Raw genomic sequence first — 109161 nt, 5'->3', positions numbered from 1 at the left:
CGAAACCCAGGGGACGCTGTTTTTTGATGTAGTGAGAATTATCGCCGCCCGTCAGCCGGCGATCTTTGTGCTGGAGAATGTCAAAAATCTCAAAAGCCACGATCAGGGGCGGACCTTCCGCATCATCATGCAGACGCTGGATGAGCTGGGGTATGAGGTCGCTGACGCCGCGCATAGCGGGCCGGACGATCCGAAGGTGATCGACGGGCGCCATTTCTTACCGCAGCACCGGGAGCGCATCGTGCTGGTGGGCTTCCGTCGCGATCTGCAGCTGCACGAGGGGTTTACGCTGCGCGATATCGCGGCGCTGTACCCGGCGGTTCGGCCAACATTTGGCGAGCTGCTGGAGCCGACGGTGGATGCTAAATTTATCCTCACGCCGGTACTGTGGAAATATCTTTATCGATATGCCCGCAAGCATCAGGCGCGGGGCAATGGCTTTGGTTATGGCCTGGTGGACCCCACCAATCCCCACAGCGTGGCCCGGACGCTCTCCGCCCGCTACTATAAAGATGGCGCCGAAATTCTCGTCGATCGCGGCTGGGATCGGCCGCTGGGCGAGACGCATTTTGACGATCCGCAGAATCAACAGCGGCGTCCTCGTCGGTTGACGCCGCGGGAGTGCGCCCGGTTGATGGGTTTCGAATCGCCTCAGGGGGCGCGTTTCCGCATCCCGGTGTCGGATACCCAGGCCTATCGTCAGTTCGGCAACTCGGTGGTGGTTCCGGTCTTCGCCGCGGTGGCGAAGCTCCTGGCCCCGCGCATCGCTCAGGCGGTGGCGCGTCGCGAAGCGGGTGATAACGATGGCGGATGTTCACGATAAAGCCACGCGCAGTAAAAATATGCGGGCTATCGCCACGCGTGATACGGCGATCGAGAAGCGGATAGCGGCGCTGTTGACTCAGGCGGGATTCACCTTTGTTGCCCAGGATCGCGAGCTGCCGGGACGCCCTGATTTCGCTTTACCCGATTACCGTTGCGTCATCTTTACCCACGGCTGTTTCTGGCATCACCATGACTGTTACCTGTTTAAGGTGCCGGCCACCCGGACGGCGTTCTGGCTGGACAAGATCGCCGGCAACGTGGCGCGCGATGCCCGTGACCGGCAAAAGCTGGCCGAGCAGGGCTGGCGGGTGCTTATCGTCTGGGAATGCGCCCTGCGCGGTCGGCTGAAGCTGAATGACGAGGCGCTCACCGAGCGTCTGGAAGAGTGGATCTGCGGCGCCGAACACGACGCGCAGATCGACACCCAGGGTATCCGCGAACTGGCGCTTATTTCGACGCCTTACAAGGGGTAGCTTCGCTGCGAACCGGGAAAAGGTATTTCCCCAGCGTCACCAGCACGACGGCAAAAATAATCACCGCCAGCGCCAGCCACTCGATCAGGGACAGGCTTTCGCCACCGAATCCGGTACCAAGCAGAACCGCCACCACCGGGTTGACATAGGCGTAGCTGGTGGCCACCGCCGGGGTGACATTGCGGATCAAAAACATATAGGCGTTGATGGCAATCAGCGAGCCAAAGATAGCCAGGTAGGCCACAGCGGCGATCCCGGACCACGACGGAACACGGGTTAAGGTTTCGCCGCTCAGCCATGACGCGGCCAGCAGGACGATCCCGGCGGCGAGCATCTCGATTGCCCCCGCCATCATGCCGGTCGGCAGCTCGATCCGCGAGCCGTAAACCGAGCCGAAGGCCCAGCTCAGGGAGCCAATCAGGATCAGCAGCGCGCCCCAGGGGTTGCCGTTCAGGTTGCCTCCGCTGTTAAGCATCACAATACCCGCGAGGCCAATGGCAATCCCCAGCCATTCCAGTTTACGAGTGGCGATGCCGAAAAAGCGGCTGAAGCACAGGGTGAACAGCGGAACGGTGGCGACCATGACCGCGGCGATCCCGGAGGGAACGTGCTGATGTTCGGCCAGGGTGACAAAGCCGTTGCCGACGGCCAGCAGCAAAACCCCGATCAGCGCGGCGTTAAGCAACGGTCCGCGGGCCGGCAGTTTATGGCCGGTGGCCAACAGCCATCCCAGTAGCAGCACGCCGGCAGAGAGAAAGCGAATTCCGGCCATCATCAGCGGCGGCCAGCTGGCGACGCCGACGGCGATGGCGAAATAGGTAGAGCCCCAAATGATATACAGCGCAAACAGCGCCCCGATAAGCGGTAACAGCTGACGGGTAGACATACTTCCTCACGACGGTGCAGAGATAGAAAGGGGACATATAGTAAACGTGAAAACTATCCTGCTGGCGAGCGCTTAATTTGCGTCAGGTTGTTAAATTTATATTGACTAATTGTACCTTGGGCAGCGGCCGTTTTTTAACGCATACTCGAGGGAGACATTGATGAAAAGAGAAGGAAAATCATTTTGGCAGGAAGTAGTCTTTTAACATTACTCGATGATATCGCCACGCTGCTGGACGATATTTCCATGATGGGCAAGCTGGCGGCGAAAAAAACGGCGGGGGTGCTGGGCGACGATCTCTCCCTCAACGCCCAACAGGTGACCGGCGTGCGGGCAAATCGTGAGCTGCCTGTGGTCTGGGGCGTGGCGAAAGGGTCGTTCGTCAATAAAATCATCCTCGTGCCGCTGGCCCTGCTAATCAGCGCCTTCATTCCCTGGGCGATTACGCCGCTGCTGATGTTGGGCGGCGCGTTTCTCTGTTTTGAAGGGGTGGAAAAGGTGCTCCACAGCCTGGAAGCGCGTAAGCACAAAGAGGACCCAGCGCAACGGCAGCAGCGTCTTCAGGCGCTGGCGGATCGTGATCCGCTGGCCTTTGAGCGTGACAAAGTCAAAGGGGCGATCCGCACCGACTTTATTTTGTCCGCGGAAATTGTCGCCATCACCCTCGGCATTGTCGCGGAAGCGCCGCTGCTGAATCAGATCCTCATTCTGTCGGGGATCGCGATTCTGGTCACCGTCGGGGTCTATGGCCTGGTGGGGGTGATCGTCAAACTGGATGACATGGGCTACTGGCTGGCGGAGAAACGCAGTACCCTGGCGCAGTGGCTGGGCAAAGGGTTATTGACCGTGGCCCCCTGGCTGATGAAAGTGCTCTCTATCGTCGGAACGCTGGCCATGTTCCTCGTGGGCGGCGGGATTGTGGTTCACGGTATTGCGCCGCTACACCATGCCATTGAGCACTGGAGCGCGGGGCTGGGCGGCATGTTGGCCGCCTTGCTGCCGATGGTGGCTAATCTGGTGCTGGGTTTTATCATCGGCGCGGTGGTGCTGGCGGGCGTCAAGGCGGTCAGTCGCCTGCGTGGCGCGGTGAAGTAGTCAGGTGCGGCGCCGCATGACGGCGCCGCGTGGTCTACGCTAAAAGCGCCTCCGGTATCGGCAGAGACCGGGCGTGCTGACGACGTCAGATTTGCGCAACGTACTGCGAGAGAAAGATGGAAAAGCCACTACGGTTGAAGTTGAAAAAACTCTACCACCTGACTCGCCCGGCGCATGTGGTTAACATTTGTTTTATCGTGGTGCTGTTTTTCTCCACGCTGCTGATCTGGCGCGAAATCAATGTCCTGGAAGAGGCCTACGTGGCGAACCAGCGCAATAATCTGGCTAACGTCGCGCATGAAATGGATGGCCTGCTGCAGTTCAACATCGACAGGATGATGTTTTTTCGCCACGGTATGCAGTCCGCGCTTGAACGCCCGCTCGACGTCGATGTGTTGCACGAAGCCAGCCAGCGCTATCTGAGCCAACGCCACCAGGAGACCTGGCGGGTGGCGCTCCCCAACCGCCGGACGCTGCCGGTGTTTGGCGTCTCGGAGGGCGTCGTCAGGGATCACCCGCTGCTCTTGCCGGACGATCCGCTGGTGGTCAATGAACTGATGGCGACGCTGGAGCTGGGTTATCTGTTAAACCTGACGCAGCATGACCGCGATTTTGCCGAGCGGATGCAATATATCTCCCGCAGCGGTTTTTTCACCTCGACCCTGCCGCTGCGCGATGAATCGCAGGTGAAGACCTACTATTCGCGCGCCATCAGCGCCCTCTGGTTTACCCGGCAGACCCAGCGGAACAATCCGCACCGCGGCGTTATCTGGCAAACCTTTCCTGACGATGACCCGCAGCTGGAAGAGCAGGTGGTCACCGCCTCGATACCGCTGGATTTTGCCGGTTACTGGCGCGGCGTGCTGGCGATGGATTTCTCAGTCAGCGAAATAAAAGCATTTTTAATCAGCGCGATGCAGGGCGGGCAGGAGGGGGAATACCAGCTTTACGACAGCCATCTTAGCCTGCTGGCCTCTTCTGCGCCGGGGAATGTCCTGACGCTGCTGTCGCCGCGCGAACAGGAACTGCTCAGCCGCGCGTTTGCTCATGATAATCAGGGCGGTCTGCGTCTGCTGACGCGCTATATCAGCTGGGCCAAACTGCGCAATTTTGATGGCGTGCTGCTGCGGATCCATACTCTGCGGGAAGGCGTACGCGGCAACTTTGGCACCATCACCATCGCCCTGACCCTGATGTGGATCCTCTTCACCTTAATGCTGCTGCTCTCCTGGCTGGTGATCCGCCGTATGGTCCGCAATATGAGCGTTCTCCAGACCTCCCTGGAGTGGCAGGCCTGGCACGATGCCTTAACCCGCCTGCTCAATCGCGGGGCGCTGTTTGAGAAGGCGATGGCGGTAGCCAGCGACTGCCAGCGCAGCGGACGACCGCTGGCGGTCATCCAGCTCGATTTGGATCACTTTAAGGGCATTAACGATCGCTATGGCCATCAGGCGGGGGACAGAGTGCTGTCGATGGTGGCCAGTACGCTTGCCGGCACCGTCCGGGACGGTGATTTGCTGGGCCGCGTGGGCGGAGAGGAGTTTTGTGTCGTGCTGCCGAATACCACGCTGCAGGAAGCGGCGGCGGTAGCGGAGCGGCTACGCCTGCGTATTCATGGCCGGGAGGTCTTTTTGCATAACAACGTGACGCTGCGGGTCAGCGCGTCGTTAGGGGTGAGCGGCAGCGAAGAGCGGGGGGAGTATCACTTTGAAGCCCTGCAGTCGGTCGCCGATGGTCGATTGTATCTGGCCAAGCAAAATGGCCGCAACCAGGTCTGGTATCGCAGCGAAGCGTGAGCAAAACGTTTCGCCCGAATCAGGCAAAATGAGATTTTTCTTAAAGTGTTCGACGGGGATCGCGCTATCGAATGAAACCGGTTTGCGGCTAAGCCTTATCGCATCAGCCCTGCAGCCCTTTCTGCTGCGAAGCGCCAACTTTCTCAATATTTTGCGCCATGAATATCGCTTGTCATGCAAAATAATTGAGGATAATGTTTCAACGCATCGGATTTCCCGGTGTAACGAATTTTCAAGTGCTTCTTGCATTAGCAAGTTTGATCCCGACTCCTGCGAGTCGGGATTTTTTTCGCCCATCGCTAGCGGTTGGCTTCACTGGCGCTGAAATCATGAATATCGAGTTCAAATGCCTCCGCCAGTTCACGCCAGGTATGCGCCCCGCGGCCATCGATACTGGCGCGCTGTGGGTCATCGAGGATGCGATGGACTTCGCTTTCGCTGATCTCATTAATCGCCGCCAGCAGAGCATCAACGTTGACATCAACGTCGTTCCCGGTCTGGTCTGTCAATCGGTTCTTCATCATTACCCCCCCTCGCTGAGCGTCGCTCAAGCCTCTTTAAGTATAGTCGGTCTAAAAAAACGCCAGTCACTGCCCGCGACGCTGCGAGCGGCGTGGTTTTGTTCTACACTGGCTGGAAATAGAGAGGAGATGGATTATGCAGGTGAACGATCGTGTCACGGTGAAGACCGACGGTGGCCCACGTCGATCGGGCGTAGTGCTGGCAATTGAGTCGTTTAGTGAAGGGACGATGTATCTGGTTTCGCTGGAAGACTATCCCCTGGGGATCTGGTTTTTCAATGAAATAGGGCACCCGGATGGGATCTTCGTGGAAAAAGAAATCTCGTAAAACCGAACTGGCGGGACCACCGCCAGTTTGTTTCAGCGTAGATTCACCTGAATACCGCTGGTAATGTTTTCGGTCAGCCGAACGATGTGGTAAATCACCTGCTTATTATGCGTCTGTATTTTCTTTTTAATATTGCCTTTATGCGATGATACCGTTTTCGCTTTGATGTTCATTTGCGTTGAAATTTGCGAAGTACCATGCCCGGCCATCCACATTTGCAGCATATTTGATTCTGTTTTGCTCAGCGACAACGTCGGTAAATTTAACTGCCCCAGACTCGTGTTCTTGTATTTAAGATAATTAACCAGAATGACATCAAGGTCTTTTGGAGTGATCGATTTTGAGCTGATTAGCAGGTTCTTACGCACCCGTAGATAGCGGTCAAAATGGATGTTCGCCAGCGACATAAAAATCACAAACAACGTCGCCGGGTTTTGCGTGATGATCTGGCGAATAATGCCATTACTTTCATCATCATGCACAAAGCAATCTTCATTCAGAAACACCACCGCCGGGCAACATGACGCACAATGCCTGTGCAGATCCTCAGCGCAGTTGACCTCAACGATTTCCTGTTTTTTAATTCCCCGACTGGTCAGATATCCCGTTAGTCCCAACCGGGTATAACTGCACAAATCCATAATCATCGTTGACATGACCCATCCTCAATCAACACGTAACGATATACACTTCACACTGGCTGTGCGAAGCAGTCCTTGCGGGCGGTGATAATAGTAGGTTTAAGAAAGAACCCATTAGTTCCATTAAACTATTCCGCATCTCTGTATATAATTTGCCAGGAAAACTCTTAAAGTAAAGTCAAGAACCGGTAGTGTGAGCGAATTAAAAACAAAAAGTGCCCACGGATGCTATGGTTAGGCCCCAAACATTCTTTTACTTTCAGAATTTCCTTATTTCAAATGAAGGCTGCGATGCCTGGCCGTGTTTTGCCCGGCTTCTCCGCCTGCGGCGGGGGTGGAAGGCTTAACGCTTTAATGTCACAATACTTTTTTATCAGCTTGTGGGATGAATGATGAAACAGTTAGTTTTTGCTGGCATGGTGGTGGCGCTGGCCGGATGCGTGCAGGTTGATCGTTACGAAGAGGTTGTTAAAGCGCCAGCGCCGGCAGGCCTGGAAGGCTACTGGCAGACGAAAGGGCCGCAGAGCGAGATGATGAGTCCGGACGCCATCGCCAGCCTGATCGTCACCAAAGAAGGGGACACCTTCGACTGCCGCCAGTGGCAGCGTGTGATCGCCCAGCCGGGGAAACTGATGAACCGCGATAGCGATATCTACAACGTGACCGCTTCCCTGGATATCTACCCGATCGAGCGCGAGGGCAATACCCTTTCCTACGATCGTATGACGTTGACCCGCGTTGAACGTCTCACCCCGGAGTGCGAGAAGGCGTGGGCTAAAGCGCGTGCCGCCGCTCCAGTCAGCGCGCCGACCACCGCGCGCTAAGGTTCCGGCGGGCCACTGCTGGCCCGTCCGGCGTCAGATGACTACAGCACCGCCTCCAGCACCCACACGCTGACGCTTCCTCCGTTACAGGTAAAGGTTGCGCAGCCTTCGTCGTCAGTTTCGACAATCTCTTCCCGGTTGCCCAGGAAATCCCGCCAGCGCTTGTTGCCATAGTTCTCGCCCAGCGTCAGGGTCTTTTCTCCCTCATCACCATTGGACATCACCACCACGCAGCCGGGATCCTCGTCGGTGCCGCTGCGGCTGAAGGCAATGCAGTTGGGGTGATCGAACCAGAGAGTCTGCACGCCGTGGGCAAAGCGCTGACGGGCGTCGATCAGTTCGTGTAGCTGCTCGATGACGGGCATTTCTATGGCGTAGGTTTGTCCGTCGCCGCCGGTATCTTCATAGGAAGCGCCGAAGAGATCGGCATAGAAGACCGAGGGCACGCCATTTTCACGCAACAGAATCAGCGCATAGGCCAGCGGTTTAAACCATGGCTCAACCGGCGCCTCGAGCGCCTGCAGCGGCTGGGTATCATGGTTGGTGACCAGGGTGACGGCATGGAAGGGGTCGGCTTCCACTAGCGTCCCGCTGAAAATCTGGCTCATGTCGTAATCGCGCCCCTGGCGGGACGCTTCATGAAATTTCATCTGCAGCGGGGCATCGAACAGCATCGTCTTGCCCTCGACGAGGTCGATATACTGCTGGAGCTTTTCCACTTCATGGGACCAGTATTCCGCGACAATAAACAGCGGCTGCGGGGCCACCTCCTGAACATGTTCGATCCATGCTTTGTAAAACCAGGCGGGGATATGCTTCACGGCGTCAAGGCGAAAACCGTCGCAGCCGGTCTGCTCCATCACCCAGCGCGCCCAGTATTTGATCTCTTCGGTGACGGCGTGATTACGAAAATCGATATTGGCGCCCATCAGGTAGTCGAAGTTGCCAAGCTCATCATCGACTTGCTCATTCCAGCCTTCGCCGGTGTAGTCGTTGACGATTTTAAATACACCGTCTTCCGTCGGATTCTCGATGTGGTCAATGCCGCTAAAACACTTGTAGTCCCAGACAAACTGCGAATACTGCCCGGCGCGCACCGGGAAGGTATAGCGAGTCCATGCCTCGCACTCTATGATCGTCTCGTCAATTTGCGTGCGATCCTGCTCATCGACGCGCTGTACGCGCAAGGCATCTTTTTCATCGGCGCCCATTTTATGGTTCACCACCACGTCCAGCAGCACGGCGATGTCGTGCTCCTTCAGGGCGTTAACCGCCGCCAGCAGCTGGGTTTTATCGCCATATTTGGTGGCGACAGAGCCCTTTTGATCAAACTCGCCGAGGTCGAAGAGATCGTAGGTGTCATAGCCGACGGAATAACCGCCCGAGGCGCCTTTGTAGGCGGGTGGCAACCAGACCATATTGATGCCGATTTCGTTAAGACTGGGGGCCAGCGCTTCGACTTCACGCCACAGTTCGCCGCCGGCGGGGTAGTACCAGTGAAAACATTGCAACAAGGTGGGGTTTTTCATCTTCCATGCTCCAGACGTCAACAGGCTGACCTTTGCAGTATGGGAGATATCCCGCAAAACGGGTGAGGAAAGCCCTGAATTTCGCTATACCCTAAAGCGGATCATATATAATAAATTTGCATAAGATGTAGCGTAACGATGTTGGTGTCGGGCCGTTAAGCGCCTTACACTACAGGAAAATCCTAATCTTCGGGGTATCTATGAAATTAGCACTTCTGGGTCGTCAGGCGCTGATGGGCGCAATGGCCGTTGTTTTGATGGCTGGCGTTAGCGTGAAAACTTTTGCGGCGGAAAACCTGCTCAATCAGATTAAAGAGCGCGGCACGCTGCGCGTGGGCCTCGAAGGCACCTATCCTCCCTTTAGCTTCCAGGGTGATGACGGCAAGCTGACCGGCTTTGAAGTGGAGTTCGCCAACGAGCTGGCGAAACATCTGGGCGTGAAGGCCGACCTCAAACCGACCAAGTGGGACGGTATGCTGGCCTCGCTGGACTCCAAACGCATTGACGTGGTGATTAACCAGGTCACTATCTCCGATGAGCGTAAGAAGAAATACGATTTCTCTACCCCGTACACGATCTCCGGTGTGCAGGCGCTGGTGAAGAAAGGCAACGAAGGCGCGATTAAAACCGCGGCGGATCTGAAAGGCAAGAAAGTGGGCGTCGGGCTGGGCACTAACTATGAAGAGTGGCTGCGTCAGAACGTCCAGGGCGTGGATGTCCGCACCTATGACGACGACCCGACCAAATACCAGGATCTGCGCGTAGGCCGTATTGACGCCATTCTGGTTGACCGTCTGGCGGCGCTGGATCTGGTGAAGAAAACCAACAATACGCTGGCGGTCACCGGCGAAGCGTTCTCCCGTCAGGAAGCTGGCGTTGCGCTGCGTAAAGGCAACGATGACCTGCTGAAAGCGGTAGATGGCGCGATTGCGGATATGCAGAAAGATGGCAGCCTGAAGGCGCTGTCCGAGAAATGGTTTGGCGCTGACGTGACAAAATAACGGCCAGCGGTGAAAAAAGGCGCTCCTGGAAGCGCCTTTTTTTATTTAGCGCGTAACTGTGTGCATAATGAAGCATAACTGAGTCAGGAGGGGCCATGTCACTGCAAAATTTAACCCGCTTTCCGCGTCTGGAACTGATCGGCGCGCCGACGCCGCTGGAGTATCTTCCGCGTCTGTCCGATCACCTCGGGCGCGAAATTTTTATCAAACGTGATGATACGACGCCGCTGGCGATGGGGGGCAACAAACTGCGTAAGCTGGAGTTTCTCGCCGCCGATGCGCTGCGCGAAGGGGCGGATACGTTAATCACCGCCGGCGCGATCCAGTCTAACCATGTGCGCCAGACGGCGGCGGTCGCCGCCAAACTGGGCCTGCACTGCGTAGCGCTGCTGGAAAATCCCATCGGCACCCGGGCGGAGAACTATCTGAGCAATGGCAACCGCCTGCTGCTGGATCTGTTTAATACCCAGATTGAGATGTGCGATGCCCTGACCGATCCCGCGGCCCAGCTCGACGAGCTGGCGACCCGTATCGAAGCGCAGGGGTACCGCCCGTATGTCATTCCGGTCGGCGGCTCTAACGCCCTTGGGGTGCTAGGCTATGTGGAAAGCGCGCTGGAAATCGCCCAGCAGTGCGAAGACGCAGTGGAGATTTCGTCGGTGGTGGTCGCCTCCGGGAGCGCCGGCACCCATGCCGGACTGGCGGTCGGCCTTGAACAGCTGATGCCGCAGGCGGAACTGATCGGGGTGACGGTGTCGCGCGCTGTTGCCGACCAGCTGCCGAAAGTGGTGGCGCTGCAGCAGGCCGTGGCCAACAGCCTTGAGCTGCAGGCGAAAGCCGAGATCATCCTGTGGGATGATTACTTTGCACCGGGCTACGGGACGCCAAACGAGGAAGGGATGGCCGCCGTGAAGCTGCTGGCGCAACTGGAAGGTATTTTGCTTGACCCGGTCTATACCGGCAAAGCGATGGCCGGACTTATCGATGGCATTACGCAGAAGCGCTTTAAGGATGAAGGGCCGATTTTGTTCGTCCACACCGGCGGAGCGCCGGCGCTGTTTGCCTATCATCCTCACGTCTAATATAGAAACCACAGCATGCAAGAAAGTATCCAACTGGTCATCGATTCCGCGCCTTTTCTGCTGAAAGGCGCCGTCTTTACGCTGCAGCTGAGCATTGGCGGGATGTTTTTCGGCCTGGTGCTGGGCTTTATCCTGGCGCTGATGCGCATGTCGCCCCTCTGGCCGGTAAAATGGCTGGCGCGCATGTATATCTCCATTTTTCGCGGGACACCGCTTATCGCCCAGCTGTTCATGATTTACTACGGTTTGCCGCAGTTTGGCATTGAACTTGACCCGATCCCGGCGGCGATGATCGGCCTGTCGCTGAACACGGCGGCCTACGCGGCGGAAACCCTGCGCGCGGCCATCGCCTCGATTGACAAAGGGCAATGGGAAGCGGCGGCCAGTATCGGTATGACCCCGTGGCAGACAATGCGTCGGGCTATTTTACCCCAGGCGGCGCGGGTCGCTTTGCCGCCGCTCTCTAACAGTTTTATCAGCCTGGTAAAAGATACCTCGCTGGCGGCGACGATCCAGGTGCCGGAGCTGTTCCGTCAGGCGCAGCTTATCACCTCGCGTACGCTGGAGGTCTTCACCATGTATCTGGCAGCCTCTCTGATCTACTGGGTGATGGCGACGGTACTCTCCTCGCTGCAGAACTATTTTGAAAACCAGCTGAACCGCCAGGAGCGTGATCCGAAATGAGTGCGATTGAAGTAAAAAGCCTGGTGAAAAAATTCCATGGCCAGACGGTGCTCCACGGTATCGACCTGGAGGTGCAGGAAGGCGAAGTGGTGGCGATCATCGGTCCCAGCGGCTCGGGGAAGACTACCCTGCTGCGCAGCATTAATCTGCTGGAGCAACCGGAGAGCGGCACTATCCGCGTCGGCGATGTGACGATCGACGCCGGTCGCAGCCTCGGGCCGCAAAAAGGGCTTATTCGGCGGCTGCGCCAGCACGTGGGTTTTGTCTTCCAGAACTTTAACCTGTTTCCCCACCGGACGGTGCTGGAGAACATTATTGAAGGGCCGGTCATCGTAAAAGGCGAAGACAAGCAGGAGTCGATGGCGCGGGCGCGCGATCTGCTGGCGAAGGTAGGCCTCAGCGGCAAAGAGAACAGCTATCCGCGCCGCCTCTCCGGCGGTCAGCAGCAGCGGGTCGCCATTGCTCGCGCGCTGGCCATGCGTCCGGACGTGATCCTGTTTGATGAACCGACCTCGGCCCTTGATCCTGAGCTGGTAGGGGAGGTGCTCAATACCATCCGCCAGCTGGCGCAGGAGAAACGCACCATGGTTATCGTGACCCATGAAATGAGCTTCGCTCGCGACGTTGCCGATCGGGCGATTTTTATGGATCAGGGACGCATCGTTGAACAAGGCGAGGCCAAAGCGCTGTTCGCCTCGCCTCAGCAGCCGCGTACCCGCCAGTTCCTCGAAAAATTCCTGATGCAGTAGAGCAGGCGCTGGCGCGGCGGCGCTCCATCGCGAGGGCCGCCGCGTTCAGCCCGCTTCCACGCCGGGGGAACGCCCCATCATCAAATTTTCGTGCTATTGACTCCCCTGGCCGTATACACCGCTTCCCATCCCCCCGTGTAGGGTGTAGAAAATGAAGGGAGGGCCTTAGTTTCAGCGCAGCGAGCGGAAAAAAGGCAAGCCTTCAGGCTAATAAATGCGACAGCTACGATATTTTATACATATAAATAAGATTTATGTGTTAGTTTTCTGTATTTATAATAATGATTATCAATCAGGAGTTATTTGCACAGCTATGAGGGACAATGATTTTTTCAGCTGGCGGCGGGATATGCTGCATCAATTTCAGTCCATGGCCGCCGGTGAGGAGGTTTATAATCTCCTGCAACGAGAAACAGAAACGCTGGAATATGATTACTACACGCTTTGTGTGCGTCACCCGGTGCCTTTCACTCGCCCCCGCGTCACGTTTCAGTCGACCTATCCCCGCGCATGGATGTCTCATTACCAGGCAGAGAATTATTTCACGATAGATCCCGTGTTACGCCCGGAGAATTTTATGCGTGGCCATCTGCCATGGGAAGATGGGCTGTTTCGCGATGCGCAGGCATTATGGGACGGGGCGCGCGACCATGGTTTGCAAAAAGGGGTGACACAGTGTCTGACGTTGCCGAATCATGCTCAGGGTTTTCTCTCCGTCTCCGCGAACAACCGTTTGCCGAACGCTTATCCTGATGATGAACTGGAGCTGCGCCTGCGAACGCTGACGGAGTTGAGCCTGTTGACGCTCTTGCGTCTGGAAGATGAGATGGTGATGCCGCCGGAGATGAAGTTCAGCCGGCGCGAACTGGAGATCCTCAAATGGACCGCGGAAGGAAAGACCTCGGCGGAGGTGGCGATGATTCTCTCGATTTCGGAAAATACGGTTAATTTCCATCAGAAGAATATGCAACGGAAATTTAATGCGCCGAATAAAACGCAAATTGCCTGTTACGCCGTGGCGACAGGGCTAATCTGAATGCGCCTGCCGTTCTGCGTGCCAGACGTGATACCGGCTGTCAGTCATACTTTCAGCCGGTACAAGATTACTGCCGGTATGCTTGTTTAATTTGCTTAACGGTGCTGGAGAATACGGCGGCCTGAGCCTCATCTTCCATCTGCGCGATCTGCTTTTCCATTTTAATAATCACGCGACCCGCGTCTGCCTGACCCATCGCCTGCAGCATTAGCGTCATCAGCGCTTTCAGGCAGGTGACTTCCTGCGCCAGTTCTTGATTATTTTCTGCAGTGGAAAAATCTGGTGTGCTCATCGATATCCTCGTTTGCTCGCTGCGCTATTGCGCCTGTCTGAATGTGAAGGCCGCGCAGTATACCACAAGCGACAGAAAAAAAAGGAGTGCTTAATTTCTGTTCTCTCATCTGAGTTGTGAATGATTTTATGCATCAGATAAGACGTAATAGCTGTCAGCAGCGCAATAATTTCCCCCAATTATTTAGCACGTTAATAATTGTTACATATTTTGCCTCGTATTTATGCGCTACGTAATCTGTTGTGTTTTTTGTGCCTTCTGTATGAGGATTGTTAAAAAATAAGCCTCGGGCAACTGATTGTTCGCAATGACTTTCCACTCAGTGTGCACAGACATTGCCATAAATGAGAGCCAAATCGAGGAGACGGCATTTTTTTGCCTTTTAAATTAGCAATAAAACCCGGTAATATGTGGGAGATAAAGTATCAGTAGCGTTATCCCTCATTCTGGAGATTATTCCTTTGATCAACGTTCTTCTTGTTGATGACCACGAACTGGTGCGCGCAGGGATACGACGCATTCTGGAAGATATAAAAGGGATTAAAGTCGCTGGCGAAGCCTGCTGCGGCGAAGACGCCGTTAAGTGGTGCCGGGCTAATTCCGCTGATGTCGTCCTGATGGATATGAACATGCCCGGGATCGGTGGTCTGGAAGCGACGCGCAAAATCGCGCGCTCGGTAGCGGGCACGAAAGTGATCATGTTGACCGTGCATACCGAGAATCCTTTACCTGCCAAGGTTATGCAGGCAGGGGCGGCAGGGTATCTCAGTAAGGGCGCTGCGCCACAGGAAGTGGTGAATGCGATTCGCTGCGTCGCGTCCGGGCAACGTTACATTGCTTCCGATATTGCGCAGCAAATGGCGTTAAGTCAGATTGAACCGGAAAAAACAGAATCGCCTTTTGCCAGTTTGTCTGAACGCGAATTGCAGATTATGCTGATGATCACCAAAGGTCAGAAGGTGAATGAGATCTCAGAGCAGCTGAATCTGAGTCCTAAAACGGTTAACAGCTATCGCTATCGGATGTTCAGCAAATTGAACATTCATGGCGATGTCGAGCTGACCCACCTGGCAATTCGCCATGGCCTGTGTAATGCGGAGTCGTTAGCAAGCCAGTGAGTGATGTTTTTGACGCAAAAGCTTTCCTGAAAACGGTAACCAGCCAGCCCGGTGTGTATCGGATGTATGATGCTGGCGGAACCGTCATCTATGTTGGCAAAGCCAAAGATTTGAAAAAGCGGCTCAGCAGCTACTTCCGCAGCAACCTCGCGTCGCGTAAAACGGAAGCGCTGGTGGCGCTGATCGCGCAAATCGACGTGACCGTCACCCATACCGAGACGGAAGCGCTGCTGCTTGAACACAACTATATCAAGCTGTACCAGCCGCGGTACAACGTGCTGTTGCGCGACGATAAGTCGTATCCTTTTATCTTCCTCAGCGGCGATACCCATCCGCGTCTGGCGATGCATCGTGGCGCCAAACATGCGAAGGGCGAGTATTTTGGTCCTTTTCCCAACGGCTATGCCGTGCGCGAGACCCTGGCGCTGCTGCAGAAAATCTTTCCCATCCGTCAGTGTGAAAACAGCGTCTACCGCAATCGCTCCCGTCCCTGTCTACAGTATCAGATTGGCCGCTGCCTGGGGCCGTGCGTGGCGGGGCTGGTCAGTGAAGACGAGTATGCTCAGCAGGTGGAGTATGTGCGGCTGTTTCTCGCCGGCAAAGATGATCAGGTGCTGACTCAGCTCATCGCGAGGATGGAGAAGGCGAGTCAGAACCTCGAGTTTGAAGAGGCGGCGCGCATTCGCGACCAGATTCAGGCCGTCCGCCGCGTGACGGAGAAACAGTTTGTCTCTAACACCGGCGACGATCTTGACGTGATCGGGGTTGCCTTCGATGCCGGAATGGCCTGCGTCCATGTGCTGTTTATCCGCCAGGGAAAAGTGCTGGGCAGCCGCAGCTACTTCCCGAAAGTGCCGGGCGGCACCGAGCTGGGCGAGGTCGTGGAGACCTTTGTCGGCCAGTTCTACCTGCAGGGCAGCCAGATGCGCACGCTGCCGGGAGAGATTTTGCTCGACTTCAACCTCGGGGATAAGACGCTGCTGGCCGAGTCGTTGTCGGAGCTGGCGGGGCGCCGAATTCATGTGCAGACTAAACCGCGCGGCGACCGGGCGCGTTACCTTAAGCTGGCGCGCACCAATGCCGCCACGGCGTTAACCACGAAATTGTCTCAGCAATCGACCATTCATCAGCGTCTGCAGGCGCTGGCCTCCGTGCTGGAGCTGCCGACCGTGAAGCGGATGGAGTGCTTTGATATCAGCCACACCATGGGCGAACAGACCGTCGCCTCCTGCGTGGTATTTGACAGCAATGGCCCCCTGCGCGCGGAGTACCGGCGCTACAATATCGCCGGCATCACCCCGGGCGATGACTATGCGGCGATGAATCAGGTCCTGCGCCGTCGCTATGGTAAAGCGATTGATGACAACAAGATTCCGGATGTGATCCTGATAGACGGCGGCAAGGGGCAGCTGGCGCAGGCGAAAGCGGTGTTTGCCGAGCTGGACGTCCCCTGGGATAAACATCATCCGCTGCTGCTGGGCGTGGCGAAAGGTAGCGATCGTAAAGCCGGCCTGGAAACGTTATTCTTTGAACCAGAGGGCGAGGGGTTTAGCCTGCCGCCGGATTCGCCGGCCCTGCACGTGATCCAGCATATCCGCGATGAATCGCACGATCATGCGATCTCCGGACATCGCAAAAAACGGGCGAAAGTGAAGAGCACCAGCTCGCTTGAGACTATCGAGGGGGTGGGGCCGAAGCGTCGCCAGATGCTGCTGAAGTACATGGGGGGGCTGCAGGGGCTGCAGCAGGCCAGCGTCGAAGAAATTGCCAAAGTACCGGGCATCTCTCACGCTCTGGCAGAAAAGATCTTCTACTCGTTGAAACATTAGGGGCTCTGTAGCAACATAGGGCTAATTTTTACTTACAACAGATAGTTACCCGTCACTATGCAATTTAATATCCCTACGTTGCTTACTCTGTTCCGCGTCATCCTGATCCCGTTCTTTGTGCTGGCGTTTTATCTGCCCTTTAGCTGGGCGCCGTTTGCCTGCGCGCTGATTTTCTTTGTTGCCGCCGTGACCGACTGGTTTGATGGTTTCCTCGCCCGTCGCTGGAACCAGAGTACCCGGTTCGGCGCCTTCCTCGATCCGGTGGCCGATAAAGTCATGGTGGCTATCGCCATGGTGCTGGTCGCTGAGCACTATCACACCTGGTGGGTTACGCTGCCGGCGGCGACGATGATTGCCCGGGAAATTATTATCTCCGCGCTGCGCGAGTGGATGGCGGAGCTGGGAAAACGCAGCAGCGTGGCGGTCTCGTGGATTGGTAAAGTGAAAACCACCGCACAGATGACTGCCCTGGTGTGGATGCTGTGGCGTCCTTATCCGTGGGTGGAATGGGCCGGGATCGCGCTTTTCCTCGTGGCGGCGGTGCTGACGCTGTGGTCGATGCTGCAATATTTGAACGCGGCGCGCGGCGATTTGCTTGATCAGTGATCGTTTCGCCGTTATTTTCAGCAAACGATGCAAAGTTGCGAAAAATACCGTTGACTCACCGCGAGAGATAAGTAGAATGCAACGCATCGAACGGCGGCACAGTCTTCCAGACGATAACAAAATCAAGTGATTAGCAAATAACTTGATGATGCGGGAATAGCTCAGTTGGTAGAGCACGACCTTGCCAAGGTCGGGGTCGCGAGTTCGAGTCTCGTTTCCCGCTCCAGATTAACAGCATCGGCAGTAGCGGGTGCTTCAGAATTAAAGGCGCGTTAGCAAAGCGGTTATGTAGCGGATTGCAAATCCGTCTAGTCCGGTTCGACTCCGGAACGCGCCTCCACTTTATATCCCGAGCCCGGATGGTGGAATCGGTAGACACAAGGGATTTAAAATCCCTCGGCGTTCGCGCTGTGTGGGTTCAAGTCCCACTCCGGGTACCATTGGGAAATATAGAATAATCAAAGCAATAAGCAGTGTCGTGAAACCACCTACGGGTGGTTTTTTTGTTCCAAAACCACCCATTTCATAATATCACTTCATAATATTTTTCCTTTCCACCTGTCCATCTACAACCGGAACTACCGCAATTTTTCTGTCATACCGGGCAGTTTGCTCAACGTTCTTATGCCCTGATATTGCCTGTTTCTCGTACAGATTGCCCTGGAGGTCAGATATCCCTTTTGCTTTGAGATCGTGGAACGTGAAGTCAAAGGAAAGGTGAGGGTACTGTTCCTGCGCCTCAATTTTTGCTTTTCTCCAGCGACTGTTAAAGCCGTCCCGTGTGTATTTTCCGCCTGCTGGCTGGTGGATGACATACAGACTGCTCATGCCAGCGTTAAGAGGTAAATTTTTTGCCAACTCAAGTGCAGCGTTCAAGCGCGGGCTCCATGCTTTTATCTGAGCAACAGACGTTTTACTTTGCTTTATCAGGATACCTTCTTCCATAAATTGGCTTTTTTTCATCTCCAGTACATCGTTTTGTCTGGCACAGCAGAGGTAAGCGAGTTCCATTGCGACTTTCACAATGTCTGGAGCTACAGAGTACAGCGCCAGGTATTCCTCATTAGTTATGTAGCGATCTCGGCTAACTTCTTTATACTGGCGGACACCCTTTGTAGGGTTCCCTTTAACGAAGCCGCGTTCATAAGCCCAGCGATACACGCGAGACATAAAAGCTTTTTCTCTGTTAGCTTGTGTCCTGCTTTTTATTCCCCGCTTGTCCATGTAACGCCGGATATGTTCAGGTTTGATAGCGTCCGGCGGCATTTTCCCAAATACATCTATAATTTTTTTTGAGTACTTTCTATAGTCCTTTTGGGTTTCCAGAGCCAGCTCGAAAAATTCACCAGATTTAAAGAAGCGTTCGATAAGTCCTTCCATCATGGAGTCGTCCGGGCGATCGTTCATTAGCGCTTCCCATGCACTCCATACCTGAGCTTGTGTACTGGTTTTGTCGCAGAGGCGAATATTGCCTCCTCCTTTAGGATGATATTCATATGCTGATCTCCCGAGGTAAACCCTCGGAGGCATCCAGGCATCGTCTTTATTTTTTCTCGGACGTGGCATTAATCAAGTGCTCCAAAGTTGGGCTGCAGCGAATTATCGACGTTGTTCTGTCGTGATCTCTGAGCTAAAGGATTATTGAAATGCGCCCAGGTAGTGCGTGGTCTTCCGTCTCGCCCTTCAACAAAGAAAATCCCGGCATCACGTAAACACTGTGATTGCTTTGAGGGGATCTTGTATCCAGTAATTCGTTCGAGGTCTGCGTTTGAAATGATCTCGTTATCAAGATTCATAGTGTATCTCCACAAGTCCGGCTGCAACCGGCTTAACTTCTACGATACGTACAGGATGAACATCCTCCACGAATGCCGTCATTACATTTTTTACATAGCTCGTGGTCTACCTCTCCTGTAATTGCTACGTAAGTTTGAACTGGAACCAACACTGGCATAGGAACGGCCAGGACATGGTGGCGAAGTGTTGAAACTTCATCGGCTAATTCCATTAACCGCGAATGAAGGTCTTTTGCCTCCGCTTTATACCAAACTAAATCATCGCGCATGCGCCGCCAGCGACGACGCTTTAATTTGCTGGTCATAGATCCGCACCACATCTTCCGCAGCGCTCTTGGCCGCTCATGTCGTAGTAGGTAGCACCATCGTGTTTGCAGTCTGTCCATTCAGATAGATCAGACTCGAGTTCCTCGATACGCTGCTGCGCCTTCTCCAGAGCCTCAATGACTTGATCAGTGTATTGCTCAACTTCAACAGCCAATTGGCGCAATTCATCGTTAGATGCGTAGGCAATGAGCCTGGATAAACGGTGAATGTTTGCGTTTTTTTGTACGCTAGTCAGCTCGGTGATATCAGTCATTCCAGGCCTCCAGTTCGTTTTCGATCTCTTCGTCGATTTCGTCGTTAGTAGCGTCTTCGTCCAGGTAGTCCCGCGCTTCTTTCAGGTACTGTTCATGGCGTTCCCGATACCAGGCCGAAAATTCTGGCGTCCAGCCACACAGCGATCCGTCATAGTCAACCTTGGCGTTACGTTCAGCCACGCTCTCGACCATGCTGTAGGCGGTGGTAAGCGCCACTTCACGGATATACCCGCGCAGATCACGCTTGCGCCAGTAGGGGTTAACTTTTGAATCACAGAAAGGTTTGAATTCCACTTCCCAGCGGCGGATGCAACGTGCGTTCAGTGATTTACTCATGCTGTCACCCATTCAATAAACATGCAGATACCAACGGTTACTACGGCAATCAGCACCCAGCAGATCACATCGAACAAGGCGGCGAACCGACGCAGGGTGTATTTGCTGTAATTCTCAGGTTCAAAATTCATTGCGCCTCCCCAAGCACCCAACGAAGTGCACTTGCATACTCACCCTCGGCTGATTCCAGGGCTTTGGTGATTTCTTTGCGGGTTTTCAGGCGCGGCCTTGCCTCGCCGAGGATCTGACGCTGACGCCGGGCTTTTTCATGGCCGGTTGTGCCAGCAGTTGCCGCTTCAATTTCAGATACCTTCTCCCGCTGCTCTTCAGGTTTAAGCGATGCCAGCTGACGCGCCTGGGTAACGGTGACAGTTCCAGATTCCACTGCATCGCGGACAGCCTGGGTGGCATCCAGCAGCGACAGCGTTGCACGTACTGTCTGAACACTCACGCCAAACATCAGCGATAAATCGTCCTCGTCGTGCCCGCGGTCCAGCGCATCAGCCATTTTCTTTGCTCGGCCCAGCGGCGTATCAGCCTGGCGGATTTCGTTAGCACTTACCATCGCCTGCGCCATGCGAACGGCAGAGCCACGTTTAGCGACTGCCGGAACCAGTAACGGTTCTTTACCCTCTTTCAACAATCGCTTGTTGGCTTCCAGTGTATGGCGCACACGCTGGCGACCATCGACTACACAAGACAGCCCTGTCTCCGGGTTTTTCCAGACGATAACCGGCTCAAGAACGCCTTGGTCCATGATGTTCAGCACCATTGCCTCGCTGATAGGCAGGTGGATACGCTCATCGTAAAGCGGGTGCGTTTTGTCGGTAACCAAGTGCAGGTTTTCAGGTTCGAACGTCAAAACGTTCGTTTTGCCACTGGCGCCGTATACAAGCTTTGAGTCTTTAGCCATCAGACAGCCTCCGCATTGCTGGTGGATGTCGTTGAGATACTCTTCAGATCGCGCATTGCTTCCAGTACGTGCATATTGCTGCGGTTTTTTGTGTGACGCTCAACAATTCGATCGCATTCTTTCGCCCAGGAAATAACTTCTTCCTTCATTGCGTCACGTTCTTTACATGCCTGCCGAAGGGTAATATTCGAAACATCGAGCATTGTTGCCAGCTCTTTAATAAGTTCTGAATTTGCAGGAGGCATTGTTTTAGCTGCCTCAAAGGCATCTTTAATTAACTGCTGTACTGTTTTTCCCATTTTTTTATTTCTCCAACTGACGCGCTGCAACGCGTTTTAGGGTGCAGCAACCCAACCCATGAGAATGGGGTAATTGCTGCTGTTCTAATCAGGCTGCTGGTTTTTGTTCTTCGGGCTCTTTGTAGGCGAGCAGATCACAAAGCTGGTTAATTACTTTACAGAACTGGAACATGTCCGTACCTGCCTGGTGACGCCAGCGGTAGGCTTTGTCGTCATCATCAGAATAATCATTATCCTTGGTATCGATCCGCCGGAAATGGAACTTATCTGTAAGCAGAAAAGAGACGCCGCAGCCTCTTAATTCCATGTTATCGACGATAAAACCTGTGTTCAGGCTCTCCAGAATTTCACTGGTAACGGAAGTGTGTTCCGCAGAGTAGCGAATAACTTCTTTCTGTTCTGCCAGGCGGGATAGCTGGACATAATCACCGACCTCAAACCCTGCAAAGGCTGATTCTTCGCCGTCCAGATGGTTTTTAAGGCGCGTTGTCAGGCCGTTTTTGATATCACTGATGTTGATCGTGACTGTTTTGACTGAGCCGATCACTTTAATCAGCATCGCCCCGACTAAATTGGCAATATTTTTATTGGCGGAATTAATGATCAGCAGATTTTCTTCAGTGTTATACAGGACCAGGATCAGAGACGACTTGATGAATGCCTGTTTGCAGAGCTGAACCTTAGCATCCTGGATAATGTTGTTACGGTCAGCGCGCTTCAATTTCTGACCACACGCATTTTCGATGCGCTGGATACGCTCATTGGCTTCTTTCATTACGACGTGCTGGGGGATTATTTTCTCATCGCGGCGAACCACGATTGCATAACCGTCAGTAATTGGCGTAACCAGCTCGCCGGTAATCGGGTTAGGGACGAAGGAAGCCCGCGCGAACTCCGTTTCTGTAAGTTCAGAGTAGGGCAATTCCTGCAGATGCCCTTCAACCGCTTCAATACTGGGCAAAGTAGCCCGATAGACAATGGCGTTACGTAACTTTGATAATTTCATTTCTGTGTCCTCTGCAAAGGATTAGTTAGTTATCTCCACACAACGGAAAGAGCACTGAAGCACTGGAAACTCACTTGACTAACACAGTGCTTTTTCCTGTTGTGTGCCGGGCTTCCACCGGCTCCCATCTGTTTTTAAAGCCACTCAGATATCGTCTGGGCTGCGTCGTCTCTTCCGGCTGTCATTCGGGTTGAACTCGCCCGAAACGAGATTGAAGGGTTATAGCCCCTTACGGCATTCACGCCCTATCACGTGTGTCGCGTATGCCACGCCAGCACCTAACGAGTTTTAACGACCTTTGCCGTTTGCATCATCTTGTCGCCGCTGTTATCGATGCGGAACCGCCACTGTCCAGGACATTTAAAAGGACCGTCTCCAAGTGGTAACTCTTCCAGTCCCGATAAACCTCCTCAGTAGAAGGGGACTTATCGGGAATGAATGTTGTGACACCAGATCGCTAATCTGCTTACTTCCCGCCGCTCTGTTTTGGTATTGGCAACCAGCTGCTGTTGCTCAGTCGATTTCCGGGTCTTTGCGTCGACCGGCGCTGCAGTACGCTTGTACACGTCACAACGAGGAGAGCACTGATACGATTAGCTATTGCGTTCGGATCGGCTTACGGCTTGTGTGTTTGCCCGTTCACCGCCAATGCTCTCATCTGTTGTGTCCCGGACTCTTCCCGGGCGTCACACCTTTTCGCCGCGCTGGTGGGGCGCACGTCGTGCCTGAAACACTTAGCTTGCACATTCTTCCGGAATTCCTGAGAGCGCATGGATAAAGGTAACTCTCTGGCGGCTAACGCTGCATGTGCCATACAGCGGTTGCGAATATTGCCGTTCACAACTGGAAGCGCACTCCTTCAGTTACAAACCGATCCCCACCGGAAAGAAGGGCAATGCGCTTCCATGTTGTGTTCTGTTCATCCTTGTCCGTAAGTTTCGTCATGTGCCGACGAGTAGAAGATAATCATAAATTGCGAGTAACGCAATAGCTATGTGCGTAAAACGCAAATTTAGGGCGAAAAAAAAGGCCTCGAATGAGGCCTAGTTTATGATGATGAATGCTATCCATGCCGTTTAAAGGACTGAGACTGGCTTATTAAAACCTTTCCATAGATATAGAATCTGTGTTCATTCTCTTTAGTTATATTCCATTCTCTATAACGAGGGTTATCAGAGATGACTAGCAGTTGGTCTGGTATCATCTGCAGGCGTTTAACATAAACTTTTCCATCAAAACCAAAGACGTAAATCCCATCCCCATCGAACTCATTGATAGTTACGTCCACAAAGATTAGGTCGCCAGGCTCAATCGTTGAGGCCATGCTATCACCGCGAACGTTGATGACCTTTACTCCAGATGGAGTCCTGCCACCAAACATTGCCAATGCCTGATCATTGCTGAACTCGATAGCATGAATGACATCTATTACGTCACTACCGTGTATATGTCCTGCCCCGGCGCTTGCGCTCACATCAAGTACCTCGACTCTGTATACATCCACATCCTTTACGGGAGATGCATGTTTTTCACTGTTTATATGTACAGTAGTATCGTTTTCGTCAGAGGTAAATAGGTCAGGTACACTTACGCTTAAAGCTTGAGCAAGTCGGTTAAGTGTCTGTTCTGAAAACTGCTTTTGTTTACCAGTTTCAAGCCTGGAAATATTGGCAGCATCAACGCCCACAGCTTCTGCAAGCTCTGCGATTTTAATGTTCTTCGCTAAGCGAAGTTGTCGTATGCGAGATCCTATTTTCATTCACTCATTACATGTTGTTTTTGCGTTTCGTGCAAAGCAACTTGCGCAATTCGCTAGTGTGGAATAACATGCGTAATACGCAAAAATAGGAGGCATTATGCAATCACCATTAAGAAAATTGCGAAAATCGCATGGCATGACCTTATTGCACGTTGCAACCGGGGTACAGGTAGATCCTGCAACGTTGAGCCGCATTGAAAGATGCGAGCAAGTCCCATCTGTCGAACTGGCGGAGAGATTAGCCAAGTTCTTTAGAGGAGAAATAAGCGAATTACACATTTTGTACCCAAGTCGCTATCAGACAGATGACGTACCAAGTGCAAATAATCGTACTGCTTAAACGGTTATTCGATAACTACAAAAGGAAAATCAACATGGTAGAGCCAAACCTCAAAGAAGCCGTCAAAGCGATGTGCAAAGCATATCCAGGTGGGCGCGAAGCAATGGCTGGCGCACTGGGAATGACGGTGACGCAGTTTAACAACAACCTTTACGAGAAAAACGGCTGTCGTTTCTTCGAAGTCAGCGAGCTGGAAGCGATGGAGGACATTTCCAATACGTCGTTACTGGCTGATTACTTCGCTCGCCGTCGTGGTGCTCTGCTGGTGGATGTTCCGCACCTGGAAGAGCTGGATCGCGTGGACTTGTTTAGCCGGGCAATGCGTACCTCTGCCGCCAGAGGTCAGGTTGACCAGATTATCGAACAGGCACTTGAAGATGGGGTAATCGAAAGGCATGAGGCAGAAGAAATCATGGTGCATCACCGCCGCCACCTGGCAGCTCGGGAAGAAGAGATTGCCGCAATTATCACGTTATTTTCTCGCAAAAAGAAGTGACGCCAGCGAGTTGCAGCTCCTGGCGTCGTGGCGTGTCGTTATCAGTGGAGATTACTAACGCATGAACAGTTTATCAACACAATACCGCAGGTCGCAACTTATAGCGCGGCCAGTTCCTGGTGGAGCAGGACCGGTGCAGTTCGTGTATGGGGTAAGAGTACCAGGCGGATTCGAACCTGTCTGCTACCAGTTTGCTCAGTGGGTGGTAGGGGACTTTAACGGCCAGGCGGAGAAAGTATGCGAGAGCTCAACCGATGGTTCAGAGATCACTACGGCGTCCCGGTCAGGGTCATACGCTGGGAGCCCCAGACACAGCGCGTTATATACCTGCGCGAAGGGTATAAGCACGAGTGTTTCAGCCCCCTCGAGCAGTTCAGACGAAAATTCAGGGAAATAGAGGGGTCTTATGAGCCTGTTAATGCCATCAAGGCCGATAGTCATCAATCCTGACCTTGCGTACAGCATAGGCCTGAATGAAGCCATTGCGCTGCAGCAGCTTAACTACTGGCTGCAGGAGACTAACTCAGGGCTGGAGCGTGACGGCGTACGCTGGATCTACAACACGACAGAGCAATGGCTGGAGCAATTCCCGTTCTGGTCTGAATCCACTCTGAAGCGCACCTTCACCCGGCTGAAGAGCCTGGGCGTGCTTAAAGTTGAGCAGCTGAACAAATCCCAGCGCGACATGACGAACTACTACACGATCAACTACGACAGCTCGCTTTTAGATGAGGTCAAAGTGACCAAGTCGAAGAAGTCAAAATGCGCCGCTCCAACAGGTCAAAATGACACGATGGAAGAGGTCAATGTGAAACGCTCCACCGGGTCAAAACGAACCGCTGTCATCAGGTCAAATTGGCACGATGATCTTACAGAGAATACAACAGAGAGTACTACAGAGATTACAGGTAAAGACTCTTGTCCGGTTGCGCTGCAACCAGACCAGACCGATCCGGCAGATCTCGTTCTGGATCATTTCAATCGGGTAACCAACTCGACCTATGGCAAGGGGGGACGAACCAAAACGACGCTGGGTTATATCCGGGGACGCCTGGCCGAAGATTACAGCCCTGAAGACCTGATGCTGGTGGTTGACTACCTGAACGCGAAATGGGCTCAGGATCCGAAGATGAGCGATTACCTGCGGCCCAAAACGCTGTTTGCTCCCGAGAACTGCGTCGAGTATTTCGACAAGGCCAAAAAATGGGAGGCCGCCGGATGCCCAGCCTGGACTGGCGGCAAGTGGGTTAAACAAGACACGGCGTTCAAGTCCAGTTATTCCGACGTGGATTATTCAGTGCCAGCGGGGTTCCGCTCATGAGTAAGCCATTTTTGAAATGGGCTGGTGGAAAGTATACCCAGCTGGCTGACCTGTTCGTGCAAATCCCGGCAGGGAAACGTCTGATAGAGCCATTCGTGGGTGGTGGGTCGGTATTCCTGAACAGCGAAAAGCACGCAGATTACCTGCTGGCGGACGTTAATCCGGACCTGATTAATCTGTACCAGATGTTAGCGGTGGTGCCGGATGAAGTGGAATTGAAGGCCCGCTGGATGTTCGAGCACATGCGGTCACCAGATCGCTATGAGCTGATCCGTTCCGAGTTCAACGCACAGACGCTGGATGCTACTGAAAGCGCAGCTGCATTCCTGTATCTCAACCGGCATTTCTTCAATGGCCTGATGCGCTACAACCAGGCGAACAAGTTCAATGTGGGCTGGGGAGGCTACAAGGCTCCGTATTACCCGATGGATGAGATGAAAGCCTTCGCGGCTATGGCGCATAACTGCGTATTCATGACCGCTGACTACCGCCGAACTATCAGCCTGGCCGGGAAAGGGGATGTGGTTTACTGCGATCCGCCTTACGAACCGATGCCGGGAACAACCGGATTCACCGCCTACGTCGCTGGTGGTTTTAGCTGGGAGAACCAGGTAGACCTGGCGAAGCAATGTGTATCTGCCTTTCACCGTGGGGCTCGGGTAGTGATTTCTAACTCATCTGCACCGAAGGTTCTCGACCTGTACCGGGAGCATGGTTTTAACCTGCAATTCATCAACGCGCGCCGTTCGATCTCCTGCAAAAGCAGTACGCGGGAAGTCGCAAAAGACGTTGTAGCGATCCTTTAAGGGGGCTAAATGAAACTGACTTTACCATTTCCACCGAGCGTAAATAGATACTGGCGCGCCCCGAGCAAGGGACCGCTGAAAGGCAGGCATCTGGTTAGCGAGACTGGGCGCAAGTTCCAGCAGGCAGCGAGAGCGGCGATTATTGAGCAACTGCGGGCCGTTCCCCGGCCATCCTCTGATCTGGCTGAGGTTCACATAGTGTTGTATCCGCCTGATCAGCGCCGTCGGGATATCGATAACTACAACAAAGCGCTGTTCGATGCCCTGACTCTAACAGGCGTCTGGGAAGACGACAGTCAGGTTAAGCGCATGCTGGTGGAGTGGGGAAACATCGTGAAGAAAGGGAAAGTAGAAATCACCATCCGTCGTTTTCGTGCAGCTGCCTGACGTGGAGATGATATGAGAGCACTACTAACCCCTGAGATTGCCCCACGCATGGGCGTTGTTCTTCTTCGCCCAGGTGCTGATCTCATGCCGATGTTCAGGAGAGGGCGAGTACTGATTGAACCTGCACCTGAAAAATACAGTGACTACGCAACCGGCGTCATCCCTCCCGCCACGCAGCCACTGGCAGAAGACCCGGTTTTGAAGCCAGTATTCGAAAACAAAGACGTCATTCTGCGCGCGGGTGGTATTAGCTCGCTGGAGGCCGAGCTGGAGCGTCGTTTTGAATGCCAGTATCCGCACGGCTCGTGGCACAGCGAAAATTTTACGCTGTTCCGGCATGAGCCTGGCAGCATCCGCCTTTGCTGGGCCTGCAATAACCTGCTGCGTGATCAGTACACAGAGACGCTGGCAGGCATTGCGCGTGAGAACCTGGTATCCTGGTTGATAACGGTCATCCGCTCACAGCTGGGGTTCAACGAAGACCATCAACTGACGATCCCCGAGTTGTGCTGGTGGCTGGTAATAAACAATCTGGCGCACGTAATCCCTGAATCGTTGGCCCGTAAAGCACTGCGATTGCCGGAAATAAAGCATCAACCAGTGATGAAGGAGAGCGATATTGTGCCGGAGCCAGCGGCGAGCGAAGTGGTGCAGAAAAAGATTCTTGGTCTTCGCGTAGATCCTGAAACGCCGGGCGCACTCATGCTGCGACCAAAGCGCCGCCGCTGGGTAAACGAGAGCTGGACGCGCTGGGTTAAGTCTCAGTCGTGTGTCTGCTGTAACAAACAAGCAGATGATCCCCATCACCTGATAGGCCACGGACAAGGTGGAATGGGAACAAAAGCGCATGACCTGTTTGTGTTGCCGCTTTGCAGAGCGCATCACGACGAGTTGCACGCTGACACCGTGGCATTTGAGGAGAAGCACGGCTCACAGCTGGAGTTGCTGTTTCGATTTCTGGATCGTTCGCTGGCAATTGGCGTGCTGGCTTAATTCAGTGGAGATGAGTTAATGCGTGATATTTCTTTGGTACTGGAACGATGGGGAAGTTGGGCTGCAATGGATAGCAGTGGTGTGGATTATTCTCACATAGCGGCAGGTTTTAAAGGGCTACTTCCTCATACTGGTAAAACACGGCCATGTTGCACCGACGATGATGCTCTGATTATTGAAGGTTGCTTGGCAAGATTGCAAAGTAAGAAACCGTATGAGCATAGCTTGCTTGTGGCTCATTATCTTTATGGTATTTCCAAACGAAAAATAGCTAAAGCACAAAAAAAAGATGAAAAAGTAATACGTATTGAAATCCAGATGGCTGAAGGATTCATTGATGGATGTCTTTCTATGCTAGAAGTCAAATTGGATATGCATATTTAAAAAAATTAAGCATCAGATGGGTATATACCATCTGGTGCTTATGTAGTTAATAATTAATTTTTTTATTTGTTTTGTTTTAACGGTCTTTTTTTGATACCAAATGCTTCCATATGCTCTCTGATTAAGCTGAAAATAACATTATCAGGAAGACCATATGGAGTAAGATTCATAGCTATCTCTGACTCATCCGTTAATCCAGAGTTTATTAGCTTTAAGATTTCATTGCTTATGATTTCTTTTAAACTAGCACTCTCAAGCAAGAGTTTGCTCTTAAACTTCGAGCTTGAGTACACTTCATTTTCCAGATCTCTGATCTTATGTGTTAATGTTCTTGTGTTTGACAATATCTCAGAAAGTATGTCTTGTTCAGACCTTGGTGGAATAACTACTCCAGGAGGGTTATCAGATAAGGCTTGTTTAAAGCTACCATCAAACTGAGGCCAATATGTATCGAATACTTGTCTTAAAATTCTTTCATCTAGAGCTTTTTCAGAAAGACATGCATTTATAGTTCTTGTTAATTCCCAGACGCTACTACTATTTGGGGTTGTGTGATTAAATTGAGCAAGTGGGTCATGTAAGTCGGATGGTTCTAAGTCAATTAAAAAAGTACATACCCTATTTGTTGTAAGTCCTTTAGCTAAAGCTCCTGTCTCAAATAGAATCCATGGTTTGTCTTTGTTTTCCTGAGTTAAACAGACAATGCCTACTGAAACATCTTTTAATTTGTCATTTATTTCCGAAAACCAAATGGCTCCACGGTCAATATCTCTTGTGGAAATCCAGGGCTGGGAGGCTTGGATCACACACTTAAGCCAATCATTGAATAACTCTGCCACAGCTCTACTTCTTGGGCCAGACCAACTTATGAATACCTTCATTTTTATTCCTTCAAGTGTAAAAGTGAATCAGATTATCATTTTTATATATTACATGAAAATAAGACAAAAACATCTAACGCGGTCCGCATTTTATTGTGTATCGTGTTAAGAGTAGTCACTTCAACACACCGCTTAGTCATCAAACCTCGTAAAATGGCGAGGTTTTTTCATCTCAGGCCGAGGCTAAAATCGCAGATAAATCATGAATATGTGAGCTTGCGGTCTGAACCTATTCCCTCGTTTATGAGAGGATTAACTGCTATTGAGGGGGGCCAATGTCCGAACCTATAACCGGCACAGGCTTAGCTGGTGGCGTTTTAACAGGGGCGAGTGTTTACGGGTTGTTAACCGGTACTGACTACGGCGTTGTGTTTGGGGCATTTGCTGGTTCTGTCTTTTATATAGCGACAGCGGCCGATTTGAGCGCCCCACGACGGATGGCCTATTTCGTTGTGTCCTATATCGCTGGAGTTCTGTGCTCCGGACTGGTCGGTTCAAAGCTATCCGACCTTACCGGGTATAACGATAAGCCTCTGGATGCTATTGGTGCCGTAATCATTTCGGCATTGGCCGTGAAAATACTCACCTTCATGAACAATCAGGATATTGGCTCGCTGGTGGCGCTAATAACGCGACGGGGAGGTTCCGGTGGTACTAAATGATCCTACTGCAACCATCAATGCGCTGTTGTGTGCTGGTGTCGTTGTTACGTTGATGTTCTATCGCCGCAGAGACTCACGTCATCGGAAGTGGGTATCTCGGCTGGCATGGCTGATAACAGTGATATATAGCTCTGTGCCGTTGGCGTATCTGTGCGGCATCTATCCCTATTCATCATGGCCCATCGTTGCGGCCAATATAATGATCCTTGTTGTGCTGCTGAGCGTAAGAGGCAATGTAGCGCGACTGGTTGATGTACTGAGGCACTAATGAATCAAACACAATTCCAGAAGGCGGCTGGTATTAGCGCCGGGTTAGCTGCGCGCTGGTTTCCGCATATTACAGCCGCGATGAAAGAGTTCGGCATCACTGCTCCACTCGATCAGGCAATGTTCATTGCTCAATGCGGCCATGAAAGCCTCGGATTTAACAGGGTGGTGGAGAATTTCAACTACAGCATCGCTGGGCTTGCTGATTTTGTTCGTTACGGCAGGTTAACGCAGGCCCAGGCCAATTCCCTCGGGCGCAGCCAGTCGGAAACAGTGTTACCTCTGGAGCGCCAGCGGGCTATCGCCAACATTGTCTATAGCAAGCGGTTGGGTAACAACAGGGCAACTGATGGCTGGGTTTATCGAGGGCGCGGACTTATTCAAATAACCGGACTTTCTAATTACCGGGACTGCGGCAACGGGCTGAAGGTTGATCTGGTGGCTCAGCCAGAATTACTGGAGCAGTCCTCCTACGCGGCCCGTAGTGCAGCATGGTTCTATGTCTCAAAAGGTTGCTTGAAATATCTGGGTGATCTTGTCCGGGTCACGCAGATTATCAACGGCGGACAAAACGGGATTAATAACCGGCGCGCCCGCTTCCTGAAAGCAAAATCGGTACTGGTGGTGTGATTATGGGAATCGAAGCTATCGCGGGGCTGGTGGTTGTCATCCTGGCTGCTATCACTGGCGCGTTCGGCATTGGTCATGCTCGTGGGACCAGTAAGGCGGAAGCCAAAGCCGATCAGCAGCGTACCGAAGAGAAGGCCGCCGCCACCGTCGCCGCGGCAGAACGTAAGGCGGAAGTTGTGAAAGGGGCCAGTGATGTACAGCAGAGTGTTAGTCATATGCCTGATGACGATGTTGATCGGGAGCTGCGCGAAAAGTTTACCCGCCCCGGTAGTCGTTGATACGGCCTGCAGCTGGGTGCGGATCATCTACCTGACCGACCACGATATCGACGTGCTGGATAAGCAGACCAAGCGCGACATTCTGGCGCACAACAAAGCAGTGCAGGCCAACTGCCAGAGCATTACCCCTACTCATTGAGTTAAATAAATGGCCTCATCCTTGAGGTCCACGGGTAAGTAAACGCAAGGTCTTTTATGTAATGGCTCTTTTAGCCTAGGAGCCAACTCAGAAACAACAAGCGTAAGCGGTAGATATTTATGATTTTTTTCTGCTGCTTATCCACAACCTACCGAAGAGGCTAAGAAATGATTGCAACCATAGGAACCATTATCGTTTGGACGCTCATTGTTGTGGGTGGAGTTATTGGGATTCTGTGCGCGTTTATCGGTCTTATGTTCCTCATTAACTTTCCCATTCGCTAACCCCACCAAGGGATAAACCAGCCTTCATCCCCACGTGAGGATATTACAGAAGCCACTGACCGAGTGGCTTCGATAATGCTCCCCACATCGCACAGAGGTAAAACATGGCAGAGATCACACCGGCAGAACAGATTCGACTGAATCTGCTTTCCACCCTGAACTACGACACCGCGGCCGCTGCTAAGGCGATTGAGTTCGTCCAGGATAGCCAGCTCAAATATCAGCTGTTCATCCAGCAGTACAGTCGCGTGACAACTGAATCCGAAGTGGTGGCGCGGACCATCAAAGCAGTTCAGGAATCGACCGAGGCGCTGGCGCTGTTTGATACCGCGGCTGAGCAGGCTAGTTAAGGCATTACAGCAGGCATTCACTGAGTGCCTGTGATAATGCAAACAAAACCATTTTGGATGAGAAAAATTTCTGTCTTGAGGGTAAAATGCTGTTTCTTGTAAATCGTAAGGAGAAACCATGCATATTACCTTTAAGGATATTCAGCAGCGATATAAAGAATTGCAGACCAAATTCAGTAATCGTAAATCTGAATTGCAAGAATCGGCGAGAAAGTTAGTTTCTGAATATAAAGACTCTCTATCCCTGCCATCAGATTCATGGATTGATGCCAATAAAGTACCTCACCCATATGTTTCCGTGGGTACATTTAACGAAAAAAGGTTGTTCCAGCAGATGCCTATTGCTGGATTTGATCTCGATAACGAGTACAGATTGAACTTCAAAATTTCGACCGTCGTTGACGACTCGGAGTATGGTGGCGGCTCACATCATGTAGTTTCCGTTTCAATGTGGAAATCCAATGGGCGATTGAATGTTGAGTTAGCTGAAGGTAAAAAATCATTCTTGGTTTCCGATCCAAATGATAACAATGCATTCTTTGAAGTTTGTCGTGGTATCAAGGAGTTAGTAGTTTCAGGTGTTACTGACTCTCGCTTAGATTGATGTAATTCTTATGACTTTTTCGAAATGAAGCCACCGGCATTTGCTGGTGGCTTTTTATTGGAGTGAATATGGCTTCCAGTTCACCCTGGCATCATCTCTATAACACCAAACGTTGGTACCGGTTGCGTTATCACCAGCTTCAGAAGCAGCCACTCTGCGAGTTTCACCTCAGACGAAATCAGGTGATATCCGCAACCGTTGTTGACCACATCAAACCTCATAAGGGCGATGAAACCCTTTTCCACAACCCGGACAATCTTCAGTCGCTATGCAAGCGCTGCCACGACTCGGTTAAGCAACGCATGGAGAAGGGCGGAACGGTTACCGAGTTCGACAATGAAGGCAGGGTTATCTGGTAACAGGAGCACGCAATGCAAGACATGAAGATTGAATACCAGGATGGCAAGCTGGTGGAGCTGAGCATTGATGGTGTGAGCTTTCTTTCTGCATCCGCCATCTCCTTCAGTCATACAGCAAAAGAGACGCTACCAACGATCATCCTGACAATGTCTGTCGGTGTCGGTGAGCGCCTGATGTTACACAGTCCTCCCCTTGAAAACCTGCGGATCATCGAGAAATGATAATTTTTCTCATTATCAGCCCGAGAGGGTGGGGGGAGGGGTAAAACTCTGGCGGCAATCGTAAAAAGACCGCGCCCCCAGTTTTCTTTTCAAAAACGTCCAGAAAAAAAGGAAAAAAGCGATGGCACAGCGAGGCAGAAAATCTCTTGCCGCGACGACGGCTGTGTCGCTTCCGGCTCTGGCTGAAAGCAGGCTGCAGCCCTCGTTACACCTTAGCGATCCAGAGATAAACGTTTGGATCAGACTGGTTAACGATAACCCGGCCAGCTCATTTACTGAAACACATCGCGACATGATGGAAATGTACTGTCGGCATGTGGTGCAGGCGAGACTGTTAACCACTCAGATCGAGGAGTTTGAGCTGGAGTGGCTGGCTCGGGATGATGGGCTGAAGCGCTACGATAAATTGCTCACGATGCGCGAGCGTGAAGTGCGTTCTGCGTCTTCACTGGCAACGCGACTGCGTATCACCCGGCAGGCGACTGCTGATCCTAAAACAGTAGGACGCGCCAACAAAAATCTGCCGCGGGAGAAAAAACCCTGGGAAATTGAATAAGGCTCTTCGATGGCTAAAAAAACTCTGACAAGAGCCGAGAGGAATATCCTCTGGTGCGAAAGAAATATTTATATTCCCGAAGGTAAGTTTGTCGGCCAGCCGCTGAAAATGGCTGAGTTCATGAAGGATGACTTCAGAGCCATTTTCGACAACAAGCATGGTACACGTCGCGCGATCATCAGTCGCGGGCGAAAAAACGCCAAAACGGTGGAAACCGCCATGCTGATGCTGCTCTACCTGGTAGGGCCCGAGGCTGCACCGAACTCGCAGCTGTATTCTGCGGCACGCTCACGCGACCAGGCGGCCATTCTGTTTAACCTGGCCTCGAAGATGTGCCGGATGAACCCGGTACTAATGCAGTACGTTGCGATCAAGGATTCAGCAAAAGAAATCCACTGCCCTGAGCTGGGTTCTTATTACCGCGCACTGAGTGCCGAAGCTACCACGGCCTACGGTTTCTCGCCGCGATTTGTCGCACACGACGAACTGGGCCAGGTTCGTGGGCCGCGAGACCCGCTTTATGAAGCGCTGGAAACCGCCACCGCTGCACAGGATAACCCTATTTCGATAATCATCAGCACCCAGGCGCCCGATGCGAGCGACCTGCTTAGCCTGCTGATTGATGATGGACTGACCGGAGCCGATCCCCGGACGGTGGTCCGGCTTCAGACCGCGCCGGAAGATATCGATCCTTTCTCTGTTGAGGCCATCAGGCTGGCAAACCCGGCCTTCGATGTGTTCATGAACCAGAAAGAAGTGCTGGATATGGCCGCCAGTGCGAAACGCCTGCCGTCTCGCCAGGCAGAGTTTGAGAACCTTGTGTTAAACCGCAGGGTTGAAGCGAAAAGCCCCTTCGTTAGCCAGAGTGTCTGGCATATGAACAAGGAGGAACCCGGCGAACTGGCGGGGGCTACCGTCTGGGGTGGTCTCGATCTTTCCAGCGTGTCAGACCTGACCGCACTGGTGCTGAACACCACGCAGGGCGATGTGCACTGTAAGTTCTGGCTACCAGAGGAAGGGCTGGCAGATAAGGCGCGTAACGATCGTGTGCCTTATGACATATGGGCGAAGCAAGGCTGGCTAAACACGACACCAGGTAAGGCTATCGAGTATGGATTTATCGCCAGGGAGCTGCGGCGCGTTTTTGATCTCTGTAACGTCAGGGCGCTGGCGTTTGACCGCTATAACATGCGATTCCTTCGCCCGCATCTCATCGATGCTGGTTTCACAGATGTGGAGCTCGAACGATTCGTAGAGTTCGGTCAGGGGTTTGTTTCCATGTCGCCTGCGCTCAGGGAGCTGGAAGCCAAACTGCTCGGTGCGCAGTTGAAGCACGGCAATCATCCGATCCTCGAAATGTGCGCCAAAAACGCCACGGTAATCACTGACCCTGCCGGTAACCGAAAGTTTGTAAAAGGTAAGTCGAGCGGACGTATCGACGGCATGGTCGCGCTGGCGATGTCTATTGGCGCGCAGACCAGTGACGAGGTAGAGGAGCAGGGTGACGTTAATGATTTCATTTACAACTTTTTGAGCGTGTAAAAATGGCAGATACCGATTACAGCATTGACCTGCGGACGCGATCGCCATTCTGGGCGCGCATGGCCTCTATCCTGACCGGCGGTCGCCTGGTGACACCCGATAAGGGCTCGCAAATGGCGGGTACGTCAGCGCACGGTGTGGTTGGTGATTCTGTTGTGACTGATGAGCGTAATATGCAAATCAGTACGGTATGGGCCTGCATCAGGTTAATCTCCACCGTAACAGCATCTTTACCACTCGATGTTTATCAGACCAAAAATGATCAGCGCACGAAAGTGGACAACAGTCACCCCCTTGCGAAACTGCTGAGATTCCGTCCCAACAACTTCATGACCGCTCTTGAGTTTCGCGAAGCAATGACTATGCAGTTATGTGCCTACGGCAACGCCTATGCACATGTTGAGCGAAACGGTGTTGGTGACGTGATTAGCATGGTTCCACTGATGAGCGCCAATATGGAAGTTCGGCTCAGCGATAACGGTAAAAATATTATCTACCGCTACCGACGGGACACTGAATACGCCGACTTTTCACAGAAAGAAATTTTTCATCTCAAAGGATTTGGCTTCAATGGTCTGACTGGTCTTTCGCCGCTGGCATTCAGTGCGAAGTCTGCTGGTGTGGCCATAGCGATGGAAGATAACCAGCGTGAATTTTTCGCCAACGGTGCGAAGTCTCCGCAGATCCTGATGACTGACGGCAAGGTGCTGACGAAAGAGCAGCGCGGGCAACTGGAGGAAAACTTTAAGGAGATTGCTGGTGGCCCGGTCAAAAAGCGGCTTTGGATCCTTGAGAGCGGCTTCACCACGCAACCTATCGGCGTTTCGCCTCAGGATTCAGAAATTCTGGCTGCGCGTAAATTTCAGGTCGCCGAACTGGCGCGATTTTACGGCGTGCCTCCACATCTGGTCGGCGACGTGGACAAAACCACCTCCTGGGGATCGGGGATTGAACAGCAAAACCTGGGCTTTCTCCAGTATACCCTCAAACCCTACCTTGATCGGTGGGAGTACAGCATTGAGCGCTGGCTGGTCAAAGAGTCAGAACAGGGCGTCATTCACGCCGAGCATAACCTCGACGGGCTGTTGCGCGGTGATTCAACAAGCCGAGCATCATTTATGCAAATCATGGTAAACACCGGTATTCGGACCGTTAACGAGGTTCGAAGGCTGGATAACCTGCCGCCGCTGCCCGGAGGTGATGTGGCGACACGGCAGTCGCAGAACGTGCCCATTACCGATCTCGGAACAAACAAAGAGCCCCGCAATGCCGGGGCTTAATTTTTATGGGGGCTATGATGCCTGACATTCAGAAGACGCTGGCTTTCGACCAGACAGAAATCAAGTTCATCGGCGACGGCAGTAAGGGAACATTTGAAGGGTATGCCTCGGTTTTTAATAACACCGACGCCGATGGCGACATTATTTTGCCTGGTGCGTTCGCTGGTGTGATTGCTAATCAGAGCCGCAAGGTGGCCATGTTCTTTAACCACCAGACACGCGCTATCCCGGTCGGTAAATGGGATGCCATGCATGAAGATGACAAGGGGCTATTTGTCCGTGGTCAACTTACTCCAGGGCTTAGCCTGGCCGAAGACCTGAAAGCTGCCATGCAGCATGGCACGGTTGAAGGGATGTCAGTGGGGTTTTCCGTTGGGCCTGATGATTACACCGTTGGCACGTCAGGGCTCATCTTCAAAAACATCTCTTACCTGCGGGAAATTAGCGTCTGTACTTTCCCGGCCAACGAGCTCGCTGGCGTAACAGCCATGAAGAGCATCGACAGCATCAAATCTATTCGCGATGCGGAGGCCTGGCTGAGGGATTCAGTCGGGCTTTCGCGTTCAGAAGCACAGGCATTTATCGCCCGTGTTAAGTCTGCAGGCCGAAGCGAGTTCGGTAGCGACGACATTGACGCGCTGGCACAGCGCATTAACTCATTTGCCGCTAACCTGCGGACACCTTAACGGAGTGACACATGTCTGAATTATCTGTACTGGAAAAAGCTATCGAAAACTCCCAAAAAGAAGTAAAGGAGCTTATCGAAGAACAGCGTAAATCCATCAACCAGACCGGTGAAATCAACAAGCAGCTGCAGATCGATCTGACGAAAGCACAGGAAGAACTGAAAGCCACCGGCACCCGCCTGTTCGATCTTGAGCAGAAACTGGCCGGAAACTCTCCTGATCAGACTGCGCAGAAGTCATTTGCTCAGCGCGTATCTGAAGACCTGATGAAGGGCTGGGACGGCTCGCGTACCAAAGCGAAAGTTACCAGTTTTGATAAAGCGATTGGTTCGGGTGCAGCGTCGGCAGGTGCCCTGGTCCAGCCGCAGCAGCTGCCGGGTATTCTTATGCCTGGTCTTCGCCGTCTGACCGTGCGTGACTTGCTGGCACAGGGGCGTATCACCAGTAACGCGCTGGAATACGTGCGCGAAAACGTGTTTACCAACGCTGCAGCACCAGTGGCAGAAGGTACCCTCAAGCCGGAAAGCAACATCACTTTCACCAAAGAAACGGCGAACGTGAAAACTATCGCCCACTGGATCCAGGCATCGCGCCAGATCATGGATGATGCCCCGGCGCTCGAGTCTTACATCAATTCCCGCATGATGTACGGACTGGCGCTGGTGGAAGAGAACCAGATGCTGAACGGGGACGGTACCGGCGATAACCTGCAGGGGCTCAACGTAGTAGCGAACGACTACGAAACCACACTCAACGCAACCGGAGATACTGGCGCTGATGTTCTGGCACACGCCATCTATCAGGTATCGCTGAGTGAGTTCGAAGCCGACGGCATCATTCTGAACCCGGCGGACTGGCACCGTATTGCTCTGCTGAAGGACGCTAACGGCAATTACATCCTCGGTGGCCCGCAGGCGTTTGCCTCGAAAGTGCTTTGGGGGCTTCCGGTGGTGTCGACCACGGCGCAGACGGCAGGCAAATTCACCGTTGGCGCGTTTGGCCTGGCGTCGCAGGTTTGGGATCGCATGGATGCCACCATCGAGATCAGCAACCAGGACCGCGATAACTTCGTTAAAAACATGCTGACCATCCTTTGCGAAGAGCGCCTGGCGCTGGCCCACTATCGCCCGGCAGCGATTGTGACGGGTGATATTGCTGTCAGCACTGGTGCATAACAAAAGGGCGCGGCCAGCAATGGCCGCGTAAACGCGATGAAAATTAAAGCTCTCCGTATGTTCTCGCATTATCACCTGGGAACGGTATCTCAGGGGGAAATCCGCGAGGTGCATAAAGAAATCGGCGAAGTACTGGTGAAACTGCATCTGGCCGAGGCGGTTGAGCCGGAAAAGGCAACAGACTCTGGTTCTGCGGAGCCTGCTAAAGCCAAACCAGGGGGTAAAGGTGGAAATAAGCGAGGAACAGCTGGCGCAGATAAAGGCGCATCTGAAGGTTGATGGTGACGACGAAGATACGCTTATTTCTGCCTATGCGTCGGCCTCCGTCGATTATGTTGAGCGGTTCTGCGACGGTGCGCTGGTCGAAACATTAACGCCGCCAGTGGAAGGGGAAACTCAGCCCCGCGAGGTTATTTTTACTTCCGGCATCTGGGCGGCAATGCTTTTGCTGATTGGACACTGGTTTGCGAACCGCGAAGCGGCAGCGCAGAACCTATCGGAAGTTCCGCTGGGCGTTGAGGCGCTGCTGATTAGGCACCGGAGGTGGAACTAATGGGCTGCTCAGGATGTGCTAAAAGGCGTGAGTGGTTAAAAAAGTGGACGAAAATAGCCTATGAACGAGCAACTGGTAAACGCGCTGATAGCAGCGCTGAGAGAACAAACAGCAGCACAGCGAGAGCAGACGGAAGCGATAAACCGCCTGGCTGAGTCTAACGTCGCCCTGTCCGATGTGATTATCCAGTCGCTTGCCGGCGATCTCGAAGAGGCGCCAGAGCAGCAAACCTATCTGAGTGGGAAACCAAGGGGGTGATATGCAGGCCGGAAAATTGCGTCACAGGATCACCCTGCAGGAACCGGTCAAAGAACAGAACCCGACAACGGGAGCCGTAATTAATACCTGGCGCGATGTCGCAACCCTTTGGGCCGAAGTCGCTCCTTTATCCGCACGTGAGTTTATCGCCGCCCAGGCCTCTCAGGGCGAAGTTACCACCCGGATAACGATTCGTTACCGTGAGGGTGTTACCCGCAAACATCGGATCCTGTTTCGTGGCCGCATCTACAACATTGAGGGCGTTTTACCTGATCCACGGAGCGGCAGGGAATACCTGACACTGCCTTGTTCAGAAGGGGCTAACGATGGCTGATGGCGTGGAAGTAAACCTGACTGGCCTCGATTCCGTCCTGGGGAAACTGGATGCCGTCTCACAGGTCACTCGCGATAAATCCGGTCGTGCAGCGCTGCGTAAAGCGGCAAACGTCATCAGGGACAGAGCGCGCAATAATGCCGCGCGGGTAGATGATCCTCTCACCAAAGAGGCTATCTACAAAAACATTGTGGTCAGCTTCAGCAGCAAGGCGTTTCGTAGAACCGGCGATCCAACGTTTCGTGTCGGGGTGATGGGCGGTGCCAGGCAATACGCCAATACGAAGGCCAACGTCCGAAAAGGCAGGGCGGGTAAAAGTTATAACACTGCCGGAGATAAAGGTAATCCCGGCGGGGATACCTGGTACTGGCGATTCCTTGAATTCGGCACAGAACATGCTGCAGCGAGGCCAATAATTAGGCCTGCACTGAATGGGGTCGATGCCGATGTGATTAACGTTTTTGCTGTGGAGCTGGAAAAGTCCATTGATCGCGCTGTGCGATGGGCGGCTAAAAAAGGAACTCCGGTATGATTGCTCCAATATTTGCAGTTTGCGCAGCCAGCCAGGCAGTCAGGGATTTGTTAGGTTCAAATCCCGTGCGGCTTTATCCGTTCGGTATGCAGGACGATAATATCGTTTACCCCTATGCAGTCTGGCAAAACATAGGCGGCTCACCTGAAAATTATCTGAACCAGCGGCCAGATGCAGATCACTATTCTCTGCAGGTTGATGTCTATGGTGATACTGACACCGACGTGATCGCCGTTGCCCGTGCTTTACGCGACGCGATTGAGGGCAAGGCCTATATCACCCGATGGGGTGAACAAAGCCGCGATCCTGAAACAATGCGATACCGCTATTCCTTCGATGTTGACTGGATAACGCCCAGATAACCAACAACCCCAAACTGACCCGCCTTGTGCGGGTTTTTCTTTTATGGAGACAAAACATGTCTGTATTAACGCAAGGCACGCAATTTTTTGTGCTCAAGTCTGGCGTGGTCAGCGAGGTTGAATGCATCACCAGTTTCAACCCCGGCGGCAACCCTGCCGATCAGATTGAAGATACCTGTCTGAGTGAGCGGGATTCCAGAACCTACAAAAAGGGGCTTAAAACGCCTGCGGCCGCAACCGTCGGGCTTAACGCTGATCCGACGAACGCCAGCCACATTATGTTGCATGGCCTCGCTGAAGCGAATGACCAGACGCCGTTAACTTTTGCGGTTGGCTGGTCAGATGGAACCAGTGTCCCGACAGCCGCCGCTTCTGGCGCTGAGGATGCTGTTGATGGCCTGGTACTGCCATCGGATCGCACTTGGTTCATTTTCCAGGGTTACGTTTCCGATTTCCCGTTTGATTTCCAGGGTAACGCTGTTGTGACGACCTCCGCCACGATCCAGCGGTCTGGCTCTTCCGTATGGGTGCCGAAGGCCGCAGCGTAATTAATATGCCCGGTTATCCGGGCTTTTCAATTCAGGAGCTGAAATGCAACTTACTCTCGATACGTTAAAAGAAACCGGTGCCTTTACCGGGCGTCCCGTGGAAAAAGAAATTAAGTGGAAAGGCCGTGACGGGAAAGAGCATATCGCAACCGTCTATGTGCGCCCGATGGGCTACCACACCACTAAAGCTGAACTGCTGGCGTACAACGGAAAATCTGATCCGGTGGCTGGGCGTATTGCTGCCCATATTTGCGATGAGGAAGGGAAGCAAATCTTTACTGAGGCAGACATTCTCGGAACTGCATCTGAAGACCGTGGCGCGCTCGATGGGCCAATCGTTATCGCTTTGCTGGCCGTCATCCAGGAAGTCAACGATCTGGGAAAGACTACGAACTCACAGGAGAAGACGAGTTCTGGTGTGAGTTAGTCATGAACGGCATCGGTGGGCGGACCATAGCGGAGGCTCAGGAGCGAATGAGCCTTCGTGAGTTTCAGGTGTGGGTAAAGTACCGTAATAAGTATGGTCAGCTTAATGTCATAATGCGAACCGAGTGGGGGGCTTCGCTGGTGGCTTCTGTCCTGGCTAACATCAATAAGGCAAAGAACACGCCTCCTTTCAAGGTTAGTGACTTTGCACCGCACATCAACGAAGCGCCGCTTTCTCTGGAAGAAGCTATGAAAAGTTGGGTCTAGTCTTAGGTTTATTGTATTGTTGGGCACTCAAACGGAAATGAGTCTGTGAGGTCTCTCAATGAAGAATCTTTTACTAGGGTTGTGCATTTCTTTAATAGGCTTTTCAAGTCTTGCAACTGCAAAAATTACTTATTTATCTTGTCCTTATTTAGATGAAAGAGCACCTGATCTTATCGTTGTGCTTGACCAAAACAATGGTTCAGCATCTCTTCAGTCGCCATCTATGGGAAGCGGATTAAATTTTACAGCTCCTGCTGCATTTGGGCCATCTGAGGTAACGTGGCGTAAGGATTCGACAAAATATAAGCAAACTTATTCAGTTGATAGAGCAACACTTGTTTTGAAGAGAACTACTTACAGCGAGATGAGTAATACTACTCACTCTGAAGTCTCCGACTGCAAAATAAGCAAGCCACCGAAACAGAATAAGTTCTGATAAATATAAACCCGCTTAGGCGGGTTTTTTATTCCTCGGAGAAATATGATGGCTGGCAAGTCCCTTGGTACATTAACAATTGACCTTATCGCAAAGGTTGGTGGATTTGTTCAGGGAATGGATAAGGCTGAAAGAGCCTCGCAAAAATGGCGTGACCAGGTTAAAAAAGACGCCAAGGAAATAAGCACCTCAATTATTGCTATTGGAGCAGCTGCGGCAACTGCCGCCGTCGGGATTGGCGCTGCTGGGCTAGCAATTGTAAAAAATACAGCGCAGCAAGTGACCGAGGCAGATCGCTGGGCTAAGTCATTAAAAATGTCCACCCAGGACTTGCTATCCTGGCAATACGCAGCTGAACAGGCAGGTTTAACCGGCGATAACATAGCCGATATTTTCAAAGACATTAATGATAAAGTCGGCGATGCGGTCCTGAACAAATCAGGTGAGGCTGCGCAGGCTTTGGACACGCTCGGGCTTTCAGCTCAGAAGCTGGCCCAGCAATCCCCTGATAAACAGTTGCTGGCTATTAGTTCGGCATTACAGAAAATACCCACTCAGGCTGGGAAAACCAACATCCTTGAAAGCTTAGGGAATGACCTGTCAAAAATGCTGCCGTTGTTTGACAACAACAACGAAAAGCTAAAACAGTTTCTTCAGTTATCAAAGGATTTTGGCGTAGCTCCGCCGCAGGAAGATATTGATAACTTAGTTAAAGTTAATCAATTTTTTCAGGATATAGAGACAAGCGCCCGTGGCTTAAAAATGGAAATTGCGTCTGGCCTGGCAAAAGTAGATTTATCACCCCTACAGGACGGGCTTGATAGTATCCATGATGTTTTCACTGACCCTGCTATCCTACAGGGCCTGTCCGACCTGGTAGGTGAGGCGATCAGTTTAGCCGGTGTTGTTGGTCGTATTGCTGGTGGGCTTGGGGCTATTGCTTCTTACACCCGCTTTAGGGTCGGAGCGGTATCAGGGAACTATGATTCAGCTGACGAAAAAGATATTGAGCAGCGTATCGAGTTCCTCAATAAAAGAGGGAATCAAAGTAAAGAACAAAAAGATGAGTTAGATTTTTTAAATAAACGCCTTCAGTTCCTTCGAGCCATCAAATCCAGTTTAACCCCAGAGGAAGTAGAGAAAGGAGCTAATGGGTTAACTTCGCTTCTCTCTGATATGGGAATACAACCACCAAAAGGTGACGATTACAAACTGGGGAAAGGGGAATCAAATCAGAAGGTAACTACAAAAAGCAACCCAACTGAAAATGCTTTTAAAAGCAGGCTTCTTGATCTGCAAAAGCAAGCAGCACTTATTGAGACGACAGGCAAAAAAACTGCAGAAGTAACAGAGCTTGAAAAAGTAAACTTTGATATTACCAGTGGTAACTTAAAAGCATTATCAGAAGCGCAAAAAGAGCAGCTCAGGTATGCGGCTAAAATCATTGACTCAAAAAAAGAAGAGTTACGGCTAAATCAGGAAAACGCAAAGTTAGCTGAATTTGTTTCTGGTCTTGATAGGCAGAATAAAATAATAAGGCAAGGGTATGACAATGATCTGGCCGGTCGATCATTGGGATTAAAAGACCGTAGCCGAGTGCGTGAATTAAACAACATTCAACAGGACTTTGAATATAAACAAGCGGATTTATTAAAACAGTATCAATCTGGTGATATTACCAAGTCACTTTATGAGTCTGAAACTGATGCGTTAAAATCGGCACTTGAAGAGCGCCTGCAGATTCAAGAAGATTATTATCATGAATCTGATGGTTTACGTAATGACTGGGAGTCGGGCATATCAAGCGCATTATCTGATTTCGCGGATAGTTCAAGTGATTATTATCAGCAAGCGGCTGATGCAATGACATCAATATTAGGTTCTGCAACTGATTCAATTTCTGAACATTTATACGATGTTATCAGCGGTACTGAATCAATGGGTGAAGCAATAAAGGGAATTTTTTCAGACCTCGGGAAGTCAGTGATAAAAGCTCTGGTTGATATGGCTGCACAATGGGTCGTGTATCAAGGTGTTCAGATGCTGGTTAATAAAAGTGCCCAAGCCTCTGCTATTCCTTCAATGATCGCTAATGCTCAGGCTACAGCCTTACAGGCTCAACTTGCTGCTTTCGCATCAACTGCCGCAATCCCAATTGTCGGACCGGGATTAGCTCCAGCCGCGATGGCTGCTGCAGCGGCTATAACAGAACCTATGGTTGCTGCTATTTCTGCAGCTTCCCTTTCTGGCATGGCCCACGATGGGATTGATGCAGTTCCTGAAACAGGAACCTGGTTGCTTCAAAAAGGAGAGCGGGTGACCACTGCAGCGACCAGCGCAAAACTGGATGCCACGCTGGATAGAGTCGCTACACAGTCAACCGGTGGTGGAACTATTTATTCCCCCACGATCACTATCCCCATCAATGGTAACCCTTCCGATGCAACGTTGGCGCTGGTCCGTAAAGCTGCAGATGAGGGGGCAGAAAGGGGATACCGGAAGGCGGTTAACTCAGTCGCAAGCGGTCAGGGTGATTTGCATAAGGCCTTGATGGGGAAAACTACTTCGGGGAGGAAAATTAGCTGATGGCAATTTCAACTAATCTCAATTACCCGAAGGATTATCTCCCTTGCCCATTGAAGGAGAACTTTGGTCTTAAAGCGACTTCTCCGCTAAAAAGTACAGCGATGGTTACCGGCAGGCGGCGACAAAGGCGAGCTTATACTTCGGTTCCTACTCAAACGCCAGTTTCATGGATCTTTACTGATGGTCAGGCACAGCTTTTCGAAGCCTGGTACCGCGACATCATTACCGATGGGGCTGACTGGTTCAACATGCCGCTCCTTACCCCTTTAGGTGCGCAAGATTATGTCTGTAGGTTTGTCGATATATACGAGGGACCGACACCAGAGGGCGGTAAATACTGGCGATATAGTGCAACGCTGGAATTATGGGAGCGTCCAATCCTTCCGCCTGGCTGGGCCGAGTTCCCTGACTTCATTGTGAACAGCGATATTCTTGATCTTGCAGTTAACAGGGAGTGGCCAAAGGCTTGATTAAAACCGTTTCACCTTCATAATAACCTGTGTCGATTTGTGGGAAAGTCCTTCATGCCGCTCCGTAGCCGGAGCGTGAAATAAAGTGAGGAATAGCGATCCTGCCGGTGAGGGTACACCCACATTCGACACCAATTTTTAAGGCCACCTTCGGGTGGCCTTTTTTATTGGGTAAAAATCATGACAAGACTTAACAGGCTCTATGCCAGCAGCGGGCCGGAGGTGATCATTGAAACGCTGCAGATCACCGTTGGCTCAGATGTTCACTACCTGTGCCAGGGGTATGAGGATATTACGGCGACGACAGAGAGCGGCAATACCGTAACGTTTACCGCCTGCGCGATTGACATTGCGCTGCCGGCGCGCAACGCGGACGGTACGCAAGATTTGAAATTCGCCCTGTGCAATGTAGATGGTGTTGTGTCCACGACGATCCGCAATGCCCTGGCTAACAGGTTATCTGCATCGCTGACATACCGCAGTTTTATCTCCACGGATTTAGCCGCGCCTGCGGCGGTACCGTATACGCTGAAAATCAAGTCGGGTTACTGGACGGCAACAGAGGTGCAGATCACTGCGGGCTATATGAATGTCCTCGATATGGCCTGGCCGCGTTACCGCTACACGCTATCTGTCTTCCCCGGACTACGTTATATCAGCTAAGGAATCCATCATGTTTAACCCTGATAAATACCTTTCAGTCACCTGGCTGAAGGGCGGGCGCTCATGGCCGGATCTCGACTGCTTTGGCATTGTGAACGAGATACGCCGCGATTTGGGCTTGCCTCTCTGGCCTGATTTTGCCGGGGTCACGAAAGACGACGGCGGCCTCGACCGGGAGGCGCGTCAAATGATGCTTACCCTGGAGCGCTGCGACCCCTGCGAAGGGGCTGGCGTGGCTTGCTATTCCGGCTCAGCCGTCACCCATGTGGGGATTGTCGTCAGTATTGATGGCCTGCTGCATGTGGCGGAATGCAATCCAGGCTCTAACGTAACGTTTCTTCCGTTAGCGCGGTTTAAGCGGCGGTTTGTCAAAGTGGAGTTCTGGCAATGACCATTCGTTTTTACCCGTCCCGGCTTCCCGGTGAACCTCTCGAAACGCATGAGCATGGCGTAATCAGCCTTCGAAACTGGCTGGCGGTGAATGTTGAAGGTTACGAGGATCGGGATGTACCGCCGTTAACCATTGAGGTTGACGGTCTGTCCATTCCGCCAGGCGAGTGGGCTACTTGCGTGATCCACCCTGAAAGTGATGTCCGGCTTTATCCGGTGCCCTTCGGGCTGGAGGCCGCCACCATCGCGTGGATAGGTGTCGGTATCTCCGTTGCTGCAGCAGCTTATTCGCTGTTTATGATGAGCAGTATCGATACGGGGGGCTATACATCATCCACAGGGCGCAGTCTCGACCTGAACCCGGCGAAGGCAAATACCGCAAAGCTGGGTGATCCGATTCGCGAGGTGTTTGGCCGGGTGCGTATCTACCCTGATTATGTGGTCCAGCCTGTGACCCGGTTCGACGCTGCTGATCCAACGAAGATGCGTGTCCAGATGCTGCTGTGTCTCGGTGTCGGTGAACTGATTTATACCAATGGTGATATCCGGGTTGGTAGTACGCCAGCTTCAACGCTGCCGGGATTCAGTATCACCTATTTTCCGCCCGGCGCGGATGTTTCCGGCGATGAGCGCAGCGAGAACTGGTTCAACTCGACAGAGGTCGGTGGAACATCAAGCGGAACAGGGCTGGACATGGCCCAGACCTCACCTGATTCCGACGATATTATCGCTGACAGCATGACGGTTTCTGGTGCATCCGTAACGTTTACAGGCCTTGATACGGATGATGGTGACGATGACGACGAGGACGATAATTCTCTCCCGGACAGCTGGGTAACGGGGGCCATAGTTGAAATTAAGGCGCCGACAAATTATCTGATCTCCACCTCTTCTGGTTACAGTGTTTTTGCCAGCTCGTTGCTTACCGAACTTGCTCCCGTAGCGGGGATGCCGGTGACGCTGAGTTTCAACAGTGTCGATTATGACCTCGTCATTGCGTCCTATACCCCGGGTCAGGACGCTGTGCCTGGCGAGGGTGGCAGTGCAGCAAAAATTCAGGCCAGTGCGGCTCCCGTCACCTACGATTTTTCGACCAGCTCCAGTACGTTCATGATCACATGGCAGGGCACCACCTATACGGTGTCGCTGGTAGCGAATTACATCTCGATGTCGGGACTGCTGGCAGCCATCACCGAGGGGCTCACTGGCTCCGGCCTGGTCGCGCGGGACAACGGCGGTACCGTACTGATAACCGAGGCGGCCAGTCCTTACGTGGGTGGGGCAATCACATCCTCCTCGCTGCCTGCAGCCGTTTTCGGTGATGCCCCGGTTTACACCTCCGGCACGGCATCAACCGGCGGAAGCCCGGCGGTAACGGCAAACGTGACGCTTGCGTATAACAGCACTACGGGAACCGCATTCTCGGGCATGCCTGAAGGTGTGCAACGGCTTTCACTTGCTCACCGCGGGAATGAGTACCAGATCGTCTCTGCCGACGGCACAACGGCAACAGTGGCGCGCCTGGTTAATGGGTCCGTTGATGAGTCGTGGCCAGGATTCACCGCCAGGACGATGATCGACTATGAGGCCACTGGTCTTAACGACACGCTGAGCTGGCTGGGGCCGTTCCTGGTTTGCCCTGAAAATGAGACCGTCGATATGTTCGAGGTGAATTTCTCTTTCCCGAACGGTATTTGCGGCTTTGACAGTAAGGGCAAAAAACGGATTCGCCACGTTGAGTGGGAGATACAGTATCGCGTCTACGGTTCCGGATCGGGGTGGGTGAGTCACCAGGGCGAGTATGCGCTTAAAAACGTCAACGGGCTGGGATTCACTGAGCGGATCACCCTCAGTTCTCCGGGACTGGTAGAGGTTCGCTGCCGTCGGCGCAATGAGCAGGGCTCAAACAACGCCAGGGATTCGATGTACTGGCAGGCACTGCGCGGGCGGCTGCTTATACGTCCTTCATCCTATCCCGATGTGTCGCTGATGGCGGTGACCGTTGAGACGGGCGGGAAGCTGGCGGCGCAGTCAGACCGCCGCGTAAACGTTGTGGCAACGCGTTCCTATGACTCAGGAACGGCCAGAACCATTTCGGGGGCGCTGCTGCATGTCGGGAGCTCGCTGGGGCTGGAGATGGACGTCGATACCATCAACGCACTAGAGTCCGCGTACTGGACGCCACGGGGCGAAAATTTCGATTTCGCCACCGGCGACAGTATCTCGGCGCTGGAAATGCTGCAGATGATAGCCAGTGCCGGGAAATCCCGCTTCCTGTTAAGTGATGGCCTTGCGACGGTCAACCGCGAGGGGATTAAGCCCTGGACAGGGATCATAACGCCGCATGAGATGGTGGAGGAGCTGCAGAGCGGATTTACCGTGCCGTCCGACGATGATTTTGATGGTGTCGACGTGACGTACATCAACGGCGTCACCTGGGCGGAGGAGACTGTTAAATGTCGGACATCCGATAATCCCACGCCGGTGAAAATCGAGAACTACAAACTCGATGGGGTGCTCAATCAGGATCACGCCTACCAGATCGGCATGCGTCGCCTGATGAAGTATCTTCAGCAGCGGGTTACATACCAGACCACCACCGAGCTGGATGCGCTCTGCTACAACACAGGCGATCGCATCGTGCTCACGGATGATATTCCGGGGAACAACACGATTTCCTGTCTGGTGGAGGCGATGACAACGGCTGGTGGCGTGACAACCATCACCGTTACGGAGCCGCTGGACTGGTCTTTCGAAAACCCCCGTGCGCTGATCCGCTATCAGGATGGTTCTGCATCCGGTCTGATGGTGGCGAGCAGAGTGGGGGATTATCAGTTGTCCGTTCCCCATCTGAGTGATTTTGATGACCCATTGAAGATTGACCAGACTTCACCAGCCATTGAGCCAGTCCGCCTGGTGTTCTGCGGCTCAACGCGTCATGTCTATGACGCCATTGTTGAGGAGATTGCCCCACAATCAGACGGGACGTGTCAGGTTACCGCCAAAGAGTACCGCGCATCCTTCTACGACTACGACAACGCCAGTTATCCCGGCGACATTGCATAAAACAGAAATAACTCTCAACAACCCGCTTCGGCGGGTTTTTTTGTTATAGGGCGACTATGAGCACATATAAAACGAAAAATCCTTTAGGTTCCGCCGCCGTAAAGGACCTGTACGATAACGCTGAAAACGTGGATAAATTCGTTAACGACAGGACAAAAGAGGAGTTAGAGGACCGGTTAGGTGTGCTTCGCAAAACCTGGCACGGCATGGAGATGATCTACAGCCGCTTTATAGACTACATCACTGGTCGCGGCGAGCAGGCAGTTGCAGCTATCGGTTGGCAGGAGCTTGGCAACTGGGCTGTTGGTCTGGCTGTAGATAATCGCCAGCAGATCGTCTACTACAATGGATCCTGGTACAAATACCTTGGTGAGCTTGAACACGTCATTGCCGGAGATTCTCCTGAGAACGATGGCGGTGTGTGGTCGGCTGCAAACCCCACAGGGAAATGGTCGAACATCGGTGACGCGGCTCTTCGATCAGATCTGGATTCAAGCGATGGCCAGAAACTGGTGGGAAAGTGTGCCTCATTGGATGTTCTTAGAACAATTGAACCGGACTATCACGGGCAAGAAATCATTCTTTTCCGCGCTGTGAATGACGGCCCTGTGTTGAATGAAAGGCTTTATTATGATGCGTTTGACAGTTCAACGCCGGATAATGATTTGTTCGTCTTTGTTACTCCGTCAGGGGCCCGATGGAAGGTAGATATTGATGATGGCTATAATGTCTGGCTTGCTGGTTTCGTAGCATCAGATAATAATCTTGTTGAATGCATTAACAAAATAAGCTCTTTTTGTATATCAAATACAAGGACTGGTGAAATCCCAAGGCTCAATGACAGAGCCTTAAAGGTAAAGATTCCCGCCGTGGGAAATCCAAATATATATACATTAAATTCACAGCTTAAATATCCTGTGACATTGATACATCTGGAGTGGCAGGCCACAACATTTCTTGATTTTAGCTCTGTTACTACTGATTGCGTTGTTGCATCAAATGAATATGATACTCTGCTTGCAGGTATGGGGAATAGTTACAATGGAGGCTCGGCAAACCAGGGGGGCGGTGGGTGGAGTTGCTTGAATGGGGCTGTTTTTATTAAAGGCCCTGGAACAGATTACTCTAATGGGGCAGCGTTTATTCTCGGAAACAAAAGCAGACTTCCTAACGGGACTGGTTATTTGCATGTACGAGACGTCAATGTAAGTAACATCAGAGTATTTGGATGTAATGGGGGTATTGAATTTGGTACGCATGATACCTATTGTTGCGGCTTTACAGATGCGCAGGCATATGCAAATAACTATGGGCACTACCAACCTAACACCCTCTGTCTGAATTCTGGAGAGCGGCTTTATGTGAGCAACTTCATTTATTCTGACAACTTACTTGGCAATCATTACATTAACACGAACGGTCACGATTATTTTCATTCAAACGGTAGTAATGATTACTCCAGGAAGGATGCGATACTTTATGGCCCAGATGCATCAGGTACCCTTACCTATACTGACTGCCATGTGGAAGGGTTTGCAGAGATGATGATAAATCAACCAGCTAAAAATGGCTCTGCTGGTCAATGTCGCTTTCAATCTAAAGGTGGAAAGATCGATCCTCGCAGCAGAAATGTAACCTATCGAGGGGTTAGAAAGATATTTAATGCATCTACATATAATGCTGTAATTGTTGAGTTAATAGAAACCGATCTGGGGGCTGGCCCTGCCGGATACATGTGTAATGATGCATATGGGTCATGGGCGGGATATGGAAACCAGGTTACGGTCATCATCAAGCACAGGGTCAGTGATGTTTATAAATGGCTTCCGCGATTTCGGTATGGTGTTGGCGGATATTTGCTAAATCCAGAACATACCTTTACAGGCTCGACTTCTGACGTATTCCCAACGACTGTACAGGGTGCCAGTCTGGCAAGTGCTTATCACTTTGTTGTTGCGCAGGGGGGGGCAACTATCGCATTTGGAAGCGCAACAGATGCTGACAGTGATGGGCTTATACCAGTGGCAATCACTATGCCTTCAGATACAAGTGTTTTGTATCTGTATCATGCGGGCTATGCGCAATTTCCCAGAAACACTGCAAAGCTGTCCTGCAAATGTTCTGTTAAGTGTGGTTCTGCTACAGGGAGTGTTAATGTTCAGGCTGTTGTGAGGCCATTGACGTATCAAACTATCACCGTTAACTCAAACATTGTAACAGCAGCAGAAACCTCCAGAGGACAGGTCCTTGGAGATAGTGTTGATGTTCTGAATACCATACTCACAAAATCTTACCTGACAGTTACTTCCAATGATTTTGTTTCAACACCACCACTTCAAATCGATAACTATTTTCTTGGCTCGCTGTGGTCAAATCCTGGGCTAAGATTTTATGGTTTTGTTGGTACTATATACGTAAAACTACCAGCATATTGGTTTAGTACAATCCACCCCAATACTTAACTGAAGGAGGGGAGATGCTATACGTATACTATGTTGATAATATGAATGAGTGGAGATTGATAGTCTCTTCTAAGGATAACGGTGGGTATATAACGAAATTCACACCATCATCGTCCAACTTCATAGTCGAGGAGGCTGTTTATGAGTTATCGAAGGCTGGGTACGTAATCGCCGATAACACCCAGATTACCATTGAATGTTAGAATTGAAATCAGAGTCAGGCGGTGTATTTTCACACCGCCCCTTTTGCTATTGCAACAACGAAAACAGTTTTTATTAAAATTAATATAAGTAGTTTGGCGCTTTTATTTCTTATATAATATACATCCATCGCAACCCGACGCCTGAATGTGACGTCACTTCTTCCAGAGACCTGCCATAAGCCAGTCATTCCCGGCCTAACTGAAAAGTAATAATTCTTAAATTTCCTATATTTGTGTATCTCCTGCTTAGTAACAGGTCGTGGACCAATAAGTGACATATTCCCAAGCAGTATATTAAACAGTTGTGGGAGTTCATCGATGCTGGTTTTTCTCAAAAACTTCCCGATAAATGTTATTCTTGGATCGTTTTTAACTTTGCCATATTTCTTGGTTTCAAAATTTACTCTATTTAAATCGTAACTACTTAGTTCATCGACCCCCTTCATTGATCTGAATTTTAAACATGAGAACTCAATGCCTTTAAACCCAAGGCGCTTATGTATAAAAAACGGCTTTCTTCCACAGGATAATATTGCTGTAGTAACTATAACCATCACCGGCATAAAGAAAACAATAAGAATAAATGATAGGATTATGTCTATTGAACGCGGCATGTTAAAAACCCCACCTCAAGCAATGTCTTAATATTAAACACCATACTCTCACAAGCATCAATGCAAAACAAAACTTCAATTAACATTAAAATCAATAAATTAAATAATCATAAACCATGATGTGAAAGTACACAAAAATATATTCACAATATTATGGATATTGATAGGTGTTACCTTTCTTGATCTTATCCGTCAATGAATATACTGTATATATAAACAGTATTTATGGGATGGCAGATCATGCTTCGACAGTCGGATATCGCCGCGGCTTTCCGCGAGTCCATTTTGCGCAGTTCCAAGGGGTTCCAGTACCTTCACACCCGCGACTTCGTTACTGCGCTTCGCCGGCGCGGCATTCACTTTACCGAGGTGGAGGCGAACTCCTGGATCTCGCGGGAACAAACGTATTTTGTCGATAAGACGCCGGACCATAGCGAAAACAGGCTGTGGATGATGGCCAACATGGGGAGGGTGATCTAATGGGCTTTCCTTCACCCGCGACGGATTACGTTGAGCAGAGACTGTCTGTCAACTCGATCTGCAATGTCGGGCCTAACACCCGCGTTTTCGAAAGGGATGGCGGCTATGTTGTGCTGGATATCTCCCTGAAGCCAAAGCAGGGTAGTCAGGTTCTTATCCAGCACGGCGGCGGGACGGAACTTGCCACGTTGAGAGGTAGGTCTCTGATTACCGAAGACGGCGAAGCGATCGAGGGCGAGGCTCTGGACGATGTTACTGTCGCCGGCGTCGTGACGTTTACTATCTGCGATGTGCGCCAGGACAATGCGGTTGTTTAGTTGCTGTCAATTGATGGAAGATTTCGCGTGGCAGGTGTCTTGGGGCATGGGTGGGGCATGAGAAATCGGTAAAATTCGCCAAATATTGCAAACAACGCATATTGGTTGCTATCTCCAGCCATTGAAAATGGCGCTCCTGGACGATATTTGTCGATTTTTAAATTTATCGCGTCACGCAATTGAAGTGGCGGGCATACTCTTCAAGGCTGGTGATGCCAAGGCGCACCCATTTCGGGTGCACCAACTGGGGAAGCCCAATATAAATCAGAACGAGGCGAGGATCTCCTCGGTGCTGCGCACGTGCCAGGGAGAGTCGGTGGCCGCCGCCGGGTAATGACTGAAGAAGTGGTGGAGCGGTGCCGCAGGATGTTGAGTACGGGCGCAACCCGGCAGCAGGTAGCTGATGTAATAGGTGTAGACGTGAAAACAATCTACAAGTACCTCCCGGCGACTTGAAGACAAAGATTTCACTACTTTTCCTGATATGTTACGTTTGGCTTAATCAATTCATTCAGCTTTGAAAACAGTTTGGTTTGTTCGTGAACGGTAAGAAAACAATAAGTTTTGAGCAATTTTTAACTATTAACAGCAATCTTGTTTCCATCTCAGATACATGGGCTGACTTGTGGGCGTTAATTTTTCACACGGGTTTAAGCGCTGGAAGGCTGCTGAGTATTCGATATGATGATATTGATGGTGACTTGATACTGATACGAAAACAGGGCCACCTGAAGGAGCTACGTGTTAAATCAACCCCTCCAGTAGAGGCGATGATTGCTCGTAGAAGAGAACGCTATCCAGAAGATGTTTATTTATTTCAGAGTCATCTAACCGTGTGAAGTACCATCGCCGGCCGGTCACTATAATTGCTTTCAACGCCGCTTTACGTCGCGCCGCTAGATCATTACCAGACGTTAACGTAAGCAGTAGTAGCGCGAGAAACATACCGGACTAAGCGCCAGTCCAGTAGCGTGTGGCCGATGTGACAGGCGTGGGAGTGAAGACGATTTACAAATATTTGCCAGTACAATACGGCGATAAAAAATCCCCTTGAGCAGGCACACTCAAGGGGAAAATACTACATAACATCATTGCTGTGTGCGTCTTTGCGCTCATCTATCTTCCAAGAAGATGCCTAAAGCTTCCAGATATTTCTGGTCTGAGCAGTTAAAACATTGGGTCGGTAGCCGATGTAATAGGAGGGGGTGAAGACGATTTATAAATATTTCCCTGCTCAATGTTGCCAGTCGAATTGAGGCATCAATGCGTTACGTCAGCGCTGATCATTGATAGCCACTGCCAATATTGATCTGCTGCACACATGCATTTACTGTATTTATATACAGTAGGTTTGACAGGGGGAAGTATGCCGCGTTTATACGAAATCGAGACGGCCTGCCGTAAGGCAATAGATATACTGCCTAACGGAAAGCGCATCCTCACCACCAGGCGATTTCTGCAGGAACTGGAGAGATATAACTGGCACTGGTCGCCACGGCAGGCTAACCAGTGGATAGAGCACTATGTGACGACATTCCGGGATGTCTCAACGCAGGAAGGCGATGAGCGCACGTTTCAGTTATACAACCCGAATGGAGGTCTATAACCGAGGGTTTAGCACCTTTTGACAGGGGGCTCTAGCTGTAGATAAATTGTGCAACGCTGGCTCAAATACCCGGAATTGCACAAAGAACGATTGAATACAATGTCTTGCGCTCCAGGACAAAAACAACCTTATCCTTTGTTATGAGGTACTAGAGCACTATAGTGACCTATAGAAAACCTGATAAGACTAAACAAGATAGGTATGATTTTCAGAAATACCATATAACTTATTGAAAATTTTATCAAAGTACTTACAACTGAGATTAAGAAATCTCAGTGGCTTTTGCAGGAAACATCACAAATTTCTTCTCACAGAAGCATTAAGTTATGGTATAAACTAGGAGAAAATGAGCTGCAGCAAGCTGCATGTAGCAACATCTTATAAGTGAAAATGAATAAAAAAGGAGTTTTTAATGTTTGAGTTCCAATTTATCTATTTTATTAGAGAAAGATTTGTTGATACAGCGCCAGAAAAAATCTTTCCGCTTATTACTGCGTTTGATAATAAATTTTTACCTAGTTATGCTGATGAAATAACGCCAAATGGTGTGCAAAAAGTTATTAGAATAGTGGGTTTAAATGAGTTTGATAACGTATCTGTATTATTTTCGTCAGAGACAGTAAATATAAATATTCTTTGTAGAAGTACTAGGCCAACAAATGAAGAGCTTATTGAGAAGCTAGATTTTATCACAACAGCCCTTCGGAAAATCAAGCCTGAGGTTAGAGCGTGGCGCCTTGCATCTATTGTAACATTGATCAGACGAACTACTAATGAGTTTAATACTCAGATGTATAATAAGTTTTTTAAAGGTGAAAATCCTGAAGAGTTCTTTGAATGGAACACAAGAAGGGCTGCAAGGAGACAACATGGTGAAGAAACCCTCAATGTTATATCTACAGTCACCCGTGGTCCTGTTATGAATGCAGGCAATCCTAATGAAAATTTCGATGCGATTGTTACTCAGTTAGATGTAAATACAGTTGTAGAAAAATCAGCTGACAGATTTTCTATTACGACTGAATTGTCATCACAACTTCTTGATATTGCGAGTGACAATGTAGAACGTTTGTTGGGGTGAGGTCATTATGGTTCATGACAACATGAAGAATAATTGGGTGCAAGATGTAAGTGCTAATACAGGAACTACCTACAATAAGGTGGTTTTTAATTACTTGAATAAAATTCATACAAGTCATGATGAAAAAAGAAAATCATCAACAAGTATGAGTTCTTACTTTGAGCTTGCCGAGAATGTTATTACGGACTCAAAGGTTAATGAATCAGATGATTTAGATGGCATAATGCGGTTTGTTTACAATATGCTTGTTTCCGAGGATTTTGGTTATGGTGATACACCTGAGCTAAAATATGTTGTCGAAAACATTTTTAGTAAAAATAAATCCCAAGGACAAATGTCATTCATTAACATGGCGACAAGGAAAGTATTTATTTCAGATAGTAATACTATTGAGAAGTTTTTTGCTCTTCTAATGTCTCTTGAAGAGTCAGATATTGAGGATATCGCGCTTACAATAATTACGATGTTTTCATCTCATAAGGATGTTTGTGCATGTGAAGGTGCATTGTCTCTCTTGGACAAATTCGGCAAAGATGAAGATGCTTTAAAAATAGCTAGAAACATCAGGGATTTTGAATATTCATTCCTCAATGAATATAAAGGAAAAGTTATTACCAATCTTATGCAGTATGTAAAAGAGTGAGTTAATGATGACTATTTATATCAGGAAGGTAACAAAGTCTAAATGGGATTGGAGGAATCCAATTAACGGTAATGTTGCTGCAAATGCACTTGGTACCGATGGTGTAACAAATTGCTGCAGAACTTCTGAAAATACATTATCTATTTGGAAAGTTGACAGTGAAAACCTTGACAGTGAAGATGATAAAAAAGTTGTTGCTTCATTAGTGACTAATGGTGGTAGCCTATCATCTATAGATTGTATTTTTTTGAGTGACGAAGACCTTGAAGAGTGTGGTTTGTCGGTAAGCCAAAAAGATGGCGATTCATTTATTTCTGATATAAAGTCAAAACATTATAATATAATAGATCTCAACATGAGTAGTGTTAGTGCTTTGGGTTTAATAATAAAGAAAAAAATATCCGGTGTACAAGATGGGAATGTTGTCACGCAAACTGCTAAATTAAAGAAAATAGATCTCGGAAGTATAAGATCATATATCCGGAAATATATCCCTCAGGAAACTACAGAAGGTGCAACTCTAAAGCTGAAGAGTGGTTTTAGTAAGGTTTACGACTGAGACGCCCTTTTGGTTTTTTATCATAAACAAGAAGAGTTCATTGTAGTGGTGAATTCTTCTTGACAAATTACTGCCCATTAGTACATGTTAAAATAATAGGTGAAAACTCTATAATTATTTTATGTATGAACAAATGAAGCATACTTGAGTTTATACGCGATAATATTATTTTTTTATGGTGTGTTGGTAAATAATTTAACAGCATTTTACTTTGAATATGCATATGTTAATAAATAATATTCATAGTGAAAAATCGGTTGTTTTGTTTAGTGCCTAGATAAAAATATTCAAAATGTTATGTTTTTTCAGAGTGAACGGAATCAAACTACAACATCTATTATATGGTTTAAAGTGGATGATGGAAGAAAACGAAGATAGCTGCTGGATGATGAAAACGTTGCAGAAATGGGGGCTACTGTATCAACAGTCCTTGTTAAATAGTCCTTTAATCATAGGGGCTTATTTTTCATAATTAAACATTTTATAGGGTTGTAACTATCTGATAATTAAGGTCAAGCATCTAAATGTTTCTTATGAAAATCGTTTATATGTATTTGATTATGATATAAAAAGCGCACGATTTAAAATCCCTCGGCGTTCGCGCTGTGTGGGTTCAAGTCCCACTCCGGGTACCATTGGGAAATATAGAATAATCAAAGCAATAAGCAGTGTCGTGAAACCACCTACGGGTGGTTTTTTTGTTTCAAAACCACCCATTCCATCATATCACTTCAAAATATTTTTCCTTTCCACCTGCCCATCTACAACCGGAACTACCGCAATTTTTCTGTCATACCGGGCAGTTTGCTCAACGTTCTTATGCCCTGATATTGCCTGTTTCTCGTACAGATTGCCCTGAAGGTCAGATACTCGAGCTCCAGCCAATACTCAGGCCACTGGGTTGCCGGATCACAAGTACCAGCGTCAGTAAAAATATACTGCCTGCTAAAAGCATTTCAGACTTCGTTATATATGATTATATAAATGTGTTTTTCTTTCTCAGCAGGATGTACAGACTGATTTATCAAGCCAGTCACGCACATCCTCCCGCATTCACTGCCAGGACGTCGTGATTGTCTCAGCAGCCCAAGCCGGTATGTGAGGTGACAGACGATAGTGGATCCATTTGCCTTCACGACGGTCCTGAACCAGCCCAGCCATGCGAAGGATAGTCATATGTCGTGAGATTTTGGGCTGCGATTCGGAAATAGCCGCGCAGATTTCGCAGACGCACAGTTCTCCTGACTCCCGGAGAAGCATGACGATGGCGAACCGTGTTTCATCAGACAAGATTTTGAAAAGCTGAACAGGTTGTAGCATTTTTCACTGCGTTCCTTATGGCTCAGTAAGAGAGCGCTCCTACAGCCGCTTTGCCGCCGAAGAAGCTGGTCGCCTGCTGATGGCGATGGGCGCGGAGGTAAAATTCTTTAACCCCTCCGGTTTACCCCTGCCGGATGATGCGCCGGGCACGCATCCTAAAGTCACTGAGTTGCGTAGTCTGGTCAGATGGTGTGACGGGATGGTGTGGAGTTCTCCGGAGCGACATGGGGTTATGAAGGCGCAGATTGACTGGATACCATTATGAGAAGGCGCGGTTCGTCCTTCGCAGGGCAAAACACTTGCGGTAATGCAGGTCTGCGGTGGTTCGCAATCCTTCAATGCAGTGAACCAGATGCGTATTCTGGGCCGCTGGATGCGGATGTTTACGATCCCCAACCAGCCCTCCGTAGCCAAGGCATGGCAAGAGTTCGACGAAAACGGACGAATGAAACCTTCGTCATGGTATGACCGCATCGTCGATGTAGCCGAGGAGCTGTTTAAAATCACGCTGCTGCTTAAGGGACAAACCGGTTATCTTGCGGATCGCTACAGCGAGCGAAAAGAGAGCCATCAGGAGCTTTCATCCCGAGTCAATCAGGACAAAATATAATGTCTGTTCTTCATTAATCCATACAGCATAAGCTTAACAACGTCCGCTCCTGGCACGACGCGGACTAATTGTCCATGTTGAAGGTCCGCTGCGAGCGAGAAGCAGACATAGATAGGGCTAAAGCTTGTGCATGATGCATTAAGGATGATTTATTTTCTGCATGAGAACCTATAAAGCATTTTGGCAAAATTGGAAGTTAAATCAGCCATATATTAACTGGCTCGCTGACATCGTTAGATTACCTGTAACCGGCCGACAGTCATCTTTATTTGTTGACTGAACCAGTTAAAAATCTCAACCTGAACCAGGGCCAGCCGCTAACAACACTTATGCCACTTAGGATTAGCATCGATCCTGAAATAAACCCTGACTGTAGCTGTTCACTCAAAAAAAATACTGCCGTAATGACCCCAAATACAGGCGTCATGAATGAGAGAATACCGAGCTGTGATGCCATGTATTTATGCATTAAACTGTACCAGGCTAAATAACTCAAAAAACCAACTATTGCGCTTTGAAAGATTAAACTAGCAATCCCGACGGCGCCAGGTTCAAAGTGATTCTGGTCGGAGAAATATGAATAGGCTGATAAAAGTAAAAAACCTCCTGTAAGTTGATAAAAAAGAGTAAGAGAAGCCGGCGCCCCACTAAGGGAGGAACATCGGACGAGTACGGTAGTGGCCCCCCATGATAGGCCTGCAAATAACCCCATTATGTCTCCTGCCAGAGTCTTACTGGAGCTATCATCTGGAGCCTTACCTGACAGAAACGCGACACAAATCCCTGCAAAAGCAATTGCTATTCCTATCCATTGTGGTGCACACAGCCGTTCATCGGGTCTAAAAAACTGTAGTCCCAGAGCAGCAAAAATTGGCGCGGTGTAGAGGAATACTGACATGTGCGATGCCGATGTATATCGCAGGCCTTCAGCAACAAACAGGAATTGAAAACCAAAAAGTATGCCCACTGCTCCCCCTGGAATTAAGTAATTAGCAAAATTTTCTAGGGACGTTTTTTTAAGAATAATTAATAAATATATAAGGCCAGCAGCAGCCCCACTTCTGATTGCTACTTGTAGGGCTGGAGAAATTTCATCGGCTACGCCTTTAATTGCGACCTGCTGAATTCCCCAAACTATACACAGTGAGGTCATGACTAGTGTGGCATATGTGTCAACCTGTTTTCGTTGTACTGTCACTTAATTCCCCATCAAATCGACTTATTTTTAGTGCTCTGGCCATTGTGTAACCTGCTCACTACAAGCCTCATAGTTTATGCTTTGAGCATATAAAGACATGATTGCACTGTCTGACCAGTAGATGTGGTTACCTCTACCGGAACCCGTTCATACTCAGGACCTTCGAACTCATCGAGTATGTGCCAGTGATTATGTAAATTCTCTGACGTAAAGAGAAAACCCTGTACACGATTACCGGAATCATCCAATACGATCCCCGGATATCCCATCTTTGCACCCCAGCCTTTATCTAATAAAGAACCACCAACGTGGCCTTCCTGCCATGTCCCCCCAATCTTTTCAAGAATATGAGCATTAGGTCGGCCAGGACCCAAGGTTCCGTAGACAAACAAGCTTTCCATCATTCCTCCGATTATCATAAAGCCAATGTGAATGTTTTATGCGCTAATTTTGATTTTCGGACTCTGGCCTGACAAATCATTTGTTCTCACAGTACGTGTGAATTATTATCACGTGTATGATATTTGATCGCCTCCCCCCATTGCAGACTCTGCGTGCTTTTGAAGCAACAGCCCGTCTCTCAAGTATGACACTGGCTGCAACAGAGCTTCACGTAACGCATGGCGCGATAAGCCGGCAAATCCGGAAGCTTGAAGAGCATCTGGGGTTAAAACTATTTTTCAGGCTGACCCGACAGATAATACTGACTCAGGAAGGGGCTGAATATCATCGCATTGTTACCCGCCTTCTGAGTGAGTTAATGATGGAATCTGAGCGTCTGCGCGGAAGGAATCCTGCAAAAAGTTTACGTGTCAGTACAACGGTTTCATTTGCCAGCAAGTGGCTGGCACCGCGTCTGAGCCGGTTCAGGCAGAAATATCCTGACGTTGATATTCAGCTGGATGTTACTGACAGTAATGTGGATCTGAATGATGGTCAGGTAGATGCAGCCATTCGTTACGGTCTTGGCCATTACCGCGACGTTTCGTATGAGCGTATCTTCGATGAAACTGTTACCCCCGTCTGTAGTCCGGGTTTTCTTAAAGAACAAAATGGTCTGACAGAAATTAAGGATCTTTCAAACTGCGTTCTTCTTCATGAATACAGAATGCTGGCGAACTGGGAGGCATGGTTTGAAATGGCCGGAGAAAAAAATTTTTGCTGCCATCACGGCCCCTTATGGACCCTTGGCAGCATGGCGACTGAGGCCGCTATACGTGGCGAAGGTGTGGCTCTGGGACGCAGTGTTCTGGTTGCAGATGATGTAGCAGCCGGAAGGCTTGTTGTTCCGTTTCCGCAATATAAACTTAAGGCTGAGCGGGGATACGATTTAGTTTATCGCTCGGATAATCAGGATTCATTTAAAATACGCATTCTGAGACAGTGGCTCTCTGAAGAAATGAGCTTGCTGGAAGATTGAATGGCCATCTTAAAATAGTTCATTTCTAACAAGGAGCGGACTTACTCACTGAGTGTGAGGTCCGCTGTTAGCGAGGAGCGTAAGCTCTCAGTTACTCTTTTAACTTATAAATACATGACTTACATATCGCTATCTTGATCACCAGGGCGTAGGCCAGTGCGTTATCGTACTGGTACGGACTTCAGGGAATAAGAAAACCTTTTTGCAAAAGGTAAATATTCCTTTTGCATCAAAAGATATGAATGAGCTATATTCGTTTTTGTCTAAAAAAGTCTGAAAATCGTCCCTCAGGCAATCGATGACCATCGCCGGGCAGGAAAAAATCCAGTCAAAAGGCAGAGAGATTTTTTTCAGATTAAATTTTTTCAGTGTGCACGACGTTAAACAATGGCTTCCTAATGAAACAATGTGCTTCACAGCCCATTGTCCTTGAGTTTCAATCCCTGATACAGGATGTGGCGGGATACATACATTCTCGAATGCCATTCTGGATGGTGTTAATCCCTTGGACTCGTCACTATTCATCAGCGATGCGTTAAGAAGTTGTGCTGATTCTGCAAGCGACTTGTCAGAAATTGCATGGTAATAATTTTTAAGACCGTCAGGATCTGCGGGGCGACCCAGTAATGTTTTATACGTAGACTTTATTAACAATATTTTGAGATATTTTTTCTGGATGTCATCTGCCATTTTTTATCCGCTTGAAGCCATAGTGTTGCTTTATTTAATTGCTGCTTAAATATATGGTCATATAAATTGCACGGGATTATGACAAGTGGATTTAAGATTGGCAATCCAGCAAAAAATAGCGACTGCAGGGCACGGCGTCGTTGAATATCCTCGGCAGGATCTGGTGGCTATCGATGCCTGGGCTGACGGCGGCAATCTCGCGAACGGGATCACCACGTAGTGGGAAACAATCCATTGTCACCGGCAATCGCTCATTTGTCCCAGGACAAAACGATCTCTCCCTGCTACTATCGTCCGGACACTTCATCCAGCCTGCCGGAGGCATCATGTTCACAGGGCTTTGCGCATTTCCGCTGACGCCGCTGCATCAGCAAACTATCGATGAAAAAGCGTTTATTCGTCTTCTTGCTCGTCTTACCGATGCCGGAGTCGACTCCCTGGGCATCTTAGGCTCAACCGGCAGCTACGCCTATCTCAGTCGTGAACAGCGCAAGCGGGTGGTGCAGGTGGCGAAGGCGCATGCCGGGTCGACCCCGATAATGATCGGCGTCGGCGCCATCGCCACCAGCGAGGTGCTCCGGCTGGTGGAGGATGCCCAGCAGGCCGGGGCGGATGCATTGCTCCTGCCGATGATGTCCTATCAGCCGCTCTTTGCGGAGGAGATCTACGCTTTTTACGAGGAGGTCTGCCGGCATGCCTCGGTGCCGGTTTGCCTGTATGACAACCCCCGTACCACCCACGTGACGTTATCGGATGAGCTGCAGGGGCAGATTGCTGCCTTACCAGCCATCGCCTCGATAAAAATTCCCGGTTTGCCCGCGCCGCAGGCGAGCGAACGGGTGGCGACTCTGCGTCGTCATCTGCCTGGCGGCGTGACGCTTGGCGTTAGCGGTGACGTTCGCGCGACAGCGGGCTTGCAGGCCGGCTGCGAGGTCTGGTACTCGGTCTGCGGCGGCCTCTTTCCTCGTATCTCTCTGGCGCTGGTGAAAGCCATCCGTCACGGCGATGCGGCACAGGTGGCGGCGCTGAATAAGCAACTTGCGCCCCTCTGGCGGTGCTTTGACCGCTACGGCGGCAGCCTGCGGGTAGTGGTCGCCGCTGCGGCCATTCTGGGATTGTGTGATCCTGACTCGCTTCCCCGCCCCTTGCTGCCGTTAGGGGAGGAGGCCTGTCGCGACGTGGCGGCGGCGCTGCACGGGCTGGCCTGATTGTGTCGGGTCGACGCAGGCGCAATGGGCGCTGCCGGGTGGCTTTCTGCCGGCATTTCGGCTACTGTAGGCCCGATTTTTACCATGCGAGCCTGTGAATGAATACCGGACCTTTAAACGAACACGAACTGGAATGGCTGGACGAGACGCTGGCGAAATACGCCACCGAAGGCGCTATTCTGGATGTCTCTGAACTGGATGGCCTGCTGACGGCGATCCTCTCGGCGCCCACCGCTATCGAACCCGCCCAGTGGCTGCTGGCTATCTGGGGTGGTGCCGATAATGTGCCACGCTGGGCCAACGACCGCGAGCGCGATCGCTTTGTCAATCTGACGCTGCAGCATATGAGCGATATCGCCGAACGGCTGGAGTCTTATCCCGATCAGTTCGAACCGCTGTTCGGCACCCGTGAAGCGGAAGGTCAGGAGCTGACCATCGTTGAAGAGTGGTGTTTTGGCTATCTGCGCGGCGTGGCGCTGAGCGACTGGTCGACGCTGCCTGCTGAACTTCAGCCTGAGCTGGAGGCGATTGCGCTCCACGGTAGCGAAGAACAGTTTTCCGCGCTGGATAATCTGACGGCGGATGAATTTATCGCCAGCATCGAGCGCATCACCCCGGCGGCGCTGGCGCTTTACCAGTACTGGATGGCGAATCCGCAGCCGGAGGTGGTCCCGCAGCCGGTAAGAAATGAGACGAAAGTCGGACGTAACGATCCCTGTCCGTGCGGCAGCGGTAAAAAGTATAAGCAGTGTTGCTTAGCGAAATGAAAAAGGGGCCAGCTGGCCCCTTTTTTTATCCCACCGCCGGTAACAGCCCGGAGACGATGCAGAACTGGATCGCTACGATGCCGATCCCGCACAGCAGGACCAGCCACAGCGCCGGGGCGCCGCCGGCCACCCGCCAGGCCGCCTGCGGATGCAGTCGGCGGCTCTTCATGACCAGCATGGCCGGTAACATCAGGGCCAGCACGGCCAGCGCCACCCCGGCGTAGCCCAGGGCCATGACGAAGCCGCGGGGATAGAACAGGGCGAACGCCAGCGGCGGCAGAAAGGTGATCATCCCGCTCTGCAGACGCCCGCTGACGCTGTTTTTGCGCTGAAACATATCGGCCAGATAATCAAACAGCCCGAGCGAGACGCCGAGGAAGGAGGTCGCCAGCGCAAGGTCGGCAAACAGGTGTACGGCCAGCTCCACGTGCGGTGACGCTACCACTTCGCGGATCGCCTCCAGCAGACCGTTCAGACCGGCATGTTGCGCCAGCAGGGCGGTAAAGGCCGGAGCGGCGATACTGCCCAGCGTCGCCAGCTGCCAGAAAATATAGGCCACCAGCGGAATAAAACTGCCGATAATAAACACCCGGCGCAGCTTACGGATATCGCCCCCCAGATAGCTGACGACGCTCGGCACGCTGCCGTGAAAGCCAAAAGAGGTAAAGATCACCGGAATGGCCGACAGCGCCAGGCCTTGCTCAACCGGCAGCGTGAGCAGGTTCACCTGATGAATGTGCGGCATCAGCAGAGCCAGCATAATCACCAGGAAGACGATTTTGGCGCTAAACAGGAAGCGATTGAACAGGTCGACCAGCGCGGTGCCAATGCACACCACCGCCCCGCCGAGCAGGGTGAAGATCAGTACGCCGGCAGCCGGCGGCAGCTGCCAGTCCAGCCACTGGTTGAGGCTGGAAGCGAGTAATTCGCCGGCGCCACTGATGTAGGCTGCCGTGAGGGCGTACAGCAGAAACAGCATGCAGAACCCGGTGATCCATTGTCCATAACGACCCAGATAGCGCGCCGCCAGGGAACCGAGCCCCATATCGGCAGGGACATGCTGGTAGACTTCCAGCAGCAAAAGGGCGGTATAGCACATCAATGCCCACAGGGTGAAAAGTAAACCCAGCGTGACGGTAAAGCCGACGCCTGCGGCGGCCAATGGCATCGCCAACATACCTGCACCGATTGTGGTGCCGGCTACGATTAAAATACTGCCCAGAGTGCGGTTCTTCACGCTTTTCGCTATCCCTACAGCAAATCACAATAATTTATGCCGCGCAGAGTAGGGGATATTGCGTCTTTCGTCAAATCAGGGTTACAAGCTCTGTAATTAAAACTTTACAAGGTCGAAAGGATGAAAGCCTGCGCTGGCGCAAGGCGCGGGCCGTCGGTCTGGCCTAAGCTGGCGTTTTTTTCCGGAGGGGTTATGTCTTCTATTCATGGTTATGAAGTGCTGCAGATGATGCTGGCGTCGAAGGAGTGCTGGACGGTGGCTTCGCTGGAGGCGGCCATTCACCGTCGCTTTGGCGCAGAGGCGCGCTTTCACACCTGTTCGGCGGAAAATCTGAGCGCTGCGGAGCTGGTGGCGTTTTTAGAGCAGAAAGGCAAATTTATTGCCAGAGAGGCAGGATTTACCACCGCAGAAAACAAGGTTTGTCAGCATTGAAAATGCCGCGACGGAGAAGCGTCGCGGCGCGGGCAATTAATTCTGCGTATCGAGGGTGGCCAGCTCTTTGTCGATAAAGTACAGACCTTCACCGCTTTTCCCGGCGAGGGTCAGTTTATCAATTACCGATTTAAATAATTTCTCTTCTTCATGCTGTTCGGCGACATACCACTGCAGGAAATTAAAGGTCGGGTAATCCTGACTGGTCATAGCCGCGTGCGCCAGTTCATTAATTTTTTGCGTGATCAGCTGCTCGTGCTCATAGGTCTGGCGGAACAGTTCATCCAGTGACGCATACTCGGCAAACGGGGAGGCGATAGCGTTGATGCGCGGCAGGCTGCCGGTGTCGGTCAGGTAGTCGAACAGGCGCTGCATATGGGTCATCTCTTCCTGGGCATGGCGACGCAGGAAGGCCGCAGCCCCTTCAAAACTATGGTAACTGCACCAGGCACTCATCTGCTGATAAAGAAGAGAAGAATAGAGTTCAAGATTCATCTGTTCATTCAGTTTGTCGATCATTTCCGTTTTCAGCATCGTCGCGCTCCTGGAATTAAAATATAGATGTTATCGGCTGCCACTATAATTTGTTATTTAATTATTTGCAAAAAGTAAATTTAAAAAGATTTTATTTAAAATGCTAATGGGAATAACACGCATTGGCAGTTTAATAATAAATGAGAATGGTTTTAATTTATTATTAGTTTTTTGCGGAGGCGAAATGACTGCCTCTGCGGATTGCGAGGCGGGGAGCGCCAGGCGGAGTCGTCCTGATGAGGAGGCGACACGCTAACCTGAGCGACAGAGGCGGCGAAAGTGTGAAGCGATGCGTAATTTTTAAAACAACTTTTCATAAAATTTGAAAGTTTGTTTTCCAGGTAGTAGAGTGCAGTCAACGCCAATGACATTCTGCGGGCAGGCCCGCACAGCATTCAGGAGAGTAAACCATGAAGATTGCACTGATGATGGAGAACAGCCAGGCGAACAAAAACGCCATCATCCTCAAGGAGCTTAACGCGGTTGCCGACGAAAAAGGATTTCCGGTCTATAACGTCGGTATGAGCGATGAGAACGATCATCATCTGACCTATATTCACCTCGGGATCATGGCCAGCATCCTGCTGAATTCGAAGGCGGTCGACTTCGTGGTCACCGGATGCGGTACCGGCCAGGGAGCGCTGATGTCGCTGAACATCCATCCTGGCGTGGTCTGCGGCTACTGTATCGACCCGGCGGATGCGTTCCTGTTTGCCCAGATCAACAACGGTAACGCGCTGTCGCTGCCGTTTGCCAAAGGTTTCGGCTGGGGTGCCGAGCTGAACGTGCGGTTTATCTTTGAAAAAGCCTTTACCGGTCGTAACGGCGAAGGCTATCCGCCGGAGCGCAAAGAACCGCAGGTGCGTAATGCCGGGATCCTCAACCAGGTCAAAGCGGCGGTAGTCAAAGAAAATTATCTCGATACCCTGCGCGCCATCGATCCGGAACTGGTGAAAACCGCGGTCTCTGGCCCTCGCTTCCAGCAGTGCTTCTTCGAAAACTGCCAGGATAAAGCGATCGAAGCGTTTGTCCGCCAGATCGTCGGGTAATCGTTATCAGGGCCAGCGCCGCTGGCCCTTCCATCCTCTACGATTTCTTCGCCGACACGCTGCTGCCTGCCGTTTTGGCCAGATGCAGGCTGTCGAACATCCCCACCAGACAAATCACCGCGATAAACACAAACGCCAGGCGAAAGCTGATCCCCGGCACGGCGGAAAGTTGCAGCCAGTCGCCGACCTGTTCACCCAGGCGAATGCCGATTGCCCCAAGCGTGATACCCAGCCCCACCGCCAGCTGCGACGCGGTACTGAACAGAGTATTGGCATCACTCATCTGCGCGGCGGGGACATCGGCAAAGGCCAGCGTGCTCACGCCCGTGAACTGGACTGAGCGAAACACCCCGCCGAGATAAAGGATCAGCATGATCGCCCAGACCGGAGTTTGCGGCGTGAGCAGCGCGCAGGCCAGCAGCGAACAGACGTTCAGCGCGCCGTTGATCAACAGCAGGCGACGAAAGCCCAGCCAGCGGATCAGCGGCGTGGTGGCGGGTTTAATCGTTAAATTGCCGACAAATACCGCCAGCACCAGCAGACCAGAGTGAAAGGGATCCATGCCGAACCCCACCTGAAACAGCAGCGGCAGGAGAAAGGGGACCGCGCTGATGGAGGCCCGGAACAGCGAGCCGCCGTACATCGTCACGCGGAACGTCGGCACCTGCAACGCCGTCAGACGAACCATAGGCGCTGTCGCCCGGCGGAAGTGGCGGATAGCATACGCCAGACAGCCGAAGCCAAGCGCGGCGAGGGCCAGCGTCGGCCAGATCTGCGGCTGACGATCGCCGAGCCGTTCCATCGCCGTGACCAGGCTGACCATCGCCACCGCGGTCGTGATAAACCCTGTCATATCAAAGGCGCGCCGCTCTGCTTCGCGGATATCAGGAATGATGCGCAGCGACAGGATAATCGCCGCGACGCCCAGCGGGACATTGATAAAGAAGATCCAGTGCCAGCTGGCGTAGCGGGTAATAAAGCCTCCCAAAGGCGGGCCGATAATAGGGGCCACCAGCGCCGGCCAGGTGAGGGTGGCGATGGCCTTTATCAGCAGGTGTTTCGGCGTGGTGCGCAGTACCGCCAGACGACCGACGGGGACCATCAGCGCGCCGCCGATCCCCTGCAGGATACGCATGGCGACAAAGATATGCATATCGCTGGAGAGGCCGCAAAAGATCGAGGCAAGGGTAAAAATGGCCAGGGCGAGGGTGAAGATAGCCCGGGCGCCGAAGCGATCGGCGATCCAGCCGCTGGCGGGGATCAGCACCGCGAGGGTAATCAGATAGGCGCTGATGCCGATATTCAGCTCGACGGCGGTAACGCCAAAATCTCTCGCCATGTCGGGCAGGGCGGTAGCGATCACCGTCCCGTCGAGAAACTCCATAAAAAAGGCGCCAGCCACCAGCAGCGCCGGGGCTGAAAAAGCACGTTCGTTCCCGGAAGAGATCGCGGTATTCATGTTGTCGCTGCCATCAAGGGGATTCTCGGCAAAGCGGCAGCAAAGGTGCCGCCAGCCACTCGGGTGGCGAAAAAAACCTGCCACGGCAGGTTTTATTATCGTTAACGATTTAGGGTACTATTACGCTCCTGAAAAAAGGAGTAATTAATGTCTCAACATCTTACCGAACACGACGAGCTGGTTTCCGATGTGGTTGCCTGCCAGCTGGTTATCAAGCAGATCCTCGACGTGATTGACGTCATCGCGCCGGTGGAAGTGCGTGAAAAAATGACCAGTCAGCTGAAAGCCATTGACTTCGCCAGCCACCCGGCCTCTGCCGATCCGGTGACGCTTCGCGCGGTGCAAAAAGCGATTGCCCTGATTGAGCTGAAGTTTACCCCGCAGGAAGAAACGCATTAATAACCGGCCCCGCGGGTGACCGACGGGGCCTTTTCCTTTAATGGGAAACCACGGTCTGCGTTGGCGCAGCCTCAGCGGTTTTAAACAATTTGCTGTTGCCCCAGCACTCTTCGTAGCGATGGCCAACCAGATCCTCAACGATTGCCCGCACCTCCGGCGCAATATCACTGATTTTACCGCCCGCTTTAATCCGCGCGACTTCCTGCAGGACCACCAGATGGGCTTTACGGTCCAGTTTCATCTGCTTACTGAAGACGATGGCGGCCAGGGCTAAGGCGACGACACCGACGCAGAATACCACCGCGATGGCGGTCACAGCGCTTTCCGGTTGGCTGTGCGCTTTTGACTGGAAACCGTAAAAGCTCAGGATGGCCCCCATCGAAAACACCACAATCGAGCGCAGAATTTTCCCTGAGAAGGTCATGGCGCCGGCATAGATCCCTTCCCGACGGCGTCCGGTGTAGATCTCGTCGACATCGGCGAGGAAGGTGTAAACGGTCCAGGGAATATAGTAAACCCCGCCGGTCCCCAGGCCGAACAGCACGGTAATACCGAACATCAGCACGGTCGCCAGGCCTGACGGCAGATGGAAGAACCACAGCGAGGTATACAGCAGGACTGCGAAAATCACGATCCCCAGCGCGAGGATATAGGGTTTGCTGAAGCCCTTTTTCACACACAGGCCGATAAACAGCGCGGTGGAGATCAGCTGCAGAATCGAGTTCAGGCTGTTCAGCCCGGCCACCATTGCCGGATCGTGCTGCAGAACGAATATCACGAAATAGGTGAAGATGGAGGCAAACAGCCATTCCGCGCCAAACCCGCACAGGTACATACCGAGATGTTTGCGGAACACGCGCAGATAAAAGGTGGAACGCATGTCTTTCGCCAGCGACAGCAGGGTGCTCAGTAGCCCCTTTTTCGCGCTGGTATCCACGGCTTCCGCACGCTCGCGCTCCCAGCTGCACAGCCACAGACAGGTAATCGCGACGATCAGGATCGCGCCGTAGGTCAGGCCGGTGAGGAAGAAAGGGGTGGCGGAATCTTTGCCGTACAGCAGAATGAACTGTCCGGGAATAAACGCGGCGAGGAAGTTGGCCAGCTTGCCGAAGATGGCTTTATAGCCGGTGAGCTTTGAGCGTAGCGAGAAATCATCGGTCATCTCTGTCGCCAGCGTTTCATAGGGCACCATGATGGAAGTGTAGATGATCTCAAACACCACGTAGGTGCACAGGTAGTACCAGAAACTCAGGCCCTCTACCCACAGCAGCGGGTAGAACAGCATCAGCGGAATGCCGATCAGCAAAAAGAAGCGCCGACGGCCAAAGCGCTTGCCTAACCGCGTTTTGCCAAAATTATCCGTCAGATAGCCCATCAGCGGGTTGCTGATGGCGTCGATGATGCTGGCGACGGAGAAGATAAATGAGGCCTCGATCAGCGTCAGGCCGCAAAAGGTCGTATAAAAATAGAGTAGCCATGCCCCGCTTATCGCCAGTGCGCCACTCCCTAACAGATTACCGCCGCCGTAGGCTAACTGATGGCGTAACAAGATCGGTCTTCCCTGCAGCCCTTCAGAGGCTGAAGCCGTGTATCGAGCCATAAAAAATAAACCTCGTGTTTTATATTTTTGAAACACTGTTTTTATATTTCTTTGTGGCTCAACAAAAAGTGACCGCGCTCACTAATCCCCCCAAAGGGGTAACGGTGAGGAGGGAATGGGATCGAGTTAAAACTTTTTTATTCTTTTGAGGAATAAATGGCAGGGGAGTATAGCGATAACGGATTAATAAACAGGGCGGGGCAGCGCGAACGCGCTCCCCCCTGATCGGGCGAGAAAGGCCCTACACCTCTGATTAGTGGGGTTTCTGTGACGCTCCGACGAGGGCCATCAGACGGCGATCGGTCTGTTCCATACCGATCCCGGCTTTGTCGGCGTTGCGAATTTCCTCGAGCACGCTTTGCAGCAGCAGCCCATCCTGCTGCTGCTCTTCCGCCAGCCGGGTCAGAAAACGCCAGGTGTTGTCATCGCTCTGCGCTTTGGCTTCCTCGGCGAGACCGCTCAGCATACTGCTACGCTGGCGGTAATCGACCAGGGTTTGGGTAAAGAGATCTTCCAGCGAGGTACATTCGGGATTACAGGCGCGGTCGGGATTCACTATCGGCCAGCTGCCGGCTTTTTTCAGATAGTCAAATACGCGCATGGTGAGGGTGATGCTGCATTGCGCGCGGTTGCGCAAAAATGTCGCGGCGCCGTCAAAGCGATGCCGGGCGCACCACTCGCTTAAGTTCAGGTAAACGTTAGAGGCGTGGAACTCAAGGTTCATCTGGGTGTTTAGCTTTTGTGCCATTCCTGGAACTGCCATAAAAATATCCTTATTAACCGGGAAGGGGTTACTGGTGCGCGTCAGCGGTTCCTGCGGTCAACAACAGGATAAAAGAGTGGCGCGCTGCACTGTTGCAGAATAATAAAACTCTACACATTCCGTATGAGTCGGGTAATTTTTCCTCTTGCCGACAATTTTAGAATACTCGCTGAATGGAATTAAGAAAACTCTCAAGATGGATAATTTACGTTTTGTTACACGATTATTCCTGAATGACGACTGGCGGGGGATTGGCGGTGTAGACTGGGGCGCTAGCGCGGTGTGCCAGGTATAAGTTATAGGTATTTGACTACGAGATTCATCGTATAACGCAAAACTATAAGTTATTTCAGAGAGCAATGTTTCGTGGTGATGATAATTATTTTTATTTTTTGTTGCAGGTTTTTTTATGTAACCGGAATATCTTTTTTCAATTAGGAATAAATTACGCAAAAGATCCGTTTTATCGCGATATTAAACGGCCGACGCTGGACTGGCGACGCGCGTCTGCTGATCTTCAGCGCCGGCGGGCAGTTGACCGCCGCTGCGACCCCGTTAGCCACTGGATATAACAGTGCCGTAACCCTCTGTTAAACACCCTCTGACATCACAGGGATAAGCCTGCTGGTGGTATAGATGATCCTGCTATTCGCCGGTTAAATTGTATGACAATTATGTCTTTTTTTATGTCTTTTTTTGCTAAATCTATGTACGCAATTACTGTAATTCCGCGATGTGATAATGCTCTCGTATGGAGAAATAATTTCCGGGTATTACTACTCTAACAACGGCAGTAGGGAATGTGATTTTTCTAATGCCTTGTTTTGATGCTGATAAAAAAGTTAATTCCGATTTTTCCCTACATGAAAGCGAATTAAAGCTGGAGTTTACCATGCACAAATTTACTAAAGCGCTGGCGGCCATTGGTCTTGCAGCGGTTATGTCACAATCAGCTATGGCGGAAAACCTGAAATTGGGTTTTCTGGTGAAACAGCCGGAAGAGCCATGGTTCCAGACCGAGTGGAAATTTGCTGATAAAGCAGGAAAAGATTTAGGCTTTGACGTCATTAAAATTGCGGTGCCGGATGGTGAGAAAACCCTGAACGCCATCGATAGCCTGGCGGCCAGCGGCGCGAAGGGCTTTGTCATCTGTACCCCCGATCCTAAGCTCGGCTCGGCGATTGTCGCTAAAGCGCGCGGCTATGACATGAAGGTGATTACTGTCGATGACCAGTTCGTCAACGCCAAAGGTAAACCGATGGAGAGCGTGCCGCTGGTGATGATGGCGGCCAGCGAAATCGGCGCCCGCCAGGGGCAGGAGCTGTATAAAGAGATGCAGAAACGCGGCTGGGATGTCAAAGACACCGCGGTGATGGCCATCACCGCCGATGAGCTGGACACCGCCCGCCGTCGTACCACTGGCTCCATCGATGCCCTGAAGGCGGCCGGTTTCCCGGAAGCGCAAATCTACCGCGTTCCGACAAAATCTAACGATATCCCGGGGGCGTTTGACGCCGGTAACTCGATGCTGGTCCAGCACCCGCAGGTTAAACACTGGCTGATCGTTGGGATGAACGACAACACCGTGCTCGGCGGCGTGCGTGCCACTGAAGGCCAGGGCTTTAAAGCGCCGGATGTGATTGGCATTGGCATTAACGGCGTGGATGCCGTCAACGAACTGTCGAAGGCGCAGCCAACCGGTTTCTATGGCTCCCTGCTGCCAAGCCCGGATATTCATGGCTATAAAACCAGCGAAATGCTCTACAACTGGGTCACCAAGGGCGTTGAGCCGCCGAAGTTCACTGCGGTGACCGATGTGGTGCTGATTACCCGCGATAACTTCAAAGAAGAGCTGGCGAAAAAAGGGCTGTAACAGCCCGGTTGAACTGGCCCCCGCCGCGGCGGGGGCTGAGTGCAGAAGAGCGGAGTCGTTATGCAACAGTCTACCCCTTATCTCTCATTTCGCGGCATCACCATGACGTTCCCTGGCGTAAAGGCCTTGTCCGATATCAGTTTTGACTGCTACCCAGGACAGATCCACGCGCTGATGGGCGAAAATGGCGCAGGCAAATCGACGCTGCTGAAAATTCTCAGCGGTAACTACATCCCCACTGCGGGTCACCTGCAGATCGGCGGTCAGCAGATGGCGTTCACCAATACGATGGCGGCGCTCAACGCCGGCGTGGCGATTATCTATCAGGAGCTGCATCTGATCCCGGAGATGACCGTCGCCGAAAATATCTATCTTGGCCAGCTGCCGCACAGAGGCGGCATCGTCAACCGCTCGCTGCTCAACTACGAGGCCCGCCTGCAGCTTGAGCATCTGGGGCTGGATATAGACCCGGAGACGCCGCTGAAGTATCTCTCCATTGGCCAGTGGCAGATGGTGGAGATTGCCAAAGCGCTGGCGCGTAACGCCAAAATTATCGCCTTCGATGAACCGACCAGTTCGCTCTCCGCCCGGGAGATCGACAACCTGTTTCGCGTTATCCGCGAGCTACGGGAGGAGGGGCGAGTCATCATCTATGTTTCACACCGGATGGAAGAAATTTTTGCCCTCAGCGATGCCATCACCGTCTTTAAAGATGGCCGCTACGTCTGCACCTTTGACGATATGCCGAGCGTCAGCCACGACGCGTTGGTTCAGGCGATGGTGGGACGCAATCTGGGGGATATTTACGGCTGGAAACCTCGCCCCTACGGCGAAGAACGGCTGCGTCTGGAGGAGGTGAAGGCCCCGGGCGTACGCACGCCGGTCAGCCTCTCGGTGCGCAGTGGCGAAATCGTCGGCCTGTTTGGGCTGGTGGGCGCCGGGCGCAGCGAACTGATGAAAGGTCTGTTCGGCGGGACGCGGATCACCAGCGGTCAGGTGTATATCGATGGCCAGCCCGTCGACATTCGCAAACCGGCCCAGGCCATCCAGGCCGGGATGATGCTGTGCCCGGAAGATCGTAAAGCGGAGGGGATTATTCCGGTTCACTCCGTGCGCGACAACATCAATATCAGCGCCCGACGCAAGCATATTCACGCCGGGTGCCTGATCAACAACGCCTGGGAGGCGGACAACGCCGATCAGCATATCCAGTCGCTGAACATTAAAACGCCGGGCCCGGAACAGCTGATCATGAACCTGTCTGGCGGCAACCAGCAGAAAGCGATCCTGGGCCGCTGGCTGTCGGAAGAGATGAAGGTGATCCTGCTCGATGAGCCCACCCGCGGTATCGATGTCGGCGCCAAACATGAAATTTACAACGTGATATATGGCCTCGCCGCCTCCGGTGTCGCCGTGGTATTTGCCTCCAGCGACCTGCCGGAAGTGCTGGGCGTCGCCGACCGCATCGTGGTGATGCGTGAAGGGCAAGTCGCCGGCGAACTGCTGCATGAAGAAGCCAATGAACAGCAGGCGTTAAGCCTTGCGATGCCAAAAGTGAGTCAGGCTGTCGCCTGAGTAAGGAGTAAATGATGTCATCAGTGACTACGTCCGGCGCTACCCGCTCTGCCTTTAGCTTTGCCCGTATCTGGGATCAGTTTGGCATGCTGGTGGTGTTTGCGGTGCTGTTTATCGGCTGCGTAATTTTTGTGCCTAACTTTGCCTCATTCGTCAATATGAAGGGGCTGGGGCTGGCGATCTCGATGTCCGGGATGGTGGCCTGCGGTATGCTCTTCTGCCTGGCCTCCGGCGATTTCGACCTGTCGGTGGCGTCGGTTATCGCCTGTGCCGGGGTCACTACCGCGGTGGTGATTAACCTGAGCGAAAGCCTGTGGCTGGGGATTGCCGCCGGTCTGCTGCTGGGGGCGATCAGTGGCCTGGTCAACGGCTTTGTCATTGCCCGCCTGAAGATCAACGCCCTGATCACCACGCTGGCCACTATGCAGATTGTCCGCGGTCTGGCCTACATTATCTCCGACGGTAAAGCGGTGGGGATCGAAGATGAACGCTTCTTCACCCTCGGTTACGCCAACTGGTTTGGTCTGCCGGCGCCGATCTGGCTGACGGTCGCCTGCCTGGTGGTTTTCGGATTATTACTAAACAAAACCACCTTTGGCCGTAATACGCTGGCTATAGGCGGCAATGAAGAGGCGGCGCGTCTGGCCGGTGTTCCGGTGGTGCGCACCAAGATTATTATCTTTGTGCTCTCCGGTCTGGTATCGGCCGCGGCGGGAATTATCCTGGCGTCGCGGATGACCAGCGGCCAGCCGATGACCTCGATTGGCTATGAGCTGATTGTTATTTCGGCCTGTGTGCTGGGCGGGGTATCGCTGAAGGGCGGGATCGGCAAGATCTCCTACGTGGTGGCCGGGATCCTGATCCTCGGGACCGTGGAGAACGCGATGAACCTGCTGAACATCTCGCCGTTCTCACAATACGTCGTGCGCGGGGTCATCCTGCTGGCAGCGGTAATTTTTGACCGCTACAAACAAAAAGCCAAACGTGCGGCCTGATTTCAGGCATAACTTTTAAGTCTACAGAGTAATTACCGCCAGCGCCCGTTTCGCTGGCGGTATCTATCAAAAATGGCGAGGTTGGTCACACTGTCTATACTTACATGGCTAACATATAATTAACAACCAGCTTCGGCTGGCCATGATAAGGAGGAAACAGGGTGGATAACCAGATATCTGTACCGCCTGCGCTAACCGGAAACTACGCTTTTTTCTTTGACCTCGACGGTACTCTTGCCGATATCCAGCCGCACCCCGATCAGGTGGTGATACCCGACAACACGCTGCAGGCGCTCAACGCGCTGGCCCGGCAGCAGGGCGGGGCGGTGGCATTGATTTCAGGGCGCTCAATGTCTGAACTTGACGCGCTAACCCATCCCTGGCGGCTACCGCTGGCCGGTGTTCACGGGGCTGAACGCCGTGATATCAATGGTAAAACCTATATTGTCTCTCTGCCGTCGGCTCTGCGCGATGAAATCGCGGCTGAGCTGACCTCGGCGTTGCAGGCGCTCCCCGGGTGCGAGCTGGAGAGTAAAGAGATGGCCTTCGCGCTCCACTACCGCCAGGCGCCGCAGCAGCAGAGCGCGGTGCTGGAGCTGGCGCAGCGCATCGTTCAGCGCTACCCGCTGCTGGCGCTACAGCTTGGCAAGTGCGTAGTGGAGATTAAACCCCGCGGTGTCAACAAAGGGGAGGCGATCACCGCCTTCATGCAGGAAGCGCCGTTTGCCGGTCGCGAACCGGTTTTTGTCGGCGATGATTTGACCGACGAAGCGGGATTCAGCGTGGTTAATCAACTGCAGGGAATGTCGATAAAAGTGGGCGCCGGGGAAACCCAGGCGCACTGGCGGTTGGCGGATGCCGCCGCCGTAAGGACGTGGTTGCAACATCTGGCGTATGACGCGCAAACCGAAAGGAGGGATGACCATGAGTCGTTTAGTCGTAGTCTCTAACCGTATCGCCTTACCGGACGATAAAAAATCGAGCGCTGGCGGTCTGGCCGTCGGCATCCTGGGGGCACTGAAAGCGGCAGGGGGTCTGTGGTTTGGCTGGAGCGGCGAAATTGGCGATGACCAGCAACCGCTGAAGCAGGTCTCCCGCGGAAATATTTCATGGGCGTCGTTCAACCTTAATGAGCGTGACCATGATGAATACTACAACCAGTTCTCTAATGCCGTGCTGTGGCCGGCCTTCCATTATCGTCTTGATCTGGTCAGCTTCCAGCGCGAAGCCTGGGAGGGATATCAGCGAGTTAACGCCATGCTGGCGGACAAGCTTCTGCCGCTGATCGAGCCAGACGATACGCTGTGGATCCATGATTACCATCTGCTGCCCTTCGCCAGCGAACTGCGCAAGCGTGGGGTCAACAACCGGATCGGCTTCTTTTTGCATATTCCGTTCCCGACGCCGGAGATTTTTAACGCGCTACCGCCGCACGCTGAGCTGCTGGAGCAACTGTGCGATTACGACCTGCTGGGCTTCCAGACCGAAAGCGACAGAACCGCATTTCTTGACAGCATTGCCATGCAGACCCGACTCTCCGACCTCGGAGACAAACGCTATCAGGCGTGGGGTAAGGCGTTCAGCACCGAGGTTTATCCGATAGGGATCGATCCGGACGAGATTACGCGCAACGCCAAAGGTCCGCTGCCGCCGAAGCTGGTCCAGCTGAAAAACGAGCTCAAAAACGTGAAGAATATCTTCTCGGTGGAGCGGCTTGACTACTCGAAAGGATTGCCGGAGCGGTTCCTCGCCTATGAGACGCTGCTCGAAAAGTATCCTCAGCATCACGGCAAGATCCGTTATACCCAGATCGCACCGACCTCCCGCGGCGATGTGCAGGCCTATCAGGATATCCGCCACCAGCTGGAAACCGCATCCGGGCGCATCAACGGTCAGTTTGGCCAGCTTGGCTGGACTCCGCTCTACTATCTGAACCAGCATTTTGACCGTAAGCTGCTGATGAAGGTCTTCCGCTACTCTGACGTCGGCCTGGTGACGCCCCTGCGCGATGGTATGAACCTCGTGGCGAAGGAGTACGTGGCGGCGCAGGATCCGGATAACCCTGGCGTACTGGTCCTGTCGCAGTTTGCCGGCGCGGCGCAGGAGCTGACCAGCGCCCTGATCGTCAACCCCTACGATCGCGACGAGGTTGCCGCCGCGCTGGATCGCGCCCTTAGCATGCCGCTGGCGGAACGTATTGCCCGTCATTCTGCGATGCTGGACGTGATCAGAGAAAATGATATTCATAACTGGCAGGCGCGCTTTGTCGACGATCTGCAGCATATTTCACCGCGCAGTGAGGAGAGCCGCTTGCGGGGGAAGATAGCCACGTTCCCTAAACTGGCCTAGTTCAGGAAAAGGGCTAACCGGCGTTAGCCCTTTTCAAGGGAAACCAGCAGGACATCGACGCCGCAGCTGCCGACGATATTTTTCGCCGAGCAGGTGGCGCGCGAAAAAAGGGAATGGTTATGATTGCCGCAGATCACCAGATCGACCTGGTGCGACCGGCAGAAGTCTTTAATATGATGGCCCAGTTCGCCGCAGGCGATGGTCATTTTCTCTATCGGGTAGTCCGCGTGACGCGCCAGCTCGTTGAGAAAATCACGCGTCTCTTCCTGCATCACCTCGCGCAGATTTTCCATCATCGGCGCAGCGAACTGGTTATACAGCTCCGGATCCGTGGCGAGGGTGATAAAGCTCACTTTCGCGTTCACGGGCCGGGCAATCGACACCGCTTTTTTAATTAATACCTGACTCTCCGGCGTTGGCGCGACGGCAACCAGCAGATGTGAATAAGGCATCTGGCCTCCTTGAGATACGCGGAATAACCCTTTCTTTCCTTCTTTCTTTACTCCTGTTTACCCGGCTGCGCAAGGGCCGATCCCGGGATTTGCGAGCCTCTTCGCCAGTCGGTGTTTTTCCGGCTAGATCACAATGGTGAACCTGTCTTTTGATTTAAAAGAAATGCCGTTTTATAAATGAGTGAAGTGAAGACGTCATCTCTTTGTCATTTTGCCACCGGCAACGGTTGCGTGGCAAAAGCACAAAGGTAACGTCGTTTCGCTGCTTTTAGTGTAGCCAGGTACCCACTCCCTTCCGGTGGCAAATCCGGAAAGATTGTCGGCGTTCTCTTAAAAAAAGACACAGGATCACGGCGATGAAAACACGAAAGATTGGACTGGCTAACTACCTGGCCTACGGCGCGGGCGATTTTCTCGGCGCCGGCACCACGGCGCTAACCGCCGCATGGCTGCTCTACTTTTACACCACCTTCTGCGGACTCTCTCCGATAGAAGCCACGCTGATATTCGCTTCCGCCCGCGTACTGGATGCGGTGGTGAGCCCGCTGATGGGCTTTCTCACCGATAACTTCGGCACCACCTGGCTCGGCAAGCGCTTCGGCCGCAGAAAATTCTTTATTCTGCTCGGCATCCCGTGCGTATTCAGCTACTCGGCGATGTGGGTTGGCGAGATGGGCTTCTGGTACTACCTGCTCACCTATCTGCTGTTTGATATGGTCTACACCATGATTCTGGTGCCCTACGAGACGCTGGTGCCGGAGATGACCGATGACTTTAAACAGAAAACCAAATTCTCCGGCGCGCGCATCTCAATGGCGCAAATGTCGGCGATTTTAGCCTCCTTTCTGCCGGGGATCCTCCTTACTTGGCTCGGCAAAGACAATGCCAGCTCGTTCTTTTATGCCAGTCTGGTGTTCTCGGTCCTGTGCGCGGTGATGCTGACCTTCGTCTGGTGTTTCACCTGGGAGCGGCCGCGTGAGGCCTGGTCAGAGGCGGCGCTGCGGGCGGAAGCGGAGAAACAGAACTTAACCCTCGCCCAGAGCCTCAATCGCCTGGTGATTGAGCTGAGCTCCACGCTGCGGATAAAAATTTTCCGCCAGCACCTCGGCATGTATCTGGGGGGCTATATCGCCCAGGACGTCTTCAATGCCGTATTCACCTATTACGTGGTCTTTGTTCTGATGCAGGAGGCCTCTGTCGCCTCGAATCTGCTGGGGACGATGGCGATTTTCCAGTTTATCGCCGTGATCGCCATGATCCCGCTGTGCATTCGCTTTGGCCCCGCGCCGTCGTACCGCATGGTGGTGGTCCTCTTTGGCCTGAGCTCGCTCTCCTATGCGCTGCTCTATTACGCCGGACTGAGCGACGTCTATTCGTTATTGCTGCTCATCTCTGCTGTCGCCGGACTGGGACGCGGCGGGATTAACTACGTACCGTGGAATACCTACACCTATATTGCCGACGTCGACGAAGCGATCACCGGCCAGCGCCGGGAGGGGATTTTTGCCGGCATCATGACGCTGACCCGCAAAGCCTCGCAGGCGGGGGCGGTGATGCTGGTGGGCATCATCATGCAGCTGTCGGGGTTTGTCTCCGGGCAAAAAATACAGCCTGAAGGGGTCAGCCATACCATTTTGCTGATCCTCAGCGTCGGCACGCTGGTGGTCTTAGCCTGCGGCTTCCTCGTTTCGCTGCGCTTCAAACTCAATCTGCATACCCACAGCGTCCTGCGCAGCGAAACCCTAAGAATGCGCGAAAGCGGTCACGCCCAGCCGGAACTGACCAGCGCAGAACACCGCGCGGTCGTCGAGATGCTGGCGGGGATGCCTTACGACTGCCTGTGGGGAAATAACAACATTGGCTACCTGAATCGTCATAAACCTGCTGCCCCGGCGCTCACCCAGGGCGGTGCTTTGAATTCGACATATACCCGAGGTTAACAACATGAAAGTTTGGCCGGTCAAACATAGCCCATTACTCTGTCAGCCTGAGCGTTTTATCGCCCGTAGCGAACTGCAGGCGCTCATCCGCAACGTGACGCAAAACCTGGTGAATATTAAGGATGAGAGCGGGCAATTTTTACTGCGCCTGGATGACGGGCGCGTTATTGATACCAAAGGCTGGGCCGGCTGGGAGTGGACCCACGGCGTCGGGCTGTATGGCATCTATCAGTATTATCAGCAAACCGGCGATCTCGAGATGCGCGATATCATTGACCGCTGGTTTGCCGACCGTTTCGCCGAGGGGGCAACGACCAAAAACGTCAACACCATGGCGCCGTTCCTGACCCTGGCCTATCGCTTTGAAGAGACCGGATGTAAGGCGTACCTGCCGTGGCTGGAGAGCTGGGCGGAGTGGGCAATGTATGAGATGCCGCGTACCGAGCAGGGCGGCATGCAGCACATCACCCTGGCGGAAGAAAACCACCAGCAAATGTGGGATGACACCCTGATGATGACCGTGTTGCCGTTAGCCAAAATTGGCAAGCTGCTTCACCGTCCGCAGTATGTGGAGGAGGCGACCTATCAGTTCCTGCTCCACGTGCAGAACCTGATGGACCGGGAAACCGGGCTGTGGTTTCACGGCTGGAGCTATGACGGTCGGCATAATTTTGCCCGGGCGCGCTGGGCGCGGGGCAACAGCTGGCTCACTATGGTAATCCCGGATTTTCTTGAGTTAGTGGATCTCCCGGAAGGGAATGCGGTACGGCGCTATCTGACCGAGGTGCTGAACGCGCAAATTGCCGCCTTAGCGAAATGTCAGGACGACAGCGGCCTGTGGCATACCCTGCTGGACGACCCGCACTCTTATCCAGAGGCCTCGGCGACCGCCGGCTTTGCCTACGGCATACTCAAAGCGGTGCGCAAGCGATATGTCGGGCAGCACTATGCCGGGGTGGCTGAAAAAGCGATTCGCGGAATTGTGCAGAATATTTCGCCTCAGGGGGAGCTGCTGCAGACTTCCTTTGGCACCGGAATGGGGTCAGACCTTGATTTCTATCGCCAGATCCCGCTCACCTCGATGCCCTACGGCCAGGCGATGGCGATCCTCTGTCTGACCGAGTATCTGCGCAAGTATTTCTGAGCAGGAGACCCCGCAGGCGCGGCGCCTGAAAAAACTAACCCGGCTTTCGCCGGGTTGGTTTTACATACGCTCGACGGTTTCGATACCGAGAGTATCGAGACCCAGCTTGAGGGTTTTCGCCGTCAGCAGCGCCAGCTTCAGGCGGCTGTTGCGGGTCGCTTCGCTTTCCGCGCTGAGGATCGGGCAGTGCTCGTAGAAACCGGAGAACAGGCCCGCCAGATCGTAGAGGTAGGCGCACATCACGTGCGGCGTCCCTTCGCGAGCGACCACGGAGAGGGTCTCTTCAAACTGCAACAGGCGCGCGGCCAGCTGGGCTTCGCGATCTTCCGCAATCACCACCGGCGCGTCGGTGAGGGCGTTTTCGTCAATGCCGGCTTTGCGGAACACGGAGAGCACGCGGGTATAGGCATACTGCATATACGGCGCAGTGTTGCCTTCGAACGCCAGCATATTATCCCAGTCGAAAACGTAGTCGGTGGTGCGGTTTTTCGACAGGTCGGCGTATTTCACCGCGCCGATACCCACCACTTTCGCCAGATTTTCCAGCTCATCAGCGGACATCTCCGGGTTCTTCTCGGCCACCAGGCGACGCGCGCGCTCCAGCGCTTCGTCCAGCAGATCCGCCAGCTTCACGGTGCCGCCGGCGCGGGTTTTAAACGGCTTGCCGTCTTTACCCAGCATCATGCCGAACATATGGTGTTCCAGCGGCACGGAGTCCGGCACATAACCTGCTTTACGCACGATGGTCCACGCCTGCATCAGGTGCTGGTGCTGACGGGAGTCGATGTAGTAGAGCACGCGGTCGGCGTGCAGTGTTTCATAGCGATACTTCGCACAGGCGATATCGGTGGTGGTATAGAGGTAGCCGCCATCCTTTTTCTGGATGATGACGCCCATCGGTTCGCCTTCCTTGTTTTTATACTCATCAAGGAACACCACGGTGGCGCCTTCGCTCTCGACGGCCAGCCCTTTGGCTTTCAGATCGGCGACGATCCCCGGCAGCATCGGGTTGTACAGGCTTTCGCCCATCACGTCATCGCGGGTCAGCGTCACATTCAGGCGATCGTAGGTGATCTGGTTCTGCGACATGGTGATGTCCACCAGCTTACGCCACATCTGCAGGAAGTACTCATCGCCGCCCTGCAGCTTAACCACGTAGCTGCGCGCGCGCTCGGCGAAGGCTTCGTCTTCGTCGTAGTGTTTTTTCGCTTCGCGATAAAAACCTTCGAGGTCGGCCAGGGCCATCTCGCCGGCGTTTTCCTGCTGCTGTTTTTCCAGATACGCGATCAGCATGCCGAACTGGGTGCCCCAGTCGCCGACGTGGTTGGCGCGGATCACCTTATGGCCCAGGAACTCCAGGGTACGGACCGAGGCATCGCCAATGATGGTCGAACGCAGATGGCCGACGTGCATCTCTTTCGCCACGTTTGGCGCCGAGTAGTCGACGACGATGGTCTGTACCTGCGGCGTGGCGACGCCCAGGCGTTCTGACTGCAGCGCGCGGTTGACGTTGTCCGCCAGGAACGCGGGGTCGAGGAAAATATTGATAAAGCCCGGCCCGGCGATTTCAACCTTGCTGGCAATGCCGTTGAGGTCAAGATGAGACAGTACCTGCTCTGCAAGTTGTCGCGGCGCCATGCCCAGCTTTTTGGCGACAGCCATCACGCCGTTGGCCTGATAGTCACCGAACTGAACTTTTGCTGACTGGCGGACCTGAGGTTCGCAATCGGCAGGCGCGCCTGCCGCGATCAGGGCCTGGCTGACTTTTTCTGAGAGAAGAGCCTGAATATTCACCGGAATACCTTACGTGTAATGCGCCAGCCCCCGAGGGAGGCGGCGCCGGAATGTGGACAAATTAGGGCGGGAGTATACTGCATTTGTCCCCGTCCGTCAGCATCGCGCGCGGCCCGGCGGCATGGGCAATCCATCGTCGGTCGGTCACGCAGCGGCAGGGTGGCGGTTGGTCCGCGGCCTAAAACACGGTAGATTAGCCTTTTTATTATTGATGAACATAAGTGACGAGCAAACCCATGGCGAACTGGCAGCAGATTGAACAACTGGCCGATATTACGGCGGATCTCCCGCGATTTTCCGATGCGCTACAGCGCTTCGCTGCGCGACTGGGACTGGAGATCGGCGGACTCGACGCCGACCATATCTCCCTGCGCTGTCATCAGAACGCCACCGCGGAGCGCTGGCGCAGTGGGCTGGCGCAGTGCGGAACCCTGCTGTCGGAGAATATGATCAACGGTCGGCCTATCTGCCTGTTTAAACTGGCGGAGCCGGTCTGCGTGGCGCACTGGCGCTTTCATATCGTTGAGCTGCCGTGGCCGGGTGAAAAGCGTTATCCCCATGAAGGCTGGGAGCATATTGAAATTGTCCTGCCCGGCGATCCGGCTACCTTAAATGCCCGCGCTCTGGCGCTGCTGGCCGATGACGGACTCAGCCAGCCGGGGATCGTCGTCAAAACCAGCTCGCCGAAAGGGGAACATGAGCGTCTGCCGAATCCCACCCTGGCGGTCACCGACGGCAGCGTGACGGTCAAATTTCACCCATGGTCTATTGAACAAATCGTCGCCAGCGAGCAAGCCGATACGTAACAGTGTGAAGCCGCGCGGCGTCTGCCGCGTGAAATCATGACATGCTGAGAAGGTTGTCTGGATCAGGGAGTGAGCAATGGCGGTACTGGAAGTTTGTTGTTACAGCATGGCGTGCGCCCGGGAGGCTGAGCGCTGCGGCGCCGATCGTATTGAACTCTGCGCCGCGCCGCAGGAAGGGGGACTAACACCCTCTTACGGGGTGCTGGTCTCGGTCCGCGAGGCGATTACCCTCCCGGTGCATCCGATTATCCGCCCGCGCGGCGGTGATTTCTGCTACACCGAAGAGGAGTTCGCCGCGATGCTTGGCGATATCCGCATGGTGCGGGAGCTCGGCTTTCCCGGGCTGGTGACCGGCGTGCTGAATGCCGATGGTCAGGTCGATATCCCGCGGATGAAAAAAATAATGGCCGCGGCCGGGCCGCTGGCGGTGACCTTTCATCGCGCGTTCGATCTGTGCGCCGACCCGCGTCAGGCCTGGGAGACGCTGGGTGAGCTGGGGGTTAAACGTATCCTGACTTCCGGTCAGCAATCCTCGGCGGAGAAAGGTATTTCATTAATTACGGAACTTATTGCCGCAGGGGATACTCCAATCATTATGGCCGGTGCGGGAGTGCGCGCCGCGAACCTGCCGCTGTTTCTGCAGGCGGGGGTGAAAGAGGTTCATAGCTCTGCAGGCCAGTGGTTGCCATCGGAAATGCGCTTTCGTCATCCAGGCGTTTCGATGTCAGCCGATCCCGATGCGGACGAATACAGGCGCTACGCCGTCAATGGCGCAGCGGTGGCGGAGATGAAAAAGATAATTTCCGCTGACAGAAGTTAAACGGTTTTTGCTGCACATCATGTCGCCCAATATGATGATTGCCCGTACCAGGCCCCTGCCCATTAAACAGGGGCCTTTTTTTATCTCGCTTTCTTCGCCAGCGACTGCTGCGTTTCCGGTTTGGTGGCGATAATCACGGCGCGCAGCGGCGCCGGATAGCCTTCCACGGTTTTGCGCTGATCCTGCGGGTCGAGGAAATCGGCCAGCGATTCGCTGGTCATCCATTCGGTGCGACGCTGCTCTTCCGTCGAGGTGACGCAGGCGTCGACGATGCGCACATCGATAAACCCGCACTTCTCCAGCCACATTTTCAGGGCCGCCGCGGAGGGAATAAAATAGACGTTGCGCATCTGCGCATAGCGGTCGCCCGGAACCAGCACCGTATTTTCATCGCCTTCGACCACCAGCGTCTCCAGTACCAGCTCGCCACCCGGCGCCAGCTGATCTTTCAGCTGCCACAGGTGGTCCAGCGGCGAGCGGCGATGGTAGAGCACGCCCATCGAGAACACGGTGTCAAAGGCCTCCAGCGCCGGGAGCTGCTCGATGCCCAGCGGCAGGAGATGCGCCCGCTGGTCGTTGCCAAGCAGCTTACGCACCGCTTCAAACTGGCACAGGAACAGCTGGGTGGGATCGATGCCGACCGCCAGATGCGCGCCCGCGCCGATCATCCGCCACATGTGATAGCCGCTGCCGCAGCCCACGTCGAGGATGGTCCGTCCGCTAAGATCGGACAGATGCGGCAGGACGCGCTCCCATTTCCAGTCGGAGCGCCATTCGGTATCGATGTTGATGCCGTACAGCGAATAAGGGCCTTTGCGCCATGGCATCAGGTTTTTAAGCAGGTTTTCTACCCGCAGCCGATGGCCTTCGCTGAGCGGCGTTTCGCTTTCGGCGGTGACGCTGTGCAGGAGGTCCAGACGCCAGGGCGTTAATTCCGGAAGAAACTCAACGGCGCGCTCCCATTCGCGAAACTTGCCGTGCAGGGCCTCGCGCTGCCAGGCGGCTACCTGGGCAGGCAGCGTCTCCAGCCAGTGAGACAGCGGGCTTTTGGCGATCAGCTGATAAAAGTTACTGAAGTCGATCATGCCTGCTCCCCGGATTTTACTGCCACCAGCGAGCCAAAGTTAAAGCACTGGAACCACAGTTCAGCATGTTCGAACCCCGCCTGACGCAGGCGTTTTTTATGGGTTTCCACAGAGTCGGTCAGCATCACGTTTTCCAGCATGCTGCGTTTCTGGCTAATCTCCAGCTCGCTGTAGCCGTTCGCGCGCTTAAAGTCATGATGCATATTGAACAGCAGCTCACCGACGTGGGCGTCTTCGAAGCTGAATTTCTCCGAGAGCACCAGCGCGCCGCCGGGATTCAGCCCCTGATAGACTTTATTCAGGATCGCCTGACGATCGCCCGGCTCAAGGAACTGAATGGTAAAGTTCAGGATCACCAGCGAGGCGTTTTCAATGGCCACATCGCGGATATCCCCTTCAATCACCTCGACCGGCGTCGGCGCTTTATAGGCGTCAATATGGCGACGGCAGCGCTCCACCATCGCCGGGGAGTTGTCGATGGCGATAATGCGACATCCCGGATGGCTAATATTGCGGCGCACGGAGAGGGTGGCGGCGCCCAGCGAACAGCCAAGATCGTAAACCTGGGTGTGGGGCTGAACGAAGCGCTCGGCCAGCATGCCGATCATCGAGATGATATTGGAGTAGCCAGGCACAGAACGCTGGATCATATCGGGGAAGACTTCAGCAACCCGTTCATCAAAGGTCCAGTCGCCGAGGCTGGCAATCGGCGCGGAAAAAAGCGTATCGCGGTGAGACATAACGTTAAACCCGAAAAAACGAAAACGGCGTATTGTGCGCTAACGGAGGGAGAAAACCAACTCCCAGGGCATATACCAGAGATTGGCCAGCACCATCAGCAACAACGCGCACCAGGTGGCGCTCATGCCGGAACGGCGCCAGTGGTAGACGCGGTGATGAAAACCCCAGGAGTGCATCAGTCGTCCGACGATCAATAAAATGCCGCAAACGTGCACCATCCAGGTCTGGGCGCCGTTCATCTCCATAAATAACAGTAAAATGAGGCCAATCGGCACATATTCGACGGCATTGCCGTGAACGCGGATGGCGACCTGCAGTTCGCTGAAGCCGCCGTCGCCGTAGCCTACATGGTATTGGGTGCGCAAACGCACCACGTCAAATGAGAACTTCACTAACAATAACGCACCTAAAACGGCATACAGCGCGCTGACCATACGAAAACTCCCTTTAACTCTGGCAGATGGCTCCGGATATGATAGCAGGATATCAGAAAAGAGAAGATTGCTGCGGAATCGACGGCGCATTTCCTGCCGCCGGCAGGGCGGCGCGCAGATCGCCCCACAGGGTATCGACCAGCGTCGGCGCGTAGGCAATATCGGGAGTATGCAGGAACAGCCACGGCGTCCCTGACTGATGCCATTTCGGCAGCGTCTGCAGCCAGACGCGAAACAGTTCCCGGTTATGGGCCATATCGTCGCCGCCGATAAAGCGCACCATTGGCTGCCGGGCGGTCATCACCGCATGCACCGGCACCTTCGGTTTCTTTTGTTGCGCGTCGATCATCGCCGGACTGGTGGCTGCGGCGCTATGGACCGGGCGGCTGTCGAGGATCACGCGGTTGACGTTGCGCTGGTGCAGCCCGCGGTTGAGCTGCTGTTCCGCTTCCCCTTTGGCGAAGAACTCGGGGTGACGAACTTCGACGCCGTAGGTGAAATCCTTCGGCAGTGCGTCGAGAAAATGCCATAGCGCCGGGAGATCGCGAGGGCCGAAGGTCGCCGGCAGCTGCAGCCAGTACTGGCCGATGCGCGAGGCCAGCGGCGCCAGGCGGGTGAAGAATTCACGGCTTAAATCGTCGCAGTGGCGCAGGGCGGCCTGGTGCGAGATAGTTGCCGGAAATTTAAAGCAGAAGCGGAAGTTTTCGTGGGTCTGCTCGTACCAGCGGGCGACAATCTCCGGCTTCGGTAGCGCATACAGGGTGGTGTTGCCCTCGACGCAATTGAAGTGGCGGGCGTACTCTTCAAGGCTGGTGATGCCAAGGCGCACCCATTTCGGGTGCGACCACTGGGGAAGCCCAATATAAATCATAACGCGGCGAGGATCTCCTCGGTGCTGCGCACGCGGCCGATGCGCGGGAAAATATGCTTCATGCTGCCCTGATGCTGCTCGGCGGAGGCGGCGCTGCAGGCATCTTCGGCAATGACCAGGTTAAAACCCAGCTCCCAGGCGTTGCGGGCGGTGGATTCGACGCCGATGTTGGTGGCGATGCCGCAGAGAATAATGGTGTCGATACCGCGGCGACGCAGCTGAAGCTCAAGGTCGGTGCCATAGAACGCGCCCCACTGGCGTTTGGTCACTTCGATATCGCTCTCCTGCTTACCCAGCGTGGCCGGATAGGTCCACCAGTTCTCAGGCAGCGTATGCGCCCCGGCCTGCGCGTCGACAGGCTGTTTCAGCGCTTCGGCGAAATCGGCCGACCAGCCGACGCGGACCATGATGACCGGCGAACCCTGTTGTCGGCACTTGTCTGCCAGGCGGGCGGCGCGCGCCACCACCTCGTCAGCCCGATGTGGGCCGCCGGCAAAAGGCAAAATGCCTTCCTGCAGATCGATCACCACCAGCGCCGTGTTTTTCGCATTGAGTTCTAACATGGTATCCCCGTATCTTCATCTGTTGTCAGGCGGCTACAATACCTTTGCGGCTTCAGCAAAAGGGTAACAAATTTTGTTAATTTATGTGAGTGTGGACGTTAAGCGCGCAGCAAAGCAGCGTACATCGTGCGTCGGACTTATCGAACGACAGAATTTCCAGTATAATAGCCGCCTTTTTTCATTCAGTTGTGACATCAGCTAAAGCTGCGACCTCGTCGCCTGCAGGGCAGACGACAATCCGCCGACGGCTAAGTTAAGGGATATCTCATGCGTACAGAATATTGCGGACAGCTTCGACAGTCCCACGTTGGGCAGCAGGTGACTCTGTGTGGTTGGGTCAACCGCCGTCGCGATCTCGGTAGCCTCATTTTTATCGATATGCGCGACCGCGAAGGCATCGTTCAGGTGTTTTTCGATCCGGATCGTGCGGATGCGTTGAAGTTAGCCTCTGAACTGCGTAATGAGTTCTGCATTCAGGTCACTGGCACCGTTCGCGCGCGTGAAGAGAAAAACATCAACGCGGACATGGCCACCGGCGCTATCGAAGTGCTGGCTTCCGATCTGACGATCATTAACCGTTCAGAATCGCTGCCGCTGGACTCCAATCACGTCAACACCGAAGAAGCGCGTCTGAAATACCGCTACCTCGACCTGCGTCGTCCGGAAATGGCGCAGCGTCTGAAAACCCGCGCGAAAATCACCAGCTTTGTGCGCCGCTTTATGGATGACCATGGCTTCCTCGACATCGAAACCCCGATGCTGACCAAAGCCACCCCGGAAGGCGCCCGCGATTACCTCGTGCCTTCCCGCGTGCATAAAGGCAAATTCTACGCGCTGCCGCAGTCGCCGCAGCTGTTCAAACAGCTGCTGATGATGTCCGGCTTCGACCGCTACTATCAGATCGTCAAATGCTTCCGCGATGAAGACCTGCGTGCCGACCGTCAGCCTGAATTTACCCAGATCGACGTGGAAACCTCCTTTATGACCGCGCCGCAGGTGCGTGAGATCATGGAAGCGATGGTGCGTCAGCTGTGGCTGGAGATTAAAGGCGTCGATCTGGGCGATTTCCCGATCATGACCTTCGCCGAAGCCGAACGTCGCTACGGCTCCGATAAACCGGACCTGCGTAACCCGATGGAGCTGGTGGACGTCGCCGACCTGCTGAAATCAGTGGAGTTCGCGGTCTTTGCCGGCCCGGCCAACGATCCGAAAGGGCGCGTGGCGGCGCTGCGCGTGCCGGGCGGGGCTTCTCTGACCCGCAAGCTGATTGACGAATACGGCAACTTTGTCAAGATCTACGGCGCGAAAGGGCTGGCCTATATTAAAGTGACTGAACGTGCCAAAGGCATGGACGGGATCAACAGCCCGGTGGCCAAATTCCTGACCGCTGAAATCGTGGAAGCGATCCTCGACCGCACCGGCGCGCAGGACGGAGACATGATTTTCTTCGGCGCCGACAACAAGAAAGTGGTGGCCGACGCGCTGGGCGCGCTGCGTCTGAAGCTGGGCAAAGATCTGAGCCTGACTGACGAGAGCAAATGGGCGCCGCTGTGGGTGATCGACTTCCCGATGTTCGAAGACGACGGCGAAGGCGGCCTGACGGCGATGCACCATCCGTTCACCTCGCCGAAAGATATGACGGCGGACGAGCTGAAAGCTGCGCCGGAAGAGGCCGTGGCCAACGCCTATGATATGGTCATTAACGGTTATGAAGTCGGCGGCGGTTCGGTGCGTATCCACCGCGGCGACATGCAGCAGACGGTATTTGGTATTCTGGGCATTAACGAACAGGAACAGCGTGAGAAATTCGGCTTCCTGCTCGATGCGCTGAAATACGGTACCCCGCCGCATGCGGGCCTGGCGTTCGGTCTTGACCGTCTGACCATGCTGCTGACCGGCACCGATAACATCCGCGACGTTATCGCTTTCCCGAAAACCACCGCGGCCGCCTGCCTGATGACCGAAGCGCCAAGCTTCGCCAATCCGGCGGCGCTCAGTGAACTGGGTATTCAGGTTGTGGAGAAAGAGGCAAAAGCGTCTCTGGAGAACAAGTAATATGTCATTTAAGCTGCCCGTTTCGGTGCTGGTGGTGATTTACGCCGAAGATACCAAACGGGTGCTGATGTTGCAGCGGCGCGACGATCCCGCGTTCTGGCAGTCGGTCACCGGCAGCCTGGAAGCAGGAGAGACCGCGCTGCAGGCCGCCGCGCGTGAAGTAAAGGAAGAGGTCGCCATTGACGTTGCCTGCGAGCAACTGACCTTAATCGACTGTCAGCGCACGGTGGAGTTCGAGATATTTTCTCATTTGCGTCATCGCTATGCGCCGGGAGTGGAGCGTAATACGGAATTTTGGTTCTGTCTTGCGCTGCCTCATGAGCGGGAAATTACCTTTACCGAACATCTGGCCTACCGCTGGGTCAGCGCGACGGAAGCCGCTGCGCTGACCAAGTCGTGGAGCAACCGGCAGGCGATTGAAGAATTTGTAATTAACGCCGCCTGAAAGGGCGCGCTTTTTGGAGAGTTTTTTATGGCAGGTCATAGTAAATGGGCCAACACCAAACACCGCAAAGCGGCACAGGATGCCAAGCGCGGTAAAATCTTTACGAAAATCATTCGCGAACTGGTTACCGCAGCGCGTCTGGGCGGCGGCGATCCGGCGTCCAACCCGCGTCTGCGTGCGGCGGTGGATAAAGCGCTGTCTAACAACATGACCCGCGACACCCTGAACCGCGCCATCGCGCGCGGCGTCGGCGGCGATGAAGACGCGAACATGGAAACCATCATTTATGAAGGCTATGGCCCTGGCGGCACCGCGGTGATGGTAGAATGTCTGTCCGACAACCGTAACCGTACCGTTGCGGAAGTGCGTCACGCCTTCACTAAAACCGGTGGTAACCTCGGCACCGACGGTTCCGTCTCCTACCTGTTCAGCAAAAAAGGCGTCATCTCCTTTGAGAAAGGCGATGAAGACACCATCATGGAAGCGGCGCTGGAAGCTGGCGCTGAAGACGTGGTGACCTATGACGACGGCGCGATCGACGTCTACACCGCCTGGGAAGAGATGGGCGCCGTGCGCGACGCGCTGGAAGCCGCTGGCCTGAAAGCCGACGCTGCCGAAGTCTCGATGATCCCGTCCACCAAAGCGGATATGGATGCCGAGACGGCGCCGAAGCTGCTGCGTCTGATCGATATGCTCGAAGACTGCGACGACGTGCAGGAAGTGTACCATAACGGCGAGATCTCCGACGAGGTCGCAGCCACCCTGTGATGCAGTCGCATCCACGGTTAACCGGAGGCGCGTGATGGCTATTATTCTCGGCATTGACCCGGGGTCGCGCGTTACCGGTTATGGCGTGATCCGTCAGGTTGGCCGGCAGCTGAGCTACCTTGGCAGCGGCTGTATCCGCACCAAAGTGGACGATTTGCCGTCGCGGCTGAAGCTGATCTACGCCGGAGTGACGGAGATCATCACCCAGTTCCAGCCTGACTTTTTCGCCATTGAGCAGGTCTTTATGGCCAAGAATGCCGACTCGGCGTTAAAGCTCGGGCAGGCGCGCGGGGTGGCGATCGTGGCGGCGACCAATCAGTCGTTACCGGTGTTTGAATATGCCGCCCGCCAGGTTAAGCAGACGGTTGTCGGCATCGGCAGCGCTGAAAAGAGTCAGGTCCAGCACATGGTGCGCACCCTGCTCAAGCTGCCTGCCAATCCGCAGGCGGATGCGGCGGATGCGCTGGCGATCGCCATCACCCATTGCCATGTCAGCCAGAATGCCGCGCAGATCAGCGAGACCCGGCTCAATCTGGCGCGAGGGCGCTTACGATAATCGCAAATCAGGCTGGATATCTATCCAGCCTTTTTTTATGATACCGCCAGATACTTAGACCATAACGCAGGAGCCCCACGTGATAGGCAGACTCAGAGGCATCATTCTCGAAAAACAACCCCCGCTGGTGTTGCTGGAAACGGCGGGCGTCGGCTATGAAGTGCACATGCCAATGACCTGCTTCTATGAGCTGCCGGAGGCCGGGCAGGAGGCGATTGTCTTCACCCACTTTGTGGTGCGTGAAGATGCCCAGCTGCTGTATGGGTTTAACAACAAACAGGAGCGTACCCTGTTTAAAGAACTGATCAAAACCAACGGCGTAGGGCCAAAGCTGGCGCTGGCGATCCTCTCCGGCATGTCGGCGCAGCAGTTCGTCAACGCCGTTGAGCGGGAAGAGGTCGCCTCGCTGGTGAAGCTGCCGGGGATTGGCAAAAAAACCGCTGAACGCCTGATCGTTGAGATGAAAGACCGCTTCAAAGGACTGCACGGCGATCTGTTCACCCCGGCCGCCGATCTGGTACTGACCTCACCGGCAGGCCCGACGGCGGACGATGCCGAGCAGGAAGCGGTTGCCGCGCTGGTCGCGCTGGGCTATAAACCGCAGGAGGCCAGCCGGATGGTCAGCAAGATCGCGCGTCCGGACGCCAACAGTGAAACGCTAATCCGCGAAGCGCTGCGCGCCGCGTTGTGAGGTAAGGGATGATTGAAGCAGATCGGCTGGTATCGGCAGACAGCAGCGGCTTCGAAGAGGCCGCTGACCGCGCCATCCGCCCAAAATTGCTGGCAGAGTATGTCGGCCAGCCGCAGGTGCGTTCGCAGATGGAGATTTTTATCCAGGCGGCGAAGCTGCGCGGCGACGCCCTCGATCACCTGCTGATTTTTGGCCCGCCAGGGTTGGGGAAAACCACCCTGGCCAATATCGTCGCCAATGAAATGGGGGTGAATCTGCGTACCACCTCCGGCCCGGTGCTGGAGAAAGCGGGCGATCTCGCCGCGATGCTCACCAACCTTGAACCGCATGATGTGCTGTTTATCGATGAGATCCATCGCCTCTCGCCGGTGGTGGAAGAGGTGCTCTATCCGGCAATGGAAGATTACCAGCTGGATATCATGATTGGCGAAGGTCCGGCGGCGCGCTCGATTAAAATCGACCTGCCGCCGTTTACCCTGATCGGCGCCACCACCCGGGCCGGTTCATTGACTTCGCCGCTGCGCGACCGCTTTGGCATCGTGCAGCGTCTGGAGTTCTATCAGATCCCCGATCTGCAGCATATTGTCAGCCGCAGCGCCCGCCATATGGGGCTGGAGATGAGCGACGAGGGCGCGCTGGAAGTGGCCCGCCGTTCACGCGGCACGCCGCGTATTGCCAACCGTCTGCTGCGTAGGGTGCGTGACTTCGCGGAAGTGCGCCACGACGGCACCATCTCCGCCGACATTGCCGCCCAGGCGCTGGATATGCTCAACGTCGATGCGGAAGGGTTCGACTATATGGACCGCAAGCTGCTGCTGGCGGTGATAGATAAGTTCTTCGGCGGACCGGTGGGGCTGGATAACCTCGCCGCCGCGATTGGCGAAGAGCGGGAAACCATTGAAGATGTGCTGGAGCCCTACTTAATTCAGCAGGGTTTTCTGCAGCGTACGCCGCGGGGAAGAATGGCGACGGTGCGCGCCTGGAATCATTTCGGGATTACGCCGCCGGAGATGCCGTAGTTCGCTACTGATGTGTCGTTCATCGGGAGACCCGGTCAGCAGCGCGACCGGGTTTTTCATTTTTAGCTGGCGGCTTTTTTCGTCATGCTGAGAATAAACAGCACCGCGGCGCACAGCACCACCGATGGACCGGCCGGCGTGTCGTAGAAAGCCGAGAAGGTTAACCCGCCGGTGACGGCCAGCATGCCCACGCCCACCGCCACGGCGGCCATCTGCTCCGGCGTGCGGGCAAAACGGCGGGCGGTGGCGGCCGGGATAATCAGCAGGGAAGTGATGATCAGCGCCCCGACGAACTTCATCGCCACGCCGATAGTCAGGGCGGTGACCAGCATCAACAGCAGCTTGACCCGCTGCAGCTTCACGCCATCGACAAACGCCAGGTCCGGACTGATGGTCATCGCCAGCAGATTCCGCCACTGCCAGAGCAGAATGCCAATCACAATCACCACGCCAATGGCAATGGCGATCAGGTCCTGCGGGGTGACCGCCAGCAGATCGCCGAACAGGTACGCCATCAGATCGACGCGGACGTTAGACATCAGACTGACCACCACCAGCCCCAGGGAGAGCGCGCTGTGCGCCATGATGCCCAGCAGGGTATCGATCGCCAGATGCGGCCGTTTTTCCAGCCATACCAGCCCGCCGGCCAGCAGCAGGGTGACGGCGATCACCGCATAAAACGGATTGACGTTCAGCAGTAAACCGAAAGCGACGCCGAGCAGCGAGGCATGCGCCAGTGTGTCGCCGAAATAGGACATACGGCGCCAGACCACAAAGGAGCCCAGCGGGCCGGCGGCGCAGGCCAGCATCATCCCGGCCAGCCAGCCAGGTAACAAAAGTTCAATCATTAGCGGCTGTTTCCCCGACGCAGTACAATTCGCCCCTGAAGATCGTGGCGGTGATTATGGTGATGGCGGTAGATCCCCAGCTGTTCCGCGCCGCGTGGGCCGAACATGGAGATAAACTCCGGATGCATTGAGACGACCTCTGGTGCGCCGGAGCAGCAGATATGCTGGTTCAGGCACAATACCTCGTCGGTTTTGGCCATGACCAGATGCAGGTCGTGGGAGACCATCAGCACCGCGCAGTCCAGCTCATGGCGCAGCTGGTCGATAAGATCGTAGAGCGCAACCTGGCCATTAACGTCGACGCCCTGGGTCGGTTCATCCAGCACCAGCAGCTGCGGGCGATTGAGCAGGGCGCGGGCCAGCAGCACGCGCTGGGTTTCTCCGCCGGAAAGTTTTTGCATCGGAGCGTCGATGAGATGCCCGGCCTGCACGCGCTTCAGCGCCGGCAGGATGTCGTCTTTGCGGGTGCCCGGACGCAAACGCAGGAAGCGGCTGACGGTCAGCGGCAGCGTGGCGTCGAGATGCAGTTTCTGCGGCACATAGCCGATCCGCAGGCGTTCTTCGCGCTTGATAACACCCTCTGTCGGTGCTACCAGCCCCAGAACCACCCGCACAAGCGTCGATTTGCCGGCGCCGTTGGGGCCCAGCAGGGTCAATATTTTGCCTGGCGTGAGAGCCAGCGAGATGTCAGACAGCACGCGGCGTTGGCCAAAGGCCACCGAGACATTTTCCAGCGTTACAAGGTTTGTCATAATCATTTAGGGGTTGCACAAGCTAGTGAATGTTATAATATCACATCACACTCACTCGTTTCGATGACTAGACGCATTATGTTACATAAAAATACGCTTCTTTGCGCTGGACTTGGCGCTGTTTTTTTGTTCGCACAGGTACCGCAGGCCAGTGCCGCCGTGGTGACTTCCATGAAACCGCTGGGCTTTATCGCGGCGGCTATCGCCGATGGGGTTACCGACACCCAGGTGCTGCTGCCCGATGGCGCCTCCGAGCATGATTATTCTCTCCGTCCTTCCGATGTAAAACGCTTACAGAACGCAGACTTAGTGGTGTGGATCGGTCCGGAAATGGAAGCCTTTATGGATAAGTCGACGCAAAGCATTGCGGCGAATAAAAAGGTGACTATCGCAGAGCTGGATGGGGTCAAACCGCTGCTGATGACCGGCGCTGACGACGATGACGATCATCATGGTCATGACCATGGCGCAGCGGAAAAAAGTGACGGCGATCACCATCACGGTATCTACAATATGCATCTGTGGTTATCCCCAGAGATAGCGCGGCTTTCGGCGGTTGCAATCCACGATAAATTATTGGAACTTATGCCGCAGAGTCGAGCCAAACTCGACAGCAACCTGCAGCAGTTCGAGGCCGCGCTGGCGGCGACCGACAAGCAGGTTAGCAATGAGCTGGCACCGCTGAAAGGAAAGGGCTATTTCGTTTTTCATGACGCCTACGGTTACTTTGAAAAACACTACGGTTTGACCTCGCTGGGGCATTTTACCGTCAACCCTGAAATACAGCCCGGTGCGCAGCGTTTACACGAAATCAGAACACAACTGGTTGAGCAGAAAGCCACTTGCGTTTTTGCTGAGCCACAGTTCAGGCCAGCGGTTATCGAAGCTGTTGCCCGGGGCACGTCTGTGCGCATGGGGACCCTGGATCCACTGGGTAGCGGAATTAAGCTGGGTAAAGCGAGTTACCCGCAATTCCTCACCCAGCTGGCGAATCAGTATTCGGGCTGCCTGAAAGGAGATTAACGAGGAAGTGAATACGTGCAACAGATAGCCCGCGCTGTCACTCAGGCATTTAACAATCTGCCACGACCTCATCGCGTCATGCTGGGGTCGCTTAGCGTTCTTACCTTAGCGGTCGCCGTCTGGCGACCCTACATTTACCACCCGGAATCCGCCCCCATCGTCAGAACCATTGAACTGGAAAAAAGCGAGATCCGCTCCCTGCTGCCGGAAGCCTCCGAGCCGATCGACCAGGCCCCGCAGGAAGAAGAAGCCATTCCTCAGGATGAACTCGACGAAAAAGCCGATAGCGATGCCGGCGGGCACGAATACGTGGTGTCGACCGGCGATACCCTCAGCAGCATCCTGAACCAGTACGGTATCGATATGGGTGATATCGCCCAGCTCTCCTCCGCCGATAAAGAGTTGCGTAATCTGAAGATTGGCCAGCAGCTCTCCTGGACCCTGACCGCCGACGGCGATCTGCAGAGTCTGACCTGGGAGATGTCCCGCCGCGAAACCCGCACCTACACCCGCGTGGCTAACGGCTTTAAAATGAGCAGCGAGCTGCAGAAAGGCGACTGGGTCAACAGCGTGCTAAAAGGCACCGTCGGCGCCAGCTTTGTCTCCAGCGCGCGCGATGCCGGGCTGACCAGCACGGAAATCAGCGCGGTGATCAAGGCCATGCAGTGGCAAATGGATTTCCGTAAGCTGAAGAAAGGCGATGAGTTCTCGGTATTGATGTCGCGCGAAATGCTTGACGGCAAACGCGAGCAAAGCCAGCTGCTTGGCGTGCGCCTGCGTTCTGACGGAAAGGACTACTTTGCCATTCGTGCCGAAGACGGAAAATTCTACGACCGCAACGGGACGGGGCTGGCGAAAGGCTTTATGCGCTTCCCGACGGCGCGTCAGTTCCGCGTCTCCTCTAACTTTAACCCGCGTCGTCTGAACCCGGTCACCGGGCGCGTCGCGCCGCACCGTGGCGTCGATTTCGCGATGCCGCAGGGAACGCCTGTGCTGGCGGTGGGTGATGGCGAAGTGGTGGTGGCCAAGCGTAGCGGCGCCGCCGGGTATTACGTGGCCATCCGCCACGGCCGTACCTATACCACTCGCTACATGCACCTGCGTAAGCTGCTGGTGAAGCCGGGGCAGAAAGTGAAGCGCGGGGATCGTATTGCGCTGTCGGGGAATACCGGACGCTCTACCGGGCCGCACCTGCACTACGAAGTGTGGATCAACCAGCAGGCGGTCAACCCGCTGACGGCGAAACTGCCGCGTACCGAAGGGCTGAGCGGTTCCGACCGTACCGATTATCTGGCGCAGGTCAAAGAGGTCGTTCCGCAGCTGCGGTTTGACTAACCACCGGTCAGTGAAAAGCCGGTGCCCCAAGGGCGCCGGCTTTTTATTTTGTAGGATACCCAACGTCTCGCTACACTATCCCATTATCTTGATTAAGCAGTCGATCTGCGGATTGGGCATGGAAACGAAAAAAAATAATATTGAGTTTATCCCTAAGTTTGAAAAATCTTTTTTACTGCCGCGCTACTGGGGCGCCTGGCTGGGGGTCTTTGCCTTCGCCGGTATTGCGCTGACGCCGCCTTCCTTTCGCGATCCGCTTCTCGGCAAACTCGGTCGTCTGGTCGGGCGTCTGGCGAAAAGCTCGCGCCGCCGGGCGCAGATTAATTTGCTGTATTGCTTCCCGGATAAAAGCGAGCACGAGCGGGAAGCGATCATCGACGCCATGTACGCCTCGGCGCCGCAGGCGATGGTGATGATGGCCGAGCTGGGCCTGCGCGATCCGCAGAAAATTCTCGCCCGCGTCGACTGGCAGGGTAAAGCGATCATCGACGAGCTGCAGCGCAATAATGAAAAGGTGATTTTCCTCGTCCCGCACGCTTGGGGCGTGGATATCCCGGCGATGCTGATGGCCTCCGGCGGGCAGAAGATGGCGGCGATGTTCCACAACCAGGGTAACCCGGTCTTCGATTACGTGTGGAATACCGTACGTCGTCGTTTTGGCGGAAGGATGCACGCGCGCAACGACGGGATCAAACCGTTTATTCAGTCGGTGCGCCAGGGTTACTGGGGCTACTATCTCCCCGATCAGGATCACGGCGCCGAGCACAGCGAGTTTGTGGATTTCTTCGCGACCTATAAGGCCACGCTGCCGGCGATTGGCCGTTTAATGAAGGTATGCCGCGCCCGCGTCGTTCCGCTGTTCCCGGTCTACGATGGCAAAACGCATCGCCTGACGGTGCTGGTGCGCCCGCCGATGGACGATCTGCTGGACGCTGACGATACAACGATCGCCCGGCGGATGAACGAAGAGGTGGAGGTGTTTGTTACGCCGCACACCGAGCAGTACACCTGGATCCTGAAGCTGCTGAAGACGCGCAAGCCGGGTGAAATCGAGCCCTACAAACGCAAAGAGCTGTACCCTAAGAAGTAGTCTGCAGGCGCGCCAGTGGGCATTCCCGGCTCACTGGCTATATTGCGTCAGCAACATCATGTTCTCAGCCGCAAGCCGGTAACGATACTCCGGTCGGCCGGTGATACCGTAGTGATTGCTGGTGAATAGCACGTTGATCTGTTCCAGCCAAATCAGGTATTTGCGGCATGAAACTCTGGAGATCTGCAGTGCCGCCGCCAGCTCATTGGTTGAAAAATCTCGCGCCTGATGAGCGATTATCCACCGGCACACCAGGCGAAGCGTTTGCGGCGTCAGCCCTTTCGGCAAGCGGCGGGGGCCGTCCTGTTGTTGAACCCCGCGGCGTAGCAGGGTGTCGATATCCGCTTGGGCGTAGCAGGATTTCGCTTGCTTCGCATCGCGTTTATTGCGCCAGGTTCGCAGGGCTTGCTCAAAGCGCGGAAACTGAAACGGTTTAATCAGGTAATCAACCACGCCATAGCGCAGCGCCGTCTGCACGGTGAGCGCATCGGCGGCGGACGTCATCATGATGACATCAATATTCCGCCCATCAGCGCGAAGCGCCGGCAGCAGGTCCAGGCCGCTCTCCTGTTGCATATAGACATCCAGCAGCAGCAGATCGATCGGCGCCAGATGGCTCAGCATCGCGTTGGCATCGGCGATCGTCGTCGCGACTCCGCAGCAGTGAAAATCAGCTACCTGGCTGATAAACAACCGGTTCAGTTCGGCCACCATAGGATCATCATCGACAATCAGCACATTGAACATGGGTGGTTCCCCCGAGTGGCGGGAAGCCAGCCGGCTTCCCGCGAGATGAGCGATCACAATGACGAACGTTTATACGCGGTGTAGCGCGCTCGCCAGAAGGTTTTATCGATATTCGCCGCCAGCTGCGCCTCGTCAATCTGCGGCGCTACGCCGTCCAGTTGAGCCGCGCGGGCGACCTCTGCGGCAATAGCCCGTGAGATCATCTCGATCTCTTCTACCGGCGGCAGTAAACCGCCGGTTTCGCGGGTCGCCAGAGGCGAGTGGGCGGCCAGCGTTTTACTGCAGGTGATAAGCATTGCTTCGGTGACGCGCTCGGCTTTACTGGCAAGGATCCCCAGCCCCAGACCGGGGAAAATATAGGCGTTGTTGCACTGGGCAATGTCGTAGGTTTTGCCGTCATAGAAGACAGGGTCGAACGGGCTGCCGGTGGCGATGAGCGCGCTACCCCGGGTCCACTCCAGCAGATCCTTCGGCTGGGCCTCGGCTCGGGAGGTGGGGTTAGAGAGCGGCATAATAATCGGACGCGGGCAGTGCCGATGCATCTCTTTCACTATCTCTTCGCTAAACAGCCCCGGCTGGCCTGACACGCCGATCAGCACGGTAGGGTGGACGTTGCGTACGACATCCATCAGCGACAGCTGGGCCGCCTCGGTATCCCAGTGGGCGATACTGGCTCGGGGGGTGACCAGCTCGCGCTGAAAATTGAGCAGATTAGGCATCTCATCAGTCAGCAGACCAAAGCGGTCAACCATAAAGATGCGGCGACGTGCTTCCGTTTCTGAGAGCCCATCATCCACCATCAGCGCAATGATTTTTTCCGCAATGCCGCATCCGGCCGAACCGCCGCCAAGGAAAACCACCCGCTGGTCGCGGAGCGACGTCCCGGCGGCGGCAGCGGCGGCGATCAGGGTTCCCGAGGTCACGGCGGCGGTTCCCTGAATATCATCGTTAAAACAACACAGCTGGTGTCGATAGCGGTTGAGCAGTCGCGTGGCATTCTTTTGGGCAAAATCTTCAAACTGGAGCAAGACATTCGGCCAGCGCTGCTGAATGGCATGAACAAACATGTCCATAAACTCCAGGTACTGCTCATCGCTGATGCGCGGATGTCGCCAGCCCATATATAGCGGATCCTCCAGATGCTGCGGATTGTTGGTCCCGACATCTAACATAATGGGCAGCGTTGATGCCGGGTGAATGCCCCCGCAGGCGGTATATAACGAGAGTTTGCCAATGGGGATCCCCATACCGCCGATCCCCTGGTCGCCCAGCCCCAGAATACGCTCGCCATCGGTTACCACGATGACTTTGATATCGTTGCGGGAAAACCCCTGAAGCATCTCGTCAATATGGTGACGGTTGGGCCAGGAGATGAACAGGCCGCGTCCCCGGCGATATATTTCTGAAAAGTGTTCGCACGCTTCACCCACCGTCGGGGTATAAATAATGGGCAGCGTCTCTTTCATATGGCTGCGCAGCAGGTTATAGAATAACGTCTCGTTTGTGTCCTGAATATTTCTGAGATAAATATGGCGCGAAATGCTTTTTTTGAACTGACAAAACTGACCCCATGCGCGCTCGGTTTGTTCCTCAATGGTTTCCACATTGTGCGGTAACAGTCCCTGAAGATTAAACGCTGTGCGTTCGCTTTCCGTAAACGCGAGGCCTTTATTTAATAACGGGTTTTCCAGCAGGACAGCACCGTTATAGGGGGTGTATAAGGTTTCTGTGGCTAACATTACATGACTCCTGAATATCAAATTAAAACATTACCTGATGTCTTGGTGTTTTATTTCTGTGATTACGAAATGAGATAAATCATGACGCCTTCGGTGACCACGCCGATGGCGGTGCCCAGCAAAATAGAAGATGAGGCGGGTTCAATATAGGTATCGCTGCGCAGGGCAAACATCCCCGCCGCGATAGCGGAAGGCGTGGCGCCAATGATAATAACCTGTTGCATCAGGGAATGACTGAGCCCAAAGGCCAGCCCGGCCAGCGCCATCATGGCCGGCTGGATCAGGTTTTTAATACTAATGTTGGTGCAGGTTTGAATATTGACTGTCGGACGTTCACCGTAAAACAGCAGCCCAAGGGCGAACAGTGACAGACCGCCGGCGATTTTACCCACCATTTCGACGGGCACGCTGAGCAGAGGCGGCAGCTGGATCCCGGCCAGGCTGAGCAGCACCCCGGAAATGGGGATCCAGACAATGGGATTTCGCACGGCGTTAAGTAGGTTTTGCAGGATCAACTGCTTGGCGTGGAGCTGGGGAGCCTCAGCGTCTCCGGGCTGGTCTCCCATGCGGATCAGGATGATGGTCAGAGGGATCATCAACACGCTGGTCACCAGGTTTCCGATAAGCACCCCGAGAAAGCCCTCCGGACCTATCAGCACCGCCAGCACGGGGGCGCCAAAGTAGGCCATATCGGGGAAGGCGCAAACCAGCGACTGAATCGCGCTGGTTTTAATATCATGACGAAAAACGTAGCGCGAGATCAGTAGCGTAAGAAAATACGACCCCATCAGACCAATAACCAGCACCGCCATAAAGGTGAAGTTTTTTATTTTATCCGGGCTGGTATGTAATGCGCCGATAAAAAGATGAAAAGGAAGGGCAAAGCGGATAACCACCGTGGCAAGAACGGAGGCGTCCTCACGGCGGGTATAGCCGAGTTTACCGCTAAGCCATCCGAGCAGCATGATAAATACCAACGGGAAAAGAGATTGCAAGAGCAGTGAAGGCATAAAATGTCCTGACATATATTATCGGGTTGTTGTGCTGCCAATCTAACGATCCCCTAATATTTAAAAGGTGATAGCCATCACAGTCATCTGGCTTTAAATAATTTCGCCTTGGCTACTTTACTTACAAATAGAGAAAAGATTATTAAATCATAGCGTTGTATTAACAGAGTTCATTATTTTAGCTGGCGATAACTTTAGCTTCGCGATAATAAATTAAATTACTTAAAATAAACTTTATGGCTCAGTCACAAAGCCGGCAGCGTTAATACGGTTGTCGTTTTTAGTTTTAAAGTCCTGTGCTACCGTTTCAGTGTATTTAGTTGATACCGCGTTTAGTGCTTTTTAGTTCATAGTGCTGCGCGATTTTAATATTGCATCCTGACCCTACGTGACCTCCTTATTATTCAGGTAAAAATATGAAAAATAATTCACTCAACCACCCGATAGATAAAACGTTGCCGAACGGGCAAGCGACTCGACTTTTCGCCAATATCGAAGTCGGCGCCGTGCCGTTAACGCTGTTTATAGGTATCGCCGCGATAGTGGCGCTCTCCGCTGGCGCGGGGTTGTTGCCAAAAAACATGATTGGCGGACTGGCGGTCATCATGACCCTGGGGTTCGCACTGGCGAAAATTGGCCGCATGGTGCCGGTGTTAAAAGATATTGGCGGTCCGGCGATTTTGTGTCTGATGACGCCCTCAGTGCTGGTCTACTTTGGCGTATTTGAAGCGCATACGCTCGATACCGTGCATTTGCTGATGAAGGAGGCCAATCTCCTCTATTTCGTCATCGCCTGCCTGGTGGTCGGCAGTATCCTTGGCATGAACCGCACGATTCTGATCCAGGGGATGGTGCGCATGTTTGTCCCGTTGGTGGTCGGAACCGGCGCGGCAATCGTAACCGGCCTGCTGGTGGGCAGCTTATTCGGCTACAGTATGTATCACACCTTCTTCTTTATCATTGTGCCGATTATCGGTGGCGGCATCGGCGAAGGGATCCTGCCGTTGTCGCTGGCTTATTCGGCGATCCTCGGACAGGCGCCAGATGTCTACGTGGCTCAACTGGCGCCGGCGGCGGTGGTGGGTAACATCTTCGCCATTATCTGCGCCGGCTTTCTGGCCCGCATGGGCGCTCGTCGCCCGGCGCTGTCCGGCAACGGGATGCTGATCCGCAGCCATGAAGATAATAGCGTCTTTGCGCAGAATCAGAGTACGCAGCCCACCGATTTTCAGCTCATGGGCGCCGGGTTGCTGATGATTTGCGCCTTTTTCATCATCGGCGGTCTGCTGGAGAAGGTGGTGCATATTCCGGGGCCGGTTCTGATGATTCTGGCGGCGGTATTCTGCAAATATACAAAAGTTATCCCGGCGGCGATGGAGCTGGGGGCGCACAGTTGCTACAAGTTCGTCTCCGCCGCGCTGGTGTGGCCGCTGATGATCGGCCTGGGCATGCTGTATGTACCGCTGGAGAGCGTGGTCTCGGTCTTCTCCGTTGGCTACGTCGTGGTGTGCGGCTCCATTGTCATTGCCATGGCGCTGAGCGGGTTCTTTATCGCTTCACGTCTTAATATGTATCCTGTGGAAGCCGCCATCGTTACCAGCTGCCACAGCGGGCTGGGCGGAACGGGGGATGTCGCCATTCTCTCGGCCTCAAACCGCATGGGATTGATGCCGTTTGCACAGATTGCGACGCGTATCGGTGGGGCGTCGACGGTGATCGCTGCGACGCTATTGCTGAGCTGGATGGTGTAGCCTGCCGGGCGTTGGGCAAAAAAATACCTGCCAGCCGTAGCGCTGGCAGGTAGAGACCGAGGCTTACTCGACGGTGAGGATACGCGTGGTGTTGGTGCTGCCGATGGTACTCATCACGTCACCCTGGGTAACGACCACGAGATCGCCGGAGACCAGGTAGCCTTTGTCCCGCAGCAGATTGACGGCATCGTGCGCAGCGGCCACCCCGTCATTCTGGCTGTCGAAGAACACCGGCGTCACCCCGCGGTAGAGGGCGGTCAGGTTCAGGGTGCGCTCGTGGCGGGACAGGGCGAAAATCGGCAGACCGGAGCTGATGCGCGAGGTCATCAGCGCGGTACGGCCCGATTCGGTCATGGTGATGATGGCCGTGATGCCTTTCAGGTGGTTGGCGGCATACATCGCCGACATGGCAATCGCTTCTTCCACGTTGTCGAACTGGACGTCCAGACGGTGTTTGGAGACGTTGAGGCTCGGGATTTTTTCGGCGCCCAGACAGACGCGCGCCATCGCGGCCACGGTTTCCGACGGGTACTGACCGGCAGCGGTTTCCGCGGAGAGCATCACCGCATCGGTACCATCCAGCACGGCGTTGGCCACGTCCATGACTTCCGCACGGGTCGGCATCGGGTTGGTGATCATCGACTCCATCATCTGGGTGGCGGTGATGACGGAACGGTTCAGCTGACGCGCACGACGAATCAGCGCTTTCTGGATGCCCACCAGCTCCGGATCGCCGATTTCGACCCCGAGGTCACCGCGGGCAACCATCACCACATCGGAGGCGAGGATCACGTCGTCCATGGCGTCCTGGTCGCAGACGGCTTCCGCACGCTCGACTTTGGCGACGATTTTCGCATCGCAACCGGCATCGCGCGCCAGGCGACGGGCGTAGTTCAGGTCTTCGCCGCAGCGCGGGAAGGAGACGGCGAGATAATCGACGCCAATTTTAGCGGCGGTGACGATATCGGCCTTGTCTTTGTCAGTCAGCGCTTCGGCAGACAGGCCGCCGCCCAGCTTGTTAATCCCTTTGTTGTTGGACAACGGGCCGCCGACGGTCACTTCGGTGAACACTTTCATCCCCTGAACTTCGAGGACTTTCAGCTGCACGCGACCATCGTCGAGCAGCAGGATATCGCCAGGCACAACGTCCGCCGGCAGGCCTTTATAGTCGATTCCGACTTTCTCTTTGTCGCCTTCGCCCTTGCCGAGGTTGGCGTCGAGTAGGAATTTGTCGCCGACGTTGAGGAAAATTTTGCCTTCTTTAAAGGTCGATACGCGAATTTTTGGTCCCTGGAGGTCGCCGAGGATGGCTACGTGACGGCCCAGTTTTGCCGCAATCTCACGCACTTTATCGGCACGGAGCTGATGATCTTCCGGGGTGCCGTGAGAGAAGTTCATACGCACTACGTTTGCGCCCGCGGCGATAACTTTTTCCAGGTTGTTATCGCGGTCAGTTGCCGGGCCTAAGGTAGTAACGATTTTGGTTCTGCGAAGCCTTCTGGACATGTAATACTCCGTTGACTGATACAACTTTGGTGTTGCGTGAACATGGATTCGGTAGCGCCAGCCTGCAACGTCGCACAGCCGGATCGTTATCGAAGGTGTAATGGGGTACTGCTTGTTATCAACTTTTATTGATTATCACTGGGTACGAACGGTTCTTTATCAAAACGCGATTCCTTCAGCGCTTCCTTGACCCTCTTCAAGTTATCTCTGAATTTTGCTCCCCGGCGCAGGGTAAAGCCAGTCGCCAGCACGTCAATGACGGTCAACTGGGCCAGACGCGAGACCATTGGCATATAGATGTCAGTATCTTCCGGCACATCCAGGGTAATGGCCAGCGTGGCTTCCCGGGCCAGCGGAGAGCCGGGAGAGGTGAGGGCGATCACCATGGCATCGTTTTCACGGGCCAGCTGCGCCAGCTCCACCAGGCTCTTGGTCCTTCCGGTATGCGAGATAATCACCACCACATCATCGTCATCGCAATTCATACAGCTCATGCGTTGCAGGACAATGTCGTCGGAATAGATGACCGGCACGTTAAAGCGGAAAAATTTGTTCATCGCGTCATGAGCGACCGCCGCCGAAGAGCCCAGGCCGAAAAAGGCGATTTTTTTGGCCTGAGTCAGGAGATCCACCGCGCGATTCACTGCCGACATGTCGAGAGAATGATGGACCTGATCTAAACTCGCCATGGCCGATTCAAATATTTTTCCCGTGTATGACTCAACGCTGTCGTCTTCATCAACATTGCGGTTAACATAGAGTGTGCCGTGCGCAAGGCTCTGGGCGAGATGCAGTTTGAAGTCAGGAAAGCCGCGGGTTTCGAGACTGCGGCAAAAGCGATTGACGGTCGGTTCGCTCACCCCGGCCTCAAGGGCGAGGGCGGCGATGCTCGAATGAATGGCCTGCGCGGGGGTGGCAAGGATCACTTCCGCCACTTTGCGTTCAGATTTGCTAAGGTGTTCCAGTCGGGACTGGATTTTTTCCAGCATGTTCATTAGTAACAGGGCGCTCATCAATGGAAACGATTTCATTAATGGGTGAAATCATCGGGCGTTTTAGCAAGAATATACCCCTCCGCAAGCGCAAGCGGTGAGGAATGACGGGAAAAAATGTTGTTTTTTTTCATTACATGATCAGAGTCGTATTTTACTGACCTGAAACAGGTACAAACAACGAGCAATATCAGCCAGATGCCCAAATCATCGCCGAATGTTTTCACCCTGTGCGGTTTTCCCGCCGCAAACGGAGGGGAAGGCTTTCGGGAAATACGTAAACACAGTACAGTGCAGTGTAAGAAAATTACAAATATAGCCTGGCAAAAGCACCAGACTATCAACTGAGGAGAATGACATGGCGGTAACGCAAACGGCCCAGGCATGCGACCTGGTCATTTTCGGCGCGAAGGGCGACCTGGCGCGGCGTAAATTGTTGCCTTCCCTGTATCAGCTTGAAAAGGCGGGCCAGATCCACGCCGACACCCGGATCATTGGCGTCGGCCGTGCCGACTGGGATAAAGCGGCTTACACCAAAGTGGTGCGCGAAGCGCTGGAAACCTTCATGAAGGAAAAAATTGATGAAGGTTTGTGGGATACCCTGAGCGGACGCCTGGAGTTCTGTAATCTTGACGTCAATGACACCAGCGGCTTCACCCGCCTGGGTGACATGCTGGACCAAAAGAATCGCGTCACCATCAACTATTTCGCCATGCCGCCGAGCACCTTTGGCGCCATCTGTAAAGGTCTGGGCGAAGCGAAGCTCAATGCCAAGCCTGCGCGCGTGGTCATGGAAAAACCGCTGGGCACCTCGCTGGAAACCTCGCGGGAAATCAACGATCAGGTCGGCGAGTTTTTTGAAGAGTGCCAGGTCTACCGTATCGACCACTACCTCGGAAAAGAGACGGTCCTCAACCTGCTGGCGCTGCGCTTTGCCAACTCCCTGTTCGTCAATAACTGGGACTGCCGTACCATCGATCATGTGGAAATCACCGTCGCGGAAGAGGTAGGCATTGAAGGGCGCTGGGGGTACTTCGACCAGGCCGGACAGATGCGCGACATGATCCAGAACCACCTGCTGCAGATCCTGTGCATGATTGCCATGTCGCCGCCGTCCGATCTCAGCGCCGACAGCATCCGTGATGAAAAGGTCAAGGTGCTGAAATCCCTGCGCCGTATTGACCGCTCCAACGTGCGCGAGAA

General features: G+C 53.4%; 126 protein-coding genes, 3 tRNA genes and 7 pseudogenes (2 of these 136 cut by a window edge). 92 read left to right on the top strand and 44 right to left on the bottom strand.

The genetic code is table 11. From position 1 onward, the window contains the following. Both ABLX76_RS05665 and ABLX76_RS05660 read left to right on the top strand, forming a co-directional pair. Nucleotides 1-823, top strand: partial view of a DNA cytosine methyltransferase gene (locus tag ABLX76_RS05665; RefSeq protein ID WP_348874170.1) — the 3' portion only. 578 nt of this gene lie to the left of the window's left edge; 823 of the gene's 1401 nt are visible here — the last part of the coding sequence; its start codon lies beyond the left edge, outside the window; its stop codon occupies nucleotides 821-823. After that, nucleotides 804-1298 (top strand): very short patch repair endonuclease, encoded by a 495-nt coding sequence (locus ABLX76_RS05660; protein WP_348874168.1) that lies wholly within the window; start codon nucleotides 804-806, stop codon nucleotides 1296-1298. The genes ABLX76_RS05665 and ABLX76_RS05660 overlap by 20 nt, the downstream gene beginning before the upstream one ends. On the opposite strand, the gene yedA is transcribed toward ABLX76_RS05660, so the two are convergent. Continuing rightward, nucleotides 1273-2184 carry a drug/metabolite exporter YedA gene (gene yedA, locus ABLX76_RS05655; protein WP_023290289.1) on the bottom strand — a complete coding sequence of 304 codons (912 nt, stop codon included), beginning with the start codon at nucleotides 2182-2184 and terminating at the stop codon, nucleotides 1273-1275. The genes ABLX76_RS05660 and yedA overlap by 26 nt on opposite strands. A 183-nt stretch (nucleotides 2185-2367) precedes the next feature. Here yedA and ABLX76_RS05650 point away from each other — a divergent pair, with 183 nt between their 5' ends. Next, nucleotides 2368-3279, top strand: coding sequence for a DUF808 domain-containing protein (locus tag ABLX76_RS05650; RefSeq protein ID WP_044524012.1), 912 nt, complete (start codon nucleotides 2368-2370; stop codon nucleotides 3277-3279). 116 nt (nucleotides 3280-3395) lie between these two features. Next, nucleotides 3396-5075, top strand: a complete 1680-nt coding sequence (dgcQ, locus tag ABLX76_RS05645; protein WP_023290287.1) for a cellulose biosynthesis regulator diguanylate cyclase DgcQ — start codon at nucleotides 3396-3398, stop codon at nucleotides 5073-5075. 299 nt (nucleotides 5076-5374) lie between these two features. Here dgcQ and yodD read toward each other — a convergent pair whose 3' ends face one another. After that, nucleotides 5375-5596: a YodD family peroxide/acid resistance protein gene (gene yodD, locus ABLX76_RS05640; protein WP_004203478.1), complete on the bottom strand. Its 222-nt coding sequence runs from the start codon at nucleotides 5594-5596 to the stop codon at nucleotides 5375-5377. A 136-nt stretch (nucleotides 5597-5732) separates the two neighbouring features. Here yodD and dsrB point away from each other — a divergent pair, with 136 nt between their 5' ends. Further along, a complete protein-coding gene (dsrB, locus tag ABLX76_RS05635; protein ID WP_004203477.1) occupies nucleotides 5733-5924 on the top strand; it encodes a protein DsrB in 192 nt (63 codons plus the stop codon). A 32-nt stretch (nucleotides 5925-5956) separates the two neighbouring features. On the opposite strand, the gene rcsA is transcribed toward dsrB, so the two are convergent. Continuing rightward, nucleotides 5957-6580 carry a transcriptional regulator RcsA gene (gene rcsA / locus ABLX76_RS05630; protein WP_023290286.1) on the bottom strand — a complete coding sequence of 208 codons (624 nt, stop codon included), beginning with the start codon at nucleotides 6578-6580 and terminating at the stop codon, nucleotides 5957-5959. A gap of 374 nt (nucleotides 6581-6954) precedes the next feature. Here rcsA and yedD point away from each other — a divergent pair, with 374 nt between their 5' ends. Next, nucleotides 6955-7389: a lipoprotein YedD gene (gene yedD / locus ABLX76_RS05625; protein ID WP_074442530.1), complete on the top strand. Its 435-nt coding sequence runs from the start codon at nucleotides 6955-6957 to the stop codon at nucleotides 7387-7389. 41 nt (nucleotides 7390-7430) lie between these two features. Here yedD and amyA read toward each other — a convergent pair whose 3' ends face one another. Beyond that, the gene (gene amyA / locus ABLX76_RS05620) at nucleotides 7431-8918 is read right to left on the bottom strand and encodes an alpha-amylase (protein WP_348874165.1); all 1488 of its coding nucleotides are present in this window, start codon (nucleotides 8916-8918) and stop codon (nucleotides 7431-7433) included. A gap of 200 nt (nucleotides 8919-9118) precedes the next feature. Here amyA and tcyJ point away from each other — a divergent pair, with 200 nt between their 5' ends. The 5 genes from tcyJ to sdiA all read left to right on the top strand — a co-directional run bounded on the left by tcyJ (nucleotide 9119) and on the right by sdiA (nucleotide 13470). Continuing rightward, complete coding sequence (tcyJ, locus tag ABLX76_RS05615; protein WP_004203468.1) at nucleotides 9119-9919, top strand: cystine ABC transporter substrate-binding protein; 801 nt, start codon at nucleotides 9119-9121, stop codon at nucleotides 9917-9919. A 95-nt stretch (nucleotides 9920-10014) separates the two neighbouring features. Continuing rightward, nucleotides 10015-11001: a D-cysteine desulfhydrase gene (gene dcyD, locus ABLX76_RS05610; RefSeq protein WP_348874163.1), complete on the top strand. Its 987-nt coding sequence runs from the start codon at nucleotides 10015-10017 to the stop codon at nucleotides 10999-11001. 15 nt (nucleotides 11002-11016) lie between these two features. Continuing rightward, complete coding sequence (gene tcyL / locus ABLX76_RS05605) at nucleotides 11017-11685, top strand: cystine ABC transporter permease (protein WP_008804215.1); 669 nt, start codon at nucleotides 11017-11019, stop codon at nucleotides 11683-11685. After that, nucleotides 11682-12434 (top strand): L-cystine ABC transporter ATP-binding protein TcyN, encoded by a 753-nt coding sequence (gene tcyN / locus ABLX76_RS05600; RefSeq protein WP_004203465.1) that lies wholly within the window; start codon nucleotides 11682-11684, stop codon nucleotides 12432-12434. The genes tcyL and tcyN overlap by 4 nt, the downstream gene beginning before the upstream one ends. Nucleotides 12435-12747: 313 nt before the next feature. Then, nucleotides 12748-13470 carry a transcriptional regulator SdiA gene (gene sdiA, locus ABLX76_RS05595; protein WP_044524003.1) on the top strand — a complete coding sequence of 241 codons (723 nt, stop codon included), beginning with the start codon at nucleotides 12748-12750 and terminating at the stop codon, nucleotides 13468-13470. Nucleotides 13471-13537: 67 nt separating this feature from the next. On the opposite strand, the gene ABLX76_RS05590 is transcribed toward sdiA, so the two are convergent. Continuing rightward, nucleotides 13538-13762 carry a DUF2594 family protein gene (locus ABLX76_RS05590; protein ID WP_032453405.1) on the bottom strand — a complete coding sequence of 75 codons (225 nt, stop codon included), beginning with the start codon at nucleotides 13760-13762 and terminating at the stop codon, nucleotides 13538-13540. Between the two features lie 461 nt (nucleotides 13763-14223). Between ABLX76_RS05590 and uvrY the strand changes: the two genes are divergently transcribed. The 6 genes from uvrY to ABLX76_RS05560 all read left to right on the top strand — a co-directional run bounded on the left by uvrY (nucleotide 14224) and on the right by ABLX76_RS05560 (nucleotide 17755). Next, the gene (uvrY, locus tag ABLX76_RS05585) at nucleotides 14224-14880 is read left to right on the top strand and encodes a UvrY/SirA/GacA family response regulator transcription factor (protein WP_002911539.1); all 657 of its coding nucleotides are present in this window, start codon (nucleotides 14224-14226) and stop codon (nucleotides 14878-14880) included. Continuing rightward, entirely contained in the window at nucleotides 14877-16709 is a 1833-nt protein-coding gene (gene uvrC / locus ABLX76_RS05580) for an excinuclease ABC subunit UvrC (protein ID WP_087848905.1), read from the top strand. The genes uvrY and uvrC overlap by 4 nt, the downstream gene beginning before the upstream one ends. Before the next feature lie 57 nt (nucleotides 16710-16766). Beyond that, nucleotides 16767-17315: a CDP-diacylglycerol--glycerol-3-phosphate 3-phosphatidyltransferase gene (gene pgsA / locus ABLX76_RS05575; protein WP_004141115.1), complete on the top strand. Its 549-nt coding sequence runs from the start codon at nucleotides 16767-16769 to the stop codon at nucleotides 17313-17315. Between the two features lie 150 nt (nucleotides 17316-17465). Continuing rightward, nucleotides 17466-17541: transfer RNA gene (locus ABLX76_RS05570), tRNA-Gly, on the top strand. Nucleotides 17542-17581: 40 nt separating this feature from the next. Continuing rightward, a tRNA-Cys gene (locus ABLX76_RS05565) sits at nucleotides 17582-17655 on the top strand. 13 nt (nucleotides 17656-17668) lie between these two features. Further along, nucleotides 17669-17755, top strand: a tRNA-Leu gene (locus ABLX76_RS05560). A gap of 91 nt (nucleotides 17756-17846) precedes the next feature. Here the strand turns inward: ABLX76_RS05560 and ABLX76_RS05555 are convergent. From ABLX76_RS05555 to ABLX76_RS05510, 10 genes are all read right to left on the bottom strand, one after another. Then, entirely contained in the window at nucleotides 17847-18881 is a 1035-nt protein-coding gene (locus ABLX76_RS05555; RefSeq protein ID WP_074385153.1) for a tyrosine-type recombinase/integrase, read from the bottom strand. Next, complete coding sequence (locus tag ABLX76_RS05550; protein WP_072071868.1) at nucleotides 18881-19111, bottom strand: DUF4224 domain-containing protein; 231 nt, start codon at nucleotides 19109-19111, stop codon at nucleotides 18881-18883. Before ABLX76_RS05550 ends, ABLX76_RS05555 begins: the two co-directional genes overlap by 1 nt. Nucleotides 19112-19143: 32 nt before the next feature. Beyond that, the gene (locus ABLX76_RS05545; RefSeq protein ID WP_323061076.1) at nucleotides 19144-19416 is read right to left on the bottom strand and encodes a hypothetical protein; all 273 of its coding nucleotides are present in this window, start codon (nucleotides 19414-19416) and stop codon (nucleotides 19144-19146) included. Then, nucleotides 19413-19691, bottom strand: coding sequence for a hypothetical protein (locus ABLX76_RS05540; protein WP_348874159.1), 279 nt, complete (start codon nucleotides 19689-19691; stop codon nucleotides 19413-19415). Before ABLX76_RS05540 ends, ABLX76_RS05545 begins: the two co-directional genes overlap by 4 nt. Next, on the bottom strand, nucleotides 19684-20028 hold the full coding sequence (locus ABLX76_RS05535) for a hypothetical protein (RefSeq protein WP_135728677.1): 345 nt from the start codon (nucleotides 20026-20028) through the stop codon (nucleotides 19684-19686). Before ABLX76_RS05535 ends, ABLX76_RS05540 begins: the two co-directional genes overlap by 8 nt. Then, a complete protein-coding gene (locus ABLX76_RS05530) occupies nucleotides 20025-20159 on the bottom strand; it encodes a hypothetical protein (protein WP_265937758.1) in 135 nt (44 codons plus the stop codon). The genes ABLX76_RS05535 and ABLX76_RS05530 overlap by 4 nt, the downstream gene beginning before the upstream one ends. Further along, the gene (locus tag ABLX76_RS05525; protein WP_348874156.1) at nucleotides 20156-20941 is read right to left on the bottom strand and encodes a hypothetical protein; all 786 of its coding nucleotides are present in this window, start codon (nucleotides 20939-20941) and stop codon (nucleotides 20156-20158) included. Before ABLX76_RS05525 ends, ABLX76_RS05530 begins: the two co-directional genes overlap by 4 nt. Beyond that, nucleotides 20941-21240 (bottom strand): hypothetical protein, encoded by a 300-nt coding sequence (locus tag ABLX76_RS05520; RefSeq protein WP_208310576.1) that lies wholly within the window; start codon nucleotides 21238-21240, stop codon nucleotides 20941-20943. The genes ABLX76_RS05525 and ABLX76_RS05520 overlap by 1 nt, the downstream gene beginning before the upstream one ends. Before the next feature lie 88 nt (nucleotides 21241-21328). Continuing rightward, a complete protein-coding gene (gene rdgC, locus ABLX76_RS05515) occupies nucleotides 21329-22246 on the bottom strand; it encodes a recombination-associated protein RdgC (RefSeq protein ID WP_348874154.1) in 918 nt (305 codons plus the stop codon). Nucleotides 22247-23309: 1063 nt separating this feature from the next. Further along, nucleotides 23310-24005 carry a helix-turn-helix transcriptional regulator gene (locus ABLX76_RS05510; protein ID WP_000690183.1) on the bottom strand — a complete coding sequence of 232 codons (696 nt, stop codon included), beginning with the start codon at nucleotides 24003-24005 and terminating at the stop codon, nucleotides 23310-23312. Between the two features lie 97 nt (nucleotides 24006-24102). Here ABLX76_RS05510 and ABLX76_RS05505 point away from each other — a divergent pair, with 97 nt between their 5' ends. The 8 genes from ABLX76_RS05505 to ABLX76_RS05470 all read left to right on the top strand — a co-directional run bounded on the left by ABLX76_RS05505 (nucleotide 24103) and on the right by ABLX76_RS05470 (nucleotide 28732). Next, entirely contained in the window at nucleotides 24103-24345 is a 243-nt protein-coding gene (locus ABLX76_RS05505; RefSeq protein WP_001191665.1) for a helix-turn-helix transcriptional regulator, read from the top strand. A gap of 34 nt (nucleotides 24346-24379) precedes the next feature. Further along, the gene (locus ABLX76_RS05500; protein ID WP_004213338.1) at nucleotides 24380-24841 is read left to right on the top strand and encodes a YmfL family putative regulatory protein; all 462 of its coding nucleotides are present in this window, start codon (nucleotides 24380-24382) and stop codon (nucleotides 24839-24841) included. 237 nt (nucleotides 24842-25078) lie between these two features. After that, entirely contained in the window at nucleotides 25079-25291 is a 213-nt protein-coding gene (locus ABLX76_RS05495) for a DUF4222 domain-containing protein (protein WP_023317571.1), read from the top strand. After that, nucleotides 25248-26162: a conserved phage C-terminal domain-containing protein gene (locus tag ABLX76_RS05490; RefSeq protein ID WP_323093891.1), complete on the top strand. Its 915-nt coding sequence runs from the start codon at nucleotides 25248-25250 to the stop codon at nucleotides 26160-26162. The genes ABLX76_RS05495 and ABLX76_RS05490 overlap by 44 nt, the downstream gene beginning before the upstream one ends. After that, nucleotides 26159-26968 carry a Dam family site-specific DNA-(adenine-N6)-methyltransferase gene (locus ABLX76_RS05485; RefSeq protein WP_348874151.1) on the top strand — a complete coding sequence of 270 codons (810 nt, stop codon included), beginning with the start codon at nucleotides 26159-26161 and terminating at the stop codon, nucleotides 26966-26968. Before ABLX76_RS05490 ends, ABLX76_RS05485 begins: the two co-directional genes overlap by 4 nt. A 9-nt stretch (nucleotides 26969-26977) precedes the next feature. Then, on the top strand, nucleotides 26978-27355 hold the full coding sequence (locus ABLX76_RS05480) for a RusA family crossover junction endodeoxyribonuclease (RefSeq protein WP_348874149.1): 378 nt from the start codon (nucleotides 26978-26980) through the stop codon (nucleotides 27353-27355). 12 nt (nucleotides 27356-27367) lie between these two features. Next, a complete protein-coding gene (locus tag ABLX76_RS05475; RefSeq protein ID WP_348874147.1) occupies nucleotides 27368-28348 on the top strand; it encodes a DUF968 domain-containing protein in 981 nt (326 codons plus the stop codon). 18 nt (nucleotides 28349-28366) lie between these two features. Next, entirely contained in the window at nucleotides 28367-28732 is a 366-nt protein-coding gene (locus tag ABLX76_RS05470; RefSeq protein ID WP_323093896.1) for an antiterminator Q family protein, read from the top strand. A gap of 62 nt (nucleotides 28733-28794) precedes the next feature. On the opposite strand, the gene ABLX76_RS05465 is transcribed toward ABLX76_RS05470, so the two are convergent. Next, a complete protein-coding gene (locus tag ABLX76_RS05465) occupies nucleotides 28795-29613 on the bottom strand; it encodes a TIR domain-containing protein (protein WP_086528484.1) in 819 nt (272 codons plus the stop codon). Nucleotides 29614-29888: 275 nt separating this feature from the next. On the opposite strand from ABLX76_RS05465, the gene ABLX76_RS05460 reads away from it, so the two are divergent. The 30 genes from ABLX76_RS05460 to ABLX76_RS05315 all read left to right on the top strand — a co-directional run bounded on the left by ABLX76_RS05460 (nucleotide 29889) and on the right by ABLX76_RS05315 (nucleotide 52000). Then, nucleotides 29889-30275, top strand: coding sequence for a phage holin family protein (locus ABLX76_RS05460; RefSeq protein ID WP_086528485.1), 387 nt, complete (start codon nucleotides 29889-29891; stop codon nucleotides 30273-30275). After that, nucleotides 30262-30543 (top strand): phage holin family protein, encoded by a 282-nt coding sequence (locus ABLX76_RS05455; RefSeq protein WP_117029166.1) that lies wholly within the window; start codon nucleotides 30262-30264, stop codon nucleotides 30541-30543. Before ABLX76_RS05460 ends, ABLX76_RS05455 begins: the two co-directional genes overlap by 14 nt. Beyond that, a complete protein-coding gene (locus ABLX76_RS05450; protein ID WP_323093903.1) occupies nucleotides 30543-31172 on the top strand; it encodes a glycoside hydrolase family 19 protein in 630 nt (209 codons plus the stop codon). The genes ABLX76_RS05455 and ABLX76_RS05450 overlap by 1 nt, the downstream gene beginning before the upstream one ends. A 2-nt stretch (nucleotides 31173-31174) precedes the next feature. Further along, a complete protein-coding gene (locus ABLX76_RS05445) occupies nucleotides 31175-31450 on the top strand; it encodes a hypothetical protein (protein WP_211657965.1) in 276 nt (91 codons plus the stop codon). Beyond that, the gene (locus tag ABLX76_RS05440; RefSeq protein WP_065520060.1) at nucleotides 31401-31589 is read left to right on the top strand and encodes a hypothetical protein; all 189 of its coding nucleotides are present in this window, start codon (nucleotides 31401-31403) and stop codon (nucleotides 31587-31589) included. The genes ABLX76_RS05445 and ABLX76_RS05440 overlap by 50 nt, the downstream gene beginning before the upstream one ends. A 388-nt stretch (nucleotides 31590-31977) precedes the next feature. Further along, the gene (locus ABLX76_RS05435) at nucleotides 31978-32223 is read left to right on the top strand and encodes a DUF2560 family protein (RefSeq protein ID WP_048271635.1); all 246 of its coding nucleotides are present in this window, start codon (nucleotides 31978-31980) and stop codon (nucleotides 32221-32223) included. 118 nt (nucleotides 32224-32341) lie between these two features. Then, the gene (locus ABLX76_RS05430; protein WP_086551337.1) at nucleotides 32342-32827 is read left to right on the top strand and encodes a hypothetical protein; all 486 of its coding nucleotides are present in this window, start codon (nucleotides 32342-32344) and stop codon (nucleotides 32825-32827) included. A gap of 68 nt (nucleotides 32828-32895) precedes the next feature. Further along, the gene (locus tag ABLX76_RS05425) at nucleotides 32896-33186 is read left to right on the top strand and encodes an HNH endonuclease (protein ID WP_049109190.1); all 291 of its coding nucleotides are present in this window, start codon (nucleotides 32896-32898) and stop codon (nucleotides 33184-33186) included. Nucleotides 33187-33198: 12 nt separating this feature from the next. Next, nucleotides 33199-33408 carry a serine acetyltransferase gene (locus tag ABLX76_RS05420; protein WP_323093909.1) on the top strand — a complete coding sequence of 70 codons (210 nt, stop codon included), beginning with the start codon at nucleotides 33199-33201 and terminating at the stop codon, nucleotides 33406-33408. 121 nt (nucleotides 33409-33529) lie between these two features. Further along, a complete protein-coding gene (locus tag ABLX76_RS05415) occupies nucleotides 33530-33964 on the top strand; it encodes a hypothetical protein (protein ID WP_004143905.1) in 435 nt (144 codons plus the stop codon). Between the two features lie 9 nt (nucleotides 33965-33973). Next, nucleotides 33974-35506, top strand: coding sequence for a terminase TerL endonuclease subunit (locus tag ABLX76_RS05410; protein WP_004143904.1), 1533 nt, complete (start codon nucleotides 33974-33976; stop codon nucleotides 35504-35506). A gap of 2 nt (nucleotides 35507-35508) precedes the next feature. Next, a complete protein-coding gene (locus ABLX76_RS05405; protein WP_004143903.1) occupies nucleotides 35509-36786 on the top strand; it encodes a phage portal protein in 1278 nt (425 codons plus the stop codon). Nucleotides 36787-36803: 17 nt separating this feature from the next. Further along, a complete protein-coding gene (locus ABLX76_RS05400) occupies nucleotides 36804-37472 on the top strand; it encodes an HK97 family phage prohead protease (protein WP_004184715.1) in 669 nt (222 codons plus the stop codon). Nucleotides 37473-37483: 11 nt separating this feature from the next. Then, nucleotides 37484-38647, top strand: coding sequence for a phage major capsid protein (locus ABLX76_RS05395; protein ID WP_031591503.1), 1164 nt, complete (start codon nucleotides 37484-37486; stop codon nucleotides 38645-38647). A 36-nt stretch (nucleotides 38648-38683) separates the two neighbouring features. Continuing rightward, nucleotides 38684-38926 (top strand): hypothetical protein, encoded by a 243-nt coding sequence (locus ABLX76_RS05390; protein WP_044067369.1) that lies wholly within the window; start codon nucleotides 38684-38686, stop codon nucleotides 38924-38926. Beyond that, nucleotides 38874-39200 carry a head-tail connector protein gene (locus tag ABLX76_RS05385; protein WP_117045525.1) on the top strand — a complete coding sequence of 109 codons (327 nt, stop codon included), beginning with the start codon at nucleotides 38874-38876 and terminating at the stop codon, nucleotides 39198-39200. The genes ABLX76_RS05390 and ABLX76_RS05385 overlap by 53 nt, the downstream gene beginning before the upstream one ends. 60 nt (nucleotides 39201-39260) lie before the next feature. After that, complete coding sequence (locus ABLX76_RS05380; RefSeq protein ID WP_004899632.1) at nucleotides 39261-39458, top strand: hypothetical protein; 198 nt, start codon at nucleotides 39261-39263, stop codon at nucleotides 39456-39458. Nucleotide 39459: 1 nt separating this feature from the next. Continuing rightward, nucleotides 39460-39792 carry a phage head closure protein gene (locus ABLX76_RS05375; protein WP_004184710.1) on the top strand — a complete coding sequence of 111 codons (333 nt, stop codon included), beginning with the start codon at nucleotides 39460-39462 and terminating at the stop codon, nucleotides 39790-39792. Then, nucleotides 39785-40324 carry an HK97-gp10 family putative phage morphogenesis protein gene (locus ABLX76_RS05370; RefSeq protein ID WP_348874140.1) on the top strand — a complete coding sequence of 180 codons (540 nt, stop codon included), beginning with the start codon at nucleotides 39785-39787 and terminating at the stop codon, nucleotides 40322-40324. Before ABLX76_RS05375 ends, ABLX76_RS05370 begins: the two co-directional genes overlap by 8 nt. Next, nucleotides 40321-40686, top strand: a complete 366-nt coding sequence (locus ABLX76_RS05365; protein ID WP_004104227.1) for a DUF3168 domain-containing protein — start codon at nucleotides 40321-40323, stop codon at nucleotides 40684-40686. The genes ABLX76_RS05370 and ABLX76_RS05365 overlap by 4 nt, the downstream gene beginning before the upstream one ends. A 56-nt stretch (nucleotides 40687-40742) precedes the next feature. Further along, nucleotides 40743-41234: a phage tail tube protein gene (locus ABLX76_RS05360; protein ID WP_004104226.1), complete on the top strand. Its 492-nt coding sequence runs from the start codon at nucleotides 40743-40745 to the stop codon at nucleotides 41232-41234. Nucleotides 41235-41277: 43 nt separating this feature from the next. Beyond that, entirely contained in the window at nucleotides 41278-41661 is a 384-nt protein-coding gene (locus ABLX76_RS05355) for a phage tail assembly chaperone family protein, TAC (RefSeq protein ID WP_004899623.1), read from the top strand. Nucleotides 41662-41663: 2 nt separating this feature from the next. Next, on the top strand, nucleotides 41664-41927 hold the full coding sequence (locus tag ABLX76_RS05350) for a hypothetical protein (protein WP_064188264.1): 264 nt from the start codon (nucleotides 41664-41666) through the stop codon (nucleotides 41925-41927). Nucleotides 41928-41985: 58 nt separating this feature from the next. After that, complete coding sequence (locus ABLX76_RS05345) at nucleotides 41986-42363, top strand: hypothetical protein (protein WP_125305341.1); 378 nt, start codon at nucleotides 41986-41988, stop codon at nucleotides 42361-42363. Nucleotides 42364-42411: 48 nt separating this feature from the next. Next, nucleotides 42412-44949 (top strand): phage tail tape measure protein, encoded by a 2538-nt coding sequence (locus tag ABLX76_RS05340; RefSeq protein WP_348874219.1) that lies wholly within the window; start codon nucleotides 42412-42414, stop codon nucleotides 44947-44949. Beyond that, nucleotides 44949-45419: a hypothetical protein gene (locus ABLX76_RS05335; RefSeq protein ID WP_021312569.1), complete on the top strand. Its 471-nt coding sequence runs from the start codon at nucleotides 44949-44951 to the stop codon at nucleotides 45417-45419. Before ABLX76_RS05340 ends, ABLX76_RS05335 begins: the two co-directional genes overlap by 1 nt. A 180-nt stretch (nucleotides 45420-45599) precedes the next feature. Beyond that, the gene (locus ABLX76_RS05330; RefSeq protein ID WP_323093917.1) at nucleotides 45600-46082 is read left to right on the top strand and encodes a DUF1833 family protein; all 483 of its coding nucleotides are present in this window, start codon (nucleotides 45600-45602) and stop codon (nucleotides 46080-46082) included. 10 nt (nucleotides 46083-46092) lie between these two features. Then, complete coding sequence (locus ABLX76_RS05325) at nucleotides 46093-46473, top strand: hypothetical protein (RefSeq protein ID WP_040177164.1); 381 nt, start codon at nucleotides 46093-46095, stop codon at nucleotides 46471-46473. Continuing rightward, nucleotides 46470-49538 (top strand): host specificity factor TipJ family phage tail protein, encoded by a 3069-nt coding sequence (locus ABLX76_RS05320; protein ID WP_348874136.1) that lies wholly within the window; start codon nucleotides 46470-46472, stop codon nucleotides 49536-49538. The genes ABLX76_RS05325 and ABLX76_RS05320 overlap by 4 nt, the downstream gene beginning before the upstream one ends. A 56-nt stretch (nucleotides 49539-49594) precedes the next feature. Further along, nucleotides 49595-52000: a hypothetical protein gene (locus ABLX76_RS05315; RefSeq protein ID WP_348874134.1), complete on the top strand. Its 2406-nt coding sequence runs from the start codon at nucleotides 49595-49597 to the stop codon at nucleotides 51998-52000. Nucleotides 52001-52232: 232 nt separating this feature from the next. On the opposite strand, the gene ABLX76_RS05310 is transcribed toward ABLX76_RS05315, so the two are convergent. Then, nucleotides 52233-52817 (bottom strand): sugar transferase, encoded by a 585-nt coding sequence (locus tag ABLX76_RS05310; protein WP_348874132.1) that lies wholly within the window; start codon nucleotides 52815-52817, stop codon nucleotides 52233-52235. 240 nt (nucleotides 52818-53057) lie between these two features. On the opposite strand from ABLX76_RS05310, the gene ABLX76_RS05305 reads away from it, so the two are divergent. Together ABLX76_RS05305 and ABLX76_RS05300 are read left to right on the top strand one after the other, a co-directional pair. Beyond that, nucleotides 53058-53297, top strand: a complete 240-nt coding sequence (locus tag ABLX76_RS05305; RefSeq protein ID WP_023339728.1) for a hypothetical protein — start codon at nucleotides 53058-53060, stop codon at nucleotides 53295-53297. Beyond that, entirely contained in the window at nucleotides 53297-53614 is a 318-nt protein-coding gene (locus ABLX76_RS05300; protein WP_117086372.1) for a hypothetical protein, read from the top strand. Before ABLX76_RS05305 ends, ABLX76_RS05300 begins: the two co-directional genes overlap by 1 nt. A gap of 172 nt (nucleotides 53615-53786) precedes the next feature. On the opposite strand, the pseudogene ABLX76_RS05295 reads toward ABLX76_RS05300, so the two are convergent. Beyond that, nucleotides 53787-53882 (bottom strand): annotated as a pseudogene (locus ABLX76_RS05295) (hypothetical protein); the annotation flags it as partial. A gap of 38 nt (nucleotides 53883-53920) precedes the next feature. Between ABLX76_RS05295 and ABLX76_RS05290 the strand changes: the two are divergent. From ABLX76_RS05290 to ABLX76_RS05265, 6 genes and pseudogenes are all read left to right on the top strand, one after another. After that, nucleotides 53921-54070 (top strand): annotated as a pseudogene (locus tag ABLX76_RS05290) (helix-turn-helix domain-containing protein); the annotation flags it as partial. Nucleotides 54071-54147: 77 nt separating this feature from the next. Next, nucleotides 54148-54569: pseudogene (locus ABLX76_RS05285) on the top strand (hypothetical protein). A 411-nt stretch (nucleotides 54570-54980) separates the two neighbouring features. Beyond that, complete coding sequence (locus tag ABLX76_RS05280; protein WP_023316732.1) at nucleotides 54981-55220, top strand: hypothetical protein; 240 nt, start codon at nucleotides 54981-54983, stop codon at nucleotides 55218-55220. Between the two features lie 412 nt (nucleotides 55221-55632). Further along, complete coding sequence (locus tag ABLX76_RS05275; protein ID WP_130957533.1) at nucleotides 55633-56301, top strand: hypothetical protein; 669 nt, start codon at nucleotides 55633-55635, stop codon at nucleotides 56299-56301. Between the two features lie 22 nt (nucleotides 56302-56323). Further along, nucleotides 56324-56944 carry a hypothetical protein gene (locus tag ABLX76_RS05270; RefSeq protein WP_130957532.1) on the top strand — a complete coding sequence of 207 codons (621 nt, stop codon included), beginning with the start codon at nucleotides 56324-56326 and terminating at the stop codon, nucleotides 56942-56944. Nucleotides 56945-56948: 4 nt separating this feature from the next. Further along, on the top strand, nucleotides 56949-57503 hold the full coding sequence (locus ABLX76_RS05265; RefSeq protein WP_130957531.1) for a hypothetical protein: 555 nt from the start codon (nucleotides 56949-56951) through the stop codon (nucleotides 57501-57503). 726 nt (nucleotides 57504-58229) lie between these two features. Here ABLX76_RS05265 and ABLX76_RS05260 read toward each other — a convergent pair. The 3 genes and pseudogenes from ABLX76_RS05260 to ABLX76_RS05250 form a co-directional block, all read right to left on the bottom strand. Beyond that, nucleotides 58230-58373: pseudogene (locus ABLX76_RS05260) on the bottom strand (integrase); the annotation flags it as partial. Then, a pseudogene (locus ABLX76_RS05255) lies at nucleotides 58372-58458 on the bottom strand (ArsB/NhaD family transporter); the annotation flags it as partial. The pseudogenes ABLX76_RS05255 and ABLX76_RS05260, both read right to left, overlap by 2 nt. Before the next feature lie 98 nt (nucleotides 58459-58556). Beyond that, the gene (locus ABLX76_RS05250) at nucleotides 58557-58823 is read right to left on the bottom strand and encodes a metalloregulator ArsR/SmtB family transcription factor (RefSeq protein ID WP_065881114.1); all 267 of its coding nucleotides are present in this window, start codon (nucleotides 58821-58823) and stop codon (nucleotides 58557-58559) included. Nucleotides 58824-58839: 16 nt separating this feature from the next. Here ABLX76_RS05250 and arsH point away from each other — a divergent pair. Then, nucleotides 58840-59433 (top strand): annotated as a pseudogene (arsH, locus tag ABLX76_RS05245) (arsenical resistance protein ArsH); the annotation flags it as partial. 265 nt (nucleotides 59434-59698) lie between these two features. On the opposite strand, the gene ABLX76_RS05240 reads toward arsH, so the two are convergent. Further along, nucleotides 59699-60631, bottom strand: coding sequence for a DMT family transporter (locus ABLX76_RS05240; protein WP_348874128.1), 933 nt, complete (start codon nucleotides 60629-60631; stop codon nucleotides 59699-59701). Nucleotides 60632-60705: 74 nt separating this feature from the next. Beyond that, entirely contained in the window at nucleotides 60706-61032 is a 327-nt protein-coding gene (locus ABLX76_RS05235; protein WP_074442534.1) for a gamma-glutamylcyclotransferase, read from the bottom strand. Nucleotides 61033-61148: 116 nt separating this feature from the next. On the opposite strand from ABLX76_RS05235, the gene gcvA reads away from it, so the two are divergent. Further along, on the top strand, nucleotides 61149-62051 hold the full coding sequence (gene gcvA, locus ABLX76_RS05230) for a transcriptional regulator GcvA (protein ID WP_289552057.1): 903 nt from the start codon (nucleotides 61149-61151) through the stop codon (nucleotides 62049-62051). A gap of 138 nt (nucleotides 62052-62189) precedes the next feature. Here gcvA and ABLX76_RS05225 read toward each other — a convergent pair whose 3' ends face one another. Beyond that, the gene (locus tag ABLX76_RS05225) at nucleotides 62190-62741 is read right to left on the bottom strand and encodes a DUF1796 family putative cysteine peptidase (RefSeq protein ID WP_348874125.1); all 552 of its coding nucleotides are present in this window, start codon (nucleotides 62739-62741) and stop codon (nucleotides 62190-62192) included. A gap of 326 nt (nucleotides 62742-63067) precedes the next feature. Between ABLX76_RS05225 and ABLX76_RS05220 the strand changes: the two genes are divergently transcribed. Beyond that, entirely contained in the window at nucleotides 63068-63949 is an 882-nt protein-coding gene (locus ABLX76_RS05220) for a dihydrodipicolinate synthase family protein (RefSeq protein WP_348874123.1), read from the top strand. 98 nt (nucleotides 63950-64047) lie between these two features. Continuing rightward, nucleotides 64048-64716 carry a YecA family protein gene (locus ABLX76_RS05215; RefSeq protein ID WP_060590250.1) on the top strand — a complete coding sequence of 223 codons (669 nt, stop codon included), beginning with the start codon at nucleotides 64048-64050 and terminating at the stop codon, nucleotides 64714-64716. Nucleotides 64717-64741: 25 nt separating this feature from the next. On the opposite strand, the gene tyrP is transcribed toward ABLX76_RS05215, so the two are convergent. Then, a complete protein-coding gene (gene tyrP, locus ABLX76_RS05210) occupies nucleotides 64742-65953 on the bottom strand; it encodes a tyrosine transporter TyrP (protein ID WP_348874121.1) in 1212 nt (403 codons plus the stop codon). Between the two features lie 192 nt (nucleotides 65954-66145). Here tyrP and ABLX76_RS05205 point away from each other — a divergent pair, with 192 nt between their 5' ends. After that, nucleotides 66146-66385, top strand: a complete 240-nt coding sequence (locus tag ABLX76_RS05205) for a YecH family metal-binding protein (protein WP_348874119.1) — start codon at nucleotides 66146-66148, stop codon at nucleotides 66383-66385. 36 nt (nucleotides 66386-66421) lie between these two features. On the opposite strand, the gene ftnA is transcribed toward ABLX76_RS05205, so the two are convergent. Both ftnA and ABLX76_RS05195 read right to left on the bottom strand, forming a co-directional pair. Further along, complete coding sequence (gene ftnA / locus ABLX76_RS05200; protein ID WP_004203451.1) at nucleotides 66422-66919, bottom strand: non-heme ferritin; 498 nt, start codon at nucleotides 66917-66919, stop codon at nucleotides 66422-66424. A gap of 57 nt (nucleotides 66920-66976) precedes the next feature. Then, nucleotides 66977-67084 (bottom strand): annotated as a pseudogene (locus tag ABLX76_RS05195) (hypothetical protein); the annotation flags it as partial. 245 nt (nucleotides 67085-67329) lie between these two features. On the opposite strand from ABLX76_RS05195, the gene ABLX76_RS05190 reads away from it, so the two are divergent. Next, nucleotides 67330-67968 carry an RpiB/LacA/LacB family sugar-phosphate isomerase gene (locus tag ABLX76_RS05190; RefSeq protein WP_023290273.1) on the top strand — a complete coding sequence of 213 codons (639 nt, stop codon included), beginning with the start codon at nucleotides 67330-67332 and terminating at the stop codon, nucleotides 67966-67968. A gap of 37 nt (nucleotides 67969-68005) precedes the next feature. Here the strand turns inward: ABLX76_RS05190 and ABLX76_RS05185 are convergent, their stop codons facing one another. After that, entirely contained in the window at nucleotides 68006-69427 is a 1422-nt protein-coding gene (locus ABLX76_RS05185) for an MFS transporter (protein ID WP_348874117.1), read from the bottom strand. Nucleotides 69428-69574: 147 nt separating this feature from the next. Here ABLX76_RS05185 and ABLX76_RS05180 point away from each other — a divergent pair, with 147 nt between their 5' ends. Next, nucleotides 69575-69826, top strand: coding sequence for a DUF2766 family protein (locus ABLX76_RS05180; RefSeq protein ID WP_004203448.1), 252 nt, complete (start codon nucleotides 69575-69577; stop codon nucleotides 69824-69826). 37 nt (nucleotides 69827-69863) lie between these two features. Here ABLX76_RS05180 and ABLX76_RS05175 read toward each other — a convergent pair whose 3' ends face one another. Beyond that, entirely contained in the window at nucleotides 69864-71375 is a 1512-nt protein-coding gene (locus ABLX76_RS05175) for an MFS transporter (protein ID WP_032453400.1), read from the bottom strand. Between the two features lie 65 nt (nucleotides 71376-71440). Here ABLX76_RS05175 and ABLX76_RS05170 point away from each other — a divergent pair, with 65 nt between their 5' ends. Then, the gene (locus ABLX76_RS05170) at nucleotides 71441-71575 is read left to right on the top strand and encodes a succinate dehydrogenase (protein ID WP_065805780.1); all 135 of its coding nucleotides are present in this window, start codon (nucleotides 71441-71443) and stop codon (nucleotides 71573-71575) included. Nucleotides 71576-71679: 104 nt separating this feature from the next. Here the strand turns inward: ABLX76_RS05170 and ABLX76_RS05165 are convergent, their stop codons facing one another. Continuing rightward, a complete protein-coding gene (locus ABLX76_RS05165) occupies nucleotides 71680-72189 on the bottom strand; it encodes a non-heme ferritin-like protein (protein WP_032453399.1) in 510 nt (169 codons plus the stop codon). An 892-nt stretch (nucleotides 72190-73081) separates the two neighbouring features. Here ABLX76_RS05165 and ABLX76_RS05160 point away from each other — a divergent pair. The 5 genes from ABLX76_RS05160 to otsA all read left to right on the top strand — a co-directional run bounded on the left by ABLX76_RS05160 (nucleotide 73082) and on the right by otsA (nucleotide 78981). Beyond that, nucleotides 73082-74062: an arabinose ABC transporter substrate-binding protein gene (locus tag ABLX76_RS05160; RefSeq protein ID WP_004203441.1), complete on the top strand. Its 981-nt coding sequence runs from the start codon at nucleotides 73082-73084 to the stop codon at nucleotides 74060-74062. Nucleotides 74063-74122: 60 nt separating this feature from the next. Beyond that, nucleotides 74123-75637, top strand: coding sequence for an L-arabinose ABC transporter ATP-binding protein AraG (gene araG, locus ABLX76_RS05155; protein ID WP_044523997.1), 1515 nt, complete (start codon nucleotides 74123-74125; stop codon nucleotides 75635-75637). A 14-nt stretch (nucleotides 75638-75651) separates the two neighbouring features. Continuing rightward, nucleotides 75652-76632, top strand: coding sequence for an L-arabinose ABC transporter permease AraH (gene araH / locus ABLX76_RS05150; RefSeq protein WP_023290266.1), 981 nt, complete (start codon nucleotides 75652-75654; stop codon nucleotides 76630-76632). Between the two features lie 161 nt (nucleotides 76633-76793). After that, nucleotides 76794-77582, top strand: a complete 789-nt coding sequence (gene otsB / locus ABLX76_RS05145) for a trehalose-phosphatase (RefSeq protein ID WP_023290265.1) — start codon at nucleotides 76794-76796, stop codon at nucleotides 77580-77582. Then, nucleotides 77557-78981, top strand: a complete 1425-nt coding sequence (gene otsA / locus ABLX76_RS05140) for an alpha,alpha-trehalose-phosphate synthase (protein WP_032453397.1) — start codon at nucleotides 77557-77559, stop codon at nucleotides 78979-78981. Before otsB ends, otsA begins: the two co-directional genes overlap by 26 nt. A gap of 23 nt (nucleotides 78982-79004) precedes the next feature. Here the strand turns inward: otsA and uspC are convergent, their stop codons facing one another. Beyond that, entirely contained in the window at nucleotides 79005-79433 is a 429-nt protein-coding gene (gene uspC, locus ABLX76_RS05135) for a universal stress protein UspC (RefSeq protein ID WP_004203433.1), read from the bottom strand. A 356-nt stretch (nucleotides 79434-79789) separates the two neighbouring features. Here uspC and ABLX76_RS05130 point away from each other — a divergent pair, with 356 nt between their 5' ends. Together ABLX76_RS05130 and ABLX76_RS05125 are read left to right on the top strand one after the other, a co-directional pair. Beyond that, nucleotides 79790-81373: an MFS transporter gene (locus ABLX76_RS05130; RefSeq protein WP_048297823.1), complete on the top strand. Its 1584-nt coding sequence runs from the start codon at nucleotides 79790-79792 to the stop codon at nucleotides 81371-81373. Between the two features lie 4 nt (nucleotides 81374-81377). Further along, nucleotides 81378-82517 carry a glycoside hydrolase family 105 protein gene (locus tag ABLX76_RS05125; protein ID WP_048336026.1) on the top strand — a complete coding sequence of 380 codons (1140 nt, stop codon included), beginning with the start codon at nucleotides 81378-81380 and terminating at the stop codon, nucleotides 82515-82517. Between the two features lie 60 nt (nucleotides 82518-82577). Here ABLX76_RS05125 and argS read toward each other — a convergent pair whose 3' ends face one another. Continuing rightward, the gene (gene argS / locus ABLX76_RS05120) at nucleotides 82578-84311 is read right to left on the bottom strand and encodes an arginine--tRNA ligase (RefSeq protein WP_004203428.1); all 1734 of its coding nucleotides are present in this window, start codon (nucleotides 84309-84311) and stop codon (nucleotides 82578-82580) included. Nucleotides 84312-84547: 236 nt separating this feature from the next. Here argS and ABLX76_RS05115 point away from each other — a divergent pair, with 236 nt between their 5' ends. Together ABLX76_RS05115 and cutC are read left to right on the top strand one after the other, a co-directional pair. Further along, the gene (locus ABLX76_RS05115) at nucleotides 84548-85117 is read left to right on the top strand and encodes a VOC family protein (RefSeq protein WP_023290260.1); all 570 of its coding nucleotides are present in this window, start codon (nucleotides 84548-84550) and stop codon (nucleotides 85115-85117) included. A 76-nt stretch (nucleotides 85118-85193) separates the two neighbouring features. Beyond that, on the top strand, nucleotides 85194-85937 hold the full coding sequence (gene cutC, locus ABLX76_RS05110; protein WP_023290259.1) for a copper homeostasis protein CutC: 744 nt from the start codon (nucleotides 85194-85196) through the stop codon (nucleotides 85935-85937). 80 nt (nucleotides 85938-86017) lie between these two features. On the opposite strand, the gene cmoB is transcribed toward cutC, so the two are convergent. From cmoB to ABLX76_RS05085, 5 genes are read right to left on the bottom strand one after another with little or no spacing between them, the layout of a single operon-like run. Then, on the bottom strand, nucleotides 86018-87022 hold the full coding sequence (cmoB, locus tag ABLX76_RS05105; RefSeq protein ID WP_023290258.1) for a tRNA 5-methoxyuridine(34)/uridine 5-oxyacetic acid(34) synthase CmoB: 1005 nt from the start codon (nucleotides 87020-87022) through the stop codon (nucleotides 86018-86020). Beyond that, nucleotides 87019-87762 (bottom strand): carboxy-S-adenosyl-L-methionine synthase CmoA, encoded by a 744-nt coding sequence (gene cmoA, locus ABLX76_RS05100; RefSeq protein ID WP_004203422.1) that lies wholly within the window; start codon nucleotides 87760-87762, stop codon nucleotides 87019-87021. The genes cmoB and cmoA overlap by 4 nt, the downstream gene beginning before the upstream one ends. A 39-nt stretch (nucleotides 87763-87801) precedes the next feature. Further along, nucleotides 87802-88197, bottom strand: a complete 396-nt coding sequence (locus ABLX76_RS05095) for an MAPEG family protein (protein WP_008804243.1) — start codon at nucleotides 88195-88197, stop codon at nucleotides 87802-87804. 52 nt (nucleotides 88198-88249) lie between these two features. Continuing rightward, complete coding sequence (locus ABLX76_RS05090; protein ID WP_348874113.1) at nucleotides 88250-89068, bottom strand: DUF72 domain-containing protein; 819 nt, start codon at nucleotides 89066-89068, stop codon at nucleotides 88250-88252. Continuing rightward, nucleotides 89065-89631 (bottom strand): hydrolase, encoded by a 567-nt coding sequence (locus ABLX76_RS05085; protein ID WP_289552076.1) that lies wholly within the window; start codon nucleotides 89629-89631, stop codon nucleotides 89065-89067. Before ABLX76_RS05085 ends, ABLX76_RS05090 begins: the two co-directional genes overlap by 4 nt. Nucleotides 89632-89898: 267 nt before the next feature. Between ABLX76_RS05085 and aspS the strand changes: the two genes are divergently transcribed. From aspS to ruvB, 6 genes are all read left to right on the top strand, one after another. Continuing rightward, nucleotides 89899-91686, top strand: a complete 1788-nt coding sequence (gene aspS, locus ABLX76_RS05080; protein ID WP_023290254.1) for an aspartate--tRNA ligase — start codon at nucleotides 89899-89901, stop codon at nucleotides 91684-91686. 1 nt (nucleotide 91687) lies between these two features. Then, the gene (gene nudB, locus ABLX76_RS05075; protein WP_002911477.1) at nucleotides 91688-92131 is read left to right on the top strand and encodes a dihydroneopterin triphosphate diphosphatase; all 444 of its coding nucleotides are present in this window, start codon (nucleotides 91688-91690) and stop codon (nucleotides 92129-92131) included. A 27-nt stretch (nucleotides 92132-92158) separates the two neighbouring features. Then, nucleotides 92159-92899 (top strand): YebC/PmpR family DNA-binding transcriptional regulator, encoded by a 741-nt coding sequence (locus ABLX76_RS05070; protein ID WP_002911459.1) that lies wholly within the window; start codon nucleotides 92159-92161, stop codon nucleotides 92897-92899. Between the two features lie 34 nt (nucleotides 92900-92933). Continuing rightward, nucleotides 92934-93455, top strand: a complete 522-nt coding sequence (gene ruvC / locus ABLX76_RS05065) for a crossover junction endodeoxyribonuclease RuvC (protein ID WP_004203412.1) — start codon at nucleotides 92934-92936, stop codon at nucleotides 93453-93455. A gap of 79 nt (nucleotides 93456-93534) precedes the next feature. Next, nucleotides 93535-94146, top strand: coding sequence for a Holliday junction branch migration protein RuvA (gene ruvA / locus ABLX76_RS05060; RefSeq protein ID WP_002911454.1), 612 nt, complete (start codon nucleotides 93535-93537; stop codon nucleotides 94144-94146). Nucleotides 94147-94154: 8 nt separating this feature from the next. Further along, nucleotides 94155-95165 (top strand): Holliday junction branch migration DNA helicase RuvB, encoded by a 1011-nt coding sequence (gene ruvB, locus ABLX76_RS05055; RefSeq protein ID WP_004148860.1) that lies wholly within the window; start codon nucleotides 94155-94157, stop codon nucleotides 95163-95165. Nucleotides 95166-95227: 62 nt separating this feature from the next. Here ruvB and znuB read toward each other — a convergent pair whose 3' ends face one another. Next, complete coding sequence (gene znuB / locus ABLX76_RS05050) at nucleotides 95228-96013, bottom strand: zinc ABC transporter permease subunit ZnuB (protein ID WP_004212745.1); 786 nt, start codon at nucleotides 96011-96013, stop codon at nucleotides 95228-95230. After that, nucleotides 96013-96765, bottom strand: coding sequence for a zinc ABC transporter ATP-binding protein ZnuC (gene znuC / locus ABLX76_RS05045; protein ID WP_004203406.1), 753 nt, complete (start codon nucleotides 96763-96765; stop codon nucleotides 96013-96015). The genes znuB and znuC overlap by 1 nt, the downstream gene beginning before the upstream one ends. A 78-nt stretch (nucleotides 96766-96843) precedes the next feature. Here znuC and znuA point away from each other — a divergent pair, with 78 nt between their 5' ends. From znuA to lpxM, 3 genes are all read left to right on the top strand, one after another. Further along, nucleotides 96844-97788, top strand: coding sequence for a zinc ABC transporter substrate-binding protein ZnuA (gene znuA / locus ABLX76_RS05040; protein WP_048297818.1), 945 nt, complete (start codon nucleotides 96844-96846; stop codon nucleotides 97786-97788). A gap of 15 nt (nucleotides 97789-97803) precedes the next feature. Further along, on the top strand, nucleotides 97804-99123 hold the full coding sequence (mepM, locus tag ABLX76_RS05035) for a murein DD-endopeptidase MepM (protein ID WP_023290249.1): 1320 nt from the start codon (nucleotides 97804-97806) through the stop codon (nucleotides 99121-99123). Nucleotides 99124-99241: 118 nt separating this feature from the next. Continuing rightward, nucleotides 99242-100213, top strand: coding sequence for a lauroyl-Kdo(2)-lipid IV(A) myristoyltransferase (gene lpxM / locus ABLX76_RS05030; protein WP_044523984.1), 972 nt, complete (start codon nucleotides 99242-99244; stop codon nucleotides 100211-100213). A 30-nt stretch (nucleotides 100214-100243) separates the two neighbouring features. On the opposite strand, the gene dcuR is transcribed toward lpxM, so the two are convergent. The 3 genes from dcuR to ABLX76_RS05015 form a co-directional block, all read right to left on the bottom strand. Next, nucleotides 100244-100960, bottom strand: coding sequence for a two-component system response regulator DcuR (gene dcuR, locus ABLX76_RS05025; RefSeq protein WP_086075576.1), 717 nt, complete (start codon nucleotides 100958-100960; stop codon nucleotides 100244-100246). Between the two features lie 53 nt (nucleotides 100961-101013). Continuing rightward, nucleotides 101014-102699: an NAD-dependent malic enzyme gene (locus ABLX76_RS05020; protein WP_065881155.1), complete on the bottom strand. Its 1686-nt coding sequence runs from the start codon at nucleotides 102697-102699 to the stop codon at nucleotides 101014-101016. A gap of 62 nt (nucleotides 102700-102761) precedes the next feature. Further along, on the bottom strand, nucleotides 102762-103709 hold the full coding sequence (locus ABLX76_RS05015; RefSeq protein WP_087849344.1) for an AEC family transporter: 948 nt from the start codon (nucleotides 103707-103709) through the stop codon (nucleotides 102762-102764). Between the two features lie 416 nt (nucleotides 103710-104125). Here ABLX76_RS05015 and ABLX76_RS05010 point away from each other — a divergent pair, with 416 nt between their 5' ends. Next, a complete protein-coding gene (locus ABLX76_RS05010; RefSeq protein ID WP_049013980.1) occupies nucleotides 104126-105460 on the top strand; it encodes a 2-hydroxycarboxylate transporter family protein in 1335 nt (444 codons plus the stop codon). A 63-nt stretch (nucleotides 105461-105523) separates the two neighbouring features. Here the strand turns inward: ABLX76_RS05010 and pyk are convergent, their stop codons facing one another. Then, a complete protein-coding gene (pyk, locus tag ABLX76_RS05005; RefSeq protein WP_002911440.1) occupies nucleotides 105524-106966 on the bottom strand; it encodes a pyruvate kinase in 1443 nt (480 codons plus the stop codon). Nucleotides 106967-107091: 125 nt separating this feature from the next. After that, nucleotides 107092-107997: a MurR/RpiR family transcriptional regulator gene (locus ABLX76_RS05000; RefSeq protein ID WP_072096624.1), complete on the bottom strand. Its 906-nt coding sequence runs from the start codon at nucleotides 107995-107997 to the stop codon at nucleotides 107092-107094. A gap of 159 nt (nucleotides 107998-108156) precedes the next feature. Between ABLX76_RS05000 and ABLX76_RS04995 the strand changes: the two genes are divergently transcribed. Both ABLX76_RS04995 and zwf read left to right on the top strand, forming a co-directional pair. Further along, on the top strand, nucleotides 108157-108306 hold the full coding sequence (locus ABLX76_RS04995; protein ID WP_032453387.1) for a hypothetical protein: 150 nt from the start codon (nucleotides 108157-108159) through the stop codon (nucleotides 108304-108306). Between the two features lie 10 nt (nucleotides 108307-108316). Next, a protein-coding gene (gene zwf, locus ABLX76_RS04990; RefSeq protein WP_086075572.1) for a glucose-6-phosphate dehydrogenase crosses the window boundary here: on the top strand, nucleotides 108317-109161 show its 5' portion. It continues 631 nt past the right edge of the window; the window shows 845 of its 1476 coding nt (coding positions 1-845); it begins with the start codon at nucleotides 108317-108319; its stop codon lies off the right edge, out of view.

Origin of the sequence: Klebsiella sp. JB_Kp004, assembly GCF_040065795.1 — a bacterium.
GTDB lineage: Bacteria > Pseudomonadota > Gammaproteobacteria > Enterobacterales > Enterobacteriaceae > Klebsiella > Klebsiella quasipneumoniae.
Note: the sequence above shows the minus strand (reverse complement) of the source record. Positions and strands in the feature narration are given on the sequence as shown.

Excerpts from the sequence above, each read along its gene's own strand:
- ABLX76_RS05235 (WP_074442534.1), bottom strand. The coding sequence starts at position 61,032 with ATGGAAAGCTTGTTTGTCTACGGAACCTTGGGTCCTGGCCGACCTAAT.
- ABLX76_RS05320 (WP_348874136.1), top strand. The coding sequence starts at position 46,470 with ATGACCATTCGTTTTTACCCGTCCCGGCTTCCCGGTGAACCTCTCGAA.
- ABLX76_RS05335 (WP_021312569.1), top strand. The coding sequence starts at position 44,949 with ATGGCAATTTCAACTAATCTCAATTACCCGAAGGATTATCTCCCTTGC.
- ABLX76_RS05270 (WP_130957532.1), top strand. The coding sequence starts at position 56,324 with ATGAAGAATAATTGGGTGCAAGATGTAAGTGCTAATACAGGAACTACC.
- ABLX76_RS05395 (WP_031591503.1), top strand. The coding sequence starts at position 37,484 with ATGTCTGAATTATCTGTACTGGAAAAAGCTATCGAAAACTCCCAAAAA.
- ABLX76_RS05310 (WP_348874132.1), bottom strand. The coding sequence starts at position 52,817 with ATGCCGCGTTCAATAGACATAATCCTATCATTTATTCTTATTGTTTTC.
- yedD (WP_074442530.1), top strand. The coding sequence starts at position 6,955 with ATGATGAAACAGTTAGTTTTTGCTGGCATGGTGGTGGCGCTGGCCGGA.
- ABLX76_RS05400 (WP_004184715.1), top strand. The coding sequence starts at position 36,804 with ATGCCTGACATTCAGAAGACGCTGGCTTTCGACCAGACAGAAATCAAG.
- ABLX76_RS05205 (WP_348874119.1), top strand. The coding sequence starts at position 66,146 with ATGTCTTCTATTCATGGTTATGAAGTGCTGCAGATGATGCTGGCGTCG.
- ABLX76_RS04995 (WP_032453387.1), top strand. The coding sequence starts at position 108,157 with ATGCCCAAATCATCGCCGAATGTTTTCACCCTGTGCGGTTTTCCCGCC.
- ABLX76_RS05315 (WP_348874134.1), top strand. The coding sequence starts at position 49,595 with ATGAGCACATATAAAACGAAAAATCCTTTAGGTTCCGCCGCCGTAAAG.
- ABLX76_RS05425 (WP_049109190.1), top strand. The coding sequence starts at position 32,896 with ATGGCTTCCAGTTCACCCTGGCATCATCTCTATAACACCAAACGTTGG.
- ABLX76_RS05545 (WP_323061076.1), bottom strand. The coding sequence starts at position 19,416 with ATGACCAGCAAATTAAAGCGTCGTCGCTGGCGGCGCATGCGCGATGAT.
- ABLX76_RS05450 (WP_323093903.1), top strand. The coding sequence starts at position 30,543 with ATGAATCAAACACAATTCCAGAAGGCGGCTGGTATTAGCGCCGGGTTA.
- ftnA (WP_004203451.1), bottom strand. The coding sequence starts at position 66,919 with ATGCTGAAAACGGAAATGATCGACAAACTGAATGAACAGATGAATCTT.
- dsrB (WP_004203477.1), top strand. The coding sequence starts at position 5,733 with ATGCAGGTGAACGATCGTGTCACGGTGAAGACCGACGGTGGCCCACGT.
- ABLX76_RS05215 (WP_060590250.1), top strand. The coding sequence starts at position 64,048 with ATGAATACCGGACCTTTAAACGAACACGAACTGGAATGGCTGGACGAG.
- dcuR (WP_086075576.1), bottom strand. The coding sequence starts at position 100,960 with ATGTTCAATGTGCTGATTGTCGATGATGATCCTATGGTGGCCGAACTG.
- znuB (WP_004212745.1), bottom strand. The coding sequence starts at position 96,013 with ATGATTGAACTTTTGTTACCTGGCTGGCTGGCCGGGATGATGCTGGCC.
- rdgC (WP_348874154.1), bottom strand. The coding sequence starts at position 22,246 with ATGAAATTATCAAAGTTACGTAACGCCATTGTCTATCGGGCTACTTTG.
- dcyD (WP_348874163.1), top strand. The coding sequence starts at position 10,015 with ATGTCACTGCAAAATTTAACCCGCTTTCCGCGTCTGGAACTGATCGGC.
- ABLX76_RS05370 (WP_348874140.1), top strand. The coding sequence starts at position 39,785 with ATGGCTGATGGCGTGGAAGTAAACCTGACTGGCCTCGATTCCGTCCTG.
- ABLX76_RS05540 (WP_348874159.1), bottom strand. The coding sequence starts at position 19,691 with ATGACTGATATCACCGAGCTGACTAGCGTACAAAAAAACGCAAACATT.
- pyk (WP_002911440.1), bottom strand. The coding sequence starts at position 106,966 with ATGTCCAGAAGGCTTCGCAGAACCAAAATCGTTACTACCTTAGGCCCG.
- ABLX76_RS05365 (WP_004104227.1), top strand. The coding sequence starts at position 40,321 with ATGATTGCTCCAATATTTGCAGTTTGCGCAGCCAGCCAGGCAGTCAGG.
- ABLX76_RS05420 (WP_323093909.1), top strand. The coding sequence starts at position 33,199 with ATGCAAGACATGAAGATTGAATACCAGGATGGCAAGCTGGTGGAGCTG.
- ABLX76_RS05475 (WP_348874147.1), top strand. The coding sequence starts at position 27,368 with ATGAGAGCACTACTAACCCCTGAGATTGCCCCACGCATGGGCGTTGTT.
- ABLX76_RS05020 (WP_065881155.1), bottom strand. The coding sequence starts at position 102,699 with ATGTTAGCCACAGAAACCTTATACACCCCCTATAACGGTGCTGTCCTG.
- cmoA (WP_004203422.1), bottom strand. The coding sequence starts at position 87,762 with ATGTCTCACCGCGATACGCTTTTTTCCGCGCCGATTGCCAGCCTCGGC.
- cmoB (WP_023290258.1), bottom strand. The coding sequence starts at position 87,022 with ATGATCGACTTCAGTAACTTTTATCAGCTGATCGCCAAAAGCCCGCTG.
- gcvA (WP_289552057.1), top strand. The coding sequence starts at position 61,149 with ATGATATTTGATCGCCTCCCCCCATTGCAGACTCTGCGTGCTTTTGAA.
- rcsA (WP_023290286.1), bottom strand. The coding sequence starts at position 6,580 with ATGTCAACGATGATTATGGATTTGTGCAGTTATACCCGGTTGGGACTA.
- ABLX76_RS05250 (WP_065881114.1), bottom strand. The coding sequence starts at position 58,823 with ATGCTACAACCTGTTCAGCTTTTCAAAATCTTGTCTGATGAAACACGG.
- ABLX76_RS05390 (WP_044067369.1), top strand. The coding sequence starts at position 38,684 with ATGAAAATTAAAGCTCTCCGTATGTTCTCGCATTATCACCTGGGAACG.
- yedA (WP_023290289.1), bottom strand. The coding sequence starts at position 2,184 with ATGTCTACCCGTCAGCTGTTACCGCTTATCGGGGCGCTGTTTGCGCTG.
- ABLX76_RS05375 (WP_004184710.1), top strand. The coding sequence starts at position 39,460 with ATGCAGGCCGGAAAATTGCGTCACAGGATCACCCTGCAGGAACCGGTC.
- tcyL (WP_008804215.1), top strand. The coding sequence starts at position 11,017 with ATGCAAGAAAGTATCCAACTGGTCATCGATTCCGCGCCTTTTCTGCTG.
- ABLX76_RS05000 (WP_072096624.1), bottom strand. The coding sequence starts at position 107,997 with ATGAAATCGTTTCCATTGATGAGCGCCCTGTTACTAATGAACATGCTG.
- lpxM (WP_044523984.1), top strand. The coding sequence starts at position 99,242 with ATGGAAACGAAAAAAAATAATATTGAGTTTATCCCTAAGTTTGAAAAA.
- ABLX76_RS05340 (WP_348874219.1), top strand. The coding sequence starts at position 42,412 with ATGGCTGGCAAGTCCCTTGGTACATTAACAATTGACCTTATCGCAAAG.
- ABLX76_RS05490 (WP_323093891.1), top strand. The coding sequence starts at position 25,248 with ATGAGCCTGTTAATGCCATCAAGGCCGATAGTCATCAATCCTGACCTT.
- ABLX76_RS05460 (WP_086528485.1), top strand. The coding sequence starts at position 29,889 with ATGTCCGAACCTATAACCGGCACAGGCTTAGCTGGTGGCGTTTTAACA.
- ABLX76_RS05300 (WP_117086372.1), top strand. The coding sequence starts at position 53,297 with ATGGGCTTTCCTTCACCCGCGACGGATTACGTTGAGCAGAGACTGTCT.
- otsA (WP_032453397.1), top strand. The coding sequence starts at position 77,557 with ATGAGTCGTTTAGTCGTAGTCTCTAACCGTATCGCCTTACCGGACGAT.
- sdiA (WP_044524003.1), top strand. The coding sequence starts at position 12,748 with ATGAGGGACAATGATTTTTTCAGCTGGCGGCGGGATATGCTGCATCAA.
- ABLX76_RS05555 (WP_074385153.1), bottom strand. The coding sequence starts at position 18,881 with ATGCCACGTCCGAGAAAAAATAAAGACGATGCCTGGATGCCTCCGAGG.
- ABLX76_RS05090 (WP_348874113.1), bottom strand. The coding sequence starts at position 89,068 with ATGATTTATATTGGGCTTCCCCAGTGGTCGCACCCGAAATGGGTGCGC.
- ABLX76_RS05410 (WP_004143904.1), top strand. The coding sequence starts at position 33,974 with ATGGCTAAAAAAACTCTGACAAGAGCCGAGAGGAATATCCTCTGGTGC.
- ABLX76_RS05360 (WP_004104226.1), top strand. The coding sequence starts at position 40,743 with ATGTCTGTATTAACGCAAGGCACGCAATTTTTTGTGCTCAAGTCTGGC.
- ruvB (WP_004148860.1), top strand. The coding sequence starts at position 94,155 with ATGATTGAAGCAGATCGGCTGGTATCGGCAGACAGCAGCGGCTTCGAA.
- ABLX76_RS05070 (WP_002911459.1), top strand. The coding sequence starts at position 92,159 with ATGGCAGGTCATAGTAAATGGGCCAACACCAAACACCGCAAAGCGGCA.
- yodD (WP_004203478.1), bottom strand. The coding sequence starts at position 5,596 with ATGAAGAACCGATTGACAGACCAGACCGGGAACGACGTTGATGTCAAC.
- ABLX76_RS05130 (WP_048297823.1), top strand. The coding sequence starts at position 79,790 with ATGAAAACACGAAAGATTGGACTGGCTAACTACCTGGCCTACGGCGCG.
- znuA (WP_048297818.1), top strand. The coding sequence starts at position 96,844 with ATGTTACATAAAAATACGCTTCTTTGCGCTGGACTTGGCGCTGTTTTT.
- ABLX76_RS05435 (WP_048271635.1), top strand. The coding sequence starts at position 31,978 with ATGGCAGAGATCACACCGGCAGAACAGATTCGACTGAATCTGCTTTCC.
- pgsA (WP_004141115.1), top strand. The coding sequence starts at position 16,767 with ATGCAATTTAATATCCCTACGTTGCTTACTCTGTTCCGCGTCATCCTG.
- ABLX76_RS05350 (WP_064188264.1), top strand. The coding sequence starts at position 41,664 with ATGAACGGCATCGGTGGGCGGACCATAGCGGAGGCTCAGGAGCGAATG.
- ruvC (WP_004203412.1), top strand. The coding sequence starts at position 92,934 with ATGGCTATTATTCTCGGCATTGACCCGGGGTCGCGCGTTACCGGTTAT.
- tcyN (WP_004203465.1), top strand. The coding sequence starts at position 11,682 with ATGAGTGCGATTGAAGTAAAAAGCCTGGTGAAAAAATTCCATGGCCAG.
- ABLX76_RS05495 (WP_023317571.1), top strand. The coding sequence starts at position 25,079 with ATGCGAGAGCTCAACCGATGGTTCAGAGATCACTACGGCGTCCCGGTC.
- znuC (WP_004203406.1), bottom strand. The coding sequence starts at position 96,765 with ATGACAAACCTTGTAACGCTGGAAAATGTCTCGGTGGCCTTTGGCCAA.
- ABLX76_RS05015 (WP_087849344.1), bottom strand. The coding sequence starts at position 103,709 with ATGCCTTCACTGCTCTTGCAATCTCTTTTCCCGTTGGTATTTATCATG.
- ABLX76_RS05480 (WP_348874149.1), top strand. The coding sequence starts at position 26,978 with ATGAAACTGACTTTACCATTTCCACCGAGCGTAAATAGATACTGGCGC.
- ABLX76_RS05470 (WP_323093896.1), top strand. The coding sequence starts at position 28,367 with ATGCGTGATATTTCTTTGGTACTGGAACGATGGGGAAGTTGGGCTGCA.
- ABLX76_RS05185 (WP_348874117.1), bottom strand. The coding sequence starts at position 69,427 with ATGAATACCGCGATCTCTTCCGGGAACGAACGTGCTTTTTCAGCCCCG.
- cutC (WP_023290259.1), top strand. The coding sequence starts at position 85,194 with ATGGCGGTACTGGAAGTTTGTTGTTACAGCATGGCGTGCGCCCGGGAG.
- ABLX76_RS05190 (WP_023290273.1), top strand. The coding sequence starts at position 67,330 with ATGAAGATTGCACTGATGATGGAGAACAGCCAGGCGAACAAAAACGCC.
- aspS (WP_023290254.1), top strand. The coding sequence starts at position 89,899 with ATGCGTACAGAATATTGCGGACAGCTTCGACAGTCCCACGTTGGGCAG.
- ABLX76_RS05500 (WP_004213338.1), top strand. The coding sequence starts at position 24,380 with ATGGTAGAGCCAAACCTCAAAGAAGCCGTCAAAGCGATGTGCAAAGCA.
- ABLX76_RS05440 (WP_065520060.1), top strand. The coding sequence starts at position 31,401 with ATGTTGATCGGGAGCTGCGCGAAAAGTTTACCCGCCCCGGTAGTCGTT.
- ABLX76_RS05275 (WP_130957533.1), top strand. The coding sequence starts at position 55,633 with ATGTTTGAGTTCCAATTTATCTATTTTATTAGAGAAAGATTTGTTGAT.
- ABLX76_RS05305 (WP_023339728.1), top strand. The coding sequence starts at position 53,058 with ATGCTTCGACAGTCGGATATCGCCGCGGCTTTCCGCGAGTCCATTTTG.
- ABLX76_RS05535 (WP_135728677.1), bottom strand. The coding sequence starts at position 20,028 with ATGAGTAAATCACTGAACGCACGTTGCATCCGCCGCTGGGAAGTGGAA.
- ABLX76_RS05345 (WP_125305341.1), top strand. The coding sequence starts at position 41,986 with ATGAAGAATCTTTTACTAGGGTTGTGCATTTCTTTAATAGGCTTTTCA.
- ABLX76_RS05505 (WP_001191665.1), top strand. The coding sequence starts at position 24,103 with ATGCAATCACCATTAAGAAAATTGCGAAAATCGCATGGCATGACCTTA.
- ABLX76_RS05660 (WP_348874168.1), top strand. The coding sequence starts at position 804 with ATGGCGGATGTTCACGATAAAGCCACGCGCAGTAAAAATATGCGGGCT.
- ABLX76_RS05265 (WP_130957531.1), top strand. The coding sequence starts at position 56,949 with ATGATGACTATTTATATCAGGAAGGTAACAAAGTCTAAATGGGATTGG.
- ABLX76_RS05330 (WP_323093917.1), top strand. The coding sequence starts at position 45,600 with ATGACAAGACTTAACAGGCTCTATGCCAGCAGCGGGCCGGAGGTGATC.
- ABLX76_RS05520 (WP_208310576.1), bottom strand. The coding sequence starts at position 21,240 with ATGGGAAAAACAGTACAGCAGTTAATTAAAGATGCCTTTGAGGCAGCT.
- ABLX76_RS05115 (WP_023290260.1), top strand. The coding sequence starts at position 84,548 with ATGGCGAACTGGCAGCAGATTGAACAACTGGCCGATATTACGGCGGAT.
- ABLX76_RS05010 (WP_049013980.1), top strand. The coding sequence starts at position 104,126 with ATGAAAAATAATTCACTCAACCACCCGATAGATAAAACGTTGCCGAAC.
- ABLX76_RS05590 (WP_032453405.1), bottom strand. The coding sequence starts at position 13,762 with ATGAGCACACCAGATTTTTCCACTGCAGAAAATAATCAAGAACTGGCG.
- amyA (WP_348874165.1), bottom strand. The coding sequence starts at position 8,918 with ATGAAAAACCCCACCTTGTTGCAATGTTTTCACTGGTACTACCCCGCC.
- ABLX76_RS05485 (WP_348874151.1), top strand. The coding sequence starts at position 26,159 with ATGAGTAAGCCATTTTTGAAATGGGCTGGTGGAAAGTATACCCAGCTG.
- ABLX76_RS05125 (WP_048336026.1), top strand. The coding sequence starts at position 81,378 with ATGAAAGTTTGGCCGGTCAAACATAGCCCATTACTCTGTCAGCCTGAG.
- ABLX76_RS05160 (WP_004203441.1), top strand. The coding sequence starts at position 73,082 with ATGCACAAATTTACTAAAGCGCTGGCGGCCATTGGTCTTGCAGCGGTT.
- nudB (WP_002911477.1), top strand. The coding sequence starts at position 91,688 with ATGTCATTTAAGCTGCCCGTTTCGGTGCTGGTGGTGATTTACGCCGAA.
- ABLX76_RS05325 (WP_040177164.1), top strand. The coding sequence starts at position 46,093 with ATGTTTAACCCTGATAAATACCTTTCAGTCACCTGGCTGAAGGGCGGG.
- uspC (WP_004203433.1), bottom strand. The coding sequence starts at position 79,433 with ATGCCTTATTCACATCTGCTGGTTGCCGTCGCGCCAACGCCGGAGAGT.
- ABLX76_RS05525 (WP_348874156.1), bottom strand. The coding sequence starts at position 20,941 with ATGGCTAAAGACTCAAAGCTTGTATACGGCGCCAGTGGCAAAACGAAC.
- ABLX76_RS05430 (WP_086551337.1), top strand. The coding sequence starts at position 32,342 with ATGCATATTACCTTTAAGGATATTCAGCAGCGATATAAAGAATTGCAG.
- ABLX76_RS05380 (WP_004899632.1), top strand. The coding sequence starts at position 39,261 with ATGAACGAGCAACTGGTAAACGCGCTGATAGCAGCGCTGAGAGAACAA.
- ABLX76_RS05280 (WP_023316732.1), top strand. The coding sequence starts at position 54,981 with ATGCCGCGTTTATACGAAATCGAGACGGCCTGCCGTAAGGCAATAGAT.
- ABLX76_RS05445 (WP_211657965.1), top strand. The coding sequence starts at position 31,175 with ATGGGAATCGAAGCTATCGCGGGGCTGGTGGTTGTCATCCTGGCTGCT.
- araH (WP_023290266.1), top strand. The coding sequence starts at position 75,652 with ATGTCATCAGTGACTACGTCCGGCGCTACCCGCTCTGCCTTTAGCTTT.
- ABLX76_RS05405 (WP_004143903.1), top strand. The coding sequence starts at position 35,509 with ATGGCAGATACCGATTACAGCATTGACCTGCGGACGCGATCGCCATTC.
- tcyJ (WP_004203468.1), top strand. The coding sequence starts at position 9,119 with ATGAAATTAGCACTTCTGGGTCGTCAGGCGCTGATGGGCGCAATGGCC.
- araG (WP_044523997.1), top strand. The coding sequence starts at position 74,123 with ATGCAACAGTCTACCCCTTATCTCTCATTTCGCGGCATCACCATGACG.
- ABLX76_RS05220 (WP_348874123.1), top strand. The coding sequence starts at position 63,068 with ATGTTCACAGGGCTTTGCGCATTTCCGCTGACGCCGCTGCATCAGCAA.
- ABLX76_RS05530 (WP_265937758.1), bottom strand. The coding sequence starts at position 20,159 with ATGAATTTTGAACCTGAGAATTACAGCAAATACACCCTGCGTCGGTTC.
- ABLX76_RS05225 (WP_348874125.1), bottom strand. The coding sequence starts at position 62,741 with ATGGCAGATGACATCCAGAAAAAATATCTCAAAATATTGTTAATAAAG.
- ABLX76_RS05165 (WP_032453399.1), bottom strand. The coding sequence starts at position 72,189 with ATGGCAGTTCCAGGAATGGCACAAAAGCTAAACACCCAGATGAACCTT.
- ABLX76_RS05465 (WP_086528484.1), bottom strand. The coding sequence starts at position 29,613 with ATGAAGGTATTCATAAGTTGGTCTGGCCCAAGAAGTAGAGCTGTGGCA.
- ABLX76_RS05095 (WP_008804243.1), bottom strand. The coding sequence starts at position 88,197 with ATGGTCAGCGCGCTGTATGCCGTTTTAGGTGCGTTATTGTTAGTGAAG.
- ABLX76_RS05180 (WP_004203448.1), top strand. The coding sequence starts at position 69,575 with ATGTCTCAACATCTTACCGAACACGACGAGCTGGTTTCCGATGTGGTT.
- ABLX76_RS05550 (WP_072071868.1), bottom strand. The coding sequence starts at position 19,111 with ATGAATCTTGATAACGAGATCATTTCAAACGCAGACCTCGAACGAATT.
- ABLX76_RS05415 (WP_004143905.1), top strand. The coding sequence starts at position 33,530 with ATGGCACAGCGAGGCAGAAAATCTCTTGCCGCGACGACGGCTGTGTCG.
- ABLX76_RS05085 (WP_289552076.1), bottom strand. The coding sequence starts at position 89,631 with ATGTTAGAACTCAATGCGAAAAACACGGCGCTGGTGGTGATCGATCTG.
- ABLX76_RS05355 (WP_004899623.1), top strand. The coding sequence starts at position 41,278 with ATGCAACTTACTCTCGATACGTTAAAAGAAACCGGTGCCTTTACCGGG.
- dgcQ (WP_023290287.1), top strand. The coding sequence starts at position 3,396 with ATGGAAAAGCCACTACGGTTGAAGTTGAAAAAACTCTACCACCTGACT.
- ABLX76_RS05510 (WP_000690183.1), bottom strand. The coding sequence starts at position 24,005 with ATGAAAATAGGATCTCGCATACGACAACTTCGCTTAGCGAAGAACATT.